The sequence below is a fragment of the Collinsella sp. TF11-5AC genome, assembly GCF_003436775.1.
Classification (GTDB): domain Bacteria; phylum Actinomycetota; class Coriobacteriia; order Coriobacteriales; family Coriobacteriaceae; genus Collinsella.
Window position 1 is genome coordinate 2,227 of sequence record NZ_QSQO01000002.1, and the last position, 113,587, is coordinate 115,813.

Annotated in this window: 106 protein-coding genes and 2 tRNA genes (1 of these 108 cut by a window edge); 77 read left to right on the plus strand and 31 right to left on the minus strand. The window is 60.4% G+C overall.

The genetic code is table 11. From position 1 onward, the window contains the following. From DXD16_RS01295 to hisE, 11 genes are all read left to right on the plus strand, one after another. Window positions 1–581, plus strand: a 581-nt coding sequence (locus tag DXD16_RS01295; RefSeq protein ID WP_369831460.1) for an SIS domain-containing protein, incomplete at its 5' end; no start/stop codon positions are given. 73 nt (window positions 582–654) lie between these two features. Then, window positions 655–1,491, plus strand: a complete 837-nt coding sequence (locus DXD16_RS01300; protein ID WP_117654871.1) for a sugar phosphate isomerase/epimerase — start codon at window positions 655–657, stop codon at window positions 1,489–1,491. Between the two features lie 169 nt (window positions 1,492–1,660). Continuing rightward, window positions 1,661–3,376 (plus strand): ATP phosphoribosyltransferase, encoded by a 1,716-nt coding sequence (gene hisG, locus DXD16_RS01305; RefSeq protein WP_117654872.1) that lies wholly within the window; start codon window positions 1,661–1,663, stop codon window positions 3,374–3,376. 105 nt (window positions 3,377–3,481) lie between these two features. Then, on the plus strand, window positions 3,482–4,918 hold the full coding sequence (gene hisD, locus DXD16_RS01310) for a histidinol dehydrogenase (protein WP_117654873.1): 1,437 nt from the start codon (window positions 3,482–3,484) through the stop codon (window positions 4,916–4,918). A gap of 1 nt (window position 4,919) precedes the next feature. After that, the gene (hisC, locus tag DXD16_RS01315) at window positions 4,920–6,035 is read left to right on the plus strand and encodes a histidinol-phosphate transaminase (protein ID WP_233502562.1); all 1,116 of its coding nucleotides are present in this window, start codon (window positions 4,920–4,922) and stop codon (window positions 6,033–6,035) included. Continuing rightward, window positions 6,036–6,623, plus strand: coding sequence for an imidazoleglycerol-phosphate dehydratase HisB (gene hisB / locus DXD16_RS01320; protein WP_117654875.1), 588 nt, complete (start codon window positions 6,036–6,038; stop codon window positions 6,621–6,623). Window positions 6,624–6,703: 80 nt separating this feature from the next. Next, on the plus strand, window positions 6,704–7,387 hold the full coding sequence (gene hisH, locus DXD16_RS01325; RefSeq protein ID WP_117654981.1) for an imidazole glycerol phosphate synthase subunit HisH: 684 nt from the start codon (window positions 6,704–6,706) through the stop codon (window positions 7,385–7,387). Next, window positions 7,384–8,127 (plus strand): HisA/HisF-related TIM barrel protein, encoded by a 744-nt coding sequence (locus tag DXD16_RS01330; RefSeq protein WP_117654876.1) that lies wholly within the window; start codon window positions 7,384–7,386, stop codon window positions 8,125–8,127. Before hisH ends, DXD16_RS01330 begins: the two co-directional genes overlap by 4 nt. A gap of 3 nt (window positions 8,128–8,130) precedes the next feature. Continuing rightward, window positions 8,131–8,913: an imidazole glycerol phosphate synthase subunit HisF gene (gene hisF / locus DXD16_RS01335; protein ID WP_117654877.1), complete on the plus strand. Its 783-nt coding sequence runs from the start codon at window positions 8,131–8,133 to the stop codon at window positions 8,911–8,913. 141 nt (window positions 8,914–9,054) lie between these two features. Continuing rightward, window positions 9,055–9,384 (plus strand): phosphoribosyl-AMP cyclohydrolase, encoded by a 330-nt coding sequence (hisI, locus tag DXD16_RS01340; protein WP_117654878.1) that lies wholly within the window; start codon window positions 9,055–9,057, stop codon window positions 9,382–9,384. A 45-nt stretch (window positions 9,385–9,429) separates the two neighbouring features. After that, window positions 9,430–9,747, plus strand: a complete 318-nt coding sequence (gene hisE, locus DXD16_RS01345; protein ID WP_117654879.1) for a phosphoribosyl-ATP diphosphatase — start codon at window positions 9,430–9,432, stop codon at window positions 9,745–9,747. 27 nt (window positions 9,748–9,774) lie between these two features. Here hisE and DXD16_RS01350 read toward each other — a convergent pair whose 3' ends face one another. From DXD16_RS01350 to DXD16_RS01360, 3 genes are all read right to left on the minus strand, one after another. After that, window positions 9,775–10,686, minus strand: coding sequence for a PHP domain-containing protein (locus DXD16_RS01350; protein ID WP_117654880.1), 912 nt, complete (start codon window positions 10,684–10,686; stop codon window positions 9,775–9,777). Between the two features lie 230 nt (window positions 10,687–10,916). Continuing rightward, entirely contained in the window at window positions 10,917–11,336 is a 420-nt protein-coding gene (locus tag DXD16_RS01355) for a nitrous oxide-stimulated promoter family protein (RefSeq protein ID WP_117654881.1), read from the minus strand. Then, complete coding sequence (locus DXD16_RS01360) at window positions 11,337–14,912, minus strand: ATP-binding cassette domain-containing protein (RefSeq protein ID WP_117654882.1); 3,576 nt, start codon at window positions 14,910–14,912, stop codon at window positions 11,337–11,339. A gap of 384 nt (window positions 14,913–15,296) precedes the next feature. Between DXD16_RS01360 and larC the strand changes: the two genes are divergently transcribed. The 3 genes from larC to mazG are packed head-to-tail and all read left to right on the plus strand — an operon-like array spanning window position 15,297 to window position 17,251. After that, complete coding sequence (larC, locus tag DXD16_RS01365; RefSeq protein WP_233502563.1) at window positions 15,297–15,782, plus strand: nickel insertion protein; 486 nt, start codon at window positions 15,297–15,299, stop codon at window positions 15,780–15,782. Window positions 15,783–15,839: 57 nt separating this feature from the next. Continuing rightward, window positions 15,840–16,388 carry a phosphodiesterase gene (gene yfcE, locus DXD16_RS01370; RefSeq protein ID WP_117654884.1) on the plus strand — a complete coding sequence of 183 codons (549 nt, stop codon included), beginning with the start codon at window positions 15,840–15,842 and terminating at the stop codon, window positions 16,386–16,388. Window positions 16,389–16,390: 2 nt separating this feature from the next. After that, window positions 16,391–17,251, plus strand: a complete 861-nt coding sequence (gene mazG, locus DXD16_RS01375; protein WP_117654885.1) for a nucleoside triphosphate pyrophosphohydrolase — start codon at window positions 16,391–16,393, stop codon at window positions 17,249–17,251. A gap of 50 nt (window positions 17,252–17,301) precedes the next feature. Here mazG and DXD16_RS01380 read toward each other — a convergent pair whose 3' ends face one another. Continuing rightward, window positions 17,302–18,717 carry an ATP-binding protein gene (locus DXD16_RS01380; RefSeq protein WP_233502566.1) on the minus strand — a complete coding sequence of 472 codons (1,416 nt, stop codon included), beginning with the start codon at window positions 18,715–18,717 and terminating at the stop codon, window positions 17,302–17,304. 324 nt (window positions 18,718–19,041) lie between these two features. Between DXD16_RS01380 and eno the strand changes: the two genes are divergently transcribed. From eno to DXD16_RS01395, 3 genes are all read left to right on the plus strand, one after another. Beyond that, window positions 19,042–20,331, plus strand: a complete 1,290-nt coding sequence (gene eno, locus DXD16_RS01385; protein WP_117629967.1) for a phosphopyruvate hydratase — start codon at window positions 19,042–19,044, stop codon at window positions 20,329–20,331. A gap of 195 nt (window positions 20,332–20,526) precedes the next feature. Beyond that, window positions 20,527–21,288 carry a hypothetical protein gene (locus DXD16_RS10435; RefSeq protein ID WP_233502567.1) on the plus strand — a complete coding sequence of 254 codons (762 nt, stop codon included), beginning with the start codon at window positions 20,527–20,529 and terminating at the stop codon, window positions 21,286–21,288. Window positions 21,289–21,308: 20 nt separating this feature from the next. Beyond that, window positions 21,309–22,310 carry a hypothetical protein gene (locus DXD16_RS01395; RefSeq protein ID WP_117654887.1) on the plus strand — a complete coding sequence of 334 codons (1,002 nt, stop codon included), beginning with the start codon at window positions 21,309–21,311 and terminating at the stop codon, window positions 22,308–22,310. Between the two features lie 155 nt (window positions 22,311–22,465). Here the strand turns inward: DXD16_RS01395 and DXD16_RS01400 are convergent, their stop codons facing one another. The 3 genes from DXD16_RS01400 to DXD16_RS01410 form a co-directional block, all read right to left on the minus strand. Next, window positions 22,466–23,767 carry an ATP-binding protein gene (locus tag DXD16_RS01400; protein WP_117654888.1) on the minus strand — a complete coding sequence of 434 codons (1,302 nt, stop codon included), beginning with the start codon at window positions 23,765–23,767 and terminating at the stop codon, window positions 22,466–22,468. 259 nt (window positions 23,768–24,026) lie between these two features. Continuing rightward, window positions 24,027–24,111 (minus strand) — tRNA-Leu (locus DXD16_RS01405). Between the two features lie 31 nt (window positions 24,112–24,142). Beyond that, complete coding sequence (locus tag DXD16_RS01410) at window positions 24,143–24,766, minus strand: hypothetical protein (protein WP_117654889.1); 624 nt, start codon at window positions 24,764–24,766, stop codon at window positions 24,143–24,145. A gap of 163 nt (window positions 24,767–24,929) precedes the next feature. On the opposite strand from DXD16_RS01410, the gene DXD16_RS01415 reads away from it, so the two are divergent. Together DXD16_RS01415 and DXD16_RS01420 are read left to right on the plus strand one after the other, a co-directional pair. Next, a complete protein-coding gene (locus tag DXD16_RS01415) occupies window positions 24,930–25,217 on the plus strand; it encodes a PTS sugar transporter subunit IIB (protein ID WP_117654890.1) in 288 nt (95 codons plus the stop codon). An 11-nt stretch (window positions 25,218–25,228) separates the two neighbouring features. Next, window positions 25,229–25,603, plus strand: coding sequence for a VOC family protein (locus DXD16_RS01420; RefSeq protein WP_117564907.1), 375 nt, complete (start codon window positions 25,229–25,231; stop codon window positions 25,601–25,603). A 76-nt stretch (window positions 25,604–25,679) separates the two neighbouring features. Here DXD16_RS01420 and DXD16_RS01425 read toward each other — a convergent pair whose 3' ends face one another. Genes DXD16_RS01425 through DXD16_RS01435 form a run of 3 tightly spaced genes read right to left on the minus strand, consistent with a single transcriptional unit; the run spans window position 25,680 to window position 28,305 of the window. After that, entirely contained in the window at window positions 25,680–26,975 is a 1,296-nt protein-coding gene (locus DXD16_RS01425) for a cell wall metabolism sensor histidine kinase WalK (protein WP_117654891.1), read from the minus strand. Further along, window positions 26,959–27,744 carry a response regulator transcription factor gene (locus tag DXD16_RS01430; RefSeq protein WP_117654892.1) on the minus strand — a complete coding sequence of 262 codons (786 nt, stop codon included), beginning with the start codon at window positions 27,742–27,744 and terminating at the stop codon, window positions 26,959–26,961. The genes DXD16_RS01425 and DXD16_RS01430 overlap by 17 nt, the downstream gene beginning before the upstream one ends. A gap of 18 nt (window positions 27,745–27,762) precedes the next feature. Then, on the minus strand, window positions 27,763–28,305 hold the full coding sequence (locus DXD16_RS01435; protein ID WP_117654893.1) for a DUF4342 domain-containing protein: 543 nt from the start codon (window positions 28,303–28,305) through the stop codon (window positions 27,763–27,765). 549 nt (window positions 28,306–28,854) lie between these two features. Between DXD16_RS01435 and DXD16_RS01440 the strand changes: the two genes are divergently transcribed. Together DXD16_RS01440 and DXD16_RS01445 are read left to right on the plus strand one after the other, a co-directional pair. Beyond that, on the plus strand, window positions 28,855–29,094 hold the full coding sequence (locus DXD16_RS01440) for a hypothetical protein (protein WP_117564911.1): 240 nt from the start codon (window positions 28,855–28,857) through the stop codon (window positions 29,092–29,094). Window positions 29,095–29,179: 85 nt separating this feature from the next. Beyond that, entirely contained in the window at window positions 29,180–29,905 is a 726-nt protein-coding gene (locus DXD16_RS01445; RefSeq protein WP_117654894.1) for a metallophosphoesterase, read from the plus strand. A gap of 15 nt (window positions 29,906–29,920) precedes the next feature. Here the strand turns inward: DXD16_RS01445 and gluQRS are convergent, their stop codons facing one another. Further along, window positions 29,921–31,039, minus strand: coding sequence for a tRNA glutamyl-Q(34) synthetase GluQRS (gene gluQRS, locus DXD16_RS01450; RefSeq protein ID WP_255413225.1), 1,119 nt, complete (start codon window positions 31,037–31,039; stop codon window positions 29,921–29,923). Window positions 31,040–31,433: 394 nt separating this feature from the next. Between gluQRS and DXD16_RS10265 the strand changes: the two genes are divergently transcribed. Then, window positions 31,434–33,380, plus strand: coding sequence for a DUF2207 domain-containing protein (locus DXD16_RS10265; protein WP_158551488.1), 1,947 nt, complete (start codon window positions 31,434–31,436; stop codon window positions 33,378–33,380). Between the two features lie 461 nt (window positions 33,381–33,841). On the opposite strand, the gene DXD16_RS01460 is transcribed toward DXD16_RS10265, so the two are convergent. Beyond that, complete coding sequence (locus DXD16_RS01460) at window positions 33,842–34,483, minus strand: GNAT family N-acetyltransferase (RefSeq protein ID WP_117654895.1); 642 nt, start codon at window positions 34,481–34,483, stop codon at window positions 33,842–33,844. 277 nt (window positions 34,484–34,760) lie between these two features. Between DXD16_RS01460 and purH the strand changes: the two genes are divergently transcribed. From purH to DXD16_RS01480, 4 genes are all read left to right on the plus strand, one after another. Beyond that, window positions 34,761–36,368, plus strand: coding sequence for a bifunctional phosphoribosylaminoimidazolecarboxamide formyltransferase/IMP cyclohydrolase (gene purH / locus DXD16_RS01465; protein WP_117654896.1), 1,608 nt, complete (start codon window positions 34,761–34,763; stop codon window positions 36,366–36,368). A gap of 222 nt (window positions 36,369–36,590) precedes the next feature. Next, the gene (locus DXD16_RS01470) at window positions 36,591–37,322 is read left to right on the plus strand and encodes a hypothetical protein (RefSeq protein WP_117654897.1); all 732 of its coding nucleotides are present in this window, start codon (window positions 36,591–36,593) and stop codon (window positions 37,320–37,322) included. A 178-nt stretch (window positions 37,323–37,500) separates the two neighbouring features. Further along, the gene (locus tag DXD16_RS01475) at window positions 37,501–38,172 is read left to right on the plus strand and encodes a response regulator transcription factor (protein WP_117654898.1); all 672 of its coding nucleotides are present in this window, start codon (window positions 37,501–37,503) and stop codon (window positions 38,170–38,172) included. A 9-nt stretch (window positions 38,173–38,181) separates the two neighbouring features. Continuing rightward, entirely contained in the window at window positions 38,182–39,225 is a 1,044-nt protein-coding gene (locus tag DXD16_RS01480; protein ID WP_117654899.1) for a sensor histidine kinase, read from the plus strand. A 312-nt stretch (window positions 39,226–39,537) separates the two neighbouring features. Here the strand turns inward: DXD16_RS01480 and DXD16_RS01485 are convergent, their stop codons facing one another. Continuing rightward, window positions 39,538–39,975 (minus strand): universal stress protein, encoded by a 438-nt coding sequence (locus tag DXD16_RS01485; protein WP_006235921.1) that lies wholly within the window; start codon window positions 39,973–39,975, stop codon window positions 39,538–39,540. Between the two features lie 249 nt (window positions 39,976–40,224). Between DXD16_RS01485 and DXD16_RS01490 the strand changes: the two genes are divergently transcribed. Both DXD16_RS01490 and DXD16_RS01495 read left to right on the plus strand, forming a co-directional pair. Beyond that, a complete protein-coding gene (locus DXD16_RS01490; RefSeq protein ID WP_117654900.1) occupies window positions 40,225–41,205 on the plus strand; it encodes an undecaprenyl-diphosphate phosphatase in 981 nt (326 codons plus the stop codon). Between the two features lie 227 nt (window positions 41,206–41,432). Continuing rightward, window positions 41,433–44,333 (plus strand): ATP-dependent helicase, encoded by a 2,901-nt coding sequence (locus tag DXD16_RS01495; protein ID WP_117654901.1) that lies wholly within the window; start codon window positions 41,433–41,435, stop codon window positions 44,331–44,333. Between the two features lie 281 nt (window positions 44,334–44,614). On the opposite strand, the gene DXD16_RS01500 is transcribed toward DXD16_RS01495, so the two are convergent. Next, window positions 44,615–45,547, minus strand: coding sequence for a type I phosphomannose isomerase catalytic subunit (locus tag DXD16_RS01500; RefSeq protein ID WP_369831461.1), 933 nt, complete (start codon window positions 45,545–45,547; stop codon window positions 44,615–44,617). 75 nt (window positions 45,548–45,622) lie between these two features. Next, window positions 45,623–46,342, minus strand: coding sequence for a GntR family transcriptional regulator (locus DXD16_RS01505; RefSeq protein ID WP_117654903.1), 720 nt, complete (start codon window positions 46,340–46,342; stop codon window positions 45,623–45,625). 340 nt (window positions 46,343–46,682) lie between these two features. On the opposite strand from DXD16_RS01505, the gene DXD16_RS01510 reads away from it, so the two are divergent. From DXD16_RS01510 to nhaA, 3 genes are all read left to right on the plus strand, one after another. Then, a complete protein-coding gene (locus tag DXD16_RS01510) occupies window positions 46,683–47,636 on the plus strand; it encodes an ROK family protein (RefSeq protein WP_233502568.1) in 954 nt (317 codons plus the stop codon). Window positions 47,637–47,802: 166 nt separating this feature from the next. Next, window positions 47,803–48,726 (plus strand): manganese-dependent inorganic pyrophosphatase, encoded by a 924-nt coding sequence (locus DXD16_RS01515; RefSeq protein ID WP_117654905.1) that lies wholly within the window; start codon window positions 47,803–47,805, stop codon window positions 48,724–48,726. 267 nt (window positions 48,727–48,993) lie between these two features. Beyond that, complete coding sequence (gene nhaA / locus DXD16_RS01520) at window positions 48,994–50,352, plus strand: Na+/H+ antiporter NhaA (RefSeq protein WP_117654906.1); 1,359 nt, start codon at window positions 48,994–48,996, stop codon at window positions 50,350–50,352. 373 nt (window positions 50,353–50,725) lie between these two features. On the opposite strand, the gene DXD16_RS01525 is transcribed toward nhaA, so the two are convergent. Then, window positions 50,726–50,980 (minus strand): hypothetical protein, encoded by a 255-nt coding sequence (locus DXD16_RS01525; RefSeq protein ID WP_117654907.1) that lies wholly within the window; start codon window positions 50,978–50,980, stop codon window positions 50,726–50,728. Window positions 50,981–51,128: 148 nt separating this feature from the next. Here DXD16_RS01525 and DXD16_RS01530 point away from each other — a divergent pair, with 148 nt between their 5' ends. From DXD16_RS01530 to DXD16_RS01565, 8 genes are all read left to right on the plus strand, one after another. After that, complete coding sequence (locus DXD16_RS01530; protein ID WP_117654908.1) at window positions 51,129–52,433, plus strand: aminotransferase class I/II-fold pyridoxal phosphate-dependent enzyme; 1,305 nt, start codon at window positions 51,129–51,131, stop codon at window positions 52,431–52,433. 66 nt (window positions 52,434–52,499) lie between these two features. Beyond that, a complete protein-coding gene (locus tag DXD16_RS01535) occupies window positions 52,500–52,814 on the plus strand; it encodes an STAS domain-containing protein (protein ID WP_117654909.1) in 315 nt (104 codons plus the stop codon). A 152-nt stretch (window positions 52,815–52,966) separates the two neighbouring features. Continuing rightward, entirely contained in the window at window positions 52,967–53,539 is a 573-nt protein-coding gene (locus tag DXD16_RS01540; RefSeq protein WP_158551490.1) for a twin-arginine translocase TatA/TatE family subunit, read from the plus strand. Beyond that, entirely contained in the window at window positions 53,539–54,330 is a 792-nt protein-coding gene (gene tatC / locus DXD16_RS01545) for a twin-arginine translocase subunit TatC (RefSeq protein WP_055285525.1), read from the plus strand. Before DXD16_RS01540 ends, tatC begins: the two co-directional genes overlap by 1 nt. Before the next feature lie 6 nt (window positions 54,331–54,336). After that, entirely contained in the window at window positions 54,337–54,693 is a 357-nt protein-coding gene (gene hypA / locus DXD16_RS01550) for a hydrogenase maturation nickel metallochaperone HypA (protein ID WP_022093859.1), read from the plus strand. 55 nt (window positions 54,694–54,748) lie between these two features. Next, a complete protein-coding gene (hypB, locus tag DXD16_RS01555) occupies window positions 54,749–55,432 on the plus strand; it encodes a hydrogenase nickel incorporation protein HypB (RefSeq protein WP_006235936.1) in 684 nt (227 codons plus the stop codon). 54 nt (window positions 55,433–55,486) lie between these two features. After that, window positions 55,487–58,096: a DNA topoisomerase I gene (locus DXD16_RS01560; protein WP_117654911.1), complete on the plus strand. Its 2,610-nt coding sequence runs from the start codon at window positions 55,487–55,489 to the stop codon at window positions 58,094–58,096. 312 nt (window positions 58,097–58,408) lie between these two features. Then, complete coding sequence (locus tag DXD16_RS01565) at window positions 58,409–58,915, plus strand: DUF5626 family protein (protein ID WP_147349855.1); 507 nt, start codon at window positions 58,409–58,411, stop codon at window positions 58,913–58,915. 529 nt (window positions 58,916–59,444) lie between these two features. On the opposite strand, the gene DXD16_RS01570 is transcribed toward DXD16_RS01565, so the two are convergent. Next, complete coding sequence (locus DXD16_RS01570) at window positions 59,445–60,428, minus strand: zinc-ribbon domain-containing protein (protein ID WP_117565016.1); 984 nt, start codon at window positions 60,426–60,428, stop codon at window positions 59,445–59,447. Window positions 60,429–60,634: 206 nt separating this feature from the next. Here DXD16_RS01570 and tmk point away from each other — a divergent pair, with 206 nt between their 5' ends. The 13 genes from tmk to DXD16_RS01635 all read left to right on the plus strand — a co-directional run bounded on the left by tmk (window position 60,635) and on the right by DXD16_RS01635 (window position 74,466). Continuing rightward, a complete protein-coding gene (tmk, locus tag DXD16_RS01575; RefSeq protein ID WP_117629904.1) occupies window positions 60,635–61,318 on the plus strand; it encodes a dTMP kinase in 684 nt (227 codons plus the stop codon). A gap of 1 nt (window position 61,319) precedes the next feature. Then, window positions 61,320–62,447 (plus strand): ATP-binding protein, encoded by a 1,128-nt coding sequence (locus DXD16_RS01580; RefSeq protein WP_117654913.1) that lies wholly within the window; start codon window positions 61,320–61,322, stop codon window positions 62,445–62,447. Further along, the gene (locus DXD16_RS01585) at window positions 62,438–64,138 is read left to right on the plus strand and encodes a regulatory iron-sulfur-containing complex subunit RicT (RefSeq protein ID WP_117654914.1); all 1,701 of its coding nucleotides are present in this window, start codon (window positions 62,438–62,440) and stop codon (window positions 64,136–64,138) included. Before DXD16_RS01580 ends, DXD16_RS01585 begins: the two co-directional genes overlap by 10 nt. Before the next feature lie 102 nt (window positions 64,139–64,240). Next, the gene (locus tag DXD16_RS01590) at window positions 64,241–65,047 is read left to right on the plus strand and encodes a double zinc ribbon domain-containing protein (RefSeq protein WP_233502571.1); all 807 of its coding nucleotides are present in this window, start codon (window positions 64,241–64,243) and stop codon (window positions 65,045–65,047) included. Beyond that, a complete protein-coding gene (locus DXD16_RS01595) occupies window positions 64,998–66,167 on the plus strand; it encodes a hypothetical protein (RefSeq protein WP_147326438.1) in 1,170 nt (389 codons plus the stop codon). Before DXD16_RS01590 ends, DXD16_RS01595 begins: the two co-directional genes overlap by 50 nt. Window positions 66,168–66,917: 750 nt before the next feature. After that, window positions 66,918–67,910, plus strand: coding sequence for an ABC transporter substrate-binding protein (locus DXD16_RS01600; protein WP_199408045.1), 993 nt, complete (start codon window positions 66,918–66,920; stop codon window positions 67,908–67,910). Window positions 67,911–68,227: 317 nt separating this feature from the next. Further along, on the plus strand, window positions 68,228–68,812 hold the full coding sequence (hpf, locus tag DXD16_RS01605; RefSeq protein WP_035137685.1) for a ribosome hibernation-promoting factor, HPF/YfiA family: 585 nt from the start codon (window positions 68,228–68,230) through the stop codon (window positions 68,810–68,812). A 79-nt stretch (window positions 68,813–68,891) separates the two neighbouring features. Continuing rightward, window positions 68,892–69,845 (plus strand): DegV family protein, encoded by a 954-nt coding sequence (locus tag DXD16_RS01610; RefSeq protein ID WP_089572413.1) that lies wholly within the window; start codon window positions 68,892–68,894, stop codon window positions 69,843–69,845. A 98-nt stretch (window positions 69,846–69,943) separates the two neighbouring features. Next, window positions 69,944–71,023, plus strand: coding sequence for an NAD(P)-dependent oxidoreductase (locus tag DXD16_RS01615; RefSeq protein ID WP_117654917.1), 1,080 nt, complete (start codon window positions 69,944–69,946; stop codon window positions 71,021–71,023). Window positions 71,024–71,028: 5 nt separating this feature from the next. Further along, a complete protein-coding gene (locus DXD16_RS01620; RefSeq protein WP_055310425.1) occupies window positions 71,029–71,457 on the plus strand; it encodes a hypothetical protein in 429 nt (142 codons plus the stop codon). A gap of 15 nt (window positions 71,458–71,472) precedes the next feature. Beyond that, window positions 71,473–72,171, plus strand: a complete 699-nt coding sequence (locus tag DXD16_RS01625) for a hypothetical protein (RefSeq protein ID WP_117654918.1) — start codon at window positions 71,473–71,475, stop codon at window positions 72,169–72,171. Window positions 72,172–72,177: 6 nt separating this feature from the next. Beyond that, on the plus strand, window positions 72,178–73,263 hold the full coding sequence (locus DXD16_RS01630; protein ID WP_022094615.1) for an isocitrate/isopropylmalate dehydrogenase family protein: 1,086 nt from the start codon (window positions 72,178–72,180) through the stop codon (window positions 73,261–73,263). A 126-nt stretch (window positions 73,264–73,389) separates the two neighbouring features. Then, window positions 73,390–74,466 (plus strand): hypothetical protein, encoded by a 1,077-nt coding sequence (locus tag DXD16_RS01635; protein ID WP_117654919.1) that lies wholly within the window; start codon window positions 73,390–73,392, stop codon window positions 74,464–74,466. A gap of 113 nt (window positions 74,467–74,579) precedes the next feature. Here the strand turns inward: DXD16_RS01635 and DXD16_RS01640 are convergent, their stop codons facing one another. Together DXD16_RS01640 and DXD16_RS01645 are read right to left on the minus strand one after the other, a co-directional pair. Continuing rightward, window positions 74,580–74,819, minus strand: a complete 240-nt coding sequence (locus DXD16_RS01640) for a helix-turn-helix transcriptional regulator (RefSeq protein WP_117654920.1) — start codon at window positions 74,817–74,819, stop codon at window positions 74,580–74,582. 9 nt (window positions 74,820–74,828) lie between these two features. After that, window positions 74,829–75,467: a DUF2975 domain-containing protein gene (locus DXD16_RS01645; RefSeq protein ID WP_117654921.1), complete on the minus strand. Its 639-nt coding sequence runs from the start codon at window positions 75,465–75,467 to the stop codon at window positions 74,829–74,831. 700 nt (window positions 75,468–76,167) lie between these two features. Here DXD16_RS01645 and DXD16_RS01650 point away from each other — a divergent pair. The 8 genes from DXD16_RS01650 (at window position 76,168) to nagA (ending at window position 82,860) form a co-directional block, all read left to right on the plus strand. Continuing rightward, on the plus strand, window positions 76,168–76,611 hold the full coding sequence (locus DXD16_RS01650; protein WP_117654922.1) for a PTS fructose transporter subunit IIA: 444 nt from the start codon (window positions 76,168–76,170) through the stop codon (window positions 76,609–76,611). Then, a complete protein-coding gene (yajC, locus tag DXD16_RS01655) occupies window positions 76,611–76,892 on the plus strand; it encodes a preprotein translocase subunit YajC (RefSeq protein WP_117654923.1) in 282 nt (93 codons plus the stop codon). Before DXD16_RS01650 ends, yajC begins: the two co-directional genes overlap by 1 nt. A gap of 36 nt (window positions 76,893–76,928) precedes the next feature. Continuing rightward, on the plus strand, window positions 76,929–77,411 hold the full coding sequence (gene agaV, locus DXD16_RS01660; RefSeq protein WP_117640370.1) for a PTS N-acetylgalactosamine transporter subunit IIB: 483 nt from the start codon (window positions 76,929–76,931) through the stop codon (window positions 77,409–77,411). Window positions 77,412–77,501: 90 nt separating this feature from the next. Next, window positions 77,502–78,302: a PTS sugar transporter subunit IIC gene (locus tag DXD16_RS01665; RefSeq protein ID WP_035137676.1), complete on the plus strand. Its 801-nt coding sequence runs from the start codon at window positions 77,502–77,504 to the stop codon at window positions 78,300–78,302. After that, window positions 78,292–79,374 (plus strand): PTS system mannose/fructose/sorbose family transporter subunit IID, encoded by a 1,083-nt coding sequence (locus tag DXD16_RS01670; RefSeq protein WP_022094609.1) that lies wholly within the window; start codon window positions 78,292–78,294, stop codon window positions 79,372–79,374. The genes DXD16_RS01665 and DXD16_RS01670 overlap by 11 nt, the downstream gene beginning before the upstream one ends. A 184-nt stretch (window positions 79,375–79,558) precedes the next feature. Beyond that, window positions 79,559–80,290, plus strand: coding sequence for a GntR family transcriptional regulator (locus DXD16_RS01675; RefSeq protein WP_117583563.1), 732 nt, complete (start codon window positions 79,559–79,561; stop codon window positions 80,288–80,290). A 114-nt stretch (window positions 80,291–80,404) separates the two neighbouring features. Further along, window positions 80,405–81,571: an SIS domain-containing protein gene (locus DXD16_RS01680; protein WP_117654924.1), complete on the plus strand. Its 1,167-nt coding sequence runs from the start codon at window positions 80,405–80,407 to the stop codon at window positions 81,569–81,571. Between the two features lie 119 nt (window positions 81,572–81,690). After that, a complete protein-coding gene (nagA, locus tag DXD16_RS01685; protein ID WP_022094606.1) occupies window positions 81,691–82,860 on the plus strand; it encodes an N-acetylglucosamine-6-phosphate deacetylase in 1,170 nt (389 codons plus the stop codon). A 75-nt stretch (window positions 82,861–82,935) separates the two neighbouring features. On the opposite strand, the gene DXD16_RS01690 is transcribed toward nagA, so the two are convergent. Then, on the minus strand, window positions 82,936–83,520 hold the full coding sequence (locus DXD16_RS01690) for a hypothetical protein (protein WP_089572399.1): 585 nt from the start codon (window positions 83,518–83,520) through the stop codon (window positions 82,936–82,938). Between the two features lie 157 nt (window positions 83,521–83,677). On the opposite strand from DXD16_RS01690, the gene DXD16_RS01695 reads away from it, so the two are divergent. The 3 genes from DXD16_RS01695 (at window position 83,678) to DXD16_RS01710 (ending at window position 86,232) form a co-directional block, all read left to right on the plus strand. After that, window positions 83,678–84,559: an aldose 1-epimerase family protein gene (locus DXD16_RS01695; protein WP_117654925.1), complete on the plus strand. Its 882-nt coding sequence runs from the start codon at window positions 83,678–83,680 to the stop codon at window positions 84,557–84,559. A gap of 59 nt (window positions 84,560–84,618) precedes the next feature. Continuing rightward, window positions 84,619–85,554 carry a hexose kinase gene (locus tag DXD16_RS01700; RefSeq protein WP_117654926.1) on the plus strand — a complete coding sequence of 312 codons (936 nt, stop codon included), beginning with the start codon at window positions 84,619–84,621 and terminating at the stop codon, window positions 85,552–85,554. 204 nt (window positions 85,555–85,758) lie between these two features. Further along, window positions 85,759–86,232 (plus strand): YhcH/YjgK/YiaL family protein, encoded by a 474-nt coding sequence (locus tag DXD16_RS01710; protein WP_117654927.1) that lies wholly within the window; start codon window positions 85,759–85,761, stop codon window positions 86,230–86,232. Window positions 86,233–86,367: 135 nt separating this feature from the next. Here the strand turns inward: DXD16_RS01710 and DXD16_RS01715 are convergent, their stop codons facing one another. Both DXD16_RS01715 and DXD16_RS01720 read right to left on the minus strand, forming a co-directional pair. Beyond that, window positions 86,368–86,733, minus strand: a complete 366-nt coding sequence (locus DXD16_RS01715; protein WP_117564756.1) for a hypothetical protein — start codon at window positions 86,731–86,733, stop codon at window positions 86,368–86,370. Between the two features lie 781 nt (window positions 86,734–87,514). Next, window positions 87,515–87,590, minus strand: a tRNA-Thr gene (locus DXD16_RS01720). A 157-nt stretch (window positions 87,591–87,747) separates the two neighbouring features. Here DXD16_RS01720 and DXD16_RS01725 point away from each other — a divergent pair. Next, complete coding sequence (locus tag DXD16_RS01725) at window positions 87,748–88,227, plus strand: PTS sugar transporter subunit IIB (protein ID WP_117654928.1); 480 nt, start codon at window positions 87,748–87,750, stop codon at window positions 88,225–88,227. 81 nt (window positions 88,228–88,308) lie between these two features. Here DXD16_RS01725 and DXD16_RS01730 read toward each other — a convergent pair whose 3' ends face one another. After that, the gene (locus DXD16_RS01730; protein WP_117654929.1) at window positions 88,309–89,361 is read right to left on the minus strand and encodes an aldose epimerase family protein; all 1,053 of its coding nucleotides are present in this window, start codon (window positions 89,359–89,361) and stop codon (window positions 88,309–88,311) included. Window positions 89,362–89,567: 206 nt separating this feature from the next. Here DXD16_RS01730 and DXD16_RS01735 point away from each other — a divergent pair, with 206 nt between their 5' ends. The 3 genes from DXD16_RS01735 (at window position 89,568) to DXD16_RS10270 (ending at window position 92,113) form a co-directional block, all read left to right on the plus strand. Then, window positions 89,568–90,332 (plus strand): DeoR/GlpR family DNA-binding transcription regulator, encoded by a 765-nt coding sequence (locus DXD16_RS01735; protein WP_233502572.1) that lies wholly within the window; start codon window positions 89,568–89,570, stop codon window positions 90,330–90,332. 157 nt (window positions 90,333–90,489) lie between these two features. Next, entirely contained in the window at window positions 90,490–91,860 is a 1,371-nt protein-coding gene (locus DXD16_RS01740) for an ATP-binding protein (protein WP_117629883.1), read from the plus strand. Between the two features lie 112 nt (window positions 91,861–91,972). Next, entirely contained in the window at window positions 91,973–92,113 is a 141-nt protein-coding gene (locus DXD16_RS10270; RefSeq protein ID WP_158551494.1) for a hypothetical protein, read from the plus strand. 436 nt (window positions 92,114–92,549) lie between these two features. Here the strand turns inward: DXD16_RS10270 and lacG are convergent, their stop codons facing one another. Both lacG and DXD16_RS01750 read right to left on the minus strand, forming a co-directional pair. Continuing rightward, window positions 92,550–93,989, minus strand: coding sequence for a 6-phospho-beta-galactosidase (gene lacG / locus DXD16_RS01745; protein ID WP_117654930.1), 1,440 nt, complete (start codon window positions 93,987–93,989; stop codon window positions 92,550–92,552). 66 nt (window positions 93,990–94,055) lie between these two features. Then, on the minus strand, window positions 94,056–95,831 hold the full coding sequence (locus DXD16_RS01750; RefSeq protein ID WP_117654931.1) for a lactose/cellobiose PTS transporter subunit IIB: 1,776 nt from the start codon (window positions 95,829–95,831) through the stop codon (window positions 94,056–94,058). 357 nt (window positions 95,832–96,188) lie between these two features. Between DXD16_RS01750 and DXD16_RS01755 the strand changes: the two genes are divergently transcribed. From DXD16_RS01755 to DXD16_RS01785, 7 genes are all read left to right on the plus strand, one after another. Continuing rightward, the gene (locus DXD16_RS01755; RefSeq protein ID WP_117654932.1) at window positions 96,189–97,193 is read left to right on the plus strand and encodes a LacI family DNA-binding transcriptional regulator; all 1,005 of its coding nucleotides are present in this window, start codon (window positions 96,189–96,191) and stop codon (window positions 97,191–97,193) included. 214 nt (window positions 97,194–97,407) lie between these two features. Continuing rightward, the gene (locus DXD16_RS01760) at window positions 97,408–97,746 is read left to right on the plus strand and encodes a PTS lactose/cellobiose transporter subunit IIA (protein ID WP_089572387.1); all 339 of its coding nucleotides are present in this window, start codon (window positions 97,408–97,410) and stop codon (window positions 97,744–97,746) included. Between the two features lie 506 nt (window positions 97,747–98,252). Next, window positions 98,253–99,224 carry a hypothetical protein gene (locus DXD16_RS01765; protein ID WP_117629879.1) on the plus strand — a complete coding sequence of 324 codons (972 nt, stop codon included), beginning with the start codon at window positions 98,253–98,255 and terminating at the stop codon, window positions 99,222–99,224. A gap of 307 nt (window positions 99,225–99,531) precedes the next feature. Then, complete coding sequence (gene lacA / locus DXD16_RS01770; RefSeq protein ID WP_117654933.1) at window positions 99,532–99,960, plus strand: galactose-6-phosphate isomerase subunit LacA; 429 nt, start codon at window positions 99,532–99,534, stop codon at window positions 99,958–99,960. A gap of 63 nt (window positions 99,961–100,023) precedes the next feature. After that, on the plus strand, window positions 100,024–100,548 hold the full coding sequence (gene lacB / locus DXD16_RS01775) for a galactose-6-phosphate isomerase subunit LacB (protein ID WP_006234831.1): 525 nt from the start codon (window positions 100,024–100,026) through the stop codon (window positions 100,546–100,548). A 374-nt stretch (window positions 100,549–100,922) separates the two neighbouring features. After that, window positions 100,923–101,804: an aldose 1-epimerase family protein gene (locus tag DXD16_RS01780; protein ID WP_117654934.1), complete on the plus strand. Its 882-nt coding sequence runs from the start codon at window positions 100,923–100,925 to the stop codon at window positions 101,802–101,804. A gap of 56 nt (window positions 101,805–101,860) precedes the next feature. Beyond that, on the plus strand, window positions 101,861–102,796 hold the full coding sequence (locus tag DXD16_RS01785) for a hexose kinase (protein WP_117654935.1): 936 nt from the start codon (window positions 101,861–101,863) through the stop codon (window positions 102,794–102,796). A gap of 116 nt (window positions 102,797–102,912) precedes the next feature. On the opposite strand, the gene DXD16_RS01790 is transcribed toward DXD16_RS01785, so the two are convergent. Both DXD16_RS01790 and DXD16_RS01795 read right to left on the minus strand, forming a co-directional pair. Beyond that, window positions 102,913–104,541: a UDP-glucose--hexose-1-phosphate uridylyltransferase gene (locus tag DXD16_RS01790; RefSeq protein ID WP_199408047.1), complete on the minus strand. Its 1,629-nt coding sequence runs from the start codon at window positions 104,539–104,541 to the stop codon at window positions 102,913–102,915. Then, window positions 104,532–105,737, minus strand: coding sequence for a galactokinase family protein (locus DXD16_RS01795; RefSeq protein WP_117654937.1), 1,206 nt, complete (start codon window positions 105,735–105,737; stop codon window positions 104,532–104,534). Before DXD16_RS01795 ends, DXD16_RS01790 begins: the two co-directional genes overlap by 10 nt. A gap of 383 nt (window positions 105,738–106,120) precedes the next feature. On the opposite strand from DXD16_RS01795, the gene DXD16_RS01800 reads away from it, so the two are divergent. Together DXD16_RS01800 and DXD16_RS01805 are read left to right on the plus strand one after the other, a co-directional pair. Further along, window positions 106,121–107,107 carry a LacI family DNA-binding transcriptional regulator gene (locus DXD16_RS01800; protein ID WP_117654938.1) on the plus strand — a complete coding sequence of 329 codons (987 nt, stop codon included), beginning with the start codon at window positions 106,121–106,123 and terminating at the stop codon, window positions 107,105–107,107. Between the two features lie 129 nt (window positions 107,108–107,236). Further along, the gene (locus DXD16_RS01805) at window positions 107,237–108,397 is read left to right on the plus strand and encodes an FprA family A-type flavoprotein (RefSeq protein ID WP_117654939.1); all 1,161 of its coding nucleotides are present in this window, start codon (window positions 107,237–107,239) and stop codon (window positions 108,395–108,397) included. Between the two features lie 59 nt (window positions 108,398–108,456). Here the strand turns inward: DXD16_RS01805 and DXD16_RS01810 are convergent, their stop codons facing one another. After that, window positions 108,457–109,260, minus strand: coding sequence for a DeoR/GlpR family DNA-binding transcription regulator (locus tag DXD16_RS01810; RefSeq protein ID WP_117564687.1), 804 nt, complete (start codon window positions 109,258–109,260; stop codon window positions 108,457–108,459). Window positions 109,261–109,595: 335 nt separating this feature from the next. Here DXD16_RS01810 and DXD16_RS01815 point away from each other — a divergent pair, with 335 nt between their 5' ends. Then, complete coding sequence (locus DXD16_RS01815; RefSeq protein ID WP_022095149.1) at window positions 109,596–110,453, plus strand: class II fructose-bisphosphate aldolase; 858 nt, start codon at window positions 109,596–109,598, stop codon at window positions 110,451–110,453. A gap of 322 nt (window positions 110,454–110,775) precedes the next feature. On the opposite strand, the gene DXD16_RS01820 is transcribed toward DXD16_RS01815, so the two are convergent. From DXD16_RS01820 to vsr, 3 genes are all read right to left on the minus strand, one after another. Then, on the minus strand, window positions 110,776–111,399 hold the full coding sequence (locus tag DXD16_RS01820) for an HAD family hydrolase (RefSeq protein ID WP_089572377.1): 624 nt from the start codon (window positions 111,397–111,399) through the stop codon (window positions 110,776–110,778). 56 nt (window positions 111,400–111,455) lie between these two features. Further along, window positions 111,456–112,385: an AraC family transcriptional regulator gene (locus DXD16_RS01825; RefSeq protein WP_158551496.1), complete on the minus strand. Its 930-nt coding sequence runs from the start codon at window positions 112,383–112,385 to the stop codon at window positions 111,456–111,458. A gap of 497 nt (window positions 112,386–112,882) precedes the next feature. Then, window positions 112,883–113,587 carry the 3' portion of a DNA mismatch endonuclease Vsr gene (gene vsr, locus DXD16_RS10440; protein WP_233502574.1) on the minus strand. Its footprint extends 282 nt past the window's final position, so 705 of the gene's 987 nt are visible here — the last part of the coding sequence; its start codon lies off the right edge, out of view — the gene reads right to left on this strand; it ends in the stop codon at window positions 112,883–112,885.

The window sequence follows — 113,587 nt, forward strand, 5'->3', positions numbered from 1 at the left end:
CCGACTGCTTCGGCCTGCGCCTGCTCAATCGCCGTGGCTGCTTCCCGCAGTTCGATAAGTTCATCGAGCAGACCAAGGACGTTTGGACCCACCTGGTCGACATCCGCAAGAGCTTCGAGCCGCGCGCCGAGGAGCTCGCCAAGAAGTACGCCCTGGCCCCCTACACCATGTTCATCGGCTCCGGCGCCCTGTGGGGCGAGACGATCCTGTTCTCGATGTGCATCCTCGAGGAGATGCAGTGGAAGCGCACCCGCTACATCACCTCGGCCGACTTCTTCCACGGCACCCTCGAGCTCGTGGAGCCCGGCGTCCCGGTCTTCCTGTTCATGGGCGAGGACGAGAACCGCAAGCTCGACGAGCGCGTCCGCGCGTTCCTGACCCGCGGCGTGACCGGCGACACCGACATCAACGTCATCGACACCGCCGAGTTCGCGATCCCCGGCCTTGACGACGAGTTCCGCGTCATCGTCTCCCCGTGGATCCTCTCCTCGCTGATCACCGATCGCCTTGCCGCTTACTACGAGACGGTCACCAAGCACAACCTCAACTACCGTCGCTACTATCACCAGTTCGACTACTAAGAGCAAATAACGTTTGTGTAATCGGGCCTCGCTCCTATATGGAACGGGGCCTCGCTTGGGTTGGAGAGTAATTATGAGCTATCCCCAGCTTGCCGTCATGAATATCAGCCATCGTTATTTTGACCTTGAGGAGTTCTTTTCTTCGGCGTCGGCTTCGGGCTACACGTGTTGCGAGCTTTGGACCGGGGCGATGCATCTGTATGTCGATTGCCATGGATACGATTCGCTCGAACGGGTACGGGAGCTGTCGCAGCGGTATGGGGTTCGGATTGTGGGGCTTTGTCCCGAACAGAACAACCCCAAGCCGTGGAATATCGCGGCGCGCGGGAATGAAGCGCGTACCCGCACATTCGCGTACTTTAAGAACGTTGTGGATATCGCGGCGGAACTTGGAGCCGAGCAGGTCATGGTCTCGAGCGGCTGGGCATTTTTGAACGAGCCGATCGAGGACGCGTGGGGTCGCAGCGCCTCGATGCTGCGTGCGATTGCCGAGCATGCGGGAGAACGCGGCGTGCGACTGGTGCTCGAAGCCCTACAGCCGGTTGAGTCGATGATCGTGAACTCGGCGGCCGATACGAAGCGCATGATCGAGGCAGTTGATCATCCGGCACTTAAGGCGTGTCTGGATATGGGCGCCATGGCGGTGGCGGGGGATACCATCGACGATTACTTCGATCTGCTTGGCGATGATGTTGCCCACGTGCATTTTGTCGATGTTGCGGCAGATGGCACGACGCATCTTGCCTGGGGTGACGGCGACCGCGATATGCGCGCTGACCTGGATAGGCTGGTGGCGCGCGGCTATCGCGGAGTTGTTTCGGCCGAGACCTATGACGGGCGCTATTTTGCCGACCCCGCAGCTGCCGATGCGCAGGTAATGGCAGAGTATCGTCGTGCGATTGGCGCCTAGGTGGGGTTGGGCTGCGGCAATCTGCCCTATGTTTCCAAATGGATACGGTATGAGCGGCTGCGACGGATTTCCCCCGCAAACACTCTAGTATGCTAAAGTACCCAGAAGACCGGCGGAGCTATGCCGGTCTTCTGTTCTATACGAAGCACAGCATGAGGAGGCTCACCAGATGACGGCCACACCGTGGGGATTCCGGGACATATTGCCCGAGGAGGCTCAGGCACGCGAGGAGATCGCATGTACGGTGAAGGGCTGCTTTAGGGAGCATCATTACCTGCCGGTCGAGACGCCGCTGCTCGAGGACAAGGGTTCGCTCGAGGAAGGTGGCCGCATCGCGGACACGCCGTTTAAGCTTTTTGACGATGATGGCCGTCTGCTGGTGGTCCGTCCCGACAACACATTGCCGATCGTGCGTCTGGTCTCGACCCGCATGCGCGCGGCCGACCTGCCCCTGCGCCTGCGCTATGAGGCGCCGGTGGTTCGCGAGTGCCAGCGCAATGCCGGTGGCTCGCGTCAGTTTACGCAGCTGGGCTTTGAGCTTATCGGTGCGGGCGACACCGCGGGCGATGTCGAGATTGTCTCGCTCGTGGCCGAGGCGGTGCGCAAGCTGGCGCTGCCCGCTGCGCGCATTATCGCAGGTAGCGTGCGTCCGTTTAAGGAGCTGCTCGCGGCGTGCGAGGATCGCGAGCTGGCTGCCGAGGCCCTGCGCTGCGTGCACGCCAACGACTTTGTGGGCCTCGATGCCCGCGTGGCGGCAAGCGCCGAGTCCGATGCCGTCAAGGTTGCCATTAGCGAGCTGCCGCGCTTGCACGGCGGCGCCGAGGTACTCGACCGCGTCGATGTGCTTCTGGCGGCGGCGGGCATTGTCGCGCCGCTCACGCGCGAGCTGCGCGCCCTGGTCGAGGGCCTGGCTCCCGAGGACGCCCAGGTGCTGTCGTTCGACTTCTCCATCATGAACTCGTTCGATTACTACACGGGTCTGGTCTTTAAGGCCTATGCCGGTGGCTTGCCCGATCCGGTCGGTTCGGGTGGACGCTACGACTCCATCTTTACCGGCGCATTTGGCGACGGCATCGAGGTACCGGCGGCGGGTTTCGCCTTTTCGCTCGAGCGTCTGGAGGCTGCGCACACCTCGGCCGAGGACGCTGCTTCCGATGGCGATCACGCCGCGGGCCGTGGCGCCGAGGGCCCGCTGCGCATCGCCGTGCCCAAGGGCTCGCTCAAGGCCGATACGCTCGACGTGCTCGAAGCCGCGGGCCTGGACGTCTCTGAGTTGCGCGATCCGGGCCGTCACCTAATCGTGCGCGGCCGCGACACGCGTGCCGGTGAGGGCGCGGTCGGAGATATCGAGTTTGTCATCGTGCGCCCCAGCGATGCGCCCGCCTTTGTGGGCTGCGGCGGTGCCGATTGCGGCATCTGCGGTTGGGACTCGCTTATCGAGGCCGACCTCAACTTGCTGCAGCTGGTCGATCTGGGCTACGGCCTGTGCACTTTCATTGAGGCGGAGCCCGCGTGGCGCGCCGGCCAGGCCGAGCGCAACTATGCCCGCCGCGGGTCGCTTCGCGTGGCCACCAAGTATCCGCGCATCGCGAGCGCCTGGTATGCCGAGCGCGGTGTGAACGCCGATATCGTCTCGCTGCACGGTAACATTGAGCTGGGTCCCATCGTCGGCATGACCGATCGCATCGTGGATATTACCGCCACGGGCGCCACGCTGCGCGATAACGACCTCGTTATTACTGGTCGCATTATGGACTGCACGGCCCGCTTCTTTGTCAATCCGGGTGCCGCACGTCTGGATCCGCGCGTACGCAATCTGGCAGATCGCTTGGCGGCAGCCGTGAAGGACAAGCATTTTGAGCCCGTTGCGGGCTCGGCACAATAGCGCGAGCACGCACGGGCGCCCCAACGTCCGGGCGGCGGGCCGACTGGCGCCGCCGCCCGGTCTCTCGTTTTTCGAACACAACCTCGACCGATAGGGGATACCGAAATGAAGACCATCAAGCTTGCTCCCGGTGAGCGCCTCGTTACCAACCAGCTCAACCGTAAGGGCGTGCTGCCGCAAAACATCGTCGACGCCGCTCGCGATATCGTGGCCAACGTGCGTGCCAACGGCGATGCCGCGGTGCGCGATTACTGCCAGCGTTTTGACGGTGTTGAGCTGCAGAGCTTCCGTCTTCCGCAGGAGCAGATCGATGCCGCGCTCGAAGGCCTCGATCCGGCCTTTGTCGCCGCGCTCGAAAAGGCTGCGCGCCAGATTCGCGAGTTCCACCAGCGCGAGGTCGAGCAGAGCTGGTTTACCACGCGCCCGGACGGCACGATGCTCGGCGTTAAGGTGACCCCGCTTGCCGCTGCCGGCATCTACGTGCCGGGCGGTCGCGCGCAGTACCCTTCCACCGTGCTTATGAACGCCATTCCCGCCAAGGTTGCCGGCGTTGAGCGCGTGGTCATGGTGACCCCGCCGCAAAAGGATGGACTGATTAGCCCGTATACGCTCGCGGCGGCCAAGCTCGGCGGCGTGGACGAAATCTATATGGTGGGCGGCACCCAGGCCGTGGCCGCGCTGGCGTACGGTACCGAGACCATTCCGCGCGTCGACAAAATCACCGGCCCGGGCAACGCCTTTGTTGCCGCTGCCAAGCAGATTGTCTCGGGTGACGTGGGTATCGACATGGTCGCCGGTCCCTCCGAGGTCTGCGTGCTGGCCGATGCCACGGCCAAGCCTATGGTGGTCGCGGCCGACCTGATGGCTCAGGCCGAGCACGATCCGCTGGCGGCCTGCTATCTGGTGACCTGCGACGAGCAGTTTGCGCGTGAGGTCGAGGCGGGTATCGACATTCTGGTAGCGCAGTCCCCGCGTGCCGAGATTACGTGCGCTTCGCTCGATAACGAAGGCGCCATCGTGGTGGCCGCCGACATGGCGGCCGCCGTCGAGGCCGTGAACACCGTGGCGCCCGAGCACCTTGAGCTGCACTGCAAGGATGCGATGGGCCTGCTCGGCGGCATTCGCAACGCCGGCGCCATCTTTGTGGGCGCTTGGAGCTCCGAGCCGCTCGGCGATTACGTTGCCGGTCCCAACCACACGTTGCCGACCGGCGGCACGGCCATGTTCTCCAACCCGCTTTCGGTCGAAGAGTTCGTTAAGCGCTCGAGCGTTATATGCTATACGCCCGAGGGCCTGCTCTCCGACGCTCCCGCGACGCAGCGCCTGGCCGAGGCCGAGGGCCTGTGGGCGCACGCGCTTTCGGCCGCACTGCGCCGCCGCGTGCTGGAGCAGGGCGAGGATGCCGTGAGCGCCGCGTCGCTGGCTACGGCCGACCTGACTAAGGTTGCCTGGCCGGGCGACGCCGTGGCGACGGTTGCCGAGGGCGTGGACCTGGCGGCTGCGGGCGCGGATGGCGCTGGCGCGACCGGCGGGGAGGCCTAATATGGCCGAGCTCACACCTCGCATGAAGGAGCTCGTCCAGCCTTACTTGGCTGGTATTGAGCCCTATGATCCCAACTTTACGCCCACGCGCATCAACCTTTCGGCCAACGAGAACACCTATCCCGTGCCGGCCGGCGTGCGCGAGGCGGTCGATGCGGCGCTTGTCGCCACCCCGCTCAATCGCTATCCCGATCCCATGTCCAACGACCTGCGCGACGAGCTGGCCGCCTGGCATGGCGTGACGCGCGAGAACATCTGCGTGGGAAACGGCGGCGACGAGCTGCTCTATAACTATCTGCTGGCGTTTGGCGGCGCGGGACGGACTCTGCTCAACTGCCCGCCGTGCTTTAGCGAGTACGCGTTCTTTGCGTCGCTGTGCCAGACCGAGGTGCGCGACGTGTGGCGCGACCCGGCGACTTTTGAGCTCGACCAAGCGGCTGTGCTCGCGGCGGCGCCCGAGTGCAACCTGGCCATCGTGACCTCGCCCAACAATCCCACGGGTGATGTGGCTCCGCTCGACTTTGTCGCGGCGCTGTGCGATGTGTGCCCCGGCATGGTGATGGTCGACGAGGCCTACGTGGAGTTTGCCGACGACTCGTTTGGCGCGGCCACCACGGCGCGGGGGCTTATCGCCGAGCATCCCAACCTGGTGGTTCTGCATACGCTGTCCAAGGCGTTTGGCGCTGCCGGCACGCGCTTGGGCTACGTGATTGCGGCGCCCGAGGTCATCGAGGTGTTCGCGGCGATTCGCCAGATCTACTCGGTCAACGTGCTGAGCCAGGCCGCCGCTCTTGCCTGCGTGCGTGCCCGTGATGCCTACGCGCCCGTGGTGGCGCAGGTCGCATCCGAGCGCGAGCGCGAGCTGTGCGCCCTGCGCGCAATGGCTGCCGAGGGCCTACCCGTGGAGGCGTGGCCGAGTGCGGCGAACTTTGTGCTCGTACGCACGCCGCATGCCACGCGCGTGCGCGAGCGTCTGCGCGATGAGCATTCGATTTTGGTGCGCGATTTTAGCTATGCGCCGGGGCTCGCGGACTGCCTGCGCATTACCGTGGGTACGCCGCGGGAAAACGATGAGGTGCTGGCGGCGTTTGCCGCGCTGGTGAAGGAGGAGATGTAGATGGGCCGTTATGCCGAGGTAATCCGTAAGACGGGGGAGACCGACATTGTCGTCAAGCTCGACCTGGATGGAACCGGTACGTGCGATATCTCGACCGGCGTGCCGTTTTTCGACCACATGCTCAACGCCTTTGGCCGCCATGGTTTGTTTGATCTGACGGTACATGCGGTAGGCGACGTGGAGGTCGACGCGCACCACACCGTTGAAGATACGGGCATCGTGCTGGGTGAGGCGTTTTGCCGGGCGCTGGGCGACAAGGCGGGCATTACGCGCTTTGCCGACGCGGCGATCGCCATGGACGAGACGCTCGTGATGGCTGCCGTTGACATCTCGGGCCGTGGGCAGGCCTACTGCGAGCTGCCCGTGCCGACTGAGCGTGTGGGCACTTTTGATACCGAGCTGGCCGTCGAGTTCTTCTATGCCTTCGCGCGCGACGCCAAGCTCACGCTGCATGTGCGCGAGCTGGCGGGCGGCAATTCGCACCACATTATCGAGGCCGCCTTTAAGGCCGTGGGCCGCACGATGCGCCGCGCCTGCGAGCTCGATCCCCGCGTGCAGGGCATCCCCAGCACCAAGGGCTCGCTGTAACCGTCACAAGGGTAAAAACCACCACAAAGGGGACAGGCACCTTTGTGGTGGTTTTGGATGATGAGAAGTGGAGGGGTCGCGTGGGCGAACCGAAGATCGTGGTGGTCGACTACCACAAGGGCAACTTGTCGAGCGTCGTGCGCGGGCTCGCGCGCGCCGGTGCCGCCGCCTGCACGTCGGACGACCCGGAGCAGATCCGCGGCGCCGACGGCCTGGTTATCCCGGGCGTGGGCGCGTTCTATGACGCGATTGCCTTTATGCGCCAGAGTGGCGAGGCGGACGCGGTGCTCGACGCCGTTGCCGCCGGAACTCCGCTGCTCGGCATCTGTCTGGGCCTTCAGCTGTTTTTTGAGCGCGGTGACGAGGGCGCGCCGGCGGACGACGATGCCTCCGAGCAGGCCGGGAGCCCCTGGGTCGATGGCCTGGGCATCATGCGCGGCTCGTGCACGCGCCTGGAGTCGAGCCGTCTGAAGGTCCCGCACGTGGGCTGGGATCAGGTGCACATGACGCCTGCCGGCGCGGCCGATCCGCTGCTCGCCGGTTTTGCCGAGGGCGCCAATATGTACTTCACCCACAGCTACGCGGTGGCAGGCGATGCCGATGCCGCCGATGTTCTGGCGCGCACGCACTACACGCGGAGCTTCCCGTGCATCGTGCGCCATGGCAGCGTGTGGGGCTGCCAGTTCCATCCCGAGAAATCCTCTGCGCTGGGTCAGCGCATTCTTAAGAACTTCGTGAGCATCGTCGAGGGGGCCGGCCGATGATTCTGTTTCCCGCAATCGATCTGATTGGCGGCAAGGTTGTGCGCTTGGAGCGCGGCGACCGGAGCCGCTGCAAGGTATATTCCGACGACCCCGTGGCCGTCGCCCGCTCGTTTGCCGAGCAGGGCGCAAGCTGGGTGCACGTCGTCGACCTGTCCGCTGCCTTTGGCGAGGACGAGGACGCATGTGCTGCCAACTCGACGGCGATTAAGGCCATCTGCGGCGTCGACGGTCTGTCCGTGGACGTGGGCGGCGGCGTCCGCTCGCTCGCGCGCATCGACGAGCTGGCCGGCTATGGCACTCGCCGCATTGCGCTGGGCACCGTGCTGGTGACCGAGCCGGGTTTTGCTGAGGTGGCAGCCCAAGGCTTTGGCGAGCTGCTGGTCGCCGACATTGCCGCACGCGACGGCCAGGTTAAGGTGAACGGCTGGCGCGACGGCGCGGGCGTGGCGCTCGACGATGCCGTGGCGCAGCTTACCGAGCTGGGCTTTAAGCATCTGGTGTATACCGACATCGCGCGTGATGGCATGCAGACGGGCATCGACGTGGCGGCATATCGCCATGTGGCCGAGGTCGCGGGCTTTCCCGTCGTGGCGTCGGGTGGTATCTCGACGCTCGACGATATCCGCGCGCTTGCCGCGGTGGGTGAGGACGCCATCGAGGGTGCCATTACCGGCCGTGCGCTCTACGAGGGCAACTTTACGCTGGCCCAGGCGTTGGCCGCCGCCCGAGGGGAGGAGTAGCCCATGCTTACCAAACGCGTGATTCCCTGTCTGGATGTTAAGGACGGTCGCGTGGTCAAGGGCGTCAACTTTGTGAGCCTGCGCGATGCTGGCGACCCGGTGGAGCTGGCCCGCGCCTACGACCGCGAGGGTGCGGACGAGGTTGTATTTTTGGACATTACCGCGACGAGCGACAACCGCGCGACGACCATCGAGATGGCGGCGCACGCGGCCGAGGAGCTCGCTATCCCCTATACCGTGGGCGGCGGTTTCCGCGACTTGGCGGGCATGCGGACCATGGTTGCCGCCGGCGCCGACAAGGTGTCGCTTAACTCTGCCGCTGTGCGCGATCCGTCGTTGATCAGCCAGGCCGCCGCGGCGTTTGGCAGCCAGGCCGTGGTCGTGGCGATTGATGCCAAGCGCGTCGGCTTGCCCGGCGAGCCAGGTGCCGACAAGTGGGAGGTCTTCACGGCGGGCGGCCGCAATGCCACGGGTATCGACGCGGTGGCATGGGCCGAGGAGGCGGCTCGTCGCGGCGCCGGCGAGATTCTGCTGACCAGTATGGACCGCGACGGCACCAAGGCTGGCTTCGACCTGGCACTCACCCGTGCCGTGGCGCGCGCGGTGCCGATTCCCGTCATCGCGAGCGGCGGCGTGGGCACGCTCGAGCATTTTGCTGAGGGCGTGATCGAGGGCGAAGCCGATGCCGTGCTGGCGGCCAGCGTCTTTCACTTTGGAACCTTCAGCATTCGCCAGGTGAAGGAGTATATGGCTAGCCAGGGCATCCCTGTCAGGTTGGACTTCTAGCGCTACGGCTTGTCTAGGCACCGCATCTTGCCGCTCAAACCGTCGCTCGCGTACCAAAGTACGCGTCGCTCCTCTTTCGCGGCAACCTGCGGCACCTGGACAACCCTCGCCAACCTGCGATGTTTGAATTTGGGGAGAGAAATGAAAGAAATTACTGCTCCAGCGGATCTTAAATACGACGCCCACGGGCTGATTCCTTGTGTGGTTCAGCAATATGACACTGGTGAGGTGCTTATGGTTGCTTGGATGAACGAGGAGTCGGTGGGGCTTACGCTTAAGACCGGCACCACGTGGTTTTGGAGTCGCAGCCGCCAGGAGCTCTGGAACAAGGGCGCGACGAGCGGCAATATGCAGGAGGTCAAGGAACTCTGGGCCGACTGCGATAGCGATACGCTACTGGTCAAGGTCGACTCGCCGGGCCCGGCTTGCCACACCGGCAACCGTACCTGCTTCTTTAAGAAACTCGCCTAAGGCGGGCGCTCGATTAGACGCTCGGTTACCAGAAAGGATTGAACTATGGGTGTACGCACCGCAAATGTTCAGGATGGAAATATCGGCGAGACGCTGACGGGTCTGGCCGAGGTGATTCACGGTCGTCGCGATGCGTCGCCGGAGGAGAGCTATACCGCTCGCCTGCTGACCGATGTCGAGGACGAGCTGCTCAAGAAGCTTGCCGAGGAGGCGAGTGAGGTCATCATGGCCTGCAAAGATAACGACCACGATCACATTCGCTACGAGGCCGGCGACCTGGTCTACCATCTGCTCGTAACGCTCGAACGCTACGGTATCACCCTCGACGAACTGGCCGGCGAACTCAACGCCCGCCGCCGCTAGTCGTTTAAGAACGTCCCCAATGACTAGTTAGGCGAGGGGCGTGGGTTGCCATTCGCCGGTGGGGTGGGGGATGTCGAAGGTTCGATAACCGCAGTCGTGGGCGTGGGCCTGGGCCTCACGGATGTTCCAGCAGATGTCGCAGGCGCGGTGTGCGTCCGAGCCAAAGGTGATCGGCACCTCGGCGTGGGCAAAGCAACGCAGCAATCCGGTCGTGGGATAGTAGTCGTCGAGGCCCTTGCGCGGTGCGGCGGTCGAGACCTCAATGCGGCGGCCCGTATCGTGGGCGCATTCGGCCATCTGCTGCCAAAACGGTGCGGGGTCAAAGTCGGGCGCAAAGCCTTCCTTCGAAAAGCGCATGACCAGGTCGGGGTGAGCCATTACATCAAAGTTGAGCGGGCTCTCGCAGGCGCGGCACCAGTCATCGACATAGCGCTCCCACACGCCGCGCACGCCTAAGTTTTCCCAAACATGCAGGTCGGTATCATCGTCGATCCAACCGCAGCGCGAATCGGGCGTATCGGGACGAGCGACGTCCTCCGTCCCCGCCGCGCCCGCAGCACCTGCCGCAATATTGCCTGGGTTGCCAATCCAATGCACACTGCCCAGGCGCACGACGGCGCCCGCGGACCAGCGCTCAACTAAAGGCTCGCAGCCTTCGTACCAATCACATTCAAATCCATAGATAAGCTCGAGCCTTGGCGCGATCTGCGCGGCGAGTTTGCAGACGTCCTCAAAGGCCAGGCGATGTGTCGGCAAGTCGCCCTCGACAACCTGCACTTCGCAGTTGGCGTCCATGCTGGCAGGCAGGGTGAGGTGGTCGGTCGAGACCATGACACGGCAGCCGGCGGCGGCAGCAGCGCGGACGTTGTCCTCAAACGACGCATGGCCGTCCGAAAACGAAGTATGGGTGTGGCAATCGACCAGCGGGCAGGCGGGCATGGCGACTCCTTTGCATTTGGTGAATCCGCTCCATTGTAATGGCGCAGCCCTCAACACGCCGGGCACGCCGGGGGTCGAAATCGATCGGAAAGGCTGCGCGGTGCGGCCTCGTTTGCTCTCAAAACGTGTACGTCAGCCTCCAAAAGCTGCAAAAAATGACATGTTTGGAGGCTGACGTACACGTTTGAGATGAGGACGAGGGGCGGGGCGGCGCGTGCCGGCGCCGGCGACTACTTGCTTCGTGCCGCCACGCGTTTGGCCTGCACCGTTACCATCGCGTGTCTTACGGCGGTGATGGGGCGATAGCGGATCATACGCGGTCCCGACCAGCGCATGATCTCGCGGATCTTCTCGCGCATGGCAGGCCGGTAGCAATGCGAAGGACAGGCCGAGCAAAATGTCTTGGTGCCCATGTGCGGGCAGTGCTCAATGCGCGCGATGGCGTATTTCTGCAGCTCGGCGCATTCGGGGCAGAGCGTAATGGTCCGAAGGCCGAGTTTCACGCGCACGGGCTCATCGTCGCCAGCCTGTTCGACCGCATGCCCGCCGCCATGATGCCCACGACACCACAGCGCAATCATCTGCGACACCATTTGGGCCTCGCGCTCACGTTTGCGTGCCAGCTCCGGTGTGTCGGCGGTGCGCGCCATCTAGCTCAGCCTCCCGTGCTCGACCGAAAGCGAGCAATCGGCAAAGGCGCAGGTGCTGGCACGGTGGCTTACGAGTACGATGGTCTTGCCGCGGCGCTTGAGCTCGTCAACGGCCTGCATTACGGACGCCTCGTTGAGGGCGTCGAGTGCGCTGGTGGGCTCGTCGAGCAAGATGAAAGGCGCGTCGTTGAGGAAGATGCGCGCAAGGCCGATGCGTTGGCGCTCGCCGCCCGAGAGCGAGTCGCCCAGCTCGGCAACCGGGGTGTCGAGACCCTGCGGCAGGCGGTCGATGAGCGTGGTGAGTGAGGCGGAGCGGCAAGCGTCGAGCAGTTCGGCATCGGTGGCGTTGGCGTGCGCGACCAGCAGATTCTCGCGTACGGTGCCGCAGAACAGATGTGTGTCCTGGGTCATATAGGCCTCGTGGCTGCGCAGGCTCGCCGTGTTGATGTGGCGGGCATCGACACCGCTCACCGTGATGGTGCCGGCTGCGGGGTCCCAAAAGCGCATGAGCAGCTTAAGCAGCGTCGACTTGCCCGAGCCCGAGCGCCCCATGATGCAGGTCATGGTACCGGGCGCAAAGGTGCAGGTCACGTCGTCGAGGATGAGATTCGCAGCGGCGTCGTTCGCGACCTGCTCTGTGGCGCCGGCACCGCCCGCGTCCACGCCGCCCGCATAGCTAAAGCTCACATGCTCGGCTGCGGCGCCGGCAAACTCAACGTCCTGTCCATCGGCGACCTCGGCGCACTGGGGCCGCTCGTCGAGCAAATCGAGCACGCGTGCGCCCGAAGCGAGCGTCTCCTGCAGTGAGGCGCCCAGGCGGCTCACGACCATTACCGAACCAAACGACGACACAAAGGTAAAGACGGCGACAAACGCTGCGGCAAAATCAATCGTTCCCGCAGCCACCAGCTGCAGCGCATGCCCGAGCATCACCAGATTGGCCGCAAGAATAAGCGCATCGGCTACGGCCTCGCTGGCCGCCTGGCGGCGCTTGAGGCGCGCGTCCACGGCGCCGACTTGCTCGGTCAGCTTGGCCAGGGCACGGCTGCGATCGGCGCCACCGGCGAACTGGATAGTCTCGGACGCGCCGCGTAGACTGTCGAGCACATAGGCGCCCAGCTTACCGGCGCCCTCGCGGCTCTGGCGGCCGGTGGTGCCGCATGCCTTGGCCGAGGTCAGGGGCAGTAGCACGCCCAGGACCGCGTAGGCCACGAGCGCGATGCCCGCGAGCTCGGGGCTCACAGCCAGCAAAAAGCCCTCAAACACAACGGTGCAGACCAGAGCGATTGCAATGGGCGAGATGGTGTGCGCGTAGAAGACCTCGAGCAGCTCGATATCCGAGGTGACCAGGCTCACGAGCTCGCCCTTGCCACGGCCCTCGAGCTTGGCGGGGGCGAGCTGGCGCAGGGCGCCAAACACCAGGTTGCGAATGTGTGCGAGCAGACGGAATGCGATGTAATGGTTGCAGAGCTGCTCGCCGTAGTGGAGCGGCCCGCGTGCGATGCCGCAGGCGGCACAGGCCGCGCATGCTGCGATAAGACCAAGCCCCAAGGCGTTGCGGCCCAGCGCGGCCATAAGGCCAAGGGCGCCAAAGGCCGGCACGAACGCGGCGGTGAGCATACCAATGCTGCCTAGCGCGACGGCTAGCACAAGCCAGCCGGCAAGCGGTCGGACGAGCCCCATCATGCGCCACATGATGGACGGCGCCGAGCGACGGACGCGGCCGGAGTCAAGCGCCGCGGCAGCGGAAGACGAGCTAGCACCGTTGAGGCCATCGGTACAGGCAGCGCTGCCGTCAACAGCCTCAACCGCGCCGGCATCTTCGACGTCCTCGGCATCATCCTCCGCATACGCATATGCCGAGAGCTGCTCCTGGCTGTTCCACATGCGCGCATAGGCGCCCGCGGTGGCCAAGAGCTCGCCGTGAGTCCCGTGCTCGGCAATACGGCCACGCTCCAGCACCAGGATCTGATCGGCGCCTACGATCGTCGACAGGCGGTGTGCCACCACGATTACGGTGTGCCTGCCGGCAAGCGACGCGATGACCTCGCCGATCGCGGCCTCGCTTGCGGCATCGACGTTGCTCGTAGCCTCGTCAAACACATAGATCGGCGAGTCGTGCAGCAGGGCGCGGGCCATGCACACGCGCTGGCGCTGACCGCCCGAAAGGTTGGTGCCGCCCTCGTTAATCACCATGTCGAGCCCGCCGTTGGCCTGCACAAAGGCCGCCACGCGCGTGCGGCCGAGCGCGCGCAAAAGCTCGGTATCGGTGGCGCTGGGCTGGGCGAGCAGCAGGTTGTCGCGCAGGGTGCCGGCAAACAGGTAACCGTTGGTGGGCACCAGGGTGACGGCGCGCATGAGTGAGGCGGCCGTGGCGTCGCGCAGCTCGACGCCGCCGATGCGAACGCTGCCACGGTAGGCACCCTTGCGGCCCGCGATAATCCCCGCGATCGTGGACTTGCCGCCGCCGCTTTCGCCCACGAGTGCCGCGAGCGAGCCGTGCGCAATGGTCGCGCTGGCGCTGTCCAGCACCGTGCGGTCGCCGTATGCATAGCTCACGCCCGTGAGCTCGATATCGCCGCGACCGTCAAGCTCAACATCGCCGCGCTCGGGCTCGGGCGTATCCAAAATGCCAAACATGCGGCGCGAGGCGGCCATGCCGTTCATGGCCGTGTGGAACAGCGATCCCAGGCGGCGCATGGGCAAAAAGAACTCCTGTGACAGAAAGACGATGAGGAAGGCAGCCTCAAAGCCAATCTTGCCCGTGGCGAGCTGCAGCGCGGCTACGATAATGCCGAGCGCGGCGCCCATATAGACGACCAGGTCCATAACGCAAATGGAGCGCAGCTGCATCACCAGCAGGCGCATGGTCGCCGTGCGGAAACGCTCGGACTCGGTGTTGATACGCTCGTGCCAGCTGCGATCGGCCTGGTAGACCTTAAGGGTGGTGAGACCCTGCACGGCCTCCAGGAACATGCCGCCAAGATCGACATAGCTGCCCCAGTACTCGGCACCGATCTTTTTGGCGTTGCGCATGACCATCATAATGGAGACGGGGATGACCGGAACGCAGGCGAGCAGCAGCGCGGCGGGAAGACCCGCCTGGCCCACGAGCAGTACAAACAGCGTGATGGGTGCCAAGCCGGCAAAGAAGAGCTGCGGCAGGTAGCCGCCAAAGTACACCTGGAGTTGCGTGGCGCCCTCGACGCTGGTCTGGACGGCCTCGGCGGTGGGGACGGTCTCGGTGTAGGAGGGGCCGAGTGCGGTGAGCTTGTCGTAGACGAGCGAGCGCACGCGGCGGACGGCCTCGAACGCGGCCTTGTCACCGGTGCGCTGCGCCAGGTAGATGGCGGCGGCACGCGCGATGATGGCGGCGGCGAGCGGCAAGGCCGCCTGTGCGAGGGCATCGACGGCGAGCGCGGCGGAAAGGCCGTCCGTGACGATGCCGCCCAAGATGCGCGCAAGCACCCACATCACCGTGATGTTTGCCATGAGCGCGATCCACTTAAACAGGACGCTTGCCATAATGTAGGGCGTTGCCTGCGGAACCAGGGAGAAGAGCCGCTTCTCGAACATGAAACCTCCTATGCCGTAACGGTGCCGGTCGGGGTCCTCGGCAGCCGCTTAGTTAGCCAAATGCAACTAGAGTAGCATCGTGCAGCCTGTAAGTATGCCGAGGGTAATTTTTTGGCCGATGAACTGCGTAGAAAGTTCAAAATTGTTGAGTGTAGTGAACTTTGTGGTGGACGGAGTGCGAGCGCAATTCTGATCGTGCGCGGCCCCGCTCCAAAACATGTACATCAGCCTCCAAAAGCTGCAAAAAATGACATGTTTGGAGGCTGGCGTACATGTTTGGATAGGGGCGAGGGCGGCGACGGACGAAAGTCACGCTTGCGCCACGTCCGATGTGCTAGCGTTTGGGTGAATAAAACGAGCCCGTGCGGAAAGGATCCGGACCGTATGCAACGTGGAAGTACATCTCCGCTGTCTCGCGAGACCGATGCACCCGAAACTATCGTCAAGCTGGAGTGCGACATCGACGATGCGTCGCCCGAGGTACTCGCTTATGCCGCGGACCGCCTGCGCGAGGCAGGTGCGCGCGAGGTGCACTGGTTGCCTCTCTACTGCAAAAAAGGTCGCCCCGGCTGGCAGCTGCAGGTAATCTGCGCCCGCGAGGACATTGACCGTCTGCAGACGATTATCTTTTTGGAAACCACCACGAACGGCATCCGGCGCCAGGTGATGGAGCGCGTTTGCCTGCCGCGCCGCTTTGAGCAGGTCGCGACGCCTTGGGGCGAGGTGTCCGTCAAGGTGGCCACCCTGCCCGACGGCAGCGAGCGCGCGGCACCCGAGTACGAGGACTGTGCCCGCCTTGCCCGTGAGCACAACGTGCCGCTCCAACGCGTGATGCAGGCGGCACAAGCCTCGGCACTGCGATTTGAATAGCGCGCCCGGCCACATCTCGCGCCTGGCCACATCAACCCCATCCGAAAGGACCCTCCCATGAAATACCTCATCGCCTCCGACATCCACGGCTCGGCATATTGGACCGAGCTCCTCTGCGCCGCCATCGAGTCCGAGCAGCCCGACCGCATCGTCCTGCTGGGCGACCTGCTCTATCACGGTCCGCGCAACGACCTGCCGCGCGACTACGCCCCCAAGCGTGTGATTCCGCTGCTCAACGCCCTGGCCGACCGCATCATCGCGGTGCGCGGTAACTGTGACGCCGAGGTCGACCAGATGGTCCTCGACTTTCCCGTCATGGCCGACTACGCCACGCTGTTCGACGAGGCCGGCCGCGAGCTGTTCCTGACGCACGGCCACGTTTTTGGCGCCGGCATGCACAACAGCGTCGACCACGTGCCCGCGCTGCCCGAGGGCTCCGCGCTCGTCTACGGCCACACGCACATCAAAGTTAGCGAGGCAAGCGAGACTCACCCGGGTCTGTGGCTCTTCAATCCCGGCAGCGTGAGTATTCCCAAGGACGGTACGCACAGCTACGGCATCTACGAGGGCGGCGCGTTCCGTCACGTGATCCTGGAGGAGAAATAATCATGGCGCAGCACATGGCTCGGCAAAATGCCGAGGGCTCGCGCGATCTGTCCACACTGGTCGACGCGTCGGCCGAGCTGCAGCATCTGGTGCAGACCATCTGGCGTCTGCGTCAGCCCGATGGCTGCCCGTGGGACCGCGAACAGACGCATCAGAGCATCGGCAAGAACATGATCGAGGAGGCCTACGAGGCGCTCGATTGCATCGAGGCGGACGACGTGGCGCATCTGCGCGAGGAGCTGGGCGACGTGCTCATGCAGGTGGTACTGCATGCGCAGATTGCGGCGGACGCCGGCGAGTTTACGCTTGCCGATGTGGCACGCGATATCGACGCCAAGCTCATCCGTCGTCATCCGCACGTGTTTGGCGATGCGGACGCCGAGAGCTCCGATGAGGTGCTCAAGATCTGGGACGAGGTTAAGCTTGCCGAGAAGGCTGCCAAGGACAAGGCCGTGGCGGCAGGCGAGGCTGCGCCCGAGGGCCTGCTCGACGGCGTGCCCACGCATCTGCCGGCGCTGATGCAGGCCCAAAAGGTGTCGCGCAAGGCGGCTGCCGTGGGCTTTGAGTGGGAGACGGTCCAGGACGTGTGGGACGAGGTCGCCGAGGAGCGTGCCGAGTTTGAGGCTGAGGAGCCTGGCTCGCCCGAGCGCGAGATGGAGTTTGGCGATCTGCTCTTTGCTCTGGTCAACGTCGCGCGCAAAGAGGGAATTGACGCCGAGAGCGCTCTGCGTGCCAGCACAGCCAAGTTCCGTCGCCGTTGGGCCGCGATGGAGCAGATGGCGGCCGACGCCCACGTGGATCTTGCCGAGCTTTCGACCCACGGCCTCAACGACCTGTGGGACGCCGCCAAGGCAAACGAGTGACCTGCGCCTCACGCAGTATTCGTTTGCGTCAGCGCCTCACAGAGAGGTCTCTACAAGCAAAAAGCCATATACAGCGGAAGATGTGCCAGCTGTGCTTCGGCATCCCACTCGAGTTGTTTAGGATGCAGCACATATGCCGTCCCGATTTTTTTGTTAAAGCGTGCGCGGAACCGATCGAGGGAGATGGTCCCGTATTTGCGCGGCGACTTAACTTCGATGGGGCTGATGCGCGGCTTTCCAGCGGCGTTGACATAGGGTCGGGTAACGAGGAAGTCGATTTCCATGCGCTCCTCCCCCTCCTTCTTTCCGCTTTGGGAATAAAAGAAGAGCCTGTGTCCATTGGCCTTTAGAGATTGGGCAACGTAGTTTTCGGTAAGCATTCCTTCGTTCAATCCGATGTCGCCGCGAAGCACGGCCCTGTAAACGTCTTCATCGGTATCGTTGTTGTCAGAGAAGGCAAGCGTTACAAGCAGGCCGGTGTCTGCCATGTAGCACTTGAGGGCCGTTTGCTCCATGCTGAGCGAAAGGCCCACGCTCGGTTCGCTTGCGGCATAGCAGATATTGGCAATTCGCGCGTCTGCCAGCCAAAAGAAGGCTTCTTCGTAGGTGCGCATGCGTGCGTTTTTATCAAGTGAGGAAAGCTTGAATCGTTTTTCGTGCCTAGAGAGCTGACCCGGGATGCCATCGAGTACGGAGACGACTTTGAATTCGTAACCGGTTGCAAAGCGTGAGATATCGTTGCGATAGAGCTGGACGATTCGGCGCTTCGAAGCGTCAACGGGCGCAAAAGTGCGTTTTTCAACATAGATGGATACCGGCTCGGGCATACCGCCTACGAGTATGTATTCGCGCATAAGGGAGAGGGCCCTGCGATGTAGGGCATCGGGGAGCGGTTTCATCTTGCTAAAGCTCAAACGAATAAGATCAGCGAGCCCCTTCTCGTCCATGCCCCAAAGGAATTCCTCAAAGTCAAGCGGGTCGAGCTCGATGGAGTCCTCCTCGGACGGGATGACGATATCTTTGATGTTCTGCTTGATGCTGAGTAGGGATCCGGTTTCGATGTAGTCGTAACGCCCGTCAGCAACGAGATACTTGATGAGCCCACGTGCTTGCGGGTACATCTGGACCTCGTCAAAGACAATAAGCGTCTCGCGTTCATAGAGTTTGACGTTATAGAAAACCGAGAGATAGAGGAAAAGCGAGTCGAAGTCGGTGCGGTAGTCCTCAAAATATTGCTTAACTTCGGCAGGCGCTTGAAAGAAATCAATGACAAGACAGGATTTGTATTCGGCTTCTCCAAACGCGCGGGCAAGCGTGCTTTTGCCAACGCGCCGGGCCCCTTCAATAAGAAGTGCTGTTTTACCAGCACTTTCATGCTTCCATTTTAGTAGTGTGTCATAGACTTTTCGTTTAAGCATGGCTGCCTCGTGCACGATATCCAGAACTTTTATAACCTGATTATGCACGATATCCAGAACTTCAGACCCTTAGATTTGCACGATATCCAGAACTTTGCATGATGTGAAAGCACATTATTGGCTCTTACATTCGCAAGTCGGGTAAAGACGGTATGCGGATTGGAGATTTTAATGGAGAGGACCTCTAGAGATGAATGCCGGTGCAAAAGCATGAGCCCCAAAGAATGATTTCCTAAATTCATATGTATCCCTCGGCTAACTTAGGGCATAATGCAAAAAGTGCGACATGGCTAACTTACGGAGGCACGCCGATGGTGCACGGTCAGCCGGTCGCCAAGCATTCAACCCGTTTCCAAGTGAGAGGGAGACAACATGAGCGATATTTTGGACGTCTACGGTCGCGAGGTGCTCGACAGCCGCGGCAATCCCACCGTCGAGGTCGAGGTCGTGCTCGAGGACGGCAGCTTTGGCCGTGCAATGGTGCCTTCGGGTGCTTCGACCGGCGCCTTTGAGGCCTGCGAGCTGCGTGATGGCGACAAGGGCCGCTATCTGGGCAAGGGCGTCTCTCGGGCCGTCGAGCACGTCAATAACGAGTGCGCTAACGCCGTCGTGGGCCTCGACGCCTTCGACCAGCGCGCCGTCGATGCCGCGCTGATTGCCGCGGACGGTACCCCCAACAAGACCAAGCTCGGTGCCAACGCCATCCTGGGCGTGTCGCTGGCCGTCGCCCGCGCCGCTGCCGAGTCGGCGGGCCTGTCGCTGTACCAGTACCTGGGCGGCGTCAACGCCCACCTGCTGCCCACGCCTATGATGAATATCCTCAACGGTGGCGTCCATGCCGACAATAACGTTGACTTCCAGGAGTTCATGATCATGCCGGTGGGCGCCCCGAGCTTTGCCGAGGGCCTGCGTTGGTGCGCCGAGGTCTACCACACCCTCAAGGGCGTGCTGCACGAGGCGGGCCTGGGCGGCGGCGTGGGCGACGAGGGCGGCTTTGCGCCCAACCTCAAGACCAATGCCGAGCCGTTCGAGTACATTACCAAGGCCGTCGAGAAGGCTGGCTTTAAGCCCGGCGTCGACTTCATGTACGCCATGGATCCGGCCTCGACCGAGTTCTACAACGCCGAGACCGGCATGTACGAGCTCAAGGGCGAGGGCGTGGAGTACACGAGTGCCCAGATGGTTGATTACTGGGAGAAGCTCGTCGACACCTATCCCATCATCTCCATCGAGGACGGCATGGCCGAGGAGGACTGGGACGGTTGGGTTGAGCTTACCCGCCGCATTGGCAACAAGGTGCAGCTGGTGGGCGACGACCTGTTCGTCACCAACACCGAGCGCCTCAAGAAGGGCATCGAGCTGGGTGCCGCCAACGCGATCCTGGTCAAGGTCAATCAGATCGGCACGCTCACCGAGTCGCTCGAGGCCATCGAGACCGCCAAGGAGGCCGGTTACGCCTGCATCGTGAGTCACCGCTCCGGCGAGACCGAGGATTCCACGATCGCCGACCTGGTCGTGGGCGTCAATGCCGGCCAGATCAAGTCGGGCGCCCCGTGCCGCAGCGACCGTATCGCCAAGTACAACCAGCTCATTCGCATCGAGGACGAGCTCGAGGGCAGCGCGCGCTACGCCGGCAAGGCCGCGTTCTACAACATTCGCTAAACGGGCGAATTTGGCGAGGAGGAGGCTGACTCGGTTCCGCCCCGCCTTGGCTGGACGCCGCAAAGCGCTGTGGGCGCTGGGCCATATGGCTCAGCGCCTTTTTTATGTCGAGCAAAGGCTGGCGAAGGCGGTGCGGGCGCTCGTGCTATAACTAAAGGACTTAGCGCAAACAAACCTCAACCGCACAAGGCGCACATGGATCAGATTTACGACAACAGGTACTATTCCGCCGGTTCACGCGAGCCGTCGCCTCGCCGTGCACGCACGGTGCAGCTCGGTGGGCCCGCCTACGCCGGCGTCGACCGCCCCGTGCAGCGCCCGACAAGTACCTCGCGCCCCAATGCTCAAGTGAATACTTCGACAGATGGACCGGTGCGCCCGGCACGTTCGTCGCATACGTCGCGTCCCTCGACTCAGGCACACGACAAATCGAGCAGGCCCTCGAACCGTTTTTCGGGCTCGGACTTTATGCGCTACGCCAACGACAACGCGGTGGTCAAGGCGATCTATGACTTTACGCATGGCTCTCTGCGTCCGCTGTTTATCGGTGTCGTGGTGGCGCTGGTGCTCGTGAGCCTGTATTTCCCCGTGCGCGACCTGTACGTGGCAAAGCGTTCGAGCGATATCTTGGCCAAGCAGGTCGAGATTCGCCAGCAATACAATGATGAGCTGCAAAAAAGCGTCGACAAGCTGCTCTCGGAGGAGGGTATCAAGGACGCGGCGTCCGAGGACCTGGGCCTGGTGATGCCCGGCGAGAAGAAGATTGACGTGCTGGGCTTGGACGACGATTCGGACTCGTCGTCGAGCAAAAAGTCCTCAAACGCCAAGAAGGCCAGCGAAGTGGCCAAGGAAATCGAAGAAGTCGGCAAGGACGCGCCGTGGTACATCCAGGCGCTCGACATGCTGTTTGGGTTTAACGGCGTCGAGGGTCAGACGGTCGTGTCCAACGGCAAATAGCGCCCGGAGGGGAGCCCGCAATGACAAATTGCAAACGCTATAAGGTAGCCGCGATCGACCTGGGAACGGTGTCGTCGCGACTGGTGCTGGCGCAGGTCGAGGCCGGGGCGATCGTGGAATCGTCCAAGCATACCGAGATTACCGACCTGGGCGAGGGCGTGGACGCGACGGGCCGCTTTTGCGAGGCGGCCGTTGAGCGTGTGATCGCTGCGTGCCGTACGTTTGTGGACGAGGCGCGCGCCTTTGGGGCCGTGTGCGTCTGCACCACGTGCACGAGTGCCGCGCGCGATGCGTCCAATGCCGCGTTGCTGCTGGACGGCCTGCGCGAGTTGGGGCTCGAACCACAGGTGATTCCGGGCGAGGTCGAGGCGCGCCTGACGTTTTTTGGCGTGGCGCACGACTTTGCCGGCGAGCGCATCATCGTCGCGGATTCGGGCGGCGGGTCCACGGAACTCGCGACGGGCGTATACGCTCCGGAGCGCGGCGTCTTTGCGCTGGAGGGAACGCGCTCGCTGGACATCGGTTGCCGTCGCGTGACGGAGCGCTTTTTCTCCGCGTTGCCGCCCGCGGATGGCGAGCTTGCTGCCGTTGCCGCGTGGGCAGGCGAGCAGTTCGCCGCCTATTTTGAGGGCCTGCCTGTCGACTTTGAGCGCGCCGAACGCCTCGTTGCGGTGGGCGGTACCGTCACCACGCTCGTGGCGCTCGTTCACGAACTGGAGCCGTACGATTCGAGCTTTGTGCACCTGCGCGAGCTTTCGATGGAGCAGGTCTCGGCCGCTATCGAGCGCATGTCCGCGCTGGATGTTGCGGGCATCGCCGCGTTGCCGGGCGTGCAACCCAAGCGCGCGGGCGTGATCTTGGCAGGCGCCGTGGTGATTCGCGAGCTCATGCGAGTCGGCGGCTACGACACGCTCACCGTAAGCGAGAACAGCTTGCTCGCCAGCATGGCCGCCACCATCAACGAGGTTCTCGACGGCGCGACTCCCACCATCGCCTGGACCCCGAGCCTGAGTGCTCTTTAACCGTCTTCCTCTGAGTTGCGGTGAAATGCGGACTAAAATCGCCCTTTCGGGCCCCAAACAGTCCCTATTCCACCGCAACTCAACAGCCGGCACCTAGGGATGTTTCTTTTCTGTCGGCACCTGGGGACAGTCCTTGTTGAGCGCCTCCGCAGCCTTTATGCCAGTTTGTCGATTTGCCCAATTTCCCAAAGCGGAATATTGACGAGCGTGCCCTCGTCTCTATATGCCGCCAGGGAGCTCCTCACGCAACGCTCGAGTTTGAATTTTTCGCAGGCTATTTTCAGACTCTTCGCTTTAAGGTTCTCTGCCGCCTTGACCTCAAGCGGGAGCACGGTTCCCGTATGGTCGATGGCAAAGTCGGTTTCGGCATTGCCAGAGGTAGAGGACCAATACACGGGAGTTTTGTCCTGGAGCAAAAGCTCCTGCGCGACGTATTGTTCGGTCAGCGAACCTTTGAACTCGGTAAAAACAGCGGATCCGTTAAGAACGATGGCCGGAGAGAGACCGGAGAGCGCTCCGAGGATGCCGGTGTCGATGCAGAACAGTTTGAAGCCCGAGAGGTCTTCGTAGCTCGAGAGCGGTGTCTTTAGAGCGGAAACACGTGGCACCTTGTGAACGATTCCGTAGTCCGTGAGCCACTGGAGGCTTTCCTCAAAATCGCGTGCGCGCGCTCCGGGGCGAAGGGCGCCATAGACAAACTTCTTGTTCTCCTTGGCAAGCTGGCCGGGAAGGGATTTCCAAATCAACCTCATGCGCTCGACGATGCGGGCGGGTGCATGTTTGCCAAAATCGGATTCGTAAGCCTCGATGATTTGCTGCTGAAGCCTTCGGGCTTCAATGAAGTCGCGTGTCTCGGCGAAAGCGGAGACAACTTCGGGCATACCACCGACAACAAGGTATTCCTTGAGCAAGTGCACGAGCTTTTCGGTGACGTTTGCTAGAAGGTTCATGTCTGCGGCAAGGATGGCGTCGGCGAGCGGGTTGCCGTCGACGGCGCGAACGAACTCGGCAAACCCCATGGGACGCATGGTGAGCTGGTCGATTTTGCCGACGGGAAATGACTCGTTTTCGCGTCGGAGCGCGAGGCCCATATAGGAACCGGCTGCTACGATGTGGTATTCGGGCGCAAGCTCGTTGAAGTACTTGAGCGAGGTGATCCCGCGTGGCGCCTCTTGGATCTCGTCGAAGATGATGAGCGTGTCTGTCGGCGTTACGGTTTGACCACGTAGGAGCTCTATCTGGGAGATGATGCGCTTGGGGTCGAGGTCCCCATCGAACAGCGAGCGTGTGCTCGGCTCGAGCATAAAGTCAAAACGAATGACGTTTCGATACTGCTGGCTTGCGAATTCGTTAAGAAGCCAAGTCTTTCCTGTCTGGCGGGCTCCCTTAAGCAAGAGAGGTTTGCGATTCGCCCTTGATTTCCAAGCGATAAGTTCACTCATAAGCTGTCGTTGCATATTGCCTCCCAACCCTCTCGGCTAGTATAAGGCCATTTGGGCGTTTCCATCGGAAAATGTGCGAGACAACCACGTTTTTCCATCGGAAAATGTGCGAGATAACCACGTTTTTTCATCGAAAAATGTGTGAGGAAACTCATTGGGTGAGTGGAAAAAAGTAGTCAAAAAAGCCCCGTCCCAAATTAGCTGTCCTGCAGTTGACGGCATCTAAAAGAAACGGGACCGCATCCCAAAGGGATACGGGCCCGTAAACAATACGTGGTAGGGGCGGTGGGACTCGAACCCACAATCCTCGCGGCGAGAGATTTTAAGTCTCCTGCGTATGCCAATTCCGCCACGCCCCCGTGAGACTAGAAGTCTAGCACAAGCCGTCCGTTACGCGTTGACGGCCATCGAGTGTTGGCCCGACTTCTCCAGGAACTCCTGGAACTTGGCTTCGTCGCCCTTGTTCTGGTACTGCAGGGCCAGCAGGTACTCCAGGCGGCAGCGCTTGACTGGGTCGTCGCCGGCCTCCTCGAGCATGCGCTCCAGCTCGGGAATGTCGTTGTGGCGCTTCAAGATCATCGTGTCGTACATCAGCTGGCACTCGTGCGCAACTGCCTCGGCCTGGCCGCCCTCAAAGCCCTTGATCTCGTGCAGCAACTCCTTGGACTTTTTGCGGTCCTCCTGGCCAACGTAGTAGTTAAAGGCCTTAATGACCAGATCGACGCGCTGCATCTTGGGCAGGTTGAGTCCCAGCAGCAGGTCGAACATCTCGCTGGCGCGCTTGTGGTCCTCGCGCAGCAGATAGGAGTTCAGGCGCAGGTAGTCGCGGTTGTAGCGCGGGTACAGCATGCTGGTGAGTTTGCCGTCGAGCAAGCGATCGAACTCGTCCCACTGCTTAGCGGCCATAAGCTGCTGCAGGCGTTTAAACGTGGTGCGTTTTTTGACGCTAAAGAACACCGACACGGCGATACAGATGATAACGACGGCGGTCCAGAGTGTGCGGGAATCGGGCATATTAGGGTCCTTAGTCGCTCATAAAGCGAGCGGTATGACAACACGTACTAGATGTATTATACGCAGCGCGCAAGCAAACTGGCATAAAAGCTCATCGAGGCTAAGTGCCATCGCTCGCTGCGGTACACTTACCTAAAGTAAACCATGAAGGGAGACATTACCTATGAAGAAGATCGTTTTGGCTTGCGGTGCTGGCGCTGCTACTTCCACGCTCGTTGCCCAGAAGGTCGCCACCATGCTCGATGCCAACGGTTATGCCGGCAAGTATGAGATCGTGCAGTGCGCCATCTCCGAGGCCAAGGATTACTGCGACGAGGGCGCTGACCTGCTGATCGCCACCACCGTTGCCCCCGAGGGCCTCACCTGCCCGTACGTGAGTGGTGTGCCCTTCATGACCGGCATGAACCGCGTCGCTGCCGAGAAGGCCGTCCTCGACGTCATGGCTCAGTAGGCGCTGCCTGTATGAGTGAGCAGAACGCCAACCCGGTCGAGCTTTTTGGCATGCGCGTCGCCCATGTGGGCATCAACGCCACCGACCCGGCAGACGCCCTGGAGATCGCGGAGCTGTTCTCGACGATGATGGGCCTGCCCGTCATCGAGACCCCGGTTTCGTACTTTAACGATTCGCTGGTCGAGATCATGAAGCAGAACGGTCGTGGCACCAAGGGCCACATCGGTTTTGCCGTCAACGACATCGATGCGGCCGAGAAGTGGTTTGCCGAGCGCGGGCTCGAGGTCAACGAGGAGTCGCGCGTGCTGCTGCCCGACGGCGGCACCAAGCTCGTGTACTTTAAGCGCGAGTTCGCCGGCTTCGCCGTGCACCTGTGCCGCGAGTAGCGCACAAGCTGCTTTAGTTAGCAAAAAGGGATAGGGCCGCATGGCCTTATCCCTTTATTTATGCCGAGGGGCATCCCTACCGTGGCAGGCGAATCGTAAAGCGGCTGCCGACCCCTTCGACCGAGGTCACACCGATGACACCGCCATGGCTATCGACGATCCACTTGGCAATGGCAAGCCCCAGACCCGAGCCCTGCGCGCCGGCATCGCGCGCGTTGTCGGCGCGGTAGAACCGCTCGAACGCGTGAGCTGCGGATTCCTGGTTCATGCCGATACCCTCGTCCTCAACGCTTATGTCGATCGTGCCTATGCCCGCATCGGGCGTTATGCCAAACGTGACGGTCGTTCCCGCATCCGAGTACTTGGCGGCATTCTGCACGATCACGCGCAGAGCCTGCTTTACGAGCGCCACGTCGACGGACGCATCGCAACGCGGGTCGCTGACAAGCGCAGCGCCAAAGGCCAGTCGATACGTGTGCTCGGTATCGATCATCTGTGATTCCTCGCATACCTCGCTGACCAGTGCGGCCAGGTTGGTATTCGCGCGCCGTAGAACCGTGCGTCCGGCATCGCCGCGCGCCAAAAACAGCAGCTGCTCCACGAGCTCCTGCATGTGCTCGCTTTCGGCCTTGAGGGATGCGATGGATTCCGCCAGCACGTCCGGGTCGTCTTTGCCCCAGCGGTCGAGCATGTTTACGTAGCCCTGAATCACCGCGATGGGCGTGCGCAGCTCATGGCTTGCATCGTTGACAAAGCGCATCTGCTGCAGCTTGGCCTCTTGCATCTGGCGCAGCAGGCGGTTGAGCGCGACCTCGATGCTTGCCAGGTCGGCATCGCCGGTGGTGACGCTCGGCGAGTCGACGCTTGCGCGCTCGATGGCCTGCTCCAGCGTTTCCATCTTGCCGCCGGAGAGCTGCATGCGGCCGAGCTCGTCCACGCGCAGGGCCAGGTCGTTGAGAGGTGCCATAGTGCGGCGCACGCGACGGGCACCGCTGAGCATGTTGAGCACGCTGATGACTTGCCCGCCCGCAACGACAAGATAGAGGGGCCACAGCGCAATGAGGTCCTGCGCGAGGGGGAAGGTCTTGGTGGTGCGCGCAAGCTCGACGGTATAGGTGAGCGTGGCCAGGTCCCAGCCGCGCGCGGGTGCGAGCGACATGCCGTGAACGGTGGTGCCGGGAATCCAGCCTGCGGTAAAGGTGCCTGTGGGCAGCGTCTGGTTGTAGCCATAGACCAGGATCGCCGCCGCAACAACCAGCAGCCACAGATCGAGCCAGACGTAGCTCATCAGGCGGCGCCACATGTAGCTCCAGTTGATGGCGCGGGCAATGGAGGTGACGCGCTTGGCCTCGGCGTTATGCGCGGCAGACATAGCCCACCCCGCGCACGGTCTGGATGATGCGGGCGCTGCCGGCGTCTTCGATCTTGGCGCGCAGGTGCGCGATGTGTACGTCGACGTTGTTGGTGTCGCCCACGTATTCGTAGCCCAGCGCCTCGTGCGCGATGCGCTCGCGCGTGAGCACGGTCTCGGCATGCGCCATAAGCAGGGCGAGAACATCGAACTCGCGGGCAGTCAGCACGATGGGCGAGCCGCCGACCGTGACTTCGCGGCGGTCGGGATCGAGCGCGACCGAGCCCACGGCGAGCGTGGCGGGGGAGGGCGCGGCAGCGGTCTGGGCCGTGTCGGTTGCCGGGGACATTGTGGCGATACCGGCGGCCGCGCCGCCCGCCATACTTGCCCTGGCGCCGACGCCAGCCGCGTCCGAAGCCGCCCGCACGGCCTCTGAGCGCTTCAACGCCACGCGGATTCGTGCGAACAGCTCCTCAATTGCAAACGGCTTGGTCAAGTAATCATCGGCACCGGCATCGAGCCCGGCCACCTTGTCCATCACGGCATCGCGCGCGGTTACCATGATCACCGGCACATCCTTGTGCTTGCGGATGCGCCGCAGCACCTCCATGCCGTTGAGCTGCGGCAACAGCACGTCGAGCAGAATCAGATCGTAGTCGCGCTCCAGCGCCAGGTCCACGGCGGTGCGGCCGTCGGCAGCGTGCTCCACCTGGTAGCCCTCGTGCTCCAGCTCGAGCGTCACAAAGCGGGCGATTTTCTCCTCGTCCTCTACGATCAGGATTCGTGCCATACGTGCCCCCGTCTGCGATTATTTGTCGTCGTTCAGATTTTGCTTGATGTCGTCCGCGGCGTCGGCGGCATGATCCATCAGGTTGTTGATGCTGCCGGGCACGTCGCCGTCGCTGTCGATGCGGTAGCGCATGCCAAAGAACAGGCCAATCAGCATTAGCCAGATCGTGGCGCCCCAGGCAAACAGGGCGATGATGGGAATCAAGATGGGGATGTTGAGGACGATCGCATCGCGGCGCGTGGCGATAAACTTGGTGTCCAAACTCAGGCGGAAGAGCTTTTTGAGGTACTCCCACACGCTGTCCATCTTTTTGGAGAAGTCGGTCTTTTCGCTCGACTTTTCGTAGGCGGCTTGCGCGGCGACCATCTCGGCCGAGGGCTCATCGACCGGAGCGGACTCGGTGGCGGCGTGCGCCGACGTGGTCTGGGTCTTGCCCTGCGACTCGAGCCAAATGATGGCGTCCAAAACGTTGCCGTCGGTGGCGTCGAGCGCGGCCTTGGCATCGGTGTAGCTCACGTTGCACTTGGTGCGGATGGTTTCAACTTTTTCGAGGTCGTCCATGACCTGTCCTTTCGTTCGATGGGCACGACGCCGGGCGATTTGCCCGGGCGTGAGCGTTGCATTCGGCGGCCTGCGTCGCGCGGCGCCGCCCCGCCCTTGGTCGAACTCTATAGTGCAGGATATAGATTAAGCGATTCTTGAGCCAAGATTAATGTTGGATGAGTTTTTGGGTGTGTATAGAGGGGTCATTATTAGTGGCCCGCGGCGAGGTCTAATACTTTTCCCGAGAAGTGAACGAGCAAAATCGGACCCCCGAAGCATTGACACTTTGAGGGCGCCGTTCTCTGCGGTTTTGATGCCAGAATCCTGCGTTTATGCCGTTGAAAAATGCGGATGCTCCAGGGGTCCAAAAACAGACGCTCACTTCGCGGAAAAAGTAATAGAGCCCGATAGCGGGGGATGGGGTACCGATGCAAAACGGCGTCAAGGGTTGGTCGAGCAGGCGGTTTCTCCATTGATGTCCGCACGATATGTGACACTTACCCTGCCGCCATGCTCCGTCGCGGCGGCATGCATCTGAAAAACGACCCTCTAAGGAGTTCGATATTGATGAGTGGCAACACCAAGCACCTTGCAAAGAAGTGCGTCAAGGACGCAGGGCCGTGTCTTGTGCTGTGCGCGGCCGGCGTGGCGGTCGCGCTGCTGGCTGTTCTGGGACCATTTGACGTGCTCCGAAGTGCCAGTTCTCTGCATGTTTGCATGGCCCTTGCCGGTGCCATGATGACCAGCGGCGTGCTCGATCTGGTTTTTTGGGTGCTTGACCCGTTTGGATGGAAGAGCGAGGGGTAGGTCCTAAAGGATGGAAGGGCTGGAACGGTTGGCTTAGTGATCGTGCAGAATGTGGGCTAGCGACTTACAGGGAAGTGGTGATCCGATGACGGTCTATGTGACGGGCGATATTCACGGCGGCCTTGACATGCAAAAGCTGCGCGACTGGGAGCTTGGGGATAGCCTGACGAGTGACGACTATCTGATTGTCGCGGGCGACTTTGGCTTTCCCTGGGATTTTTCTGCCGAGGAGTGCGCCGATATCGCCTGGCTGGAGTCGCGCCCCTATACCGTGCTGTTCGTCGACGGCAACCACGAACGCTACGACCATTGGGCGGAGCGCCCCATGGAGCTGTGGCATGGTGGGTTGACGCAGCGTCTGTCGGACACCTCGCCCATACGGCGCCTGACGCGCGGCGAGGTTTTTGAGCTCGACGGCTCAACGGTCTTTACCATGGGCGGCGCCACGAGCGTGGACAAGGAATACCGCATTCCGTATTCCAGCTGGTGGCCGCAGGAGCTGCCGGACGAGCGCAACTTTGAGGAGGCACGGACAAAGCTCGACGGCGTGGGCTGGAAGGTCGACTACGTGATCACCCACACCTGCTCCACGCGCATGCTTTCGCCCACGCTCTATCCGGGGCCCGGCTGGAATTGCCCTGCCGTTGATCGGCTTACGGCATTTTTCGATGAGCTGGAAGACCGCTTGGACTACAGGCGCTGGTACTACGGGCATTTTCATCGAGATGCCAACCCGGCCGAGCGTCATACCGTGCTCTACGACTGCATCGTTCGCTTGGGCGACGAACTCCAGCCCTGGGATGTTGCGTAGGGGTGGGGTGCCTGATTACTCAGCCGTTACGGTGATGTTCTCCCTGTGCTTGCGGATAACATCCCAGCTAAAGTGCTCGACCAGCCGCTCGGCAGAGCGCGGCGTGGTGTCCGGCGCGATGCCCGTTTGCCCGGCGAGCCAGCCCAGCAGCGCTTCGGGCGTGCCAAAGCGGGCGCGGAGTTCGCCCAGGTCCAGATCGCGGTCTCGTTTGGAAAGGCGGCGGCCGTCCGGTGCCATGAGCAGCGGAATATGTGCGTAGTGCGGCGTGGGCAGTCCCAACAGGTGCTGCAGATAGATCTGGCGCGGCGTGGACCCCAGCAGGTCGCATCCGCGCACGACCTCGGTGACGCCCATGGCAGCGTCGTCGACCACCACGGCTAGCTGATAGGCAAACACGCCGTCGCTGCGGCGCACCAAAAAGTCGCCGCACTCGGTGGCGAGTGCTTCGCATTGGGCGCCGTACGTGCGATCCACAAATTCGATCACGTCGTCTGCGAGGTCGTCGACGGTGGGCACGCGCAGACGTGTGGCCGGGGCGCGCAGGGCGCTGCGGCGGGCCACCTCCTCGGCCGAAAGACTTCGGCAGGCGCCACGGTAGATGGGCGTGCCGTCGCTCGCGTGCGGTGCACTCGCGGCGTGGAGCTCGGCGCGTGTGCAAAAACAGGGATAGGTGAGGCCGGCGTCTTTCAGCCGGCGCAAGGCGCTCTCGTACAGGTCTAGGCGGTCGTGCTGGTAGTAGGGGCCTTCGTCCCACTCCAGCCCCAGCCAGGCCAGGTCGTCAATCAATTGGGCGGCAAGTTCCGGGCGCTTGCAGCGATCGTCCAGGTCCTCAATGCGTAACACGATGCTGCCGCCCTGGCTGCGGGCCGAAAGCCATGCGCACAGGCAGCTGAACACGTTGCCCAGGTGCATACGGCCCGAGGGCGACGGGGCGAAGCGCCCCACGACGGGCGCGGGAGCGGCCGGCGTCGTTGGCGCGTCGGCGGCGGTTGTTGCTATGTTGCGTGCGTTGATGTCCATGCGGACGAGTATAGCGCGGGGCGTGGTGGGGGAGACGCTGCCGTGGCCTGCAAGTTGCTGAGGCCACACGTTGCGCGTGCCGGACCACCGGCTCGGCGCCTTAATCGTCGTCAATCAATCTAGCCCTCAAACGACAGAAACCCCGGCAGCTCTTCGCAACTGCCGGGGTTTCCGCGGAAAAGGGGGACATGATCCTCAAGCGGACGGCAAAGGGGCAAACCGTTTTCGCTCAACTGCTTTATGCCCCTCAACTGGCGGCTCAATCAGCGCATGCCGCGCCCACACAAAGCCGCTACACCTGTGATGGAGCTATGAAGTGGTATCTATTGCCGGAGCGGGCTATGCCAAGGAGTGTCCCAGATTGCCGGCAGATAAGGAACGTCCCCAGGTGCCGGCCGCGGGCGTGACTTTCGTCCCGTTTGATACTCCGCTGACCTAGATGTTCGTCACATGAACCCGCAAACGTGGGACAATGACGCTACTGGTATCACAGACAAAGGATGTGCCTATGAACGCCCCCGTTGCCAAGACCTGTCGGCAGCGCTGCCCGTTTGCGCGATTTGCTTCCATTTGTGCGCTCGTCGCGTGCGCGCTGCTGCTGTTGCCCGCCGTTGCACGTGCCGACGGGTATTCCATGACCCAAACCTACATCAGTGCCACGGTCGAGGCCGATGGATCGCTGGCCGTTGTCGAGGGACGCCAGTTTGATTTCGACGACGACATCAACGGCGTGTTTTGGGAGATCAATACGGGCTCCAACCAGCAGGGCGGCACGGCGGGCGTCGACGTGCTGAGTGTCGAGGAAGAGGACACCGCGTTTAACAAAGTCGATAGCGCGAACAAGGGCGACTCTGGCGTCTACACGGTCGAGCAGACCGGTGACGGCGTAAGGATTAAGGTGTTCAGCCCTCACGAGAGCGGCGACAGCGCAATCTACTACGTGAGTTATTCCATGACCGGTGCGGTTATGAACTGGGCCGATACCGCCGAGCTTTACTGGAAATTTGTGGGTGACGGCTGGTCGGCGGATTCCGATGACGTCGAGATGGAAGTCTACTTTGCAAATGCCGCTGCCGGGACGGCCGCCGTCAAGGGCGATAACTTCCGCGCATGGGGCCACGGCCCGCTGACGGGCGACGTGTCACTCGATGCGGACGAGCCCATGGTCACCTATACCATTCCCTGCGTGCATGAGGGAGAATTCGCCGAGGCACGCATCGCCTTCCCCAACGACTGGGTGCCGCAGCTCGCCGCCTCGAGCGAAGAGCGCATGTCGACGATTCTGAGCGAAGAGAAGGAATGGGCCGACGAGGCCAACGCTCGCCGTGAGCACGCGCGTGCGGTTGCCGGCGCGATTGCCGTGGTGTGTGTTGTCGTGGCGGTTGCCTATACCGGTGTGATCGTGATGCTTAAGCTGCGCAGGCCCAAGCCCAAGCCACTCTTCCAGGACGAGTACTTCCGCGATGTGCCCTCGGCCGACCATCCCGCGGTGCTTGCAGCTCTCATGAGCTGGAACGACGTGCCCGATCAGGCATATATCGCCACACTTATGAAGCTCACCGACGACCGCGTGATCAAGCTGGAAGAAGCGACCGAGACCAAGAAGAAGGGTCTGCTCCGTCGCGAAAAAGAGGAGCAGACGTATCGCATCACAGTGACCGACGAGGCCTGGAAGGCTGCCAAGAAGGACGGCATCGATCGCGACGTGCTCAAGGTCTTCTTTGCTGGCGTTAAGCCCGATAAGGACGGAGTCCGTTCGCGCACGTTTAGCGAGTTGGAGGAGTACGCTAGCGAGCGCACCACATCTGTTGGCGACAAGCTCGAGGACTATCAGAGCACAGTTAAGGGCAAGCTGGAGGCGCGCGAGCTTATTGCATCGGATGGCACTATCGCGATGGTGGCCGGCCTGGTTCTCGGCATCATCATTGTCTTTGGCATTCTGGGCTCTCTGTTCTATACCGACTTTGCGGATGCCAACGTCGGTGCCGCTATGATCTCGATCCCCGTTACGATCGTGGGCTTTGTCCTGAGCTGCACCTTCCGCCGTTACACGCCGGAGGGCGCCGAGGTGGCGGCTCGCTGCAAGGCGCTCAAGCATTGGCTCGAGGACTTTACGCGCCTGAAGGAGGCTATCCCCAGCGACCTAATCTTGTGGAACAAACTGCTGGTGATGGGCGTTGCCCTGGGCGTTTCGAAAGAAGTGCTGCGACAGCTGGCCGAGGCCGTGCCTGCGGATCTGCGCAACAGCGACGATTTCTACGACAACTACCCCTGCTACTGGTGGTATTACCATCACTACGGCAACGAGTCTCCGCTCGATTCGTTCAACGAGGTGTATCACGAGACCATCCGCGAGCTGGCTTCGAGTTCCGATAGCTCGAGCGGCGGCAGCGGCGGCGGCTTTTCCGGTGGCGGCGGTGGCGGCGTCGGCGGAGGCGGCGGCGGAACGTTCTAACGGTCGTAAGCTATGGGATGGGCTTTTCTCGACAGCCGTCGGGGAAAGCCCATCCCCTTTTTATGTGCCAAAATGCGCCGATCCTCCCGCTTTTGCCCGTAGTCCCCTCCATCGGAAGGGGCAGTGGGCAAAAAATGGCAAATATGAGTACTGTTGCCGAAATGGTTGCATTAATTTGCGCTTAATTACCGGACCCTAATGAGAGTATTTCTCGTTAGGGGCCACTTTTATTGAACATTTGAGGAAATACGTTAGCTCGCCCGGCTGACCGCCGTGTTTAAAAGCCTCAAAATGCCCCAAATCGCTGCTACTAAAAAGGTAACAGTACTCATATTTGATGTTTTTTGCCCACGGCTATTTGCAGACTCCCTAGGCTACTCATTGGGGACAGACTTAAATGACCAGTCGTTGGGGATCAGTCATTGGGGATAGACTTAAATGACTTGGTATGGCTGCTGGGCCTAGACGGTTAGGTCCAGCTCGTAGAGGAAGCTTTCGCGCGGCATGGCGTGGCGGCGTTCCTCGCGGTTGGCGCGGTGCGTGGCCGCGCGCTTAAAGCCGTGCAGCTCGTAAAACTTCCAAGAGCAGTTGGAGTCGGTGTACAGGTGCGCCCTTGTCGCCCCGCGCGAGGAAAGGTACGAGACCGCGGCATCGAGCAACACCGAGCCAACGCCCAGGCCGTGGACATCTCGATCAACGGCAAGCAGCGTGACCTCGTTGTCGTGCGGCAACGGGCTGCTCTCGAGCAGGCGGTTGTTGGTTCGGATGGTTGCGCGCACAAATGAGAGGTACTCGGCGCAGACATCGGGCTCCAGCTCGCGCATCTGCGATAGCAGCGCGCGTTCGGTATCCATCCAATGTTCCTTGACGGTGGCGCCGGAGCTCTGTCCCGCACGCGCGAGCGCAATGCCACGCGCCTGACCGTCGATTACGGCAACCTGCGAAAACGTCGAGGACGAAAGGCAGTAGGCAAGGTCGCACGCGGCCTCGAGGCGGTTGTACTCATCGTTATCCGAATTGTTGTGCCAAAGCTGCTGCAGAATCAGCGCGATGGCGTCGAAATCTTCGGTATCAAACGGTCGGTAGAGAACCCGCGAGACCATGGTGCCTCTTTCTTTTGCGGATGCATATCGAGCACAGTTCTACCACGCTATTGGCATCTAATTATGGTGCCCCTGTGTTCCATGAACTCACCGTGCCCGATGCCGTGTCCATCCCCTCCGCTCGCAAACTTTTTCTGCACAGCCGTGCGTTGCGGGGTGCATCGATGCGCTCGATGCGCTACATTAAATCAGTATTTTCAATGCCGCTGCGCGAGCGCTGCAGATCGACGTATCACCGACTCACAGAGCACGGCGGCGTACCAGACAGGAGGACTGCATGGGATCTGATGTGAAGATCGCACGCGCGTTGATCTCGGTTACCGATAAGACGGGCGTCGTCGATTTCGCACGGACGCTGGTTGACGACTTTGGCGTCGAGATCATCTCTACGGGCGGCACGGCTCGTGCCATCGAGGACGCGGGCGTTCCCGTAACCCCCATCGAGGAGTTTACGGGCTATCCCGAGATGATGGACGGCCGCGTCAAGACGCTGCATCCCAAGGTTCACGGCGCGCTGCTTGCCCGTCGCGATTCCGAGCAGCACATGCAGGAAGCCGCTCAGCACGGCATTAAGCTGATCGACCTGGTCGTCGTCAACCTGTACGAGTTCGAGAAGACCGTTGCCAACCCCGAGGTCACCTTTGCGGATGCCATCGAGCACATCGACATCGGTGGCCCCTCTATGCTGCGCTCTGCCGCCAAGAACGCCGCGAGCGTTACCGTCATCTCCGACCCGGCCGACTACGACGCCGTCCTTGCCGAGATGCGCGAGACCGGCGGTTGCACCACGCTTTCCACCCGTCGTCGCCTGCAGGTGAAGGTCTACCAGACTACCGCCGCCTACGACACGGCTATCTCCCGTTGGCTCGCCGCCCAGGCAAGCGACGTGGCGGACACCTCTGCCAAGCTCGAGATCTCGCTGGAGAAGGTCGACGACCTGCGCTACGGCGAGAACCCGCAGCAGAAGGCCACGGTCTATCGCTTTGCCGAGGGCTGCGAGAACACCGCGAGCTCTCAGTTCCCGCTTGTGGGCTCCGAGCAGATCCAGGGCAAGCCGCTCAGCTACAACAACTATCTGGACGCCGATGCCGCCTGGAACCTGGTCCGAGAGTTCGACGAGCCGGCCTGCGTGATCCTCAAGCATCAGAACCCCTGCGGCTCCGCCGTTGCCGAGGACATCACGGCTGCCTACGACCGCGCCTTCGCCTGCGATCCCAAGAGCGCCTTCGGTGGCATCATCGCCTGCAACCGCGAGGTACCCTATGAGCTGGTTGAGCATTTCGCCGACCAGAACAAGCAGTTCGTCGAGGTTATCATCGCCCCGAGCTACACTGCCGAGGCGCTCGAGCGCATGGCCAAGCGCCCCAACCTGCGCGTGCTGGCGACCGGCGGCGTGGACCACGGCGCCCAGGTGGAGCTGCGCTCCATCGACGGCGGCATGCTGGTGCAGGAGGTCGACCACGTGACCGAGGATCCCGCGACCTTTACGTTCCCCACCGACCGCAAGCCCACCGACGCCGAGATGGCCGAGCTCGAGTTTGCCTGGAAGGTCTGCAAGGGCGTCAAGTCCAACGCCATCCTGGTCTCTAAGGGCAAGGCCGGCATTGGCATGGGCCCCGGCCAGCCCAACCGCGTGGATTCCGCGTTGCTGGCCTGCGAGCGTGCCGAGGACTTCTGCGAGCGCGAGGGCGTGGAGAAGGGCGGCTTTGCTTGCGCAAGCGACGCGTTCTTCCCGTTCCGCGACAACGTCGACGTGCTTGCCGCGCACGGCGTGACCTGCATCATTCAGCCCGGCGGCTCCAAGCGCGACGACGAGAGCATCCAGGCCTGCAACGAGCATGGTATTGCGATGGTCTTCACCGGAGCTAGGCATTTTAGGCACTAGAGGCTTTCCCAAGCACCCGACCTTGCCCCTCAAACCGTCGCTTGCGTACCGAAGTACGCGGCGCTCCTCTTTCGGGGCAATCTCGGGCACTTGGAAAACCCTTAATGGGATGTTTCTCTATCCCATTAAACTGTTCGGTCGCCTGACCATATCGTCAAAATAATCTCTGCAAAAGACGGCCGCTCCGTTTGGAGGGCCGTCTTTTTGGTATAAGAGGACGGAATGACTAACACGAAAGGTATGACCATGCCCCAGATTGATGATGCCGAGCTGTTTGGCAATGCCGAGGACCAGCGTGCGTACGAGGACTTTTGCGCCAATCAGGAGGCGGTCGAGAAGTTTACGCTCGACAAGCCCGCGCTTATCTGCCGTTGGCGCATGTCCAACAAAAAGGTGCCCATGCTCAACCGTCACATCCGCGCGCTGTCCGAGCGCTTGGTGCAGGGCGAGCCGCTTACCCATAACATGCTCAGCTGGGCCAAGCAGCACGTTGAGTGGTCGCTTGCCGAGGGCGATTACACCGCGCACGATGGCGTGCTCATGCTGGTGATCGACGTCAACGGCAATGCCGCCATGACGGTGAGCGAGTACGAGCCGCTGGCCGATACTTCGGCCAAGGCGCTGCGTGCCCGCTCTGCCGAGGCCCGCTCCGAGGCCGACGAAACCGGCGTGGCGCCTGAGCTGCTCGCTGCCGTCGATAACGGCGAGCTGGCCTTTGTGGCGCCGGCGGACGAGTGCCTGTGCGGCACGGCGACGCTCATCGAGCAGCTGGCCCAGACCAAGGGCATCTCGGTCACGCGCGTAGACATTCCCGCGCAGCTCAAGGGCGCCTTGTTCCTGGTGAGCGACGAGCACGGCGTGGTTCCCGCCGCCGACGCCGATGCCGCCGAGTCCGATGCCGCGACGGTCACCTTCTTTGCCGACGGCTACGAAAAGCTCCGTGCCCGCCGTTAAATGATTATTCTGGGACGGGGATTATTTAATCATTTGATTCCCGTACCCGTTGCGAGCGAGGGACAAGCCGAACACTTTCGTTCGCGAACAGTTCTGTCACCTTGGTGCCGTGCGAGGCGCGTACCGGCAACTTCGCGGCAATAATGGCTGTAAGACAACCAAGAGGGGAGCGGAATCCATGGCGCTGATCTATATCGTTGAGGACGACGAGCCCATTCGTCGCGAGCTCGCCGACATCCTTGCCCGTGCCGGTTTTGAGGTCGAGGCCTGCGAATCGTTCGAGCACGTCTCGCGCGATATTCTCGCTGCCGCGCCCGACCTGGTGCTGCTCGACCTCACACTTCCCGTCAAAGACGGCCAACACATCTGCCACGAGGTCCGCCGCGAATCCGAGGTCCCCATCATCGTCCTCACTTCGCGCACGACCGAGATCGACGAGGTCATGGCCATGACACTCGGCGCGGACGATTTTATCTCCAAGCCCTACAGCGCACGCGTGCTCGTGGCGCGCATCAACGCGCTGCTGCGCCGCACCACGGCGGCAGGCGAGCGCAGCACCATGGTCCACAAGGGGTTGGAGCTCGACCTTGCCCGCTCAACGGTCACCAATACGGCAACCGGCGACAGTACCGAGCTCACCAAAAACGAACTGCGCATCCTCTCACTGCTCCTGGGCCGCGCGGGCAAAATCGTCTCGCGCTCGGCCATCATGCAAGACCTATGGGACTCCGATGCCTTCGTGGACGACAACACGCTCACCGTCAACATCAACCGCCTGCGTACCACGCTCGAAAAAATCGGCATCAAGGGGTATTTGACGACGCATCGCGGCCAAGGCTATTCGGTCTAGGGGCCGGCTATGTCGTTTGGCAAGTTCTTTAAAGATGCACTGCTTCCCGTCGCCGTGTGGACGTGCGGCGTGCTGCTGAGCTGCTTTGTGCTGACGGTCGCCGGCGCACCCGTTTCTATCGTGGTCGTGGCGGTTGGCGTGTCCTTTATCTTCGGTATGCTCGGCATCGTGATCGAGTACGCTCGCCGTCGCCGTTTTCTGCGTCAGTTGGAGCGCGCGGCAGAGGAGCTCGAGAGTCCCGCATGGGTGCAGGAGATGGTGCAATGCCCAACCTATGCCGAGGGCGAGCTCGAGTACGAGGTCCTGTGCCGGGTGGGCAAAGCCGCCTGCGACGAGGTTGCCGAGGGCCGGCGTCAGACCGAAGACTATCGCGACTATATCGAGAGCTGGGTCCACGAGGCCAAGCTGCCCCTGGCGGCGGCTCACCTGATTCTGGAAAACCTCGACGGCGGCGCAGATGACCCAACACGTGTCGATGACCTGGGTCGCGAGTTGGCTCGCGTGGAACGCTATATCGACCAGGCGCTGTACTACGCGCGCTCGGAAGTCGTGGAGCGCGACTACCTGATTCGCCGCTGGGACCTTAAGACCTTGGTGACGGGTGCGATTAAGGTCAACGCGCGCGAGCTCATTGCGGCGCACGTGGCTCCGGTGTGCGAGAACCTCGACTTCGAGGTCTTTACCGACGAAAAATGGCTCGAGTTTATCCTGGGCCAGCTCATTCAGAACAGCATTAAATATGCGCGCGAGGACGGCGCGAAGATCGTGTTTTCGGGCGCGTTACTGGACGAGGGCCTGGCGAGCGAGCGCATCGAGCTCACCGTTGCGGACAACGGCTGCGGCGTGTGTGCGGCAGACCTGCCACGCGTGTTCGAGAAGGGCTTTACCGGCGACAACGGCCGCACCACCAAGCGCGCAACGGGCATCGGCCTCTACCTGGTGGCGCGCCTATGCTCCAAGATGGGCATCGACGTCACGGCGGCATCCGACTCCGGCGAAGGCTTTGTCGTAACGTTCGCCTTCTCGACGAACAAGTTCCAATACTTTGAGTAGCCGGGCCGTCTTGCGCTGCGGACGGCTATGTTCCCGAACGTGAACTTAGCTAAGGCAACTGGCGTTATGTTCCCGAACGTGAACATAACTATGAGGCTCAAATGGATCTCCCAAAACAAAAACGTGCAGCCCAAACAAAACGTGCCGCCCCAAACGGGGCGGCACGCCATCTTTTATCAGCCAACTCGCTGAAGTAAGGCTGCGAAGGCCGCGAGGCCGGGAGGGGTTTCCTAAGGGCACATCCCGCAGCCGCAACGCGGCGAGGACGTGCCCGTGGAAACCCCGCAGGCCCCGCGGCCGGTGGGAGCAACGCTACTTTACGACCAAAATGTCGCAGTCCGTATTGCGCAGCAGGAACGTCGAAATTGAACCCAGCAGCGCATACTTGATTGAGGACAGGCCGCGGGCGCCGCAGAGCACCAGGTCGGGCTTAACCACGTCGAGCATCTCGTCCTTGAGCGTCTCGCGAATGCGGCCGGCGCGAATCATGACCTCGACCTCGGGAATGTCGGGATTGGCCTTGGCCTCTTCGAGCTGCTTGGCGATGGAGTTCTTAAATGCCTCCTCTAGGCCGTTGACCAGGTCGACCGGATAGGAGCCGGCGCTCTCGAGTGCCGTGGAATCGATAACGTGGCCGATAATCAGCTTGGCGCCGTTGTTCGCGGCGACCTTGATGGCGCGTGCGAGCACAAAATCCTGCTGCTCAGTACCGTCGAGTGAAACAAATACCTTGGTGTAGCCCTCGTTCATGGTTTCCTCCTTGGTCTATCGCACGGGCGCGGGGCTCGTGCGTCGGGCGGGCGCGGGTGCGTTGACCGCCGGACACTTTATCTTGTTGCAGTTATACCCAAGGATTTCGGTTTAACTGCTCGCAATTCTGTGAACGGGCGAGTTTTTTGGTAAGGGTAGGCGCGGTCGCACCGCCAACGGTTAATAATGGGACATCGCCCGCATCGTCCGCAGAACATCTACCGGCGGGTGTCTAACGAGGGGGTCCCTTTGGATATTATCGAGCTTCTAAAATCTGCCTTCATGGGCCTGGTCGAGGGCATCACCGAATGGCTGCCCGTTTCGTCGACGGGCCACATGATCTTGGTGGACGAGTTCGTCAAGATGAACGTGAGCGAGACGTTCTGGAATATGTTCCTGGTCGTGATTCAGCTCGGCGCCATTCTGGCCGTCTGCGTGCTGTTTTTCCATGAACTCAATCCGTTCTCGCCCAGCAAGGGCAAGGAGGGCCGCCGCGACACCTGGGTGCTGTGGGGCAAGATTGTGCTCGGCTGCATTCCTGCGGCGGCGATCGGCCTGCCGCTCAACGACTGGATGGAGGAGCATTTCTACAATGCTCCCGTCGTGGCGCTGGCGCTCATCGTGTACGGCGTGCTGTTTATCGTGATCGAGAACTGGCGCGCGAGCAAGCGCGAGGAAATGGCCGTTGCCGGTTCGTTTGGTTCGCGTGCTGTGGTGTCGGGTGGACGTCCCGCCGGTGCGCACTTTGCGGCGCCCGCCGCGGCTACCGCTGAGGATGAGGACGATGACGAGAACCTGGACTTTGGCTCCATCGCCACGCTCGAGGACCTCAGCTGGAAGACTGCGCTGGGTATCGGCTGCTTCCAGGTGCTTTCGCTGGTGCCTGGTACGTCTCGCTCCGGTTCTACCATCATCGGCGGCCTGCTTTTGGGCTGCACGCGCTCGGTGGCGTCTAAGTTTACGTTCTTCCTGGCTATTCCCGTTATGTTTGGCGCGAGTGCGCTCAAGCTGGTCAAGTACTTCATCAAGGGCGGCACGTTCGGCACCAACGAGATCGCCATCTTGGGCGTGGGCTGCGTTGTGGCCTTTGTGGTTTCGCTCATCGCCATCAAGTGGCTCATGGGCTTCGTCCGCCGTCACGACTTCAAGTGCTTCGGAGTCTACCGCATCATCCTGGGCATCGTAGTGCTCGCATACTTCTTCGTTCTGGAGCCCATGCTCGGCCTGTAACTTGGTTGACGCTGCGCGGCGGCCAGAGCGACAACTTGTCATTCAAAGAGGGCGGCATGACCAAAAGGTCTATGCCGTCCTCTTTTTTGGGCGATGGGGCGGGCCTGACGGCGGCGCACGGAGTCGTGGTGTGATTTGCGTCGGTGTCCGCGCGGCTCGGTATACTGGTACGGCTCAAACTATGGCGCTGCCCGCAGGCGCGCCGTCTGTCAGATGAGGAGTCGCCCATGACCCAGCCCTTGCCCTGGGAAAAGAACGCCGCGGTACCCGTGCCGCCCGCGCCGGAACCCGTGCCGCTCGATGCATACACCGCCCCCGCTGCGCCGGAGCCCGAGCTCGTTCCGCTCGACATCTATGACGCTCCCGCGCCGGCGCCCAAGCCTATCAAGCCGCTCGTCGACATCGACAGCCTTAATCCCGCCCAGCGCGAGGCGGTCCTGTCCACCGAGGGCCCGTTGCTGGTGCTCGCCGGCGCCGGCTCGGGCAAGACCCGCGTCTTGACCTTCCGCATCGCACATATGCTCGGCGACCTGGGCGTTAAGCCTTGGCAGGTTCTTGCCATTACGTTTACCAACAAGGCTGCGGCCGAGATGCGCGAGCGTCTGGCGGCACTCATCCCCAGCGGCACTCGTGGCATGTGGGTGTGCACCTTCCATGCCATGTGCGTGCGCATGCTGCGCGAGGACGCCGACCTGCTGGGCTATACCGGTCAATTCACCATCTACGATGACGACGACTCAAAGCGCATGGTGCGCGACATTATGCAGGCGCTCGGCATCGAGCAAAAGCAGTTCCCCATCAACATGATCCGCAGCAAGATCAGCTCTGCTAAAAACGCCATGATCGGGCCCGAGGACATGCTCAAGAGCGCCGATAGCCCCAACGACAAAAAGGCCGCGCAAGTCTACCTGGAGCTGGAGCGCCGCCTGCGCGCCGCCAACGCGATGGACTTCGACGACCTGCTCGTGCGCACGCTCGAGCTACTGCGCACCCGCCCCGAGGTGCTCGACAAGTACCAGGAGCGCTTCCGCTACATTAGCGTCGACGAGTATCAGGACACCAACCACGTCCAGTACGAGATCGCCAACCTGCTGGCCGCCAAGTACCAAAACCTTATGGTCGTGGGCGACGATGACCAGTCCATTTACAGCTGGCGTGGCGCCGACATCACCAACATCCTGGACTTTGAGCAGGACTTTAAAAACTGCAAGACCGTCAAGCTGGAGCAGAACTATCGCTCTACGGGTCATATCCTGAGCGCCGCCAACGCCGTGGTGCGTCACAACTCGCAGCGCAAGGACAAGCGCCTGTTTACGGCCGAGGGCGATGGCGAGAAGATTCAGGCTTTCCAGGCAAGCGACGAGCGCGACGAAGGTCGCTGGATTGCCGGCGAGATCGAAAAGCTGCATGCCAAGGGTACAAGCTACGACGATATCGCCGTGTTCTACCGCACCAACGCCCAGTCGCGTATCCTCGAAGATATGTTCCTGCGCGCGGGCGTGCCCTACAAGATCGTCGGCGGCACGCGATTCTTCGACCGCGCCGAGATTCGCGACGTCATGGCCTACCTCAAGATGATCGTGAACCCGGCCGACGAGATGAGCGTCAAGCGCGTCATCAACACGCCGCGCCGCGGCATCGGCTCCACCTCGATCCAAAAGATCGAGCAGCTGGCGCGCGACAACCGCTGCTCGTTCTTCCAGGCCTGCGAGATCGCAACAGCCGAGACGGGCATGTTTAGTGCCAAGGTGCGCAACGGCCTGTCGAGTTTTGTGGCGCTGGTGCGCGAGGGCCGCCGCATGGACGGCGAGCTCAAGGACGTCGTCGAGATGATTGTCGATAGGACGGGCCTGCTGCAGGCGTTTCGCGCCGAGGGCACCATGGAGTCCGAGAGCCGCGCCGAGAACATCCAGGAATTCCTGGGCGTCGCCGCCGAATTTGAGGAGACGCACGAGGATATCGAGGGTACGCTCGAGAGTCTAGAAGAGCTGCGCGCGGCCGGTGTTGCCGACGTGCCGTCCGTCGCCGAGTCCGAGTCCGTCGTGGTGAGTGCGCCCGCGTCCGAGCCGGAGCCGTCCGCTCCGGCATCCTCGTTTGAGGCACTTGTCGGCGCTCGTGACGCCGCGGGCTCCAATCCGCTCGATAGCCTAGCCGCCCCGGCGCTCTCGCCGCAGGATGCCCTGGCCGCCGCCATCGCGGGCAACGCGTATGCCGTGCCAACAGAGCTACCGGCGGGCGCCGTGCATGCCGACGAGATCGAGCGCACCTACGGTCCGCTCACCTGTAAGGCACTGCCGGCACTCATGGAGTGGCTGGCCCTGCGCTCCGACTTGGATTCCCTGGCCGGCGAGACACATGCCATCACCATGATGACCATCCACTCCGCTAAGGGCCTGGAGTTCCCCGCGGTGTTCGTGGCCGGCATGGAGGAGGGTATCTTCCCGCACGTGCACGACTTTGGCGGTAGTGACGATCCGGGCAAGCTCGAGGAAGAGCGTCGCTTGGCCTACGTCGCCATCACGCGTGCTCGCAAGCGCCTGTTCCTGACCTATGCGGCCACACGTCGCACCTACGGCTCGACCTCTGCCAACCCGCGTTCGCGCTTCCTCAACGAGATTCCGTTTGAGGATATCGAGTTTAGCGGCATCGGTTCTGCCGGTTTTGAGGGCACGGGCTGGGAGAAGCGCGGCGACCGTCGTGGCACGTTTGGCTCGGGTATGGGCTCGGACATGTATGGCGGCAAGGTGTTCGGTTCGCATACGCGCTCGACCGGTGGTTCCGGATCGCGCGGCGGATCGAGCTTCGACGATTTCTTTGGCGGCAGCAGCCACGGGACCGAGCGCCATCGTGGGGTCTCGCCCGACGCTGGCCGTGTTGCCTCGACCTTTGGTTCGGGCGCGCCGCGAGCTAAAAAGCCATCATCTAAGGTGTCGCCGACGGTGGAGCGCAAGGTCGATCGCGCCAGCGCATCGCAGGATTTTGCCGCGGGCGATACCGTGAGCCATAAGACCTTTGGCACGGGTACTGTGATCTCGGTCGCCGGAGACATGATCGAGGTCCAGTTCGAAAAGACCGGCCAGACTAAAAAGCTCATGAAGGGCTTTGCACCAATCGTCAAGTTGTCGTAATCCCGGCGGACCCGGGCGGGCGTATGGGGCAACATCGCCTGCTCGGACAGTCCTGCTCGCACGGAGAGCACATTAAGTGCTCTCCGGCTCGTGCGGAACTCGCGATCGATGTTGCCCCATACGCCCGCCCGGGTCCTTAGGTAACGTTACTAGACGAGCGTTGCTTTGCCCGTTCGCTTTTTGGTCTGGAGAGCCGGGTGGTCTGATAAATAGATACGAGTAGGGGCTCTCCCGTACATGGACGGGAGAGCCCCTTGTTGCGTTTGGGTTGTTGGTGCGATCTACAGGTGCGAGACGATCAGTTCCATCTTGCCTTCGAGGTCGATGGAGCTGACGGTGCTCGGAGCCAGCAGGTGGCTTCCCTTGTGGACGGGGTCGCCGCAGACGGTGCCTTCGCCGTCGATGACCGACAGGCACATGAAGGGCCAGCGCTGCTCGAGGGTCTTGCTGCCGTCGACGCGCACGCGATCGACGGTGTAGCAGGGGTTGGACTCGAGCTCGGTTACGCCATCGACCTCGGGCGCGGTTACGGTACCGTCGGTCGGTGCCTGCGCGTTAAAGTTGATGCAGTCGAGGCTCTGCTCAATGTGCAGCGGGCGCAGCTTGCCGTCGGTGCCGGGGCGGTCGTAGTCGTACAGGCGATACGTCACGTCGCTCGACTGCTGCGTCTCCAAAATGAGCGTTCCGGTCTTGATGGCGTGCACGGTGCCGGAGTCAATCTGGAAAAAGTCGCCCTTGTGGATCGGCAGCACGTTGAGCATGTCGTCCCAGCGGCCGTCCTCGATCATCTGTGCGGCCTCGGCGCGGTCATGCGCGCGCTGGCCGACGATGATCGTGGCGCCGGGCTCGCAGTCCAGCACGTACCAGCACTCGGTCTTGCCCAGGCTACCGTTCTCATGCTCGGCGGCATACTCGTCGTTGGGATGAATCTGGATCGAAAGGTCGTCCTTGGCGTCCAGGATCTTAATGAGCAGCGGGAACTCCTTGCCCTCGCAGTTGCCAAAGAGCTCGCGGTGCTCGGCCCACAGCCACGACAGTGTGTGGCCGGCATACGGGCCCTCCGCGATCTGGCAGTCGCCGTTGGGGTGTGCCGAGATGGCCCAGCACTCACCGATGGGACCCTCGGGAATGTCGTAACCAAATACGGTTTCGAGCTGGCGGCCGCCCCAGATCTTCTCGTGGAAGATCGGCGTCAGTTTAATCAAATCGGACATGTTCATACCCCCATGGTGTTGTGCGGTCGCCCACTCTAAACGAGCCATAACGTGCGCCCGCATGACTACAAAAACCTATGCCAACGTTACGTTGTGCAGCTCAAAGCGGTCGCCGACGTTGCGCGAAATCGAGTACTCAAAGGCGTTGCCGCTATCCAAAAAGCCAATCTGGTTGAGCTCGAGCAGGGGAGCGCCGGGTTCGGTGTCCAGGCGCTCAGCCTCTTCCTCGGTTGCCGCTACGGCGCGGATGGTGCGGTGGAAGCTCGAAATCTTCAGCCCGCATTGCTCGCGGATGAAGCTGTAGACCGATCCATACAGGTCTTTCTTTTTAAGGCCCGGTATCAGCTCGAGAGGCATGTAGGTGTACTCGATGACGATGGGCTTCTCGTTGACCTGGCGCACGCGCACGATGTGATAGGCAAAGTCGTCCTCGGCAATTCCCAGCTGAGTAGCGACGTCCGCCGGTGGATTGACAATCGAGAAATCGTAGACCACCGAGGTCACCTTCTCCCCGCGGTGCTCATACGAAAAACCCTGGGCGCGGTCATTTTTGCCCTGGAAAAATGCCTGGTCGGGGAGACCCGCCGTGTCCTTAACGTAGGTGCCCGACCCGCGCCGGCTGGTGACAAGGCCCTCCTTGGTGATCTGCTCGATAGCTCGTTTGACGGTGATTTTGGAAACGCTATAGAGCTCGCAGAACTCAACGACGGTGGGTAGCTTGTCGCCCGGCTTAAGGGAGCCGTCCTCGATGCTTCGACGGATATCTGCAGCTATCGCCTCGTATTTGGGAATCATGGAACCTCCTTTCCGGCTTGATTGAGTACAGAAGAAAGTATAGTCAACACCTAAGCATCCCTATTGCGTTTTTGAAAAGTTCGAGAAAGGTTTAATTAAAAAACGCTTCTCTTTAAAAACTAGAGCGCTCTAAATGAATATGCATTCGAATAATGTGGTATTGAGCAAATTGATCGACTCGAGGATGGGGTTGAGCCGTTTTACCGCCCAACGAACCAAATACCATGCCCTGCGTTTTCCCAGATAAAACCTGCCAAAACAAACCTGTCCCTTTTTGGCAGGTTTTTGCCTGGGGAGCGGTACCATACAAGCAATGTTTAAACGAGAAAGGCGGGCTCCCATGGAACCTAAGCAGTACTACATCGGCATCGACGTCGGCGGCACTTCGGTTAAGGAGGGCCTGTTCGACGAGGACGGAAACCTGCTGGCCAAGGCCAGTGTGCCCACGCCTCCCATCGTTGACGCTGCGGGCTTTGCCGCGGTGACCGAGGCTATCGACCAGGTGGTCGCCAAAGCCCAGATTCCGCGTGCCTTTGTGGCGGGCATTGGCCTGGCCGTTCCGTGCCCTATCCCGGCATCGGGCGATGCCAAGGTCAAGGCCAACATTGTCATCAACCTGCCCGAGCTGAGGATCGCCATTCAAAAGCACTGCCCCGACGCGGTCGTTAAGTACGAGAACGATGCCAACGCCGCTGCCATGGGCGAGGCCTGGCTCGGCTCTGCCAAGGGCGTACAGAACGTGGTGATGGTCACCATTGGTACCGGCGTGGGCGGCGGCGTTATCGTTAACGGCGACGTGGTGTCGGGCGTTGTGGGCGCCGGCGGCGAGATTGGCCACATGTGCCTGAATCCCGAAGAGGAGCGCACCTGCGGCTGCGGCGGCCATGGCCACCTGGAGCAGTATTCCAGCGCCACCGGCGTGGTGAGCAACTACCTTGCCGAGTGCAAGAAGGCAGGCGTCGAGCCCATCGAGCTCACCGGTCCCTCCGATTCCAAGGACGTGTTCCAGGCCTGCCGCGAGGGCGACAAGCTCGCGCTTGCCGCGGCCGATACCATGGCCGACTATCTCGGTCGCGCCCTGGCGCTTATTGCCAACGTGGTCGATCCCGAGATGTTCCTCATCGGCGGCGGCGCATCCGCCTCGGCCGATGTCTACCTCGACAAGGTCCGCGAGCACTTTAAGCAGTACGCGCTTTCTGCCTCGTGCGAGACGCCCATCAAGGTCGCTTCGCTCGGAAACGACGCCGGCATCATCGGTGCCGCCTACGTAGCCCTGCGCGCTGCCGGTAAATAGCTGGTGCAAGGGGGTCAGGTTACTTTGCACCAACATGGTGCAAAAGGGACAGCCTTGGCCCCCATGCCTGCCCCAAAATATGCCGTGGCCCTTCCGTCTGCGAAGGCTCGGCATCGGCGTGCTACCATAGCTACGTCCAAGTACACATATCAAGTGGAGGATATCCATGGCAAACGTTCTTGTCTTTGGTCACCAGAACCCCGATAACGACGCCATCATGAGCGCCGTCGTCCTGTCCCAGCTGCTCAACCAGGTTGAGTATGCCGGCAACACCTACGAGGCTTGCGCTCTGGGCCAGCTTCCGGCCGAGTCCGCCAAGCTGCTTGCCGACGCCGGCATCGCCGAGCCCCGCGTGATCGAGTCCGTCGAGGCCGGTCAGCTCGTCGTCCTCACCGACCACAACGAGTCCGCCCAGTCCGTTGCCGGCCTTAAGGACGCCACGGTCTTTGGTGTCGTCGATCATCACCGCATCGGCGACTTCGAGACCGCCGGCCCGCTGCACTACATCTGCCTGCCCTGGGGCTCCAGCTGCACCATCGTCACCAAGCTCGCCGGCGTGCTCGGCGTTGAGCTCTCCGACATACAGGCCAAGCTGCTGCTCTCGGCCATGATGACCGACACGCTCATGCTCAAGAGCCCCACCACCACCGATGTCGACCGCGCCGTCGCCGCCAAGCTCGGCGAGCAGGTGGGCGTCGACCCGGTCAAGTTTGGCATGGAGGTCTTCCTCACCCGTCCGTCCGGCTCCTTCACCGCAGCCGAGATGGTCGGCAATGACATCAAGATGTTCGAGCCCGCTGGCAAGAAGCTGCTCATCGGCCAGTACGAGACTGTCGACAAGAGCCGCGCTCTCGGCATGATCGACGAGATCCGTGAGGCCATGCGCGCCTACGCCGCCGAGAAGGGTGCTGACGGCATCGTCCTGTGCATCACCGACATCATGGAGGAGGGCTCGCAGGTCCTGCTCGAGGGCGAGACCGAGGCTGCTCAGAAGGGCTTGGGCATTGCCGACGAGCACGACGGCGTCTGGATGCCGGGCGTCCTCTCCCGTAAGAAGCAGGTCGCTGCCCCCATCATGGCCGCCTGCTAGGTTTAGTTGACCAAATGCCACGACCGGATCGCGGACGCCCCGCGCTCCGGTCGTTTTTTGTGCACGGCGCTGCGTCGTCTCTTGGACAGGCGTGCCCGCGCCGTTGAGCAAATAATGTTCAACCTGTGGTTCCGCTTTTCGGCCACGCCTGCGTGCTTGTCGTGCAGGGTAGGCTAGATGCAAGCGTAATACGTTAGAGCGCGGCGCCGCCACTTGGGCGGGCCGTGCTTTTTTAAGACGGGAGCTTTCCCGTGAAAGGAGCCGCCCATGGCAGCAACTGAGCAGCTGTTCAACGTTCGTGAGCGCAAGCGCTTTGAACGTCACGACATCTGGGAGCGCATCGCCGAGAACGGCACGATTTCCGCCGCCGTCATGGTCTTCGCCGCCATCGCCGCCGTCATTTGCGCCAATACCGATGCCTACGAGGCCATCCATCACTTTTTGGAGACCCCGCTGTATGTGGGTCTGGGCAACCTTACGGCCGGTCTCACCGTTGAGCTTTTCGTCAACGACTTCCTCATGGCGATTTTCTTTTTGTTGGTGGGCATTGAGCTTAAGTACGAGATGACGGTCGGCGAGCTCAAGAATCCGCGTCAGGCCATGCTTCCCATGCTGGCGGCCGTGGGCGGCGTCGTCGTTCCCGCCTGCATCTACCTAATCTTTAACCATGCCGGCGCCCACAACGGTTGGGCCATCCCCATGGCAACCGATATTGCCTTTGCGCTGGGCGTGCTGTCGCTTTTGGGCAATCGCGTGCCCAACGGCGTGCGCGTGTTCTTCTCGACGCTCGCCATCGCCGACGACCTCATCTCCATCGCCGCTATCGCCATCTTCTACGGTCAGAGCCCCAATCCGTTTTGGTTGGGCGCCGCCGCGCTTGTGACCTGCGCACTCGTGTGGCTCAACAAGACGCAGCATTACCGCCTTGCCCCGTATTCGGTACTGGGTCTGCTGTTGTGGTTCTGCATGTTCAAGAGCGGCGTACATGCCACGCTTGCCGGCGTCATCCTGGCCTTCACCATCCCGGCCAAGTGCGGCGTCAAGCTCGATAGTCTCACCGATTGGCTGGGCGAGTGCCTGCCGCTGCTCGATGACCGCTACGACGACGAGGCACACATCCTGGGCCAGCATGACTTTACCGTCTCGACTACCAAGGTCGAGCGCGTCATGCACCGCGTGACCCCGCCGCTCATCCGCATGGAGCGTCTGATCTCCACGCCGGTCAACTTTGTGATCCTGCCGATCTTTGCGTTCGTGAACGCACAGGTTCGCCTAGTGGGCGTGGACATGAGCACGCTGCTCACCGACCCGGTGACGCTCGGCGTGTACTTTGGCATGCTGCTGGGCAAGCCGATCGGTATCTTTGGCATGACGTTTGCCCTGGTTAAGCTTAGGGCCTGCGAGCTGCCGCGCAATGTCAACTGGCACATGATTGCCGGTGTGGGCATTCTGGGCGGTATCGGCTTTACCATGTCGATTCTCATCAGCGGCCTTGCCTTCCCGACGGCCCAGTTTGAGGTTCTGGCTGCCAAGGCCGCCATTCTTGCCGGTTCGGTCACCGCTGCCGTGCTCGGCATGATCTACATGAGCGTGGTCTGCAAGCATCCCTCGCCCAAAGACGAGTAAGAGCGCGAAAACCGGCTCCAGAACCGATTCGGGCGCGTTCAAAATGCGGATTCGGGCGGTGCTTGCCGCCTGCCAGACACGCCAGTGGTCAAAAAACGCCGTTTGTGAGTACTGTCACAAACGGCGTATCATTTTAGGTGCGGAAAATAATGAACAAAGTTATAAGAACTGTACGTTAATGAGTGACCATCGACTTCCAATTTGGCGCTAGCTGACGGTGATTAGGAAGTTTCAAGTCGAGTTTTGCCGATTTCGACCAAGAATCGCTGCTACTAAAAAGGTAACAGTACTCATATTTGCCCTTTTTTGGCCACAAGCCCTAAAACAAGCCTCGCCAAGGTCGGGAAGCGGGCCAAATCGCCGGCCTCGAGGCTTATTCCACCGTTCCGTAGACGGCGCCCCAGCCGTGGGCAGCCAAGGCGGAGTTGAGCTGGTCGCACAGCGACCGGCGATCGTAGCAGCCGGGCGGCAAAAGGTTCACGATTTCCATGAGGTCGGGTGCCAAGTCGACGATTTCGGCCTGCACGATTAGGTCAAGCCGGTCGATGGCGTGGCGGTCGTAAAACAGCCCGTCGATCAGGCGCTGCAGGTCGCCGAATTCCTCGGCCTGGAACAATCCGTACTCCATAGTGCCTCCTTGGGCGCCCCACGCCGGCATGCGCGGCGATCGTAATTTATTGCGATGGACTTAATCTATCACGGCTTCATAACGTTGCGGCGGTGGCGGTCTATACTTAGACGAACTGCAACGTCCCGCTTCGCGAAAGGTCGCACCCATGCAGACGATCTACCAGAAGATGGAAACCACCGAACTCGATGCCGCCATCGAGGCGCTCAAAGCCGAGGTCGCCGAGGTCAAGGCCAAGGGCCTGGCGCTCGATATGGCCCGCGGCAAGCCGTCGCCCTCCCAGGTGGACATCTCGCGCCCCATGCTCGATATCCTCAATGCCGATGCCGATCTGCACGACGGCAATGTCGACTGCTCCAACTACGGCTGCTTCGAGGGCATTCCCTCGGCTCGCAAGCTGGCAGGGGAGTTTTTGGGTTGCCCCGCCGAGCAGACGCTTGTGCTGGGCTCATCGAGCCTTTTGATTGAGCATGACATCGCCGGCATGTTCTGGCGCTGTGGCTCGTGCGGCAGCGAGCCCTGGGACGCCTACGAGGCCGCGCACGACGGCAAGAAGGTCAAGTTCCTGTGCCCCGTTCCCGGCTACGATCGCCACTTTGGCATCACCGCCGATCTGGGCATCGAGAACGTCCCCGTCGCGATGACCGACAACGGCCCCGACATGGACGAGATTGAGCGCCTCGTTGCCGCCGACGACTCCATCAAGGGTATCTGGTGCGTGCCCAAGTATTCCAACCCCACGGGCATCACCTTTAGCGAGGACACCGTGCGCCGCCTAGTCGAGATGCCCACGGCCGCGCCCGATTTTCGCATCTTCTGGGACAACGCCTACTGCGTGCACGACCTGTACGACGAGACCGACGAGCTTGCAAACATCTTTGACCTCGCTCGCGCGGCGGGCACCGAGGACCGTGTGGTGGCCTTTGCCTCGACGTCCAAGATCACCTTCCCGGGCGCCGGCATCGGCTTTATCGGTGCGAGCCCCGCGGTTATCGCGGAGTTCTCCAAGCGCCTGAAGGCTGGCCTCATCAGCGCCGACAAGCTCAACCAGCTGCGTCACGTGCGCTTCCTTCCCACCATCGAGGCGGTCAAGGAGCACATGAAAAAGCATGCCGAGTTTTTGCGTCCGCGCTTTGAGGCCGTTGAGCGTAAGCTCACCGAAGGCCTGGGTAATACGGGTTGCGCCACTTGGACGCATCCCCGTGGCGGCTACTTTGTGAGCTTCGATGGCCCCGAGGGCTCGGCCCAGAAGGTCGCCGCGCTTTGTGCCGACCTGGGCGTTAAGCTCACGCCGGCCGGTGCCACCTGGCCCTATGGCAAGGATCCGCGCGACACCAACATCCGCATCGCGCCGAGCTATCCCACGGTCGAGGACCTGGAGGCCGCGCTCGACGTGCTGGTGCTGGCCGTTAAGCTTGTCGCTGCCGAGCTTGCGCGTGCCGAGCGCGCCTAACGCGTAGGGCCCCGCAAGTCCGCGCCCAGTACTTTTTGCACTCTCGATACGCAAAGGAGCACATACATGGATTTGGGTATTTCCACTAACCCTACGCCGGAGCTCTACACCATCAAGGTGACCGGTGAAATCGATATCTCTAATGCCGACAGCCTGCGTAACGCTATCGACTTGGCGCTCGAGCAGCCCACCGAGGCCGTCGAGCTCGACTTTGCCCAGGTGAGCTATATCGACTCGACGGGCATTGGCGTGCTCGTGGGCGCTGCTCATCACGCAGTCGATCACGGCAAGCGTTTTGGCTGCGTCAACGTGCAGCCCCCGGTGATGCGCGTGGTTCAGCTGCTGGGCGTCGACCAGGAGATCTCAATCACGGCGGCATAAGCCCTGCCCCAAAAGGGCGTGCCGTTTGGCATATGTTTGTGATGCGCTCGGACGTTTTGGCGTCCGGGCGCTATACTTGACCGAATGAATAGACGAGTTCCGGCCGAATGGCGCGGTGCGGGCTCGAATCACATCGAGCCTTGGAGGTATGTGTGTTTGGTATTGGAGAAGGTGAGCTGGCAATCATCGTGGTCTTCGGCTTTTTGCTGTTTGGCCCGGATAAGCTCCCGCAGATGGGCCGTACGATCGGCCGTGCCATCCGTCAGTTCCGCGAGACGCAGGAAAAGATGACGGCCGTTGTTCAGTCCGAGATTATCGATCCGGTGAGCGAGGCCGCGTCGGCCCCGGTCAAGCCCAAGAAGACTGCTGCGACCGACGACGATTCCGATGTGGACGAGGATGCCGCCGAGACGGCAGCGCCCGCCAAGAAGGAGACCTTTGCCGAGCGTCGCGCCCGTCTTGCTGCCGAGAAGGCCGCAAGCGAGGGTGCTGCTGAGGGCGAAGGCGCTGTTGATGAGGCCGAGAGTACAGAGCCTGCTGCTGCCGTCGAGCCCGAGCCTGCTGCAGAGCCCGAGCCCGAGCCGGCAGAGCCCACGACGGCTGACCTCTACGCCCGTCGTCCCCGCAAGCGCAAGGCCGTCGTCGACCAGCTCGCTCGCGAGCTCGAGGTCGAGGACGATGCCGAGGCTGCTGCCGCCGACGCCCCGAAGGGAGGCGATGAGTAATGCCGATCGGACCTGCGCGCATGCCGCTCTTCGATCACCTGGGAGAGCTCCGTCGCCGCCTGACCATCGTGGTCGTTTCGGTGTTTGCCGCCGCCATCGTGCTGTACTTTGCCACGCCCGTGGTGCTCGATATTCTTGAGGACCCCATCCGCTCCTTTGTGCCGGACGGTAAGTTTTACATCACCACCACGCTCGGCGGCTTTGGCCTGCGCTTCTCGCTTGCCATCAAGATGGCCGTGGTCATGTGCACGCCCATGATCATCTGGCAGATTCTGGCATTTTTCCTGCCGGCACTGCGCCCCAACGAGCGCAAGTGGGTTGTGCCCACGGTGCTCGCCTCGACGGTGCTGTTCTTCCTGGGTGCCATCTTCTGCTACTTCATCATCATCCCGGCGGGCTTTGAGTGGCTCATCGGCGAGACCTCGGCTGTCGCTACGGCGTTGCCCGATCTGGAGAACTACGTCAACATGGAGCTGCTCTTTATGATCGGCTTTGGTGTGGCGTTTGAGCTGCCGCTCATCATCTTCTACCTGTCCGTTTTCCACATCGTGTCCTATGCGGCCTTCCGCAGCGCCTGGCGCTACGTGTACGTAGGCCTGCTCGTGGGTTCGGCTGTGATTACGCCCGACGGCTCGCCCGTTACGCTGGGTCTCATGTATGGCGCCCTGCTCTCGCTCTACGAGATTTCGCTCGCCATCGCTCGCGTGGTCATTACCGCGCGCGAGGGCAAGGAGGGCCTGTTCGTGAGCCGTCTGGACCTGTTCTCGGACGACGAGGACGACGAGGAGTAAATCGGTATGCACGAGGTTGGCATTGTCAACGGCATACTCGATACAGTGATTCGCGCGGCGCGTGGGGCGGGGGCCTCGCGCGCCGTTTTGGTAACGCTGCGTATCGGGGATATGACCGAAGTTGTGCGCGAGGCGCTCGACTTTGCGTGGGAGACGTTTCGCGACGAGGACCCGCTCACGCGCGGCTGCGAGCTTGCCGTGGAGGAAGTCCATCCACAAAGCGAGTGTCTAGACTGCGGCGAGGTTTTCGACCACGATCGCTTCCACTGTCGCTGTCCTCAGTGTGGTGGTGCCAACGTGCGCCTACTGCACGGCCGCGAGCTCGATATCGCAAGTATCGAAATCGAAACCCCCGACGATTAGCCCGCTAGCCATCTGGTGATGGGGTATAAAGGGGCCAAAGTAAGGAGCGCTAAGTATGGCCGAGAAAACGATTGATATTGCATCGCCGATTCTGTCGCGCAACGAGCGCCTGGCAGATCAGCTGCGTCAGCGATTTAATGAGACAAACACCTACGTGATCAATGTGCTGTCGAGCCCCGGCTCGGGCAAGACCACCACGATTCTGGGCACCAACGAGCGCCTGCGTGACAAAGCCGGCCTGCGCTGTGCTGTCATCGAGGGCGATATCGCCTCGGACGTCGACGCCATCACCATGAAGGAAGCCGGCATGCCCGCCATTCAGATCAACACGGGCGGCCTGTGCCACCTCGAGGGCAACATGATCATGGAGGCCGTCGATGCCTTCGACCAGGCCGTCGGTCTGGAGAACATCGACGTCATCTTTATCGAAAACGTGGGCAACCTGGTCTGCCCGGTCGACTTTGACCTGGGCGAGAACCTGTCCATCATGATTCTCTCGGTGCCCGAGGGCGACGACAAGCCCATCAAGTACCCGGGCATCTTCCAACACGCCGGCGCGCAGCTGCTCAACAAGGTCGACGTGGCCCCGGCTTTCGATTTTGACATGGATAGGTATACTAAGACCCTCGATGACCTCAATCCGCAAGCGCCGCGGTTTGCCGTGAGCGCGCGCAAGGGCGAGGGCATGGATGCCTGGTGCGATTGGCTCATCGGGCAGATTGAGCAAGCAAGGGCGTAAGTCGGCCGCCAAGAGGGCGGGCGCAGCCGCAGACACACGAGATAGGAGCCTCTTTTGAAGCTCATCATCGCTGAGAAAAACGACGCCGCGCGTCAGATCGCCGAGCGTCTGTCCACGGGCAAGCCCAAAAAGGACAAGGTGTACAACACCGCTATCTACCGTTTTGAGTGGAAGGGCGAGGAGTGCGTGACGATCGGCCTTGCCGGTCACATCCTGGCACCCGATTTTTGCGACAGTGTGCTGTTCGATAAAAAGTTGGGCTGGTATTCGGTCACGGAGGACGGCGAAATGCTGCCGGCCGATATGCCCGATGGCCTGGCCCGCCCGCCGTACGACACCAAGCGCAAGCCGTTCCTTGCCGATGGCATTTCCATCAAGGGCTGGAAGCTCGAGAGCCTGCCCTATCTCACCTGGGCGCCCGTCATTAAGCTTCCGGCCGAGAAAGAGCTCATCCGCTCGCTTAAGAACCTCGCCAAAAAGTCCGACAGCGTCATCATCGCCACGGACTTCGATCGCGAGGGCGAGCTGATTGGCTCGGACGCCCTCAACAAAGTGCGCGAGGTTGCGCCGGACTTGCCGGTCGCCCGTGCCCAGTATTCTTCGTTTACCAAGGCCGAGATCACGCACGCCTTCGATAATCTCGTCTCGCTCGACCAGAACCTGGCCGACGCCGGCGAGAGCCGTCAGCACATCGACCTTATCTGGGGCGCGGTGCTCACGCGCTATCTGACGCTCGCCAAGTTTGGCGGCTTTGGCAACGTGCGTTCCGCCGGTCGTGTGCAGACGCCGACGCTTGCCCTGGTGGTCGAGCGCGAGCGCGAGCGTATGGCGTTTGTGCCCGAGGACTATTGGCAGATTCGCGGTATGGGTGCCGCGCAGGGTGCCGCCGAGGACGACCGCTTTAAGATCGCGCACAAGACAGCGCGCTTTACCGACAAGGACGCTGCCGAGACGGCGTATGGTCACGTCGACGGTGCCAAGACGGCGACCGTTGCCGCGGTGACCAAGCGCTCGCGTAAGCAGCAGCCTCCCACGCCGTTTGCGACGACCTCGCTGCAGGCTGCCGCTGCGGCCGAGGGCATCTCGCCTGCGCGTACGATGCGAATCGCCGAGTCCCTCTACATGGCCGGTCTCATCAGCTACCCGCGTGTCGACAATACCGTGTACCCTGCGACGCTCGATCTGGGCGCCGTGGTGAGCGACCTGGCAAAGATCAACCCGGCGCTGGCGCCCGTGTGCAAAAAGGTGCTCGCCGGCCCCATGAAGCCCACGCGCGGCAAGGTCGAGACCACCGACCACCCGCCTATCTACCCCACGGGCGAGGGCGATCCGTCCACGCTCGACGGCGGCCAGCGCAAACTCTATGACCTCATCGCCCGTCGCTTCCTGGCAACGCTCATGGGGCCCGCGACCATCGAGAACACCAAGCTCGAGCTCGACGTCAACGGCGAGCCGTTCGTGGCTTCGGGCGACGTGCTCGTGACCCCGGGCTTCCGCGAGGCATATCCGTACGGTCTCAAGCGCGACGAGCAGATGCCGCCGCTTGAGCAGGGCGACACGGTCGACGTGTTCGACATTAAGCTCGAGGCCAAGCAGACCGAGCCGCCCGCGCGCTACAGCCAGGGCAAGCTCGTGCAGGAGATGGAAAAGCGCGGCCTGGGCACCAAGTCCACGCGCGCGAGTATCATCGAGCGCCTGTATGCCGTGCGCTATCTCAAAAATGATCCCGTTGAGCCGAGCCAGCTGGGCATCGCCATCATCGACGCGCTGTCGCAGTTTGCCCCGCGCATCACGAGCCCCGATATGACCAGCGAGCTCGACGGCGACATGACCCGCGTGGAGCGCGGCGAGGACACCGAAGAGCATGTCGTGACGCACTCGCGCGCGCTGCTGGCCGGCGTGCTCGACGAGCTGCTCAAGCATACGCAGGAGCTGGGCGACGCCATCAGCGACGCCGTCACGGCCGATGCGCGCGTGGGCGCCTGCCCCAAGTGCGGCAAGGACCTGGTTATGAAGACGAGCGCCAAGACCCGCGGCAGCTTTATCGGCTGCATGGGTTGGCCCGACTGCGACGTGACCTATCCGGTGCCGAGTGGCGTCAAGGTGAGCCCGCTCGAGGGCGAGGCCGCCGTGTGCCCCGAGTGCGGCGCGCCGCGCATCAAGTGCCAGCCATTCCGCCAGAAGGCCTTCGAGATCTGCGTGAACCCCACGTGCCCCACCAACTACGAGCCCGATCTTAAGGTGGGCGAGTGCAAGGTGTGTGCCGAGGCCGGACGTCACGGCGACCTGATCGCGCACAAGAGCGAGAAGAGCGGCAAGCGCTTTATCCGCTGCACCAACTACGATGACTGCGGCGTGAGCTATCCGCTGCCGGCGCGCGGCAAGCTCGAGGCGACGGGCGAGACCTGCCCCGAGTGCGGCGCCCCCATCGTGGTGGTCAACACGGCGCGCGGTCCGTGGCGTATCTGCGTCAACATGGACTGCCCGACCAAGGAGAAGAAGCCCGCCCGCGGTCGCAAGACCACAACCAAGGCGAGCACGGCAAAGAAGACGACGGCGGCCAAGAAGACGACGGCTAAGAAAGCCACTGCCGCCAAGAAGACGACCGCGAAGAAGTCAACTGCGAAGAAGTCGACTGCCAAAAAGACCGCTGCCGACAAGTAGCCGCACGGTCGAAACATCACCTAGAACAAAAACGAGCGAGGACCTCAAGATCCTCGCTCGTTTTTTATCCGGCAGTTAGGGACGTTCCTTTTCTGCCGGGCGGCGAAAGAGTGCGCCCAACGACCAGCCGTTTAAGAGCGCCCCCGATACATAGTTGTCGGAACCTGGTCGTCTGTTGATAAAAAAGAAACCGCTAACGGACAAAATGGCGCCTTTTGCGGATTAGTTGCTGTGCCGGAAAATAAATTGTCAGAACCAGGCGATAATTAAATTGCCGCGGCTGTCGTTACATATGACACGTGACAGGAGGACATGATGAAAAAAATGCCCAAGTTGTTGTTAGCAATGGTTGTCCTATTTTTCGCCACCGGATTTATTTTATTGCCCTCCGCAAATGCTTCTGAGTATTTGACGCCCGCCGACGCATGCTTCGATTTGAATGATGGGCCGAAACAAGAACGTACTATCGAGCTGTCAGATGGCTCTACAGGTGTTTTTGGGATAGAGAAAGAGCAAGCTGATGTTGCCCCGATTTGGGACGGCTACTACAACGCTACTGATGGGAATTGGAAGGTTTACTTCTATACTGGAGTGCTCGATGCTGAGTACTGGATATCAATCAAGAACTACAACATTACATCGTGGTGGGGCCATAAAGCATCTTCCGTTGGCGGTGCCTTATCGAATTTCAGTAAGAGTTTTTCTTCCAAACGAACAAAGTGGAGCTTTCTTTTTACCGGAGTAGGCGGTATGGCGTCTGCGACTTATACTCTTGGAGCTGAAATAAATGGCTCTCGGCTGCATACATATCTAGCGTGATTCAATATGGGCGTGTTGGGCAAGATCAACATTGGCGGAGAGGTTTCCCTCCTGGCAATAGTTCTGGTTGAGATCGGGATCGTCGCTGCGGTGATCTATCTCGTTTGCAAGTTGATAAAGGCTCTCAAAAAGGTTATTGAACGAACCAAACAAGAGTAGGCGGTCAGTCCGCTCGATTTCGAATCCATTTCAGCGGGTGCCATCCTCTCTGTCTGCTTATCTGTGGGCGGAGAGGATTTTTCTATGACTGAGACCGCATCAGCGCCAAATCCACGCCTATCCACGACCCGTCACCTGGGGACGTTCCTTTCCAGCCGGTGCTTGGGGAGACTCCTTGCCACCCGGTCGTCGTGGATGTTCTTAAACGACTAGCGATCGGGGACAGCCCTTGCCGATTGGCCGGTTTGCCGTCCGGGTTGGCAAGGACTGTCCTTTTCTGCCGGCAGTTTAGGAACGTCCCCAACTGCCGCCTCAGGTAGTCATTGGGGACGTTCTTTAATGACTAGTCGTTTAAGAACGTCGCATGCGACTAGTTCACCTCGACAGGCTTAGCGCCGGGATAGCGCTCCTCAAAGTCTAGGCGGTACTTATTGTCATTGGTGCCCGCCACGTTGTCGCGCGACAGCGGCGCCACGATCTCATTCTTGTGGTCCGCAGGCTTGGCGTATTTCAGGCTGATCTCCCAGGCATCACAGATTGCGTCAATGCGGTGATCCAGGTCGTCGTACAGGGCGATGATATCCTTCCAGGAGCTGTAGTTCTTGGAGCTCGTCGGGACGTCCAGGTCCTCGACGATGTCGTAATACTGCTCGATGGTGTCCTCCGTGCGCTCGGCGACGTCGGCGAGATTTTGACGGGTGGTTCGATCCTCTTCCAGATAGTTGCCGTTGAAGTTCTGCGCGCAGCCACGGACCTGGCTGTCGAGATCTTCGAGCAGGTCGTAGTATTCGCTCAGGCGACGGTAGAGGTTCTGCTCGGAGAGCGTTGCTTCGCCGCCATCCTCGTCGTCATCGTCATCATCGTCGTACAGGCTGTTGGGATTGCCGAGAGGCTTTAGGTCATCGTCGTCGACGTCATGGTGCAGCTTAGCTACCTCGGCAGTCGTCTGCGTGGCGGCGTTGTCGAACGGTCTGATCGCAAAGAAGATGACCAGGGCGATGATGATCGCCACCAGCACAACGATAACGGCGATAAGCGGCCCGGTGCCGCTCTTTTTGGGAGCGGGGGTCTGTGGCGAAGCGGGCGCGTATGCGGGAGCCGGCTGCTGTTGGGGCGAGCCGCTCGCGACGGGTATGCGCTGCGTGGTCTCGACGGCCTCGGTCCTTGCGGCGGGGTCGGGGCTATAGGCGAGGGGGTCGTCCGCCTTGGCTTGCGGCGTATCAAGGGAGCCGGTCTGCTCAAAAGCGGGCTGGCTATCGCTCGCGGCTGTTTGCTCAACGGGTGCACCGCACGAGGTGCAGAACTTGGCATTATCTTCAAGAAGCTTGCCGCACGAGGCGCAATACCGAGACATTGCCACTCCTTTCGCCACATTTCAATGCAATACGACGATTATACCCACTGCCCCAAGAAGCCGGCAGTTAGGGACGTTCCTTATCTGCCGGCAGTTTAGGAACGTCCCTAACTGTCGGCTAATCGTTGGGGCGCGCCTGTCCCTGGGGTATCATGGCTTGGTTGATATATCCGCATTTACGCGCCTTGTAGGAAGGGGCTGCGTCCATGGCTTTTGAGCCCGCTCAACATAGCTTTATCACGCTCGAGGGCGTCGACGGTGCCGGCAAGTCCACGCAGGCGCGCCTGCTTGCTCGCGCGCTCGAGCTCGCTGGCCACCAGGTTGTGAGCCTGCGCGAACCGGGCGGCACCGCCATCAGCGAAAAGATCCGCGCCCTGCTGCTCGACCCCGCCAATATGGCGATGGGCGATACCTGCGAGCTGTTGCTCTACGAGGCCGCGCGTGCCCAGCTGGTGCACGAGGTCATAGCCCCCGCCCTCGCTGCCGGCAAGGTGGTCCTGTGCGATCGCTTCTACGATTCCACGACCTGCTACCAGGCGTTTGCCGACGGCCTCGATCGCCAGATGGTGCGCGACGCCAACAACCTGGCCGTCGCGGGAACGCACCCGGCGCTCACACTCGTCTACCACATCACGCCCGAGCAGGCGGCGCTACGCATGGCAGCCCGTGGCGCGGCAGATCGCATGGAGGCTAAGGGCATGGCATTCCAGGAGCGTGTCTACGAGGGGTTTTGCGCCATTGCTGCCGAGGAGCCAAACCGCGTAAAGCTCATCGACGCCACTACGACCGTCGAGGTAGTTTTCGAGAAGACGGTCGAGCAGGTTCGCGCGTACGGTCTCGATATCCCCCAGGATGCTGTCGCCGCCGCGCTTGCCAAGGAGGCCGAGTAACATGGCCCCCGCTCAGGCAAGCCTGCTGGCCAAGCTCGACACCCAAGAGCGCGTGCGCGACTTTTTGACCAATGCCGTCGCCAGCGGCCGTGCATCGCACGCCTACCTGTTTTTGGGCGCGCCCGGCGCGGGCAAGCTCGATGCCGCGTGGGCGCTCGCCCAAGCCTTCCTGTGCGAGCAGGACGGCTGCGGCGCATGCGACAGTTGCGTGCGCGTCTCTCGGCATACGCATCCCGACGTGCACTATTACACGCCCGAGAGCGCCACGGGCTATCTTATTGCCCAGACCCGCGAGCTGCTCGATGACGTGCCGCTGGCACCCATTCGCGCCAAGGCCAAGGTCTACATCATCGACCGTGCCGAGCAACTGCGCGCCAACACCGCCAACGCACTGCTCAAGACACTCGAGGAGCCGCCCGAGGGCGTTATGTTCATCTTGCTGGGCACCTCGGCAGACGTGATGCTGCCCACCATCGTGAGCCGCTGCCAGTGCGTGCCGTTTCGGCTGGTGTCGCCCGCCGTCGCCGCGCAGGCCGTGAGCCGCGCCACCGGCCAGGACCCCGCGCGTTGCCGCATGGCGGTCGCCGTGGCGGGAAGCCCCACACGCGGCATCGAGTTTCTTAAGAGCGCCGAGCGCCAGGACGCCCGCCGTCAGATGGTCCGTGCCATCGACTCACTCATTGCCGCCGACGAGGCCGACGTGCTCAGTCGCGCCAAGTCGCTCATCGTCGCCGTCAAGGCGCCGCTCGCCGAGGTCAAGTCCACGCAGGAAAAGGTACTCGAGCAAAATGCCGACTACCTGTCGCGTGGAGCATTGAAGCAGCTTGAGGACCGCAACAAGCGCGAACTCAACGCGCGCGAGCGTTCGGGTATCATGGAAGCGCTGGCGAGCGCGCGGACGCTCATGCGCGACGTGCTGCTGACACTTCAGGACGAGGCAACCGACGTGGTGAACGAGGACGTGCGCGACACGATCGGTCGGCTTGCCGCCGCGACCAATGTTGCGGGTGCCACCCAGGCGCTCGAGGCGGTTGCGACCGCCGAGCGCAACATCGCCAGAAACGTTACTCCCCAGCTGGCCATCGAGGTCATGCTGTTCGATATCAGGAAGGCACTGAAATGCCGTTAGTCGTACCCGTTAAGTTTACCTACGCCTCGCGCGACCTGTGGTTTGACCCGCAGGACCTGGATATCCTCGAGGCCGATTATGCCATTTGCTCCACCGAGCGCGGAACCGAGATCGGCTTGGTTACGGCCGATCCCTTCGAGGTGCCGCAAGACGAGATCGGTCAGCCGCTCAAGCCCGTGCTGCGCGTGGCGAGCGACATTGACCTGCAGCTTGCCGACGATCTTGCCATCCAGGGCGACGAGGCCATGGTCGATTTCCGCCGTCTGGTCAAAGAACTCGACCTCGAGATGAAGCCGGTCGGCGTCGAGTACCTGTTTGGCGGCGAGAAGGCCGTGTTCTACTTTGCGGCCGAGGAGCGCGTCGATTTTCGCCAGCTCGTCAAGGATCTGTCCTCAACGCTGCACATTCGCGTCGACATGCGCCAGATCGGCGTGCGCGACGAGACTCGCCTGGTGGGCGGCTATGCCCAGTGCGGCCAGGAGCTCTGTTGCACGCGCTTTGGCGGACAGTTTGAGCCCGTCTCGATCCGCATGGCAAAAGAGCAGGACCTGCCGCTCAATTCCTCCAAGATCAGCGGCGTGTGCGGCCGCCTGATGTGCTGCCTGCGCTATGAGTTCGAAGCGTACAAGGACTTTAAGAGCCGTGCGCCCAAAAAGAAGACGCTCATCGATACGCCGCTCGGCAAGGCGCGTATTCAGGAATATGACACGCCGCGCGAGCAGCTGGTGCTGCGCCTGGAGAATGGCAAAGTCTTTAAGGTCAACCTGGCCGATATGACCTGCTCGGAGGGCTGCAAGAAGAAGGCTGCCGAGCAGGGCTGCAATTGCCGCCCCGACTGCGTGACGCGCGATGTGCTCGAGCGCATCGAGTCGCCCGAGATGCGCCTGGCGCTCATGGAGCTCGACCGCGAGAACGGCGTCGACGTGGGCGATGGCCTGTCGAGCGCCGACCGTCTTGCTGGCACGTCGATGCCCAAGCGCCGTCGTCGCGATGCCGATTCCGATGCTCGCGCCGGTCAGGGGCAGGGCGAGGGTCGTGGCCGCGGAAAGGGCCGTGGCAATGCCGCAACGCCTGAGGCCGAGGAGGCCGCTGGCGGCCGTCGCCGCCGCAAGCGTGCGGGCTCTGCCGATGCCGGCGAGGCCGCAGCCGCCGGCAAGAACGGCGCTCGCGAGCGCGAGGTTCAACAGCCCCAGCAGCAGAATCGCGGCGGTGGCATGAATCCCACGCGCCGTCGTCGCCGTCATCTGTCGAGCGAGGAGCGCGAGGACGCCTTCCGCGCCGCAGCTGCTCGCGAGGCTGGTGCCGCTTCCAAGGGTCCCTCGGCCTCCGATGCGCCTGTCGACAAGGGCGGCAAGTCACGTGGCGAGGAGGAGCGCGCGCCGCGTCCGCGCCGTCGCCATTCCTCGGGCGCACAGCAGAAGCCTTCAGTGCCCTCCGTGGCCGATCAGGTCTCGGATGGCGAGGTCAAGGTCACGCGCCGTCGTCCCGGAGATGGCGGGGGAGCTGCTGCCAAGGCTTCGCGTGGCGCCGCTCGCGACGAGCGCGAGCCGCGCGAGGATCGCGGTGGCGAGGGCTCGGCCGACCAGGGTCAAAAGCGCCGTCGCCGTCGCCGTTCCCGCAAGCCGCGCCAGGATGGTGGCGAGGGCTCGACCCCGTCTTCGTCTGCACCACAACCGCCCGCCGGCGAATAACGCCCGCGAGTGGATTTAGCTCGCCTTGCCCCGAGCGCATCGGGGTATCATAGCGCTGAATCAACAACCCTCCCTGCGACCGAACGTAGGGAGGGTTGTGTCTTGAAGAGCCATCTGAACATATTGAGCCGTCTGCAGGGTGCCGGCGCCCTACCGTTTGCGGACGAATTGCTACCGTTTGCCGAGCGGGTGGCACGCGAGGCGCTCGAGGCATTGTCGCCAACACGATGTGCCGGCTGCGAGCGCGCCGGTGCGCTTATTTGCCAAGACTGCCTGGCTGCGCTCACGCTCATCGACCCACGTCATAGCTGCACCCGATGCGGCGCCCCGTTTGGGGATTTGCTGTGCACTGAATGTTCGGTCGAGGGCACGTCCTCGGCAATGGCGGAGGCGCTCGATCGCTGCCTGGCGTGCGCCGTCTATGCGCATCCGCTGCCGCGCATCATTAAAGCGTACAAGGATGCGGGCGAGCGACGTCTGGCTCCGTATCTGGCGGAGCTGCTCTACGACACCGCCCTGCATGCCCAGGTCGTAGCGCCCGATCGCTTAGGAGGTGTGCTGTCCGGTGCGGATGCGGTGGTGTTTGTGCCTGCGACGGCGGCAGCGTTTCGGCGGCGTGGTTTCGATCATATGGAGGCCATTGCGCGCCCATTTTGCGAGCTGTCGGGTGTTCCCCTGCTCGATGCCCTCGTCAAGTACGGGCATGGCGACCAGCGCGAACTCGGTCGTGAGGAGCGTCGCGAGCGTGCCCAAGGCATGTACGAGACGGTTGAGGACGTGCGCGGCCGCCGCCTACTGCTTATCGATGACGTTATCACCACGGGCGCGACCATGGCAGCAGCCTCGGCGGAGCTCAAGCGTGCCGGCGCTGCGGCAGTCGATGGCCTTGCTATCGCACGTGTTTGGTAGGGGTGGTTTTGTGGCAGTGAAGATTGAGCGGCGCAACGAGCCGACAGGCGAACAGCTAGCGGCTTCCGTAATCCTAACAGGCGCTTCAGCGCTGCGCATGATGCGCGCCGAGCGCCGGCAGATGGGCTATATCAGCTGGAAGGACCTTAATCCCGATGAAGAGCGCCGTGTGCTGCGCACGTCGTCGCCCTCGACCGAGGATATCTATCTTCCCGACTTGGTGCGAATTGGAGCCGCAAGCGGCGAGGTGCAAGAGGATTTGTGCTTGCTGGTGGGATCTGCGGCGCAGCGCCGCCGCATGCCTGGCGTAGGCTGGTCCGTGTGTTCCGGGTTGCCCGCCGGCTCGATTCTAGAGGTGGAACCGGGGGTGTACAGCCTATCTCCCGAGGCCCTTTGTGTTGCCGTTGCGCGCGAGGTCGGCTGCATCCAGGCGTTTGCCCTGGCCCAGGAGCTGTGCTCTAAGATTTCACTGAGCGACCGCGGGAAGTATCTGCCTCCCTACACCTCGCCTGTTACGAATAAACTTGCAAAGGACAAGGACCAGCCAGCAGACGTGGGCTACTTTGAAGTCGAACCGGTGCTGACGCCCGATCGCCTGGCAGATTACCTTACGACATGCAAGGGAAGCACGGCCAAACAATTGCAGCGTCTGTGTCCCTACTTGTCAGAAAACCTGCTCTCGCCCATGGAGTGCATCATGCTCGCTCTGTTTTCGCTTCCGTTTTCCTATGGCGGGTTTGCCTGCGGACCTTTTAAGACCGACTACAAGATCGAGTTCGATGACCGTGCGCAGGCAATCTCGGGGATGCCTCATGCAGTTTGCGATGCGTATCAAGAAGCGGCCCGGTTTGACCTGGAATACAACGGTGAGCTGGGCCATTCCTCTCGGAGGGGACGTATCCATGATGAAAAACGCAACACGGGCTTGATTACTATGGGAATCGAGGTCGCAACGGTCAACAACGAAATGCTTTGCGACATGGAAGCGATGGAAGCGCTCGCATGGCGCATCCACCAGCGTATGCGAAAGCGGTACCGGAATCGCGTCGATGCCCGCAGAAAGAAGCAAGAGGCGTTGCTTAACACGCTGCGGGTGTGTTTTGGGCTTAAGCCGGTCTAATTCACGTCGAAATTAGGGGGTTAATCATATGCCCTGGCCAAAATATGGCAAATATGAGTACTGTCACTAAATCAGTAACAGCAAAATCAAGGAATTTAGGACTTGGAGGCGGTGTAAAGTAAGAAAATAATAAACAAATGTAGAATAACTAAGCATCAGGTTGGCGACACTGAGCGCAAAATCTGTCCGAGAGGCCAAAATTGCCTGTTACTAAATTGGTGGCAGTACTCATATTTGCCATATTTTGACCAGGGCACCCTAAGAAGGGCGCCCCGGAGCTCCCCGTAGGGGAGCTCCGGGCTTCATAGGGGCACGAATAGCCCACTCCGACCTGCGAAATCTGTACTCGCGATGCGAATGACGCCCCTAACCTTAAACTATAGCTTGAACTTAGCTATAATGCGCTACGTTCCTACCAGGCTGTGGTTGCGGACGGACGAAATGCCCGTCCTAGTCCAAGACAGACGCGGTCAAAGGGATCCACGTAAGCGACCGCGTGCGCGCGGCGCGATCATGGCGCGTCCTAGATGTAAGCCGCACCGTCCGTTCTACTTTCTTTGGGGCAATACCGCCTCGCGGGCGAGCGGGCCAGTCGTGAAGGTGGCTGCGGCCTCCCGAGCAAACACCCCGGTGCGCAAGTGTGGGGTCAAATACCAGGTCAGCTGGTGGGAACAATCTGATATTTCGTGCAACGCACGGATCGTATACGACACAGAAGGCAGGGTAGTGGACATGGTGAGGGGCAGCTTGATGCACGCGGCTCGGTTAGGTGCTGGGACCGCGGCGGTCATCGCCGTTTTGGGCCTGAGCGGATGCGCGTTCAACCCGCTGTCTGCGTTCACGACTCCCACGATCGACCAGATCGAGTACGAGACCGTCACGCCCACGGTGTCGGATGATGCCCTGCTCACTCCCGGTACCCTGACGGTTGCCCTCGATACCTCCGATGCGCCGCAGGCCATGCAGAGCGCTGACGGCGAGCTCACGGGGTATGCAGTCGACGCTGCCCGCGCCCTCGCAAGCCGCATGGGCCTTAAGGTCGCCTTTGTCGATGCGTCCTCGGCAGGTTCCGCGCTCGGCGACAAAAAGGCTGATATCTTTATCGGCGAGATCAACTCCACGGATGGGGACGTTAGCTCGCTCGGCACCTGCCTGTACGATGCCGCTTCCGTGTTCGGTAAAACCAGCGATGGTGGGTCGCTAAGCGTTTCCACCGATACCCTTAACACGTCTACTCTGGGTATCCAGATGTCCTCGGCCTCGCAGGAGGCGCTTGCTAAGCAGAGCATCACCGCCAACCAAAAGACTTACTCCAACATCAACGAGTGCTTTGAGGCGCTCGAGTCCGGCGAAGTCGACTATGTGATCTGCGACTCCACGGCCGGCGGCTACCTTGCACGCCTGATGAGCGAGATCTCCTATGTCGGTGCGCTCGAGGCGCCCTCGACGCTTGGTGTTGCGGGCCTCTCGTCCAATGACGAACTGTGCCGTGCCGTGAGCGATGCCCTCGACGGCATCACGGTCGACGGTACGCTCGAGGCAGTCCACTGCGTCTGGTATGGCACGATGCCCTACGACCTCACCACTAAGACAGTATCTGGTGTCAACCTTCAGTCGTCTGGCTCCGCATCCTCCGGCAGCGAATCCTCCGATTCCAACAATGAGACCGCACCCTCCGAAGACAAATCGTCCAGCCAGGAAGACACCATCACCGACGACGACATTAACAAGCTTAATAGCTAGTTATTGCTAGGGGTGGCGTCTCCTATGCGCTAGGAGAGATGCCTCTTCACGGTTTCAACACGCACTGCCGGGCTTCCCCAATAGGGGAGCCCGGCTTTTTCATCTCTATAAAACCAGCAGGTCAAAGCCAATTTTCGGGACCAAATACAAAGTCGCCGGCTCCCTCCTATAGCGCACTTTGCCACAGAAAAGTGCGAGACTTCGGTATGCGGTATCAAGCAATCGTTATTCGGGTCTTTGGGAATCCGCGTGATTAAATGCACGGCAATGGGTACATAGCCAGTACAGTAAGTCCCCGAGGCAGATTGGAGCCACGTATGGATATCAAGGTTTCTGGACGCAAGACGACGGTAACCGATGCTCTGCGTGCGCATGTGGATGAGAAGATCGGCGAGGCGCTCAAGGTTTTCGATATCGAGCCCATGACGGTCGACGTTGTACTTCGCTATGAGAAGAACCCCTCGAACCCCAACCCGGCAATCGTCGAGGTTACGGTTCGTGCCCGCGGTTCGGTGATTCGCGTTGCCGAGCACGGTGCAGATATGTACGCCGCCATCGACCTCTCCGCCGATAAGGTCACCCGCCAGCTGCGTAAGTTCAAGACTAAGGTCGTGGACAACCGCCAGGGCGGTGCCAGCGCCGCGGATGTCGCGCCGGTCGAGCGCGTCGAGGATCTGGCCGACCTGCTGCTGCCCGAGGAGGAGGACGACCTGCTCGTCCGCGAGAAAGTCATCGATGTCACCCCGATGACTGAGGAGCAGGCGCTGGTGCAGACCGATCTGCTCGGCCACGACTTCTACGTGTTCGAGAACGCGACGACTGGCCTCATCAATGTGGTGTATCACCGTAAGAATGGTGGATATGGCATCATCAAGCCCCGTATCGAAACACTTGACGAGTAAAATACGTTAACTTGCATGAGTTAACGGTTGGCGGCCATCCCATGCGGGTGGCCGCCTTTTTACGTAAGGAGTCGCTTTGATGGACAAGGCCGCATCCGCCGGTCATTCGGACCGTTGCCGCATCGTCGTCGATACCTGCTGCGACTTTAGCCCCGAGGTCGCCGCGAACCTCGATGTCGATATCTTGGGTTTCCCCTTCATTATCGATGGCGAGGAGCGCACGGATGACATCTGGTCGAGCATCACACCCAAGGAGTTTTACGATCGCATGCGCGCCGGTGCCCGCGTGTCCACCTCGGCTGTGTCGCTCGGTCGCTATATCGAGTTCTTTACCGAGTGCGCCAAAGAGGGCACGCCCACGGTCTACCTGTGCTTTACCTCGGCGCTGTCGTCGAGCTACAACTCCGCGTGCCAGGCGGCGGACGCCGTGCGCGCCGAGTATCCCAACTTTGAGCTGTACGTGGTCGACAACGCTCTGCCCTGTGCGACCGGCGAGCTCTTGGCGCTTGAGGCCGTGCGTCAGCGTTCGGCGGGACTGACCGCCAAGCAGCTGGTCGACTGGGCAAACGAGGCCAAGACCTATGTCCACGGTTACTTTACGCTCGAGAGCTTTGACGCGCTGGCTGCCGGCGGCCGCATTCCGCCCGCGGCGGCACAGCTCACGGCAAAGCTCGACGTCAAACCCGAGCTGTCCTACGACCTGGCCGGCTCGCTGTCGCTGATCGGCGTCAACCGCGGTCGCAAGAAGGCGCTCAAGTCCATTCTCAAGTCGTTCCGCGAGAACTATGTGCCCGATCGCACCATGCCCATCGCCATTATGACGGCCGATGCCGAAAAGGACGGCGACTGGCTCGAGGCCGCCATCCGCAAGGAGGAAGGCTGCGCCGACGTGACCATCATCCGCAGCTCCGTGGGTCCCACCATTGGCTCGCACGTGGGCCCCGGCATGGTGGCCTGCGCGTTTTGGGGTAAGAACCGCGCCGACAAGGCGTCGCTTTCCGATCGCATCGCCCGCCGCGTGCGCGGTCAGTAGGCAAGTAACGCGTCCGTAATCGCCCTCGACTCACAGCTCAAACGCTGGCACCGAGTATTCAACCTGGTAATAACACCCAACCTAAAAGGAAAGGTTTCATGGCAAACAAGCTCTCTGTCGCATTTATCGGCACCGGAATTATGGGTGCCCCCATCGCCGGCCACATTCTGGACGCTGGCTATCCCGTCACGGTCAACAACCGCACCAAGTCCAAGGCTGCAGCGCTCGTTGAGCGCGGTGCCGTCTGGGCCGATACGCCGGCCGAGGCCGCGGCGAACGCCGACGTCATCTTTACCATGGTGGGTTATCCCTCCGAGGTCGAGGAGCTCTACCTGGCGGGCGACGGTCTGCTCGCGTGCACTAAGCCCGGCGCGGTCCTGATCGACCTTACCACGAGCTCGCCCGAGCTGGCGCGCGACATTGCCGAGGCCGCCCAGGTTTCCGGCCGCATGGCGTTTGACTGCCCCGTCACCGGCGGCGAGTCGGGTGCTATCGCCGGCACGCTCACGGCTATCGTGGGCGCCACCGAGAACGATATCGCGCCGGTCCGCGACATCCTTGCCACCTTTGCGGCCAACATCTGCTGCTTCGACGGCGCCGGCAAGGGCCAGGCTGCCAAGCTCGCCAACCAGGTGTCGCTGGGCGCCTGCATGGTCGGCATGGCAGACGCCATGGCATTTGCCGAGCTGAGCGGCCTTGACCTGGAGAAGACCCGTCAGATGATCCTGGGCGGTACCGGCAAGTCCGGCGCCATGGAGAGCCTGGCTCCCAAGGCGCTCGACGGCGACTACAAGCCCGGCTTTATGGTCGAGCACTTCATTAAGGACCTGCGCTTGGCGCTCGCCTATGCCGACGACCGCGAGCTTGCGCTGCCCGGCGCCGACGTGGCCTTTACGCTCTACGATATGCTCGACGCCATCGGTGGTGCCAAGCTGGGCACCCAGGCCATCACGGTCCTCTATAAGGAGGAGGCCGACGCCATCGCCGCCGGTCTGGACTGGTCGCAGTATCGTCCTGAGGAGCATGGCGCTCACGAGGACGGCTGCGGTTGCGGCGAGCACGGCGACGACCATGAGTGCGGTTGCGGCCACCACCACGGCGAGGACCACGAGTGCTGCGGCGGCCACGGCCATGACGACGGCCATGAGTGCTGCTGCGGCCACCATCACGGGGAGTAGCGCCCATGAGCTGGACGTTCGTGGTACTAGCGCTGGTGCTCTTTCTCTTTGCGATCTACATTGGCTTTTTGTGCGGCCAGTGGGCGTGCGAAAAGCGCGTGATCACCAAGCGCGACTACTGGATTGCCAACTTTGCAGGAGCGGCGGCAGTCGTCCTGCTGACCTGGGTGTTCTCGCTGTTCCCGCTGGTGCAGTTTGCGCCGATCGGCTGGCTCGGCGGCTTTATCGCCGGTCTTAAGATGAGCTTTGGCGAGTCCGTCGGTCCGTGGCGCAAGCACGACGAGGTCTTTAACGTCAACAAGGCTCATCGCGCCGCCGCCGACGCGGGCGACGCTGAGGAACGCCGCCGCGCGCGTCGCAATGGCGCGGCCGACCGACAGCTCATCTCGGTCACCGATGACAGCAAGGGTGCTGGCAAGCACGCTAAGAAATAGTAAGAAGAGGTAACTATGGCAGAAAACAAAGACGAACAGCTCACCGACGAGGAGCTGGCACAGCTCCAGCTGGCAGAGGAGAACGAGAACGCCGTCGACCGCCTGGTCAAGGAGCTCGGCTGCCCCACGCGCCGCATCCGCCAGTTTGCTGCCCGCGTGCTGCACCTGCTTGCCGAGCGCGATCCGCAGCGCGTCGTGCCCTGCGTGCCCGCGCTGATCGAGGCGCTCGACCGCCCCGAGGCGCAGACCCGCTGGGAGGCCCTCGATGCCCTGGCGGCGCTCGCCACCACCTGCCCCGAGCAGCTGGGCGATGCCTTTGAGGGCGCCGAGACCGCGCTGTTCGACGAGATCTCCTCCACGCTGCGCTATGCCGCCTTCCGCCTGCTGTGCGTGTGGGGCGCCACGAGCGTCGAGCGTTCGCGCGAAGCTTGGCCCATCCTGGACGAGGCCATCCAGTGCTACCACGGCGACCTCGAGTATCGCGACATGCTCGGTTGCCTGTACGAGTTTGGCCAGGGCGAGATCGACGCCGAGGTCGCCGAGAAGCTTGCACTGCGCCTTAAGTTCGACGCCGAGAACGGCAAGGGCAGCTATCTCAAGGCCCGTTCGAGCGAGATTTGCGAAATGCTTGTTAAACGTTTTGGCCTGGATCTCTCCAAAAAGAAGAAGCGTGCTAGCGTTAAAAAATCTGACGACGCCGAAGACGAGGAGTAACAGATTATGGCGCACGATGTAGTCCTGATTCCCGGTGACGGTATCGGTCCCGAGATTACGCAGGCCATGCGCCGCGTGGTCGAGGCCACCGGTGTCCAGATTAACTGGAATGTCCAGGAGGCCGGCGCCGGCGTCATGGACGAGTTTGGCACGCCGCTGCCCCAACATGTGCTCGATGCGGTTGCCGAGACTAAGGTCGCCATCAAGGGGCCCATCACCACGCCGGTCGGCACGGGTTTCCGCAGCGTCAATGTTGCTCTGCGTAAGCACTTCGATCTGTACGCCTGCGTGCGCCCCTGCCTGTCGCAGCCGGGCGACGGCTCGCGCTTCCGTGACGTCGACCTGGTCATCGTGCGCGAGAACACCGAGGACCTCTACGCCGGTATCGAGTTCGATGAGGGCGCTGCCGAGGTCGAGGAGCTTTCGCAGCTCGTCGAGCGCTCGGGCCAGAAGACCTTCGCCGCGGATTCCGCCATCTCGATCAAACCCATCTCCATCGCCAAGAGCCGCCGCATTGTGGAGTACGCCTTTGAGTACGCCCGCCGTTGCGGTCGCAAAAAGGTGACGGCCGTGCACAAGGCCAACATCATGAAGGCAACCGACGGCCTGTTCCTGCGCGTTGCGCGCGAGGTGGCCGCCAACTATCCCGACATTGAGTTCAACGACAAGATCGTCGACGCCACCTGCATGGGCCTGGTCCAGAACCCCAACGACTTCGATGTCCTGGTGCTGCCCAACCTGTACGGCGACATCGTGAGCGACCTGTGCGCCGGCCTGGTGGGCGGCTTAGGGATGGCCCCCGGCTCCAACATCGGTGCCGACTGTGCCATCTTTGAGGCGACGCACGGCTCCGCTCCCGATATTGCTGGTCAGGATATCGCCAACCCCACGGCCGAGATTCTCTCTGCCGCGATGATGCTCGATCACCTAGGCGAGAACGACGCGGCCAATCGCATTCGTGCCGCCGTCTCTGCCACGCTCGACGAGGGCGAGCAGGTTACCGGTGACGTGCGTCGTGCCCAGACCGGCTCCGTTGAGGGCGCTGTGGGTACGCAGGCATTTGCCGATGCCGTTATCGCGCACCTGGCCTAAGGCATGCACACTGCAAACGCCTAAATAGTACTTAAGTGTTTGCGTATAACCTAAGAATCAATACGCCCGGCGCTCTGTCGGGCGTATTCTATTGGGGACTATGTTTCCTAACAAGGAGTAACCGATATGGGTCTGATTCAAAAGAAGGACGAGATCGACGGCATCCAGATCATCGAGCGCGGCGAAGGACCCGACGGTGACGAGGACGAGAAGATCGACCTGGTCGCCGGTACGTCTGCCGAGCACATTGCCGCCGGCACGACGGCCGAGGAGGAGGACGCCCGACTGGAGGCTCGGATTGCCGCGGATGCCGCTGACGAGAACCTCATGCCCGAGGAGCAGGATGAGGACAGCGACTCCGACGTGGACGACCACGCTTGCAAGCACAAGAAGACGATGATTGCCGCCTTTGTAGTTGCAGTCGTGATCGCTGCCGTGGTCGGCTTCTTTATTGGCAACGGTGGTTTTGGCGGCAAGGGCGTCGGCTCGGCGACCCTGACCGAGGACCAGCTCGATTCGACCGTGGCGAGCTACAGCTACAACGGCAAGAAGAGCGACATCACCGCGCGCGAGGCCATCGAGAGCCAGTACAGCCTCGATACCGTCAAGGATAGCGATGGCAACTACACCGCTCCTTCTGCCGACGTCATCCTGTCCTATGTGCGCAACAAGATCCTGCTCGACGCTGCCGAGGACGAGGGCATTACCGTCTCTTCTAAGGAGATGAAGAAGTACGCCGAGGATTCCATCGGCACTTCGGACTACAAGACCATGGCCACGCAGTACGGCGTGTCCAAGGACCAGGCCAAGCAGATCGTCCGTCAGTCCGCGACGCTGCAAAAGCTCTACAAGAAGAAGGTGGGCGATAGCTCTGCAAGCATGCCGACCGCCCCGACCGAGCCTGCTGACGGCAACGAGGAGACCGCGAGCAAGGACTACGCCGACTACATCATCAAACTTGCCGGCGACGAGTGGGATAGCTCGAAGGGCACCTGGAAGGACGCCGACAGCACCTATGCTAAGGCCTTCGCCGACGATGCCTTTACCGCCGATAGCGCCACCTATAAGCAGGCCATGACTGCCTATTACACTGCTTACCAGCAGTATTCTTCGCAGGCTTCGAGCGCCAGCTCCAAGTGGACCGAGTATGCCAACGGCCTGTACGCCAAGGCCAACATCAGCATCTACGGCCTGTTTGCGTAAGATTTGCCCGAGCTACCGAGCGCGAAGCTGATATATCTGATTAAGCCCGCTAGAACGGATGTCGTTCTAGCGGGCTTATTGCGTTGAGGGCGTGATTGGCGGCTTAATTATGGCTATTCATCTTTAAGCCCAAAGAGGCTATCGGCTTCATCGTCAGGTATGTATTCCAGAACATCGCCCGGTTGGCAGTCGAGTGCCCGGCATATCGCGTCAAGAGTTGAAAAGCGCACGGCAGAAACCTTGCCCGTCTTGATACGCGACATATTGACCTGGGAGATACCCACGCGTTCAGCAAGCTCTTTGGATGAAATCTTGCGTTCGGCAAGCATGCGGTCGAGCCGCAGAATAATCATGGATTCCCCCTAGAGCAACTCGTCATCTTGTTTTTGCAGGATACACCCGTACTGGAAGATGCTAGCAATCAGGCTAATAATTAGGCCTGCAAAGAGCATAGAGAGGTCGAGATGCTGCCCGCCAAGTGCATCCGTAAAGCTGCCGCCAAATCCTGAGAGTATCAGCCCTGTGACTATGGCACCAAAAAGTTTCACGGCAGCGCCGCCGATAAGGAACAAATGTCCTATTTGACGTAGTATGCGAATGCATTCGAGGTCAAAGGGCCTGCCCGCCTTTTCAATGGCGGAGAAAAACCTGTATGCGCTTAGCGCGATGGCAAGCGCGAGGCATGCCATCATGCCGCTCCCTATGGCAGTATGACCGTCGTGCGCGACAAGCATAAGAGGAGTCTGTTCATTGGTGCCGACGAGAGCGAGAATTGGCCCTTCGCTAGCCTCAAGCTCTACGGATTGGAGACAGAACCCTTGGGAGAGGCTAGGCAATATGACTAGATCTTCGATTGCAATGACTGCGAGGAGTGCCAGAGCGAGCGCCACGATGGTGCAGATTGTGCCCCATTTGCAGTAGCGAGTGAGCTTCCTCAGTTTGGCTATTGCCTGTTCACGGTCGATGGCTTCATTCGATTTGGATACGTTCCAGCGGATCATAGCTCCTCCAACCAATGTCTTGGATGATACTTGTATCTTATAACATGCTTAACGACAAACGATAAACAATTACATAATAGAGTAAGTAATATTTGTACGACGAATAGCGAGAGCTTATGGCACATTCAGGGAGTGGGAGCTTGGCGCGCGGGGGATGGACGAGTATCGAAATATCCTGCAACCGCGCAAGTGCTTCATCGGGCATCCTCAATTCATCCGGGAAAACGGCCGTAAACGATTGCAAATAACCGGTGAACGGTCAAAAACTACCGTTCACCGATAATATCGAAACTGGTTCTAACTGGTATTAAGTCAAAAAGACCAATTCACAAATCTTCACAATGACCTGCATTTTTTCTTCACGCCATTTTTAGCCACCCTGCGTTGTTTAGACACGAAAAAAGTTCCGATCTTTGGCCAAGGCATTTCAAAACGATTACAAAACCGCAGGTAGAAGTGTTAACGAGCGGTAAACGGTCGATTTTTCGCCGTGAACGGCGCAAAAACGTTTTACTGTGTGAATCAGCGAAAGCGACCTCTTCTGTGGTGATATAGTGGCAACAACACGTCACGTGGTTACTACCAGTTGAGAGACCACTGGTCTTAAAGAACGCTTTCCAAGAAGCTTTAAGGGCACCTGCCCGCTGGCTTCCGAAAACATCGGACTCGTATCGTACACACCTTCGGAAGGGAAATTTGAATGGTTGGCTTTATTCTTACCGGTCATGGACAGTTCGCACCTGGCCTCGCAAGCGCTATCGCTATGGTTGCCGGCGACCAGCCCGCTTTTACTGTCGTTCCTTTTGAGGGCGACCAGGCTGCATCCTACGGTGAGGATCTCCGCGCCGCTATTACCGCCATGCGCGAGGAGTGCGATGGCGTGCTCGTCTTTACCGACCTGCTTGGTGGCACCCCGTTCAACCAGTCGATGATGATTGCCCAGGATGTCGACAACGTCGAGGTTCTGACTGGCACCAACCTTCCCATGGTTATTGAGCTTCTGTTCCTTCGCGGCAATGCTACGCTCGCCGAGCTTGGCGAGAAGGCCGTGACCGTTGGTCAGACGGGCATCACCGCCCAGACGGTCGCATCCGTTGCCGGCTCCGACGAGGAAGATATCTTCGGCGACGAGGACGGCATCTAATGGCCGATTTCGGAGCCAACGTCCTGAGCTCTTCGGTCGCTCTTTTGGGTCTGCTTGCCATCATGGGTTTGATTTACACCATCTGGTCGCAAATCAACATGAAGAAGAAGCAGAAGTACTTCAAGGAGCTGCACACCGAGCTCAAGCCGGGTCAGGAGGTTCTTTTCGCCGGCGGTATCTACGGAACCGTCAAAGGCATCGAAGGCGAAAAGGTCCAGATCAAAGTCCGATCCGGAGCCGTCGTAGATGTTTCGCGTTACGCGATTCAGGAGATCAAGTAACTGTCGTCAGCAAATAACGAAAGGAAGCTGATCAACATGGCAGAACCCAACATTCTTCTTACCCGCATCGATAACCGACTGGTCCATGGTCAGGTCGCTACCCAGTGGAACTCCACCCTGGGCTCCAACCTCATCCTCGTCGCCAACGACGACGTGTCGACCAACACCATGCGTCAGAACCTCATGAAGATGGCCGCTCCCACCGGCGTCGCTACGCGTTTCTTCTCCCTGCAGAAGACCATCGACGTCATCGGCAAGGCGAGCCCGCGCCAGAAGATCTTCATCGTGGCCGAAACACCGGAAGACGTGCTTACGCTCGTCAAGGGCGGTGTGCCTATAAAGAAGGTAAACATCGGCAACATGCACATGTCGGAAGGAAAGCGCCAAGTCGCCACCTCCGTCGCAGTTAACGACGAGGATGTCGCTGCGTTTAAAGAGCTGCAGGAATTGGGGGTGGAGTTGGAGATCAGGCGCGTTCCGAGCACGCCTGTTGAGGACACGAGCAAGCTCTTCTCGTAATCCTCGTGATCCACGTTGTCAGGAGTGAAACCCTGACATTCTGTACGTGAAATCCAAAGTGCGTACATACATTTTGAAAGGAGGAGCAAGATGGAATACACGATCTTCCAGGTCGCTCTGGTCTTCATCGTCACGTTTGTCGCGGCAATCGACCAGTTTAACTTCCTCGAGTCTCTCTATCAGCCCATCGTCACCGGCGCCGTCATCGGTCTTATCCTTGGCGACCTCAACACCGGTCTTCTCGTGGGTGGTACTTATCAGCTCATGACGATCGGCAACATGCCGATCGGAGGTGCTCAGCCGCCTAACGCTGTTATCGGCGGCATCATGGCAGCCATTCTCGCTATCGCTACGGGCCTCGAGCCCAACGCGGCAGTCGGCCTTGCCATTCCGTTCGCTCTGCTTGGTCAGCTCGGCGTTACCCTGGTCTTCACGCTTATGTCGCCGCTCATGTCCTCCGCGGACAACATGGCTCACAACGCTGACACCAAGGGTATCGAGCGTCTGAACTACTTCGCCATGGCTCTGCTCGGCCTGATCTTCGCTGTCGTCGTCACCCTGTTCTTCATCGCTGGCGCCACCATCGGTCAGACCATCGCTTCCGCCATCCCGACTTGGCTGCAGACCGGTCTCTCCGCTGCAGGCGGCATGATGCGCTTCGTCGGCTTCGCCGTCCTGCTCAAGGTTATGATGAACCGCGATATGTGGGGCTTCTTCCTCATGGGCTTTGGCCTCGCGCTCATCACCGTTGCCAACGATTCTCTGGCAACCCCTGCTCTGCTCATCCTCGCTCTCATCGGCTTTGGCATCGCTTTCTGGGACTTCCAGCAGCAGACCGAGCTGAAGGGTGCAGCTGTTTCTGACGGAGGTGACTTCGAAGATGGCATCTAATGAGTATGTGATCCCGGAGCACTACGAGGATCTCACTCCTGCTCCGCAGCTCGACCAGAAGACCCTCAACAAGATGGCTTGGCGCTCCTGCTTCCTGCAGGCCTCGTTCAACTACGAGCGTATGCAGGCCGCTGGCTGGCTCTACTCCATCATCCCCGGTCTGGAGAAGATCCACACCAACAAGAACGACCTCGCGGCTTCCATGAGCCACAACCTGGAGTTCTTCAATACTCACCCGTTCCTCGTCACCTTTGTTATGGGCATCGTGCTTTCGCTCGAGCAGAACAAGGTTGACATCCCCACGATCCGCGCCGTCCGCGTCGCCGCAATGGGCCCGCTCGGTGGTATCGGTGACGCCCTGTTCTGGCTGACGCTCGTGCCTATCACGGCCGGCATCACCTCCAACATGGCCATCAACGGCAACGCCGCTGCGCCGATCATCTTCCTGGTGATCTTCAACGTCGTCCAGTTTGCTCTGCGCTTCTGGCTCATGAACTGGTCCTACAAGCTTGGCACCAGCGCTATTGACGCTCTGACCGCCAACATGCAGGCCTTCACGCGTGCCGCTTCCATCATGGGCGTCTTCGTCGTCGGTTGCCTGGTCGTCACCATGGGTGGCACCCAGATCAACCTCCAGATCCCTAACGGCACCACCCGTGGCCTCTCCGCTACTACCGTGATCGTCTCCGAGAAGGAGGCCGAGAACTTCACCGGTATGGAGGGCATCGATACCGAGACCGCTGAGGCCGGTACCATCGCCATGACCGATGAGGACGGCAACGCCCTCACCGCTTCCGATGCCGACGGCAACGCTGTCGAGTGCGGCGTCACCGATCTGGGCAACGGCATGGAGTCCGTTACCTACGGCACCGTTACCGAGGATCCGGTCAACTTCTCTGTTGCCGACACCCTCAACACCATCGTCCCGAAGCTCGTCCCGCTTATGCTTACGCTGCTGCTTTACTACATGTTCGCTAAGCACAGCTGGACCCCGACCAAGGGCATTCTCCTGCTCTTCGTCCTTGGCATCCTGGGCGCTGGCCCGCTTGGTCTCTGGCCGAGCATCTGGTAAGGCTCTAGCTTGAGGGGTGTGTCCCTACGCGGCTCACACCCCGACCCCTTAAGCCATGTGTATGTTAAAAGCCGCGTGCTCGAAAGAGCGCGCGGCTTTTGTTTTCTTGATGATTCGGGTGTGGCAGACAGATAATGCTAAACACCCAAGGTAGTAGCCTAGTTTGAGCAAAAGGGAGGATAGGATGGCGATCGGAGCGCGCAAGCAACCGCTGTACGATCAGCTGGTCGATATTCTGACCGAAAAGATTGACCATGAATATCGCGCCGGTGACATGATTCCTTCCGAGCGCGAACTTTCGGAGCGCTATGGTCTCTCGCGCACTACGGTACGCCTGGCTCTGCAGGAACTGGAGCGTTTAGGACTGGTGGTTCGGCAGCACGGTCGCGGTACCTTTGTGACCGACCGTTCGGCAAAGGCAACCAATCTTATGCAGTCCTACAGCTTTACCGAGCAGATGCGCGCGATGGGTCGCGACCCCGAGACCACGATTCTCGATTTTTGCGAGATGGAGGCCGATAAGAATCTGGCCGAGCATATGGGATTACGTATCGGTGATCGCATTTTTAAGCTCAAGCGCCTTCGTTCTGCCGACAACATGCCCATGATGGTCGAACGTAGCTATCTACCGGTTCGTCAATTTCTGTCCCTAAAGCGACCGCTGCTGGAGCGTAAGCCGCTTTACGATGTGATTGAGCAAGACTTTCAGCAAAAAATACGCGTGGCCGAAGAGGAGTTCTATGCGAGCATAGCCCGTCCCACCGATGCCCACCTTTTGGAAATCGTCGAGGGCTCGCCTGTGCTCGATTTGGTTAGGACTACGTATAACGAGTCAAACGAGGTTGTGGAGTATACGCTCTCGGTTGCTCGTGCCGATCAGTTTAAATACAAGGTTTACCACCAGCGTAGCGATTAGTGTCTGCACCGTTTCCATATGATGATTCTTTGTATTTAACTGGTTACTACCAGATAACCAACCGAAGTGTATAATTGCACGTCAGAGGATTACTTCTAGAGAGAGGTATTAGAAATGTTCGAGAAGAGTGTCGAGGAGCTCACCGAGCTCGGCGCCCAGATCACCACGGCCGAGATTGCTCAGCAGCCCGAGCTTTGGCGTGATACGCTCAACATCTATCGCGAGAACAAGGAGGCCATCGAGGCCTTTCTGGCTGAGGCTCGCGCTATGGGCGAGGGCCGTCTGTCCGTTGTCTTCACCGGTGCCGGTACGTCCGACTATGTTGGCGATACCTGCGCCCCGTACCTGCGTCACGCTGGCAACACTGATCTCTACGACTTTAAGCCCATCGCCACGACCGATATCGTGAGCGCCCCGCGCGACTTCCTGCGCGCCGAGGATCCCACGCTCGTGGTTTCCTTTGCCCGCTCTGGCAACAGCCCCGAGAGCCTTGCCGCCGTCGCCGTTGCCAAGGAGCTCGTCCACAACGTCAAGTTCCTCAACATCACCTGCGCTCCCGAGGGCAAGCTCGCTGTCGAGTCCGCTGATGACCCCAATGCGCTGACGCTGCTCATCCCGCGCGCCAACGACAAGGGCTTCGCCATGACCGGTTCCTACACCTGCATGACCCTGCTCTCTACCCTCATCTTTGACGAGGCTTCCGACGAGCAGAAGGCCGAGTGGGTCGAGACCATCGCCAAGATGGGCGAGGAGGTCATCGCTCGCGAGTCCGAGGTTGCCGATTACCTGGCTGGCGACTTCAACCGCGTGACCTACTTGGGTTCCGGCTCCTTCGGTGGCCTTGCCCAGGAGAGCCAGCTCAAGATCCTCGAGCTCGCTCACGGTCTGGTCGCTACTTCCTACGACACCTCTATGGGTTATCGTCACGGACCCAAGTCCTTCGTCGACGACAAGACCCTCGTGTTCGTGTTCGTCAACAACGATGCCTACACCCGTCAGTACGATATCGACATCCTCAACGAGATCGGTGGCGACGAGATCGCTCAGCACACCGTTGCCGTTCAGCAGGATGGCGCTACCGTCTACGAGGGCGAGTCCTTCACCTTTAAGGGCTATGAGGTACTCCCCGAGGGCTACCTTGCCCTGCCGTTCGTGATGTTTGCCCAGGCCATCAGCCTGCTCAACTCCGTGCGCGTGGGCAACACGCCCGATACGCCGAGCCCCACCGGCACGGTCAACCGCGTGGTTAAGGGCGTGACGATTCACCCCTTCACCGCTTAATCGCGTCCCCCCTGTAAGGGCGCCCGTCCGCTCATAACGGCGGGCGGGCGCTTTTTGTTTTCACTTGGACCGGGTATAAGCATCACCACAGTCAACTGCTTTAGAAGCAAGGAGTGCATATGAGCACGTACGCAATTAAGGCTGACAAGTTCTTCTTGCCGGCAGGTCCGCAGCTGGGCGGCTATCTTATGGTCGAGGATGGCGTCTTTGGCGCCTGGCAGGCCGACGAGCCCTCTTGCGAGATCAAGGACTACACGGGATCGTGGATCGCACCGGGTATGGTCGATACCCACATCCATGGCTTCTACAACCACTCAACTACCGATAACGACCCCGAGGGTATCGATATCAGCTCGACTGAGCTCGCCCGTCGCGGTACCACCAGCTGGCTACCCACGACGTTCACCGATGGCGTCGAGCAGATCAAGGACGCCTGCGCCGCCATCGCTCAGGCGGACGAGGGTCGCGGCCCCGACTTCTGCGGTGCTCGCATTCAGGGCATCTACCTGGAGGGCCCCTTCTTTACCATGAAGCACGTGGGCGCGCAGAACCCCGCTTATCTTATCGATCCCTCCGAGGAGGTCTTTGATCAGTGGCAGGAGGCTGCGGGCGGTCGCATCGTTAAGAGCGCCATGGCGGCCGAGCGCGACGGCGCCGCTGCTTATGCGGCTGCTCTGAACGCCAAGGGTGTGGTGACCAGCATCGGTCACTCCGACGCCACCTACGATGAGTGCATCGCCGCCATCAACGCCGGTGCCAGCTGCTTTACGCATACCTATAACGGCCAGCGCGGGCTGCATCACCGTGAGCCCGGTGTCGTGGGTGCAGCCATGTCCACGCCCGAGACCTACGCCGAGATCATCTGTGACGGCAAGCACGTAAACCCTGCCGCCATCAAGGCGCTGCTGCAGGCCAAGGGCTGGCAGCACACGGTACTCATCACCGACTGCCTGGGCTGCGGCGGCATGCCCGAGGGCAGCTACACCAGCGGCGGCATGGACGTCATCATGAAGGACAACCTGTGCTGGCTCGCCGATGGCAAGAGCATTGCCGGTTCGGTGCTCACGCTTGCCCAGGGCGTCAAGAACATCGTCGACTGGGGCATCGCCAGCGCCGATATCGCCATTCGCATGGCAACCGAGGTGCCGGCACGCTCCGCGCACATCGAGGATAAGTGCGGCAGCATCATGCCGGGTCGCGACGCCGACTTTGTCGTGTTCGACCATGAGCTCACCCTCGTCGAGACGTATGTTGGCGGCCAGAGCGTCGGCAACGCCTTTACCGAGTAACGAAAGAAAAAGACGGCGGGCCCGAATCTGCTCGGACCCGCCGTACGGGTTAAACGCTCAAAAGCACCTTTACAGCTACAGCTTGCTAGCGATTTTCTTTGCCGTACGCTTAACGCCGGCCACCAGGCCTCCTGCAGGATGCTCCTTCTCGTATGCTAGGCGCTTCTCGCGCTTGGCGTACTCTTCGACGATGATGTCTCCATACTCGTCTTCGATCTTGTCGAAGAAGTCGACGGCACCCTTAATTTCCTCAGCGGTCGGGTGCCCCTTTTGGACACCGCCGGTGAGTTTGAACGGCCCCCACGTATCAAAGCCGGGGCAGCCGTAGACACCCATAAAGATGGCCTGCCTCATGCGGCAGATGCCATCGATATCCTTGCCGTACCACTTGTTTTTGCCACCGTAGGTCATAAGGCCAAACACCTTGTCCTGCGGCTGCAACACGTTAGTGAGCACGCGTGCCATGTCCTTGTCGATCTCGGAGTAATAGATGCCCGTGGCGACACCAATCAGATGGTATTCGTGCAGGTTGGGATACTCGTTTTTGCCGAGTGTTTTCACGTCGAGGGTATCGATTTCGGGGTGCGCCTCGACGATGGCGTCCACGAGCTTTTTCGTATTGCCGTGGTGGCGTGAGGCATAAAGAATGATGGTTCGCATAAGAAGGCCTTTCAGCTGTAATTGCATCAATGTCTGTATGGTACCCCGTTACATGGCCGGGATACCGGACGCATCGATGAGCGTGCGGGTTTGTTCTATGGTTAGGATTGAAACGGGCGCTTGCGTGAAATAAAGCAGTTGTTCGAAAGGATGGGTAATGGAATACGCTCTCTCCAACGATTCGATTTCTATTAAGGTTTCCACGGCTGGTGGCTCGTTTACCTCGATTGAGGCCGGAGGTCGCGAGTACTTGTGGCAGGGTGATCCCACCGTGTGGTCCGGCCAGGCGCCGATTTGCTTCCCGATTTGCGGAGGCTTGCGCGACAACAGCGCCATGACGTTTGCCGGGCATCATGTAAAGCTCGCTCGCCACGGCTTTGCGCGCAAGCAGGAGTGGAAGCTGCTGAGCCAAGGCGAGAACGAGTTGGCTATGTGCCTGGCTTCGGAGGATAACGCCGCGCTGCTGAGCGATTATCCGTATCCGTTTAGGCTCGTCGCCCGCTATACGCTCGAGGACGCCGCCGTGCGTGTCTCCTATGAGGTTACCAACGAGGGCACCGAGGACATGCCGTTCTTTATCGGTGGGCATCCCGGCTTTAGGTGCCCGCTCGATGAGGGCGAGGCCTATACGGACTACGAGTTGCGCTTTGAGAAAGAAGAGGCTGCAGAGCTTTGCACCGCTGTCCCTTCGACTGGCTTGATTGACGTGGACAAGCGCTCCAAGAACCCCATGGTGGGAAAGACGCTGCCCCTGTCGCACGAGCTCTTCGATTTTGCGGAGACCATCTTTGACGTGCTCGAGAGCCGCCAGGTCACGCTTTCCAAAAAGGGCGAGGACAAGGGCGTTCGCCTGAGCTTTGAGGGCTTCCCATATCTCATTGTGTGGAGCAAGCCCGAGGGTGATTTTGTGGCAGTTGAGCCTTGGGGCGGCCTTTCGACCTGCTCCGATGAGGACGACGTGCTTGAGCATAAGCGTGGCTGCCTTGTCGCCAAGCCCAAGGAGACCATCGTTCGCTCGTTCACGATTGAGATTCTGTAATTCCGTTTTGTCGACTCGTATCGCGAGGCACAAGGAGCCTGCGAGATAAGGAGCTAAAAATGATCCTCACCGTTACGATGAACCCGTCCGTCGATACACGCTATCAGCTCGATGAGCTCATTATCGACGACGTTAACCGTGTGACGCCCGAAAAGACCGCCGGCGGCAAGGGTCTCAACGTGGCCCGTGTACTGGGTCAGCTGGGCGACGACGTCGTGGCAACCGGTCTGCTCGGCGGCCACATGGGCGCTTACATGGCTGAGCTCATGGACGCCAACGGTATTAACAACGACTTTGTGCCCATCAAGGGCGAGACCCGCATCTGCCTCAATATCCTTCATGCCGGCAACCAGACCGAGCTGCTCGAGAGCGGCCCGACAATTGCCCCCGAGGAGCTCGATGCCTTTACCGCCAAGTTTACCGAGCTTGCGAGCAAGGCCGACGTCGTCACCATCTCGGGTTCGCTGCCCCGCGGTGTCGAGGCAGACTACTATGCCAAGATCACGGGCATTGCCGAGAACGCCGGTGCCAAGGTGTTGCTCGATACCTCGGGTGCTTCGCTCGAGGCCGCCCTTAAGTCCGAAATTAAGCCCGAGCTGGTCAAGCCTAACCTGACCGAGATCAACGGCCTTTTGGGTACGAGCTTTACCACCGACGATGTGGACGAGCTCCGCGCCGCGCTCGCCTCTGATGCCCGCTTCTCCGATATCCCCTGGGTCGTCGTGTCCATGGGCGCTGCCGGCTCCGTTGGCTTCCACAATGGCCGTGCGTTCCGCGCAAAGACGCCCGATATCCCTGCCGTTAACGCCACGGGCTCTGGTGACTCCACTATCGCTGGCTTCGCGCATGCCATTGCTGCTGGCGCGGACGACGAGACGGTGCTGCGTACTGCCAACACCTGCGGCAAGCTCAATGCCATGGATCCCATGACTGGCCACTTGGTTATGGATCGTTGGGACGAGGTTTACAACGGCGTTGTCGTGACCGAGCTGTAGGAGCTTGTGCGCCGCCCCCGGCATCGGTTGCTTGCTTGTGGTTAGAGTCGACGACAAGTGCGGTAGCATTATGCCGGGGCGCGACGCCGAGTTTGTCGTGTTCAATCCCGACCTTACCCTGGTCGAGGCGTATGTGGGTGGCAACAGCGTCGGTAATGCATTTACCGAGTAGCTGCCAAATAAACGATCCGAGAGGGGATTTAGATGATTTACGGTGCATTGGGCGATATCGAGGAATACCGCGGAATGCTCAAGGGCCTCGACGTGCTGATCGACTGGCTCGAGGAGAACGACCCGGCACAGCTCGAGGTCGGCAGCCATCCGATTCTGGGCGACAAGGTCTTTGCGAACGTCATGGCTCCCACGACGCGTCCCGAGGCCGAGGCTCACTACGAGACGCATCAGCGCTATCACGACTTGCAGATTGACGTCGAGGGTCGTGAGGCCTTTAAGGTTGCCACGGGCAGCCTGACGCTGGTCCAGGAGTTTGACGAGAAGGACGACTACGACCTGGTCGATTCCGACGCCTCGATCGCCGGCGATCTTGCCGACGACAAATTCGCGCTGTTCGTTGCCGGCGAGCCCCACATGCCCACGCTCGAGTTCCCGGGAGATGGCGCACAGCCGGTCAAGAAGATCTGCTTTAAGTTGCTTGCCGACGCCTACTGGGAGGAGTAGCGAGCTGCTCGGCTGAGCTGTTCGTCTGATGGCGTGATTCCCCTAGGGAAATCACGCTAGGACCCCGCCAAACGGGTTTTCCCTAGGGAAATCACGTTTGGCGGGGTTTTCTGTTTTTGAATAGGGAAGCCTCATTTATTTGCGAAGAACATCGGCTAGCCGCAGGATTGAAATCATCGACCGATAAGTGAGTTCCACTTTTTCGCCCGCAAGCAGTCGTTTCGAGCCAATCTCATCTAGCCCCACAAGCCGAGAAAACAGCGGGCCGCTCATCGTGCCATCGTCAATTGATTCCCTTATGGTCTTCAAAACGTCCGTATCATGAAGCGATGCCGAGCTGTAGGGGGCAACACGAGCGGAACTCTCAATTAACGACGAGACAAAAGGATGGAGATGCTTTGGACATAGTCCATCAAACACCACATCCCCATTGTCGTTCGAGCCGACCAGGCGCCAAGTATAATGATCGACCCAGTCATCTCCGTCATATATGGCGTCCATGAGCAACTTCCCGTCTAGAGAGAGAAACCTATTTGGACATCGGGGCGCAAGACCGCAATCCGTATCGGACCTGCAGCAGCTCCAACCCAACGCACCACTTAGGTTCCCTTTCGTACATGTGTATCAATCTGCCCCGAAATGCCGGTGAATGCAATTCCAGACCCGTTTGTCGGATAGCAATCGACGTATTTTTGTTTTCCGCTCACAACCTTGTATAGATAAATCGTTCCAGCAAAAGAGAAGGGATCGTTCGCAATTTTGTCCGGAAGAACTTGCCACCTCAAAATCCCGCTACCAATATGGTCAAGCTTGACCGTTCCGCCGTCCCCCTCAAAAGTGGCAAGGGGATTTACCCCAGACTGAGAGTCGGCATCGCCCTCCTTAGCAGTTATCAGCAGGCTGCCCGTATAAGACTGCTAAGGCTCACCTTCAGGACAGGCAGCCTTGGCCCAAGAAGGGCCACTCAGGCAGAACAGTCCGAGCAGCATCAATACCAGCAAAAGAAAACCCTTAGTTCTTTTCATCTATATCGCCAATATCTCTCGACATTTGTATATTGTGACTATTTTAGATCTATATGGCCAATTTGAGCCCTCACCATGGCAATTGTTGCAGCTGGGTTTCTTTTCATTAAGATTTCACTTTGGTAAATCCCCGCCCCTAAGCATTAAACCCGAAGTCCACCGAGTGGGCCGCCGTTGACGTGGCGATGTTTGGATTGGCGCGCACGCACTCAAAATCGGCAACAAAAAAGCCGCCCGAAGGCGGCTATCTTGTGTAATGGAGCCAGCGACCGGGCTCGAACCGGTGACCCCCGCTTTACGAGAGCGGTGCTCTACCAACTGAGCTACGCTGGCGGCCATGTGATGACGCAACTGAGGCGTCAACGGCTGTCTATGATACGGGACATCGCACGTCCGCGCAAGGGCTCTGACGGCTTTTCTCACTTTAAATGCACTAATATTGGAGACGCGATGTCTTGCTCTTACGGGTCTCAAACAGAATGGGGCAGCGATGGCTCAACCCAAGATTCTTCTCACACGCATCGACGACCGTTTCATTTACGGGCAAGACGTTGGGCTGTGGAACGAAGCCGTGGGTTCCAACCTCGTCCTGATCGTTAACGACGAGATTGCGGCGGATTCGCGCAAGTGGGCGCCTATGAGGGTCGCGGCGCCCGAGGGCGTGTGGACGCGGTTTTTCTCGGTGCAAAGGACCATCGACATCATTCATACCGCAACGCCACGTCAATGGATCCTGATTATGGTGGCCTCACCCGCCGATGCGCTCGCGCTGGTTAAGGGTGGTGTGCCAATAACCAAGATCAGCATTGGCCATATGCAGGCAGGGGAGGGAAAGCGTCCCGCAACACCCGCAGTCGCCATAGACGATGCAGACGTCGCTGCCCTCAAAGAGCTGCAAGCGCTCGGCATAGAACTAGAAATCCGCTACCTCCCCAGCTCCAACCCCGATCCCATCCAGCTAGTCATTTAAGAACGTCCCCAATGACTAGGTAGCAAAGCGCCCGTCGGCGGTGCCGGCGGGCGCTGCTGTGCGATATGTTGCGTTATGGGCTTAGTGCCTCATAAAGTGGTACTCGATCACATTGCTGTAGGGGTGACCCGGGCCCACAATGCCCTGCGGGAACAGCGGCTGGTGCGGCGTGTCGGGGTACATCTCTGCCTCGAGGGCAAAGCCGGCGCCCCAGCTATAGTTGGCATCGTCCTTGGCGTGCTCGTCGCCCAGCCAATTGCCGGTGTAGAGCTGCACGCCCGGTGCGGTGGTGTAGTAGTCCAGCTCGCGACCGGTCCACATCTCCTCAACGTGCATCGCGCGGCGCAGGTTGCGGCCGTACTGATAGCCATCGATGCACAGGCAGTGATCGTAGCCACGGGCCTGCTTGATCTGCGGGTCGTCGGCCTCCATGCCGGGTGCGACGGGGCGAAGCTCGCGAAAGTCAAACGGTGTTCCCTCGACCGGAGCAATCTCGCCGGTGGGGATGTTCTGCTCGTTAATGGGCAGGTAGTGGGCGGCGTTGGCGACAAAGAAATGTTCGCAGTCCATGCCGGCGTTATGGCCTGCAAGGTTAAAGTACGTGTGGTTGGTCATGGACACGTAGGTGGCGCGGTCGCTCTCGCAGCCATAATCGATGCGGAAGACGCCGGTGCGCGTAACGGTAAACACGGCCGTAAAGGTTCGGTTGCCGGGCAGGCCCAGCTCGCCGTCCTTAAGCGAGGTGGTCATGCGCACGGCGTTATGGACCTCGTCGAGCTCAACATCCCACACACGTTTGTGCAGGCCGTGCTCAAGGTCGCTGTGCAGGTTGTTGGCGCCCTCGTTGGCGGGCATATGCCAGTTCGTGCCGTCGATGGCGATCGTGGCGCCAGCGGTGCGGTTTGCCACAGGGCCGATGGTCGCGCCAAAGCAGGCGGGGTTGTCAAAGTAATCCTCGAGCTTATCGAAGCCCAGCACCACATCGCGCACGTTGCCGGGAATGTCGGGCACATCGATACCAAGCACCGTGGCGCCATAGTCCATAATGCGAACGCAGATCTCGGGCCCGTCGAGGGTGTAACGATGAACGGGGGTACCGCACGGCGCGGTGCCGAAAAGCTCGGAAGTGATCATTTGGTTCCTAACATCGAGGTATTTCCGACAAACTGTAGCGCGAACAGGCGAGATTATCACTACACCCCACTAAAGCTGGGGGTATTTTTCTCAAAAAAGTGATGATTGGAGCTATTCGGGCGTTCATTTTTGACGCGTACGAGTCTGATATAATTTGTTCGTTACTGTTTGAATGATATGCGCGCAAAGAACGGCGAGGATTCATCGTGATTAAGGCAGAGCGACAGGATAAGGTTCGTCAGCTGCTCGAGGAGCAGGGCACGGTCTCGGTCAAAGAGATTTCGGATGCGCTGGGCGTTTCGGACATGACGATTCGCCGCGACCTCGAAGAACTTGCGAGCCTAGGCGAGATCGAGCGCGTGCATGGCGGAGCCCGCAGTGCACAGGGCCGTCCCCACGCTATGTTGCGCCATGAGTATTCGCACAGCGAAAAGCGCACTAAGCATGCCGAGGAAAAGCTGCAGATTGCGCGCCGTGCTGTGGAGCTTATCGAGGAGGGCTCGACCATCTTTTTGGGCACGGGCACCACGGTTGAGCAGATGGCCTCGATGCTGCCGACGTTTCGCCTGCGCATTGTGACCAATTCGCTTTCGGTGTTTAACCTGCTCGAGGCGCGCGAAGACTGCGAGCTGTGCCTCGTGGGCGGTATGTACCGTCGCCGCACCGCCGCTTTTGTGGGACCAACGGCCGAGGATACCTTGCGCGCGCTGGGTATCGATGCGGCGTTTATCGGCGCCAACGGCATCTTGGACGGTGACGTGTCTACGTCCAACATGGACGAGGGCCGTATCCAGCAGCTCGCTTTTAGCAAGGCAGACTCGCGCTATCTGATCGCCGACTCCAGCAAGATCGGCAAACGCGACTTCTACACCTTCTGCCGCCTGGACAGCTTGGACGCCGTGGTGTGCGAGCCGGATATTGCCGCCGAGGACCGCGCTGCCATCGAGGAACACACGCAGGTCATTTGCTAGCGAGCGTTGCCGGAGATATTGTTTGTTGTGACCATTGCAATGGTCGGTATTTTTGTAGCTATAAGCTCATTTAAAGGTCGGTATTTTTGTATTATTAGAAATATCTGAAGGTCGGTATTTTTGTAAACTAGCACGTAAATTATGCTGAGGTGAGATTATGTTTAAACGGAAGGCATATGATCGTCTGCAGGAGTGGAAAGAACGCTCGCAAGGGCGCACTGCGGTGCTTATTGAGGGTGCAAGACGCGTTGGCAAAACGACGCTCGTCAAGTGCTTCGCGCAAAATGAATACAAGGATTATCTGTACATTGACTTTTCGGCTGCTAGCAAAGCCACGCTCGATATATTTCTGAACCATCGTGAAGATGTCGATCTTTTTTTACGCATGCTTCAGCTGCAGTATGGTAAGGCCCTCGAACCGAGAGAGTCGCTGGTCATTTTTGATGAAGTGCAGCGGTTTCCCATCGCGCGCGAATACATAAAGCATCTTGTAGAAGACGGCAGATTTGATTACATCGAGACAGGCTCTCTTGTCTCCATCAAAAAGAATGTCGATAGCATTGTCATACCGTCAGAGGAAGAAAGAATCCCTCTCGAGCCCCTCGATTTTGAGGAGTATCTTTGGGCGACCGGAAAAGATCTTTATGCAGAAGAGATCCGTAAAGCGCGCGAATCTCGGACCGCGCTTCCGGACGGCGTTCATGCGACGTGCATGAGATTATTTGATGAGTATATGCTTGTCGGTGGTATGCCTCAGTCGGTCGACTCCTTTGTGGCAGAGAATGATTTTAGAGGATGCGACAGGGTTAAACGGCAGATTATCGCACTGTACAGGGAGGACATTGCCAAGTTTGGAGGTTCGGACGCTAGACGTGCGCGGGCGGTTTATGACGATATTCCGGGTCAATTATCTGCGGCAAATAAACGGTTCAAATTTGACAGCTTGGAGAAGGGGTCCCGTTTTGAGACATATGAGTCGGCGTTAATCTGGCTTGAGGATGCGCGACTGATTAACCGTTGCTATTTATGCAGTGATCCGAGCGTGGGTTACCGCCTGCACGAGGACGCGTCTTCGCTTAAATGCTATATGGCGGACACGGGATTGCTCGTGAGCTTGGCGTTTGATGATGGTCCGGACCTTATGGATGTTCATAGAGACATTCAATTTGGAAGAATTTCAATTAATAAAGGAATGCTAATCGAGAACATCGTGGCGCAGCAGCTTAAGAGTCTGGGGCATTCGCTTTTTTATTACAGCTGGCAGGAGCCTTCCAAAACAGAGGGGAGTCGGCCCAGAACGCGTGAAATTGATTTTCTTGTTTCGCGCGGCTTTGAAGACGCGGCTGGAAAACCGCGGGTCACTCCTGTTGAAGTTAAATCTTCCAAATCGTATTCAACAATCTCGCTTGACGATTTCGGCAGACGATTCGAACGACGAGTCGGAGAAGAGATAGTTCTTCACCCAAAACAGCTCAGGGCTGAAGGGCATAGGATATATCTACCTCTGTATATGACGATCTTTATCTGATCGACGGCATGCGGTCCTGTGGCTCATTGAACCGCAGGACCGTGTATCGTTGGGGGTTTATTGTGATAATGCGCGCAAGCTAAGCCGGGGATCGAGTTTTCGGGATATGTCGGTGAAGTTCCGTCACCGCGGACTGGGTGTCCGTGCGCCCGACGAGGTCGTTGCGTGCCTAGAAGCCCCGAGCTCCAGAAGCCGTACGCTTGTTTCGGGCGTGCTGGTCGAATGCTCCAGCGTGAAAGACCTACGGGTGTAGCTTGCTCGGCCTGTTTGTCTCGATCTGTAACAGCTAGGACTGAAAAACTCGGCTACGTGTTACAGGTTGAGATTTTTCGGCTAGGTCTAATCTATTCATCTCGATCTGTAACAGGTGGGGGCGAAATAACCGGCTAACTGTTATAGATTGAGATTGAGAGGATTGGCCGGTACGTTTGTCTCAATCTGTAACAGGTAGACGCCCAAAACCGGGTTTAGTGTTACAGATCGAGACAATTCGGCCCGGCCCACCCCGTTCATCTCGATCTGTAACAGTTGGGGCCGAAACCGCGGGTCAGATGTTACAGATCGAGACAAACGGCTCCCGGTCCGCCCAAACACAAAGGCCGGGGGCGGCGCGCCGTGTGACGTGCCGCCCCCGGCTGAGAAATGGGGACAAGTTATGTGAGCAGGGCAATTACGCCAACTGCAAGCCACTAGTCCAGACGACGGGTCTGCGCCACGTGCTTGTACCAGTAGGCGCTTGCCTTGGGCGTGCGCTTCTGGGTTTCAAAGTCTACGTAGAAGAAGCCGTAGCGCTTGTTGTAGCCATTGGTCCAGGAGAACTGATCCTGCAGGCTCCACAGGAAGTAGCCGCCCACGTTGACGCCCACCTCCATGGCCTTAAGCAGCCAGCGCAGGTGCTGCTCGATGTAGTCGATGCGCGGCTGGTCGTCCACAAAGCCGTTCTTGTAGGGGTCCTTGTAGCCCATACCGTTTTCGGTAATGAAAATCTGCTTGTAGTTGGGGTAGCGCTGCTTAATGTAGACGAGCAGATCGAACAGACCCTCGGGATAGATGATCCAGTCCCAGTCGGTGGTGGGGATGCCGGGCTTGTTCACATGCTCACCAATACCCTTAACGCGCCAGCGGCCGGTGCCCTTCTCGCCCGTACCGTTGTGGTGCAGGTCGTTCTCGCCGTCGTAAGCCTTGAGGAAACGGCACTGGTAGTTGTTGACACCCAGGTAGTCGTTGTAGAGCGCGGCCTCGCGCATAATCTCGAGGTCCTTGTCCATGATCTCGATGGTGCCGCCCGAGATGGCGGCCAGGCGGTTGGCGCACTCGAGGGTGTCGGGGGCATAGTCGCCGCGGAAGGTGGCGTCGAGCAAAAACTGGTTCTGCAGCACGTGCTCGTTGTTGGCGGCCTTGATGTCGGCGGGGTCGTTCTCGTTGAGCGGATACTTAAACTCCAGCGATTGAATGACGCCGATCTTGCCCTTAAAACCGCCGTTGTGGAAGGCCAGCACGGCCTTGGCGTGGGCGAGCATCATGTTGTGCTCGCACTGGAAGGCCTCGGCCAGATGAGCTTTGACGCCGCCGGGGAAGGTGCCCTCGATGTAGGTGTTGGAGGCGTCGGCCCAGATCTCGTTAAAGGTGAACCAGTAGGTCACCTGGTCGGCGTACTCCTTAAAGCAGAAGGTGGCAAAGTCCACAAAGGCATCGATGGTCTCGCGGTTGAGGAAGTCGCCCTTCTCAAAGAGGGGAAGCGGCGTGTCAAAGTGATGCAGCGTGACGAACGGCTCAACATGGTGCTTATGGCACTCGGCGAAGAGATCGTGGTAGAACTGGACGCCCTCGGGGTTGATTTCGCCGGTGCCGTTGGGGAAGATGCGGCTCCAGGCAATGGAGAGGCGAATGCCGTTGATGCCAAACTCCTCGCACAGCTCCAGATCGACGGGGTACTGGTTGTAGAAGTCCGAAGCGGGATCGGGGGAGAAACGGCCTTGGGCTTCCAGAAAGTCGTCCCAGGCAACCTTGCCCTTACCGTGAGTGCGGGTCTCGCCCTCTACCTGGTAGGCAGCAGTGGCGCCGCCAAAGACAAAGTCCTCGGGAAACTGCGCAGGCGGATTGGTGACGCTAGCAGGATTAACGGACATGATGATCCAATCGTCTAAATCGAAGGGCCAGCCGGTCTTGGATGGTCGGCTGGCCCTGAGCGTTACTTACTTCGAAAGCTGCTCGGAGACGAAGGCGAGAGACTTGTCGCCGTTCTGGGAGAGCTCAATGTACTGCTTACCGCGGCAGGCGACGCACTTGTTGCCCACGCGTTCGCAGTCTTTCTGCAGGTCGGCCAGGTAGCTTGCGGCCTGCGGGGCCAGGACGACTAGGTCAAAGTCGGGGAGCATGTCGACGTGGTTGCCATAGGCCTCGGCAGCGGTTTCGAGGTTAATACCGCGCTCCTTGGCAGCCTTGGCCAGTGCGTTGGCGAGCAGGCCCGAAGTGCCACCGCCCTGGCAGAGCACGAGTACGCGCTTGCCGTTGAGGTCGCTGGTGGACGTTGCCTCGGCAGCGGGTGCTGCGGCAGCGGCGGGGGCGTCGGCCTTCACGGCCTCGGCAGCAGCACCGGCGGCAACGCTCTTGGCGTCAGCCTTGCCCTGGAAGGCATCGTTGAGCTTGGCGGCCTTCTCGGCGTTCTTGGCGGCGAGCTCCTCCTGGGAGATCTCGGCCTCCTCGGCGCACTTCTGGGCGTCATAGGCACGGAAGAACGGGTAGTACAGGGCAAAGTCGATGACTAGGATGATGGCGAGCATCACAAAGGCGAGCGGCTGGAAGCCCAGGCCCATGATGGTGCCGATGGGGCCGGGGACGGTCCAGGGCAGGGTGTACATAAAGCCGTTCATGCCCAAGAAGTCGATAAAGATCTTGAGGATCCAGATGTTGGCGATCGGGGCAAAAACAAACGGGACAAAGAAGACGGGGTTGAGCACGATAGGCGCGGCGAACAGCAGCGGCTCGTTGACGGCAAAGCACACGGGGACGATGGCTGCCTTACCGACGGCGCGCATCTCCTGAGACTTGGCCAGGAAGCAGAACATAAAGACCAGGACGAGCGTGGCGCCGGTGCCGCCCATGCAGACGACGAAGTACTGGGCTCCCTGCGTCAGGACGGCGGTGGCGTGCTCGCCGGCCTGGAATGCAGCCAGGTTGTCGGTCATGTTGGCAACGAGAGCGGCGGCGATGGCGGGCTCGACGATCGAGGGGCCGTGGACGCCGACGAACCAGAAGAGGCTCATAGCGCCGTAGATCACAGCGAGGCCGATATAGCCGTCGGCGGCGGTGAACAGGGGCTGGAACACCTGGATGACGCCCTGGGCAAAGCAGAAGCCAAAGGCAGCGCGGAAGGCGATGTCAAAGACCCAAAAGACGGTGATGCAGACGGAGAAGGGGATGATGTCCTTAAAGGTCTGCGAGATGTTGGGCGGAACCTGCTCGGGCATCTTGACGGTGATGTTGCGCTTGATAAAGAACTTGTAGATGATGCCGGTCACAAACGCAGCGATAAAGGCGGTCAGCAGGCCCTTGGAACCAAGGTAGGTCGTGTTGAAGCCGCTGGCAGCGTCCGTGGCGATCGTGTCGCTCGAAAGGAGCAGGAAGCCGATGATGGCCGCGCACATGCACGAGATAAAGTTGATCTGGTTGTTCTTGGGCAGATCGCGGTTCTGGGCGTCGGCGAAGTGCTTGGCCGTGGTGGCGGCGCAGGCGATGGCCAGGATGCCCATGGAGTAGTTGTAGCACTTCCACAGGGCGTTGTTGATGTCATCGGGCCAGTAGAAACCCCAGATGTTGGGGACCGAGGCTACCAGGCAGAAGATGGACGAGAAGATGATGATGGGGATGACGGAGATAAAGCCGTCGCGGATCGCCTTGAGGTACTTGTTGCGGGCGATCGCGTTGAAAAAGGGCTGGCCCTTTTCGATGATGGCGATGAGTTGCTCCATGCAATGCTCCTAAGAGTCGGTGGGTTAGCAACGATGGTATCTTTTGGCGTTCGGTTGCCAAAATGTTGACGTTGCCATTTTGCGACACAAAAAAAGACGCGAACCGGTGGCCCTTGTGCCTGTGGACCGTCGATTCCTTGCGCGTAAACGTTTGAGCCGCCCGGTGGCTCTGTGTTTGCACAATGGCAACGTTAACATTTGGGCGACAAAAGCCGCTCGGGGAAGCAGAATTGTCGGTGAACGGTAGGTTTTGGGTGGTAAGCGTATCGTTGGGGAGGCGTTGGATATACTTAAAGGTGTTCAAAATGACTGCGCAGGATGTCTTCAATGGCATCGTTGACATAGAAAGATCGACCTATGGCCGCTGTTAAAAAATCGGTTTCCGTTAAGGACGTGGCGCGTCTCGCGGGCGTCTCGGAGCAGACAGTCTCGCGTACGGTGCACGATTCGCCCAGCGTGCGCCCCGAGACCAAGGAGCGCGTGCGCGCCGCCATGCGCGAGCTGGGGTATCGCCCCAATTTTGCCGGTCGATCGCTGCGCCGCGGCAAGTTTAAGACCGTCGGCGTCGCCATGTTCAACATTACCGGCACCGGCAACCTCGACCGTATGGAGGGCTTTGCCGCCGCGGCCGACAAACATGGCTATGCCATCACCCTCACTAAAGTAGACGGGCATCCGTATACCCTCGAGAGCGCATCGTCGCGCATGAGCGCGCTGCCGGTGGATGGCATGGTTGTGATCATGAATCGCATGCCGGCGGACTTTGGCACCTTCGAGCCGCTGCCCGGTATGCAGACGGTGCTCGTTACCATGCTGGAGCACCCGCTCTGTTCAACAGTCGATAACGACCAGTTCGATTGCTCGCGCCAGGTGGTCGAGTACCTGCTGGAGCAGGGGCACAAGACCGTGCACTTTATCTCGTGCCCCGAGCGCTCGCTTTCGGGCATGCGTCGCGAGGAGGGCTGGCGCGAGACATTGCGCGCGCATGGTATTGAGCCGCCGCGACTCGTCCGTGGCGATTGGACGGCACAGAGCGGATATGCCGCCGGCCAGGTGCTTGCGGACGATTCGAACTGCACAGCCATTTATGCTTCCAACGATGCCATGGCCTACGGCTGCATTCGCGGGCTCGAGTCGCGCGGGAAGCACGTGCCCCAGGACGTAAGCGTGGTGGGTGTTGACGATAGTTTGGGCGATATCGTGCCCGATCGTCGCCTGACTACGGTGCGCTTTGACAACAAGCGCGTCGGCATGTGGGCGGTCGACAAGATTGCCGGCGCCGAGGGCGCTGCACCCGGTGTGGAGCACATGCTGTTTCCGGGTGTGCTCGTCGAGGGCGATACGGTGCGCGATATACGCTAGGGTGCGGACCTGTTTGGGTTGCCGCTAATTGTGTTTGAGAATGTTCAGATTGGTTTAAAAACCGTTCACGGGTGAAAAGCAACCGTTCATAGCTCGAAATTACGTTTTGCGCTGTTCTTTTTTGTTTGAATGTTAATGTTCCTGCCATACACAGCGCAGCGCGTATGCCCGGACGCGATGCTCTCCGTTGGTTCATATGTGAAAGGAACGCAATATGGCAACCAAAGAAGAAATCTCGATGGTTGGATTTGAGATTGTCGCATACGCGGGCGACGCCCAGACCGATCTGCTTGCAGCGCTCGATGCTGCTCGCGAGGGTGATTTTGAGAAGGCCGAGCAGCTGCACAAGGATGCCAGCGATGCACTTATCGGCGCCCACGACACGCAGACCAAGCTGCTTTCGCAGGAGGCCGGCGGCGGCGAGATGGAGATGACCTTCATCATGGCTCACGCTCAGGACACTCTCATGACCACCATGATCCTGGAGAAGCAGACCCGCTTTACCATCGATGCCTATAAGCGCATCGCCGCACTCGAGGCTAAGCTCGCCTAACGAGCTCTCACAACCAAGTCCCCTTCCAAAAGCTCTGCCGCTACCCGCGGCAGGGCTTTTCTGTTTACCCGGCACTTGGGGACGTTCCTTATCTGCCGGCAGTTTGGGACACTCCTGCCATGCATTCGATCCTTTGAGGATGGAAGAAACCGGGTCATTAGGTTTGCTGCGGTGCCGACTCGGTCTGTCGGTTACAAAACTATGCCGGTTTACTACGATGAATCGCATTCTTTCAACTATGGAAAGAACAGCGTTATCAAAGCCGCAGGTAGAAAGCTTGTCATTTTCTGCTAATAGCAAATGTGGTCGGTCCTATCGGTTTTATCGTAGTAAACCGGCATAGTTTTGAAATGGCACTATTCGACTAGCAGCGTTATGGAGCTTCTGCACGCCCTCCCGTTCGGTTTTTCGATGGGTGGGTATACTTTCCACCGCAATACAGGCCGGAATGAGGAGGCATCCAAATGCCGGATAACGGGTCAATACAAAAAAGAGACGCGCACGAGATGGCTCATGGGCGTCCTGTCCAGATAACCGAGCACACGACGGTAACCGAGCTGCAGCCCAGCCTGTCCGATGTCGTGTGCGCAAACAAAAAGCTGCAGATTGGCTTTATCGTTGCACTCGTGGTACTGGCGCTGCTGTCGGGCTTTGTGGCTCGTCCGCATTTTGCCGATACCAAAACATGGGACTCCACCATCGAGGTCATCGACCAAAAGAAGGGCAACGTTTTGGCGCTCACGACCTCGTGCGTGGCGCTGTCTGCGGGCATTACCGCGCTGCCGGGTGATACGGGAACGCCGGTTGCCGAGCAGCTCGCGCAGCTTTCGGGTAACTTGGGCATCGTGCTTGCCGTGCTCTACCTAGAGAAATATTTGCTCACGATTTTGTGGTCGGTTGGCTTGGGCATCTTAATCCCGTTTGCGCTGGTGCTCTTTGCGGTCTCGCTTGGCATTCACGGACGCTGGAGCACGAGCGCTGTCCTGCGCCGCGTGGCGACCCGCGTGCTGGTGGTTGCCGTGATCGGCATGGCCTTGGTGCCTGCAAGCGTATGGGTGTCGCAAAAGGTCGACGAGACGTATCGGGTGAGCATCGAAGCGGCCGAGCAAAAGGCGGCCGACGCTGCGGGTGCGGCAGACGGCAATAGCTCCAAAACGAGCAAGAAAAAGTCCGAGTCCACAGAATCCAAGAACGTGCTTGAGCAGCTTGCCGACGGTGCCTCGGGTCTTGTCGCGTCGGTGACCAACGGCGCCAAACAGATGACCGATGAGATTGTGCAACAGGTGACCGATCTGATCGAAGGCGTCATCGTGATGATTGTGACTTCGTGCGTTATTCCATTGCTGGTGCTCGCGGCGTTTCTGTGGCTGGGGCACACGCTGCTGGGGATCGATATTTCCGGCCCGGCGAACTATTTAACGGGACGTTTTCTGAGCGCTCCGTCCAAACATGCCAAGAAGAGCGGGCAGTCTGAGTAGGCGGCAAAGCGATCTTTGGAAGATCAACCGTAAGAAGGGCGGCCGAGACACGTTCTCGGCCGCCCTTTTGTTTGTTGAACACATGGTCGCTACGTCTGCGCCGGGCTCAAACGGTCGGCAATCAACCGTAAACGGTATTTGTTCAAAAAAGAACAAAGTTAAACAAATAATGGTTGCAACCTATGTTCGAATGTGTTCAAATAAACATGAACAGTGAAGAACCGCACATTCAGATGCCCGGACCTGAGCGCGATTCAACACTTCCAAACAGAAACTACGCACCTGCGTATCTCTCAAGGAGGATGTCATGAGGGCTGTAATCGCTTCCGATGCCGACGGTATGTCGATGAAGGAGTCCATCAAGGAGATGCTCATCGCTGACGGTCACGAGGTCGTCGACTATTCCGAGACCCCTGCTGCGGACTTTGTCGATTCCGCGACCGCCGTTGCCAAGGACCTGCTGGAGCACAAGGATTCCCAGGGCTTCGCATTCGATAAGTACGGCGTCGGCTCCTATATGGCCGCCGTCAAGATCAAGGGCATGGTCGTCGCCAACATTTCCGACGAGCGTTCCGCCTACATGACCCGCGAGCACAACGGCTCGCGCATGGTCACCATGGGCCCGGGCGTTGTGGGCACCGAGGTCGCCAAGAAGATCGCCCGCGAGTTCCTGCGCGCCCAGTACGCCGGCGGCCGTCACCAGATCCGTGTCGACATGCTCAACAAGATGGCCTAACGAGAGCCACCGAGAACTCGAACTTCTATCTCAACTTGTGAATTCAGACGAAAGGACGTTCTGATGAAGAAGACCATCGCAATCGGTTGCGACCATATCGTTACGGACGAGAAGATCTATCTGGCCGACCGCCTGGAGCAGGCTGGCTACAAGGTGCTCGACTGCGGCACCTACAGCCACACCCGTACGCACTATCCCATCTACGGTAAGGCCGTGGGCGAGGCTGTTGCCAGCGGCAAGGCCGACTTTGGCGTGGCCCTGTGCGGCACCGGCATCGGCATCACCAACGCCGTCAACAAGGTTCCCGGCGCTCGCTGCGCCCTGGTTCGCGACATGACCTCTGCCCTGTATGCCCGTCGCGAGCTCAACGCCAACATCGTGGGCTTTGGCGGCAAGATCACCGGCGAGTTCCTGATGGCCGATATCATGCTTGCCTTCCTGGAGGAGCCCTACGAGAAGACTCCCGAGCACGACGCCCTGATTGCCAAGATCGACGCCTGCAATAAGGCCGACGCCGAGGCTCAGGCTGACCCGCACTTCTTTGACGAGTTCCTCGAGAAGTGGGACCGCGGCGAGTATCACGACTAAGGGGTTCCGGCGTTCTACCGAACGCCGGACCGGCCGACGCTGCGAAGCCATCTGGTGGGCAATCTGCCGTTCAGCTTCGACGGCATGACCAGAAGGTCAATGCCGCCTCGCTTCACGGCACCTTGCCTCACCAGCTGGCTTCTCGCTGACGTTGAGGTGACCTGTGGGGTTCTCTCTGTTGCGGCGAAGCCTTTTGGTACAGCTAGCTGCTCCGATAACACGTTTGCTTGCTTGGCTTGAGTGCTTTGCTCTTGGCGGTCCCCGGCATTCTGCAGCTTTTCAATTGACGGCTCGCGTTTCTGTGAGGGGGCGCGGGCCGGTTTTCTATCAGCCCTATTGACTTGGCGGGCTGTCGTAAGAAAGGGAAGGCTCCTATGGAGTTTGTTCTTGATAACGGTTCTATTCGTGTGGCACTGAGCACGGCTGGCGGATCGTTCACTTCGATTAAAGCCAACGGCCGCGAGTACCTGTGGCAGGGTGACCCTGCGGTCTGGTCGGGCCAGGCACCCATTTGCTTCCCGATTTGCGGCGGCCTTCGTGACGGTCACGCAATGACCATGGGCGGCCGCGAGGTAAAGCTCGCCCGCCACGGATTTGCTCGCAAGCAGGAGTGGAAGCTCGAGGAGCAGAGCGACAACATGGTTGCGCTGAGCTTAAGCTCTGCCGACCATGCCGAACTGCTCGAGCAGTACCCGTATCCGTTTAAGATCGTTGCTCGTTACACGATCGATTCGGAAAAGGTGGCCGTGTCGTACGAGGTGACCAATGAGGGCACCGAGGATATGCCATTCTTTGTGGGTGGTCACCCCGGCTTTAAGTGCCCACTCGACGAGGGCGAGTCCTATGACGATTACGAGCTCCGTTTTGATCAGCGTGAGGCCGCCGAGCTCTGTACTGCCGTTCCCTCGACGGGCTTGATTGATGTTGAGCATCGCAGCAAGAACCCTATGATCGACCAGAACCTGCCGCTGACCCACGAACTCTTCGACTTCGCGGAGACCATCTTTGACGTGCTCGAGAGCCGCGTGGTTACGCTGACCAAGAAAACCGAGGACAAGGGCGTGCGCCTGACGTTCCCCGATATGCCATACCTGATTGTGTGGAGCAAGCCCGAGGCCGACTTTGTGGCTGTGGAACCGTGGGGTGGCCTGTCCACCTGTTCCGACGAGGACGATGTCCTGGAGCATAAGCGTGGCTGCCTGGTGGCCAAGCCGGGGGAGACTATCGCCCGCGGCTTTGGGATCGAGATCCTTTAACGAGCTATCGTATGTTTGGGGCAGCGCACATCGCGCCCCGGAAACAGGAGTTCAACATGATTCTGACCGTTACCATGAATCCGTCGATTGATACGCGCTACCAGCTCGACAAGCTGGTCATTGACGACGTTAACCGCGTGACGCCCGAAAAGACCGCTGGCGGCAAGGGCCTTAACGTGAGTCGCGTGCTGTTGCAGCTGGGCGACGACGTGCTCGCAACCGGTCTGCTCGGTGGCCACATGGGTGCCTATATGGCCGAGCTTATGGATGCCGACGGCGTCAAGAACGACTTTGTGCCCATTGCCGGTGAGACGCGCATTTGCCTGAATATTCTGCACGAGGGCAATCAGACCGAGCTGCTGGAGAGCGGCCCGCAGATCGCCCCGGCCGAGCTCGAGGCCTTTACGGCTAAGTTCGCCGAGCTTGCAGCGAAGGCGGACGTTGTGACGCTTTCGGGCTCGCTGCCGCGTGGCGTCGATGCCGGCTACTATGCCGAGCTCGTCAAGATCGCCGAGGAGGCGGGCGCTAAGGTGCTGCTCGACACCTCGGGTGCATCGCTGGAGGCCGCGCTGGAGTCCGACGCTAAGCCTGAGCTCGTAAAGCCCAACCTGACCGAGATTAACGGCCTGCTGGGTACGTCCTTTACGACCGATGATGTCGATGCCCTGCGCGAGGCGCTTGCCGCCGATGGCCGCTTTGCCGATATTCCCTGGGTTGTCGTTTCGATGGGCGCTGCCGGTTCGGTGGGCTTCCATGAGGGTCGCGCATTCCGCGCCAAGACGCCCGCGATTGCGGCTGTGAACGCGACGGGTTCCGGCGACTCGACCATCGCCGGCTTTGCGCATGCCATTGCCGCTGGTGCCGACGACGTCACGGTGCTCAAGACCGCCAATACCTGCGGCAAGCTCAACGCCATGGACCCCAAGACCGGCCACCTGGTCATGGACCGCTGGGATGAAATCTTCAACAACGTTGTCGTAACTGAACTCTAGGAGTCGCGGCACCGAACACTCGAAAACGGCGCCCGTCGGCGATGTTGCCGGCGGGCGCCGTTGTCGTGTGGGCGGTTATGTCGTGTGGACTGCCGTTGAGCGTCCGGGTCTGTGCTCTACAGTGAGTCGATAAAGCGCTGCTGGGCGGCGCGTCCGTCCTCGTCCCACTTAAAGACTCCGGCGTTGTCGAGCACGTGGCTAAACACCACGCCGACCTCCTCATGCAGGATGTCGATGGCGTTATCCGCCGTAAGCTCGTTCGCGCGGCGAGCAAAGACGTCCTCCGCCCATGCGGCGTGGCTGCGGCAAAGGTCGTCGCTCTCGAGAGCGCAGGCAAGATCGTAGCTGGCATCGGCTTTGGCCGCCAGCAGGTGCTCGCGAACAGCGCCGAGCTCGGGAACCAGGCGCGGCGGCAGAATGGCCAGGCCCATGACCTCGATCAGGCCTATGTTCTCCTTCTTAATGTGGTGATACTCGGCATGCGGGTGGAACACGCCCAGCGGATGCTCGTCGGTCGTGATGTTGCAGCGAAGCGCCAGGTAGGCCTCGTAAATCTCGCCGCCGGCGTTGCCGCGGGAGTCCACGCGGCGGATGACGGGCGTCACGGTGTTGTGCGCCATGCCATCGGCTGTGTGCGCGATGACGCCCACCGACTCGTCGGTCCACTCGCGCCAGGCGAGGATAATCTTCTCGGCAGCGTCGAGCAGCTGAGCGCGGTCATGCGTGCGCAGGCGCAGCACCGAGAGCGGCCACTGCAGCACGGTGCCGCTGACCTGGTCAAAACCGGGCACGCTAAACTGCGAGACCTCGGCGGCGTGCATCATGGGGAACTCGTGCGCGCCACCCTGGAAGTGGTCGTGCGACAAGATTGAGCCGCCTACGATGGGCAGGTCGGCGTTGGAGCCGATAAAGTAGTGTGGGAACAGGTCCACAAAGTCGAGCAGGCATGTCAGGCCCTTGCGGTCAACGTGCATCGGGCGATGCTCGGAGCTCATGGCAATGCAGTGCTCGTTAAAGTATGCGTACGGGCTGTACTGGAAGCCCCAGCGCTCGCCATTAAGCTGAATGGGAATAACGCGTAGGTTCTGACGGGCGGGGTGAGCGCCACCGTCGGCTGCGGCGGAGCGTCCGGGATAGCCCTCGTTTTCGATGCAGAGCTGGCAGGCGGGATACTTCTCGCCCGTGTTCTTTGCGGCACCAGCCGCGGCGATATCGCGTGGGTCCTTCTCAGGCTTGGAGAGGTTGATGGTGATCTCAAGATCGCCCCAGTTGGTGGGGGTGCTCCATTTGATGTTGCGTGCGATGGCGGCGCGGCGCACATAGCCGGCATCGCAGCACAGGCCGTAGAACCAGTCGGTCGCGGCGCGGGGCTCGTTGACGCCCATACGCCCATTGAACTCTTCGTTTACAACCGAAGGCCTCGGCATGAGCGCGCCCATGATGCGCATGGCGATGCGGTCGCGCCCCGATGCCGTGTCCTCGGCAGCACCGTTGGCAACGGCGGCCTCGGCAAGCGCGGCAAGCGTGCCCTCCAGGTCAAAGTTGGGGAGTGTATCGGGGTGCAAGAGCGAAATCTTCTCGGTCTTGAGTGCCCAAGCCATGTCGAGTGCGGGGCCCGTGGCGCCGATGCACTCCAAAATGGTGTTGTATGCCCAGATGCGATCGTCCTGGCCGATCATCGATCGGTGGATAGCGTACTCGATCAGGCTCTGCGCGGCCTCGCGCACGTCAGTCATTACAGCCATGCCGCGTAAGCCCCCTTGTCAGAGATAGCGTAGTGGCGGGCAGAGCCCTCGCCCAGCCAGCCGTTCATCTTGGCAATGAAGTTGTCGACCAGGTCGAGCGGCACGAAGGCCTGGATGGTGCCGCCAAAGCCGCCACCGTGAATGCGAACGGCGCCACGACCGTCGAGCACATGCTCGGCCAGCGCTAGGGCATACATGGAAGGCTGCTCAGATCCCAGCTTGGCAACAACATTCTGCAGGTACATGGCGGAGCTGGCGCCGGACTCGCGCGTCAGGACCAGGAACTGGTCGATGTCGCCGGCGTTGAGCGCTGCCCAGCGCTTGTCGACCAGGCCGTTCTCGTACCAGTAGTGAACGGCGCGCAGGCAGGCGCGGTCGCCCAGCTTGGCGCGCAGCTCGGGGAGCTTGGCGTCAAAATCCGCCACGTTTACCTCGCACAGGCGTGCCTTGCCAAACTCGGCAGCGACGTCTTGCATTTCGCGCGGAACGGCGGCGTAGTCATCGGTGGCTGCCACGTGGTCGGCGCCGACCTTAACGAGCACGAGCGCATAGCCGTGATCCTCAAAGTTGAGCTCGAGCTTCTGGGTCTTAGGCTGAGCCTGATCCTCAAAGTCCATGTAGGCGAGGCCGCCCAGGCACACAGCGGCCTGATCCATCAGACCGCAGGGCTTGCCGTAGTAGTTGTTCTCGGTGCGCTGGCTCATCTGAGCGAGCGTGACGGGTTCAATGGCGGGCGCGCCCCAGAGCGTCTCCATGGCACGGCCGTATGCGGCCTCGACGGCGGCAGAGCTGGAAAGGCCGCCGCCCGAAGGGACGGAGCAGGTAAAGGCAAAGTCGAAGCCGTGGGGCTCAACGCCAAGGGCTGCAATCTCGTGCGCCATGCCGCGCACGAGGCTCGCGGACGTGCCCTTCTCGGACTCTTGAACGTCTAGCGTGTCGAGCGCGATCTCAAACGTGGGATAGCCCTCGTCGGCGACGCGGACCTTGTTGGAGTCGGTTGCCACGGCGATGCCGTCAACGGCGACATCGAGCGAGCCGGCGATAACGCGGCCACCCTCGTGGTCGGTGTGGTTGCCGCTGATCTCGGAACGGCCGGGCGCGTGCGCGTAGAGCACCTGGCGGTCGCCGATGGGGCCAAACTCCTCCTCGAACAGCTTGGTGAGCGTGGCGAATGTCTTTTCATCGGGGGTGGTCATGAGGGTCCTTTCCTTGGCGCATACTGACGAGTTTTCCGTCGTAGTGAGTACGTTAACAATCTGAAGCGACGTGAACTCAGCATCTACGATGCCGCACGTTACGGGCTATGTTAACGTACTCATAACACAACACTTATCACTTTTTGAGAATCTGGTAATCGGTAGAAATTCAGCCGTGAACGGTATTGCCGTATGGACTTATAGAGCAGAAGAGTTGCGGATTGAAAAAGTAGAGTACGTTAACATGCGTCCGACGATAGCGGGCCTCGGCGCGGGGTGCATTTCTGCCCGGGCCGGCATGCACGCTATTCAGATCTCGCAAGGGTGAAGGTGATCCTGTGGCAAGGCGCCCGTCCAACGATACAGGTACGCGTCCGGTCTCCATGGCCGACGTCGCCCGCGCTGCTGGCGTTTCGCAGCAGACGGTTTCGCGCGTCGCCAACGGCTTGCCCAACGTTAACGAACAGACGCGCCAGCGCGTGCAGGCCGCCATGCAAGAGCTCGGCTTTCGTCCGAGTTATGCCGGTCGCTCGCTGCGCGACGGCCGCTACCATTCGGTCGGTCTGTGCATCAACGATGTCACCAAGTTTGGCAACCTTTCAATGATCGACGGCATCGCCAGCGCTGCTCGCGAGCGTAATTGCGCCATCACGCTGGTCGAGATGTCCAAGACCGAGGAATTCTCGCTTGCCGAGGCAACGCGTCGTATGGCCGCATTGCCGGTGGACGGCATCATCATCGGCATGAGCCGCATGGCGCCCGATTTTGAGACGTTTGATCCACTGCCGGGCATTGGCACGGTCATCGTTACCATGTATGCGCATCCGCGCGTGACCACAGTCGATTCCGACCATTACGGCTGCTCGCTGTTGCTTATGGACCATCTGTTTGAGCTGGGGCACGAGCAGATTCGCTATATTGGCGGCCCGTCCTTCTCGGTCGACGAGCAATTTCGTCGCGCCGGTTGGCAGGATGCGCTCGAGCGTAAACACATCGAGCCGGCAGAGCCGCTCGAGGGCGACTGGTCTGCCAACAGCGGTTACGAGGCCGGCAGATATCTGGCCGAGCACGATCGCACCATGACGGCGATTTACGCGGCAAACGACCAGATGGCAAATGGCGCAATTGCAGCGCTGCGCGACAGCGGCTTGCGCGTGCCCGAGGACGTGAGCGTGGTGGGTGTCGATGACTCACTCGACGACTTTGTCGCGCATAACGAGCTCACGACCGTTCGATTCGACTTGCATCAGCGTGGGCGCGAGGTATTCGAGCATGCGGTTCCCGAGGCGGGTACGGCGGGCAAAACCGTTGCCATTCGTATTCCCGGTCAGCTCATCGTTCGGCATAGTACGGCGGCACCGCCCGCATAGTTTGTGCTGGTAAACGGCGATTTATCGCATTTCAATAACAATCGGTAAGGATGCCGGCAGATGGCTGTTGGGATGCAGCCGAGTGCTATGATAGACGGGCTCTTTTGTCTATCTAGGAGGCTTTGCCTGATGGAGATCACCAAGGATATCCGCTACGTTGGCGTCGACGATCACGACATTGACCTGTTCGAGGGCCAGTACGATGTGTCCGAGAACGGTATGGCATACAACAGCTACGTTATCTTGGGCGACAAGATCGCTGTCGCCGATTCGGTCGACGGTGGTTTTGTCGATGAGTGGCTCGGTAACCTCGAATCCGTGCTCGATGGCCGTACGCCCGATTACCTGGTCGTTCATCATATGGAGCCCGACCACTCCGCTGGCATCGTCGCCTTTATGGAGCGCTATCCCCAGGCCCAGATTGTGGCCAGCATGGGCGCTTTCCGCATGATGGTCAACTACTTTGGCACCGATTTCCCCGAGCGCAAGATGGTCGTCAAAGAGGGTGACGTGCTCGACCTGGGCGGCCACAGCCTAACCTTTGTCGGCGCCCCCAACGTTCATTGGCCCGAGGTGCTTTTCTCTTACGAGTCCACTGACAAGGTGCTCTTTAGCGCCGACGGCTTTGGCAAGTTTGGCGCCAACGATATCGAGGATCCGGAAGGTTGGGCCTGTGAGGCGCGCCGTTACTACTTTGGCATCGTGGGCAAGTTCGGCAAGTTTGTGCAGGCCGTGCTCAAGAAGGCCGCCGACCTAGACATCCAGATCATTTGCCCGCTTCACGGCCCCGTGCTGACCGAGAACCTGGGCTATTACCTTGACACCTACAACACCTGGTCGAGCTACCAGCCCGAGGACGAGGGCATTACGATTGCCTATGCAAGCGTGTATGGCCATCTGAAGGCTGCCGTTGAGGAGCTTGCATCTGCGCTCGAGGCCCGCGGCCAGAAGGTTTCCGTCTTTGACCTGACTCGCGACGACATGGCCGAGGCCGTTGAGGATGCGTTCCGCTATGACCGTCTGGTACTCGCTTCCATCACCTATCAGGGCGAGATTTTCCCGTTCATGAGCACCTTCATCCATACGCTCGCCGAGCATGCCTACCAGAACCGCACGGTGGCGCTTGTCGAGGCCGGTTCCTGGGCGCCCGCCGCTGCCAAGGTTATGACCAAGGAGCTCGAGGGCATGAAGGACATCACCCTGACGCAGAACAAGGTGACCGTGCTAGGTTCGCTCAGCGACGCATCGCGCGCCCAGATTGAGGCCCTCGCTAACGAGCTCTCCAAGTAGCGATACGCTCACGTTTAACGCTCAAACCACCACAAAGGTGCCTTTGTGGTGGTTTTTGTTTAAGCGCTGGCGATGAGGAGATTTGGGCGGGCGTTGTCGACGATCTCGGCGATTGAGGTGGCGACGGCGTGATCGGGGTCACGGTCCATCACGATGGCGTTGACGTCGGTCAGCTCGGCAAAGCGGTACATGCCGCGTCCGTTGACCTTACTGGCGTCCATGAGGGCGACACTTTGACGGGCGGCACCGACCATAGCCGCTTTGGTCTCGGCCATCTGCGGAAAGTCGGTCGTAAAGCCGCAGCCGGGAACAAAGGCGCCGGGGCACATGACGGCAAGGTCGGCGTGGACCATTTGGAGCGCTTGCATGGTAAGTGGGCCGTACAGATAGCGATGACCTTTGCGCAGTGCCCCGCCCAGCATGACGACATCGACTGAGGGCATGCTCTCGTCGATGTAATCGGCAATGGTAATGTCGGCCGTGATGACGGTGATGCCATCGCGCTGGTCGAGGAGCCGGACAAACTCGAGCGCTGTGGTGCCCGAGTCGACGAGCAGCGTGTCGCCGTCATTGACGAGTTCGATGGCGCTTTGTGCGATGGCCTGCTTGGCGGCGACATTGACGTTGATGCGGCGATCCTGGGTGGATACGGTCAGTCGCTTCTGGAGCGACACGGCGCCGCCATGCGTGCGGCGCAGCTTGCCGGACTCGGCGAGCGCGTCTAGGTCGGCGCGGGCGGTAACGGAGGACACGCCAAAGGTCTGGGCGATTTCTGCTACCTGCACCGAGGCGTTATGTTCGAGCATTTCCATAATGGCGGCACGACGCTCATCGGCGAAAGCTCGGGTTGTTGCATGGGCCATAGCTATTCCTTCCTCAATCTAAATTTGCAGGAATTATGTTGAAATCATTTTCGTTCATTTTCTTTTTAAGTAAGAAAACGCCTTTCGATTACTTATCTTTTCTATAAAAGAAAGTCGTTTAACGCCCAAAATTCAATATCGAACATGCCCACTCGGCTCCAATTCCTTCCGTTTGCTTTTCAAAAATGAAGGTTGGACCTCGCGCGATGACAATATCTCGCACATGCATACCCGCTGAATTTCATACAATGAGCGCAGCAAAACGCAAGGTAAAACGCCTTGCGGACACGTACGCCCGATGTCCAGATGCGGGCGAGGGAGAGGAGCAAACGCTCATGGCACTTGTTACCACCGAAAAGATGCTCAAGGACGCTCAGGCCGGCCACTACGCCGTCGGCGCGTTCAACGTCGAGAACCTCGAGTTTGTTATGGCCGTTCTGGCCGCTGCCGAGGAGACCAAGTCCCCCGTCATCATGCAGACCACCCCGGGCACCATCAAGACCGCTGGTCTGGACTACTTCTACGGCATGGTCAAGGCTGCCGCCGAGCGCGCTTCCGTGCCCGTCGCCCTGCACCTCGATCACGGCGATGGCTATGACCGCTGCATGCAGGCTTTCCGCACCGGCTACACCTCTGTCATGATTGACGGCTCGCACGAGTCCTTCGAGGACAACATTGCCCTGACCAAGTCCGTCGCCGACGCTGGCCGCGCCATGGGCGTGCCCGTCGAGGCTGAGCTCGGTAAGGTTGGCGGCAAGGAGGACGACGGTCCCGCGGTTGAGGGCGAGAGCCCCTACACCGATCCGGCCGAGGCCAAGGAGTTCGTCGAGCGCACAGGCTGCACCTCGCTGGCGATTGGCGTTGGTACCAGCCACGGCGTGTACACGAGCGATCCGCACATCGAGCAGTCGGTGGTCAAGGCCATCCGCGACGCCGTCGACGTGCCGCTGGTTCTGCACGGCACTTCCGGTGTGCCCGATGAGCAGGTTGCCGAGGCTGTGAAGAACGGCATCTGCAAGGTTAACTACGCAACCGAGCTGCGTCAGGCCTACACCAAGGGCTTCATGGCCTACATGGCCGAGAACCCTGCCTGCTTCGATCCTAAGAAGCCGGCCAAGGAGGGCATGCGTGAGATCACCGAGCTGGTTAAGATCCGCATGACCAACCTCAACTCTGTGGGCAAAGCAGAGTAACAGCAAGGGTACTCCGACTCGCTACATATCCCGGGGAGGGACGAGGGCTTAGTTCCCCAATCGTCCTCGGGCATGCAAAAAGCCTCGCTGCGCACTTCGCGCGGCGAGGCTTTTTGCCCCCTGCGGAAAGATTGGGGAACTAAGCCCTCGTCCCTCCCAGGTTGACCTACTCGAGGTCGTCGCCCTTGTGGCGTTAGGGCGGAAAATAATAAGAAGCCTTCGCGCTGCGGAATGATTTTGGAAACTAAGTACGGGGACCCGCCCAAGCCGTTCTGCTCAATCGCCCTTGTGGTGTTGGGACTGAAAGGGTGGGACGCGTGGGTTATTTGGTTGTTAGGGTTAGTAGGTCGTTGGGGGTTTTGAGGTTGTAGGTGGCGTTTGGGATATCTTGGTGTGATCCCCATGCTGCTCGGGCAAAACTGACCCCTGCTGAAGTTGCGCATTGTTCGTCGTAGACGGTGTCGCCAACGTAGACGACGTTGCCAGGATTCGCGCCCGCACGTCGGAGATATTCGAGCATGGGTGCGGGTGCGGGTTTATGTTCGGTTGTGTCTTCGACAAGGATGATGTGCTCAAAATACTTATCGAAACCAAGGGGTGCAATTTCTTTTGCGTATTCGTCGCGCGCACGTGAGGAGACGATGCCAAGTTTGCAGCCGCTATCGGCGAGTGTTGCGATGACTTCAAGCAAACCTGGAAACACGCTGATGGTGCTTTTAAAGCTGGCGGCAACTTGGCACCAGCGATCCAACGTTGCCTGCGAGTAGATCCCAAGTTTCTCAAGGGCATCCTTGCCGGGTATGCCGAGGGCAAAGTCAAGCTCGTGTCGGGGAAGCGTTTTGCTGGTCTCTTCTTGGACAATCTGGACAAGCGATGACAGAACGCTTTCTTCTGTATCTGCCAATGTCCCATCAACGTCAAATACGATATGGTCAAAGTGCTTCATATGATTGCTCCTCTCTGTTGTTTGCCTGCAAGTTTGATGCAGTGACAGAAGAAGGGTTAGCGGGATTTCTGCCTGGTGCTATCGAGATTCTGCCTCACTGCTCGATAGCTCGAAGGAGTGCACCCCATTTGTTCTTTAAATACCTGGCCAAGATGGCTTGCTGTTATAAATCCGCATTGGCGCGCGACTGTCTGTACCGTTCGCGTGGTGTGTGCCAAAAGTTCGCAAGCACGGTTTATGCGGTATGCGCGTAGATATGCCGCCGGGGTCGTTCCTGCACAAGTTTCGATAATGCGGTAACACTCTCTTTCGCTTACGCCGGCTGCAGATGCCATCTGGGGCACATCTATAGCGGCTGCATAGTTTGCGCGGATAAAGTCCAGGATTGCCTTGAACTGTACGTCGCGGCTGGTCATCCAAGAGGCGCCGTCGGAAGAAAAGAGCGGTTCGGCCTTGGCGTTAATCTGAATCCAGAGATCTGACAAACTATTTCGAAGCGCCATCTCGTTCTGCGGCCGTTGAAGGTCGTGGCTAAAGGAGCTCTTCAGCAAATCGATAAAGGGCATATCGTCGGGATTGGTGGGCGACCATTTGAGCACATCGACGCCTCGACATTGAAGCAATGGGTTGATGTAGCGCTTTTGGAGACGTCCCGCGGGATCGCCGAGCATCGACGGCTGAAAGATATGCAGCATTTGAATGGCTGGCGCCGAATTGGGTGATTGCAGCGTACTGTGCAAAACGCCGCCGTTGATAAAGCCGGCGGACCCTTCCTCAAAGCGTACGTGCTCATGAGCCGCGTGCGTTCGATAGTCAATCGCTCCCTGCTCCATGTAGAAAAGCTCAACTTCGGAATGCCAGTGCCAGGGGACGGAATTGCCCGGATAGCGAGCGAATTCTGCGCGTTCGGCAATATAGGGCCAGTCTTCGGCGGTCTCGGGAAACGCTTCCTCGCGTCCTCCGCGGTGCAATTCTATGTGATCCATGTTTCGCATGGCATCAGTATAAAGCGCGATGGGCTTAGATTGCTCTTGCCTGTTCGGGGAACGCCTTGTCTAGGGATGCTTGGAGCTTTTCGAAGGATGCTCGTAAGTTGAGGCTCTGATCGGCTGAGCGTTTGGCTTTTGTGGTGGGGGAGTCGGGGAGGCCGTTTCTCTGTGTCGGGGGGAAGGAGAAAAGGTTTGCATGTTTTAGGGATGGCTGCTGTGCTGCGTCATTGGAAGAATGCATGCTTATGCGGCCTCCTCGATGTCCACCAAAAGATTGCGCGCGAGGTTTGCTGCTAGGTCCCGTGCGTTGGCAGTATTATGCCGCGGCTGCCGCAAAGAAGCGCTAAAGAAAGGCTTAACCTGGTTTAGTGTTACGATGAAACTGCAGGTCAGAGGTATCGAGTAACACTCTTGAAAGGTTTTGAGCTTAAGGGCTTTCTAAGGTTTGTGACGTGGATGTGGCGCGGACGTGCGGAGCGTGTGAATGCTCGCTGTTAGCGCTGCGGCTCTGTGGCGCGCACCTGCTCGATGACCTTTTCCATCGTGGCGTCGATGCGGTCTTTTTTGAGTTCGCATTCCCAGATGGTTATGGGCGTCCAGCCCATTTGAGTGAGCGCTGCCACAGCAGCACGGTCGCGCTCGACGTTGCGACGGAACTTTGCCTCCCAAAACTCAACGTTGCGCTTGGGCTGGCTTGGGTTGCACTTGGGGCAGCGGTGCCAAAAGCAACCGTTGACGAAGATGGCGATCTTGCGGCCGGGGAAGGCGATGTCGGGCTTGCCGGGTACCTTCCATTCCAAACGATAGCCCGTAAGGCCCGCGGCCCGTAGGCGCTGACGTACGAGCAGCTCGGGCTTGGTGTTGGCGCGCTTGTTGCCCTTCATGGACTTTTTGATGGCGGCGCGACGGCGGACCAGTTCGCGCTCGTGAGCGGAGAGGTCCGAGGTATCGATGCCGTCGAGCAGACCGGGCTTGGGACGCTTTTTGCTGCGGCGTTTAGGTGCGCGCTTGGGTTTGGTGGCGGGTTTGTCGGTTGTGTTGGGCGCGGCGTCATCGGCGGAGCTTGCCTCAAGCCGATCTTCCTTTAACTCAATCAGAGCATCAATGAGCCCCTTGTCGGCGGGCATCCATTCCACCGTGGCAAGCGAGGTGCGTGGAATCCAGCGGATATCGAGCTGGCGGTCGTGTTTCTGGGGCTC

Coding starts and splice junctions, on each gene's coding strand:
- DXD16_RS01300 (WP_117654871.1), top strand. CDS start 655: ATGAGCTATCCCCAGCTTGCCGTCATGAATATCAGCCATCGTTATTTT.
- hisG (WP_117654872.1), top strand. CDS start 1,661: ATGACGGCCACACCGTGGGGATTCCGGGACATATTGCCCGAGGAGGCT.
- hisD (WP_117654873.1), top strand. CDS start 3,482: ATGAAGACCATCAAGCTTGCTCCCGGTGAGCGCCTCGTTACCAACCAG.
- hisC (WP_233502562.1), top strand. CDS start 4,920: ATGGCCGAGCTCACACCTCGCATGAAGGAGCTCGTCCAGCCTTACTTG.
- hisB (WP_117654875.1), top strand. CDS start 6,036: ATGGGCCGTTATGCCGAGGTAATCCGTAAGACGGGGGAGACCGACATT.
- DXD16_RS01330 (WP_117654876.1), top strand. CDS start 7,384: ATGATTCTGTTTCCCGCAATCGATCTGATTGGCGGCAAGGTTGTGCGC.
- hisF (WP_117654877.1), top strand. CDS start 8,131: ATGCTTACCAAACGCGTGATTCCCTGTCTGGATGTTAAGGACGGTCGC.
- hisI (WP_117654878.1), top strand. CDS start 9,055: ATGAAAGAAATTACTGCTCCAGCGGATCTTAAATACGACGCCCACGGG.
- hisE (WP_117654879.1), top strand. CDS start 9,430: ATGGGTGTACGCACCGCAAATGTTCAGGATGGAAATATCGGCGAGACG.
- DXD16_RS01350 (WP_117654880.1), bottom strand. CDS start 10,686: ATGCCCGCCTGCCCGCTGGTCGATTGCCACACCCATACTTCGTTTTCG.
- DXD16_RS01355 (WP_117654881.1), bottom strand. CDS start 11,336: ATGGCGCGCACCGCCGACACACCGGAGCTGGCACGCAAACGTGAGCGC.
- DXD16_RS01360 (WP_117654882.1), bottom strand. CDS start 14,912: ATGTTCGAGAAGCGGCTCTTCTCCCTGGTTCCGCAGGCAACGCCCTAC.
- larC (WP_233502563.1), top strand. CDS start 15,297: ATGCAACGTGGAAGTACATCTCCGCTGTCTCGCGAGACCGATGCACCC.
- yfcE (WP_117654884.1), top strand. CDS start 15,840: ATGAAATACCTCATCGCCTCCGACATCCACGGCTCGGCATATTGGACC.
- mazG (WP_117654885.1), top strand. CDS start 16,391: ATGGCGCAGCACATGGCTCGGCAAAATGCCGAGGGCTCGCGCGATCTG.
- eno (WP_117629967.1), top strand. CDS start 19,042: ATGAGCGATATTTTGGACGTCTACGGTCGCGAGGTGCTCGACAGCCGC.
- DXD16_RS10435 (WP_233502567.1), top strand. CDS start 20,527: ATGGATCAGATTTACGACAACAGGTACTATTCCGCCGGTTCACGCGAG.
- DXD16_RS01395 (WP_117654887.1), top strand. CDS start 21,309: ATGACAAATTGCAAACGCTATAAGGTAGCCGCGATCGACCTGGGAACG.
- DXD16_RS01400 (WP_117654888.1), bottom strand. CDS start 23,767: ATGCAACGACAGCTTATGAGTGAACTTATCGCTTGGAAATCAAGGGCG.
- DXD16_RS01410 (WP_117654889.1), bottom strand. CDS start 24,766: ATGCCCGATTCCCGCACACTCTGGACCGCCGTCGTTATCATCTGTATC.
- DXD16_RS01415 (WP_117654890.1), top strand. CDS start 24,930: ATGAAGAAGATCGTTTTGGCTTGCGGTGCTGGCGCTGCTACTTCCACG.
- DXD16_RS01420 (WP_117564907.1), top strand. CDS start 25,229: ATGAGTGAGCAGAACGCCAACCCGGTCGAGCTTTTTGGCATGCGCGTC.
- DXD16_RS01425 (WP_117654891.1), bottom strand. CDS start 26,975: ATGTCTGCCGCGCATAACGCCGAGGCCAAGCGCGTCACCTCCATTGCC.
- DXD16_RS01430 (WP_117654892.1), bottom strand. CDS start 27,744: ATGGCACGAATCCTGATCGTAGAGGACGAGGAGAAAATCGCCCGCTTT.
- DXD16_RS01435 (WP_117654893.1), bottom strand. CDS start 28,305: ATGGACGACCTCGAAAAAGTTGAAACCATCCGCACCAAGTGCAACGTG.
- DXD16_RS01440 (WP_117564911.1), top strand. CDS start 28,855: ATGAGTGGCAACACCAAGCACCTTGCAAAGAAGTGCGTCAAGGACGCA.
- DXD16_RS01445 (WP_117654894.1), top strand. CDS start 29,180: ATGACGGTCTATGTGACGGGCGATATTCACGGCGGCCTTGACATGCAA.
- DXD16_RS10265 (WP_158551488.1), top strand. CDS start 31,434: ATGAACGCCCCCGTTGCCAAGACCTGTCGGCAGCGCTGCCCGTTTGCG.
- DXD16_RS01460 (WP_117654895.1), bottom strand. CDS start 34,483: ATGGTCTCGCGGGTTCTCTACCGACCGTTTGATACCGAAGATTTCGAC.
- purH (WP_117654896.1), top strand. CDS start 34,761: ATGGGATCTGATGTGAAGATCGCACGCGCGTTGATCTCGGTTACCGAT.
- DXD16_RS01470 (WP_117654897.1), top strand. CDS start 36,591: ATGACTAACACGAAAGGTATGACCATGCCCCAGATTGATGATGCCGAG.
- DXD16_RS01475 (WP_117654898.1), top strand. CDS start 37,501: ATGGCGCTGATCTATATCGTTGAGGACGACGAGCCCATTCGTCGCGAG.
- DXD16_RS01480 (WP_117654899.1), top strand. CDS start 38,182: ATGTCGTTTGGCAAGTTCTTTAAAGATGCACTGCTTCCCGTCGCCGTG.
- DXD16_RS01485 (WP_006235921.1), bottom strand. CDS start 39,975: ATGAACGAGGGCTACACCAAGGTATTTGTTTCACTCGACGGTACTGAG.
- DXD16_RS01495 (WP_117654901.1), top strand. CDS start 41,433: ATGACCCAGCCCTTGCCCTGGGAAAAGAACGCCGCGGTACCCGTGCCG.
- DXD16_RS01500 (WP_369831461.1), bottom strand. CDS start 45,547: ATGTCCGATTTGATTAAACTGACGCCGATCTTCCACGAGAAGATCTGG.
- DXD16_RS01505 (WP_117654903.1), bottom strand. CDS start 46,342: ATGATTCCCAAATACGAGGCGATAGCTGCAGATATCCGTCGAAGCATC.
- DXD16_RS01510 (WP_233502568.1), top strand. CDS start 46,683: ATGGAACCTAAGCAGTACTACATCGGCATCGACGTCGGCGGCACTTCG.
- DXD16_RS01515 (WP_117654905.1), top strand. CDS start 47,803: ATGGCAAACGTTCTTGTCTTTGGTCACCAGAACCCCGATAACGACGCC.
- nhaA (WP_117654906.1), top strand. CDS start 48,994: ATGGCAGCAACTGAGCAGCTGTTCAACGTTCGTGAGCGCAAGCGCTTT.
- DXD16_RS01525 (WP_117654907.1), bottom strand. CDS start 50,980: ATGGAGTACGGATTGTTCCAGGCCGAGGAATTCGGCGACCTGCAGCGC.
- DXD16_RS01530 (WP_117654908.1), top strand. CDS start 51,129: ATGCAGACGATCTACCAGAAGATGGAAACCACCGAACTCGATGCCGCC.
- DXD16_RS01535 (WP_117654909.1), top strand. CDS start 52,500: ATGGATTTGGGTATTTCCACTAACCCTACGCCGGAGCTCTACACCATC.
- tatC (WP_055285525.1), top strand. CDS start 53,539: ATGCCGATCGGACCTGCGCGCATGCCGCTCTTCGATCACCTGGGAGAG.
- hypA (WP_022093859.1), top strand. CDS start 54,337: ATGCACGAGGTTGGCATTGTCAACGGCATACTCGATACAGTGATTCGC.
- hypB (WP_006235936.1), top strand. CDS start 54,749: ATGGCCGAGAAAACGATTGATATTGCATCGCCGATTCTGTCGCGCAAC.
- DXD16_RS01565 (WP_147349855.1), top strand. CDS start 58,409: ATGATGAAAAAAATGCCCAAGTTGTTGTTAGCAATGGTTGTCCTATTT.
- DXD16_RS01570 (WP_117565016.1), bottom strand. CDS start 60,428: ATGTCTCGGTATTGCGCCTCGTGCGGCAAGCTTCTTGAAGATAATGCC.
- tmk (WP_117629904.1), top strand. CDS start 60,635: ATGGCTTTTGAGCCCGCTCAACATAGCTTTATCACGCTCGAGGGCGTC.
- DXD16_RS01580 (WP_117654913.1), top strand. CDS start 61,320: ATGGCCCCCGCTCAGGCAAGCCTGCTGGCCAAGCTCGACACCCAAGAG.
- DXD16_RS01585 (WP_117654914.1), top strand. CDS start 62,438: ATGCCGTTAGTCGTACCCGTTAAGTTTACCTACGCCTCGCGCGACCTG.
- DXD16_RS01600 (WP_199408045.1), top strand. CDS start 66,918: ATGCACGCGGCTCGGTTAGGTGCTGGGACCGCGGCGGTCATCGCCGTT.
- hpf (WP_035137685.1), top strand. CDS start 68,228: ATGGATATCAAGGTTTCTGGACGCAAGACGACGGTAACCGATGCTCTG.
- DXD16_RS01610 (WP_089572413.1), top strand. CDS start 68,892: ATGGACAAGGCCGCATCCGCCGGTCATTCGGACCGTTGCCGCATCGTC.
- DXD16_RS01615 (WP_117654917.1), top strand. CDS start 69,944: ATGGCAAACAAGCTCTCTGTCGCATTTATCGGCACCGGAATTATGGGT.
- DXD16_RS01620 (WP_055310425.1), top strand. CDS start 71,029: ATGAGCTGGACGTTCGTGGTACTAGCGCTGGTGCTCTTTCTCTTTGCG.
- DXD16_RS01625 (WP_117654918.1), top strand. CDS start 71,473: ATGGCAGAAAACAAAGACGAACAGCTCACCGACGAGGAGCTGGCACAG.
- DXD16_RS01630 (WP_022094615.1), top strand. CDS start 72,178: ATGGCGCACGATGTAGTCCTGATTCCCGGTGACGGTATCGGTCCCGAG.
- DXD16_RS01635 (WP_117654919.1), top strand. CDS start 73,390: ATGGGTCTGATTCAAAAGAAGGACGAGATCGACGGCATCCAGATCATC.
- DXD16_RS01640 (WP_117654920.1), bottom strand. CDS start 74,819: ATGATTATTCTGCGGCTCGACCGCATGCTTGCCGAACGCAAGATTTCA.
- DXD16_RS01645 (WP_117654921.1), bottom strand. CDS start 75,467: ATGATCCGCTGGAACGTATCCAAATCGAATGAAGCCATCGACCGTGAA.
- DXD16_RS01650 (WP_117654922.1), top strand. CDS start 76,168: ATGGTTGGCTTTATTCTTACCGGTCATGGACAGTTCGCACCTGGCCTC.
- yajC (WP_117654923.1), top strand. CDS start 76,611: ATGGCCGATTTCGGAGCCAACGTCCTGAGCTCTTCGGTCGCTCTTTTG.
- agaV (WP_117640370.1), top strand. CDS start 76,929: ATGGCAGAACCCAACATTCTTCTTACCCGCATCGATAACCGACTGGTC.
- DXD16_RS01665 (WP_035137676.1), top strand. CDS start 77,502: ATGGAATACACGATCTTCCAGGTCGCTCTGGTCTTCATCGTCACGTTT.
- DXD16_RS01670 (WP_022094609.1), top strand. CDS start 78,292: ATGGCATCTAATGAGTATGTGATCCCGGAGCACTACGAGGATCTCACT.
- DXD16_RS01675 (WP_117583563.1), top strand. CDS start 79,559: ATGGCGATCGGAGCGCGCAAGCAACCGCTGTACGATCAGCTGGTCGAT.
- DXD16_RS01680 (WP_117654924.1), top strand. CDS start 80,405: ATGTTCGAGAAGAGTGTCGAGGAGCTCACCGAGCTCGGCGCCCAGATC.
- nagA (WP_022094606.1), top strand. CDS start 81,691: ATGAGCACGTACGCAATTAAGGCTGACAAGTTCTTCTTGCCGGCAGGT.
- DXD16_RS01690 (WP_089572399.1), bottom strand. CDS start 83,520: ATGCGAACCATCATTCTTTATGCCTCACGCCACCACGGCAATACGAAA.
- DXD16_RS01695 (WP_117654925.1), top strand. CDS start 83,678: ATGGAATACGCTCTCTCCAACGATTCGATTTCTATTAAGGTTTCCACG.
- DXD16_RS01700 (WP_117654926.1), top strand. CDS start 84,619: ATGATCCTCACCGTTACGATGAACCCGTCCGTCGATACACGCTATCAG.
- DXD16_RS01710 (WP_117654927.1), top strand. CDS start 85,759: ATGATTTACGGTGCATTGGGCGATATCGAGGAATACCGCGGAATGCTC.
- DXD16_RS01715 (WP_117564756.1), bottom strand. CDS start 86,733: ATGGACGCCATATATGACGGAGATGACTGGGTCGATCATTATACTTGG.
- DXD16_RS01725 (WP_117654928.1), top strand. CDS start 87,748: ATGGCTCAACCCAAGATTCTTCTCACACGCATCGACGACCGTTTCATT.
- DXD16_RS01730 (WP_117654929.1), bottom strand. CDS start 89,361: ATGATCACTTCCGAGCTTTTCGGCACCGCGCCGTGCGGTACCCCCGTT.
- DXD16_RS01740 (WP_117629883.1), top strand. CDS start 90,490: ATGTTTAAACGGAAGGCATATGATCGTCTGCAGGAGTGGAAAGAACGC.
- lacG (WP_117654930.1), bottom strand. CDS start 93,989: ATGTCCGTTAATCCTGCTAGCGTCACCAATCCGCCTGCGCAGTTTCCC.
- DXD16_RS01750 (WP_117654931.1), bottom strand. CDS start 95,831: ATGGAGCAACTCATCGCCATCATCGAAAAGGGCCAGCCCTTTTTCAAC.
- DXD16_RS01755 (WP_117654932.1), top strand. CDS start 96,189: ATGGCCGCTGTTAAAAAATCGGTTTCCGTTAAGGACGTGGCGCGTCTC.
- DXD16_RS01760 (WP_089572387.1), top strand. CDS start 97,408: ATGGCAACCAAAGAAGAAATCTCGATGGTTGGATTTGAGATTGTCGCA.
- DXD16_RS01765 (WP_117629879.1), top strand. CDS start 98,253: ATGGCTCATGGGCGTCCTGTCCAGATAACCGAGCACACGACGGTAACC.
- lacA (WP_117654933.1), top strand. CDS start 99,532: ATGAGGGCTGTAATCGCTTCCGATGCCGACGGTATGTCGATGAAGGAG.
- lacB (WP_006234831.1), top strand. CDS start 100,024: ATGAAGAAGACCATCGCAATCGGTTGCGACCATATCGTTACGGACGAG.
- DXD16_RS01780 (WP_117654934.1), top strand. CDS start 100,923: ATGGAGTTTGTTCTTGATAACGGTTCTATTCGTGTGGCACTGAGCACG.
- DXD16_RS01785 (WP_117654935.1), top strand. CDS start 101,861: ATGATTCTGACCGTTACCATGAATCCGTCGATTGATACGCGCTACCAG.
- DXD16_RS01790 (WP_199408047.1), bottom strand. CDS start 104,541: ATGGCTGTAATGACTGACGTGCGCGAGGCCGCGCAGAGCCTGATCGAG.
- DXD16_RS01795 (WP_117654937.1), bottom strand. CDS start 105,737: ATGACCACCCCCGATGAAAAGACATTCGCCACGCTCACCAAGCTGTTC.
- DXD16_RS01800 (WP_117654938.1), top strand. CDS start 106,121: ATGGCCGACGTCGCCCGCGCTGCTGGCGTTTCGCAGCAGACGGTTTCG.
- DXD16_RS01805 (WP_117654939.1), top strand. CDS start 107,237: ATGGAGATCACCAAGGATATCCGCTACGTTGGCGTCGACGATCACGAC.
- DXD16_RS01810 (WP_117564687.1), bottom strand. CDS start 109,260: ATGGCCCATGCAACAACCCGAGCTTTCGCCGATGAGCGTCGTGCCGCC.
- DXD16_RS01815 (WP_022095149.1), top strand. CDS start 109,596: ATGGCACTTGTTACCACCGAAAAGATGCTCAAGGACGCTCAGGCCGGC.
- DXD16_RS01820 (WP_089572377.1), bottom strand. CDS start 111,399: ATGAAGCACTTTGACCATATCGTATTTGACGTTGATGGGACATTGGCA.
- DXD16_RS01825 (WP_158551496.1), bottom strand. CDS start 112,385: ATGGATCACATAGAATTGCACCGCGGAGGACGCGAGGAAGCGTTTCCC.